The sequence below is a fragment of the Cytobacillus luteolus genome, assembly GCF_017873715.1.
GTDB lineage: Bacteria > Bacillota > Bacilli > Bacillales > Bacillaceae_L > Bacillus_BV > Bacillus_BV luteola.
This window is the reverse complement of record NZ_JAGGKM010000003.1, coordinates 57,672-173,014: the sequence shown is the minus strand read 5'-3', so window position 1 is coordinate 173,014 and position 115,343 is coordinate 57,672. Positions and strand designations below refer to the sequence as shown.

The window sequence follows — 115,343 nt, the reverse complement described above, 5'->3', positions numbered from 1 at the left end:
TTGAGGTAGTTCTTTAAGTATTTTGTAAGCCTTCTCCAAGTATCTATTACTTATGTCAGTAGAGTAATCAATGGCACTTGATTGCTTAATAGCCCGGACCAGAGGTTGTATTTCTTCATAGGTTGTTGATTCAGAAATTTTATTAATTTGACTATTTAATACTGGATCTTGTAATGCAAATAGAACTGGCAAAGTAATATTCCCCTGTAAAAGATCACTTCCTGCCGGCTTACCTAGTTGCTCTTCTGTTGCTGTAAAATCTAATATATCATCGGTAATTTGAAAGGCCATGCCGACATAATACCCAAAAAGATATAACTTTCTATGTATGGATGCTGGTACATCAGATGCAACTGCACCAAGTTGGCAGCTAACAGCAATCAATAAGGCTGTTTTCCGTTTTATTCTACGCAAGTATGTACGAACATTTTGGTCAAAATTATATTTATCCCTAATTTGTTCAATCTCGCCAATATTTAGTTCTACCAAGGAATATGCTAAAATTTTATGAGCCTCGATTTGTTCAACTTTTGCCATTAACTCCAGAGAGCGCGCAAGGATATAATCACCAGTATAAACCGCAATTTTATTATCCCACTTTGCTTTTATCGTTGGCTTTCCCCTTCTCATACCTGCATCATCAATTACATCGTCATGAACCAATGAGGCCATATGAATGAGTTCAAGAGCGACAGCAACATGTTTAATTTTGTCGATATTGTAATCGCCAAATTTTCCAGCAAGTAAAACAAATACTGGACGAATTCGTTTACCTCCAGCCTGTAATAAATGCAAGCCAGCTTGTCTTAGCAATGGTTGCTCAGCCTGTATCGTTTCTTCCAGCTCTTTTTCAATTAAATTCAAGTCCGTATTCAAAAAAGAATACATCATCTTTAATTTCATGAGTCTCACCTTAACTTAATAAAGACATAATTTTAAAAATAGGAGAGTCACCCCTCCTATACTTAGGTTTACTTTTCTTTAACACCCATGTGCATTGCTGCAACACCACCAGTGTAAGGTTTAACCTTCACATTTTTCAAGCCAGCATCTTCAAACATTCTTGCCAGTTCATTCATCCCAGGGAAGTCCTTAGCTGATTCCTGTAACCAAGAATACTCATTGTAGCTTTTAGCAAACAACTTTCCAAAAACCGGCATAATATAACGGAAATATAAGAAGTAAAGCTGTCTAAAACCAATTAGCGTCGGTTGAGAGGTCTCTAAACAAACAACCTTGCCCCCTGGCTTAACAACACGTCTCATCTCTTTTAAAACCTGCATATAGTCAGGAACATTACGTAAACCAAAACCAATAGTTACGAAGTCAAATGTATTATCTTCAAATGGGAGCTCCATTGCATTCCCATGTATTAACTCCACCTGGTTTAGATTTAAGCTCTCAATCTTTTCTTGACCAATTTTAAGCATATTTTTACTAAAATCTAGTCCGACAACTTCACCACTCGGACCTACAGCATCAGCTAACGCAATTGTCCAATCGGCTGTACCGCAACAAATATCAAGGGCTTTTGAGCCTTTTGGAACATTCATGCGCTTCATGATATCTTTTCTCCAAGCCTTGTGCTGTTGGAAGCTGATCACAGAGTTCATCTGGTCATAGTTTTTATATATTTTCTCGAATACATGGTGTACCCGTTCTTCTTTGGATTGCTTCATTTTATAACCTTCTTCCACAATCAATATATCTACCTGCTATTATTCGAATGTAATAGTGCATTTACTCTTTGAGATAAGACAGAATTCGATTTAAAATTAGTCATTAAATTAGTTTCGATAGCTTTTTCTATATCACGAATGTAAGTGTCCATCATATTAAGTAGATTGGACTCTTGTTCCATAAATAGTTTTCTCATCGTATCTATGAATAGGGAATTGTTATTTGTTATGAGATTCTCTCTTTCAAGTAGCAATCTTTTTAACAGTAAAACTTTAGAGGTTAATTCGTTCCATGAAGGGATCTGAAAAAAACCTGTTATCTTTCGAAAAACTGCACACTCAATAAGTTCAACAGTATGGATAAACGTTTCAAATTGCTTAGCATCGCTTTGATAGAATATTATCTTGTTTTCATTAATATCCTTAATTGCCTCTGCAAGTATTCGTATGAAGTTTATATCATCAATGTCGGCCAGTAGATAATAATATAGACTGCTGTAATAATCACCCGCTAGAACTGTAAGTTGACGTGACGTTAATCGATCTGATTTTTCTTGAGGTACTGAATTTGAAACTGTTTCATGGGTATCAAGGGCCATTTGAACAAGCATGGAGGTAATCGTATATCTCTCGACTTCTCTACTAGGTAATTGTAGGTCATCGAAGATTAAATATAAAAGGATTAGCCTGTCCTCGTCAATTATAGGCGTTTCTATATATTTATTAATAAAAGGGTAACTAATTCTGGTTTGGATTAGCTCCTTTAATTCAGCAATTTTCACTTCGAAGTCTTGCAATAAAATCACCCTTGTTTCCCCAAATTAATCATTATTTGTGTGTTCATTATTAATAATTTTTAGACAACCAATATTATAACATAAGTTATCAAAATTTGTGTCCCATATAGCTTAATTTCAAACATTCAATCTATTTATGTATTTTAACAAAACACTCTTTTTATAGTGAATGTAGTTTGTTTTGTAATTTTAACCATAGACTGTTTCTTTCCGCTACAGGGACTTGCTTTCCGCGGGGAGGGATGCGAGCCTCCTCGGCGCACAGCGCCTGTGGGGTCTCACCGGATGTCCCTCAACTCCCGCAGGAGTCAAGTCCCTTCCGCTCCAATCCACTCTCAATTAAACTATAATAGAACACTCTTTACAAAAAAACATAACAAAAAGACATTTTAAAAAGCAGGGGCTGCCTGCTATTTTTTAGTTTCTGATTCAATTTCACCATGACTGGTTTGGATTAATGCTTTTCCTCTTATTTTAATAGCTGCTGTATTTTCGGTGAATTGAGCAATTAATACTTCACCCTTATCCAATTTCTCCGAGTGGTGAAAACGAGTATCTGTCCCACGAGTAAGACCAATAACGTTCACTCCATCTTCTGCAGCTTTAATAACGATAAATTCACTGTTCGTATTATTTGTACCCATTACTATGTTTCTCCTTTTACTATAAATTTTATAAACTTATTTCGCGTTAATAAGAGATAAAACCTCAGCGCGAGCTGCTGCATCCTTTTGAAAGATTCCTCGAACCGCTGAAGTGACTGTTTTTGCACCAGGCTTTTTAACACCTCTCATCGTCATACACATGTGTTCGGCTTCTACAATCACCATAACTCCATGGGGGTTTAAGGATTCAACAATGGAATTTGCAATGGTTGAAGTAATTCGTTCTTGAAGTTGGGGTCTTTTTGCTACCGCCTCAACTGCCCTTGCAAGCTTACTTAACCCGGTAACTCTTCCACCTCTAGGGATATAAGCTACATGTGCTGCTCCATAAAATGGAACTAGATGATGTTCACACATAGAATAAAATTGTATATCCTTCACTAGCACTAACTCTTCGTGATCTTCACCAAAAATGGTTTGAAAATGTTCTTTAGGGTCTTGGTTTATCCCAGAAAAAACCTCAGCATACATTTTTGCAACACGTTTAGGAGTATCTAATAGACCTTCACGACCTGGATCATCGCCTATTGCCTCTATTATCATTTTTACAGCTTCTTCAATTTTGGAGTGATTAATCTCTGCCATTTATTAGGCCTCCCTAGTAAAAAATTCCCCATTACTATTTATTTTTTATTTTATTATGTATTCAGATAGTAGCACATATTTTGGATTAAAAGCAAAAAGGGAGGACCGTATTAAACGATCCTCCTCTATTTTAGGGTAAAAACTATGTATATTATTTAACTGCGTCTTTAAGTGCTTTACCCGGTTTAAATGCAGGAACTTTGCTTGCAGCAATTTCGATTTCTTCACCAGTTTGTGGGTTACGCCCTTTACGAGCAGCACGTTCACGAACCTCGAAATTACCAAAACCGATCAATTGTACTTTATCACCATTTTTAAGTGCCTCTTGAATTGAATCAAAAACAGCATCAACAGCTTTAGTAGCATCCTTTTTAGAAAGTTCACTAGCTTCAGCTACTGCATTAATTAGTTCAGTCTTGTTCATGCCATTCACCTCCTCCCAAATATTTATAATTCATAGTTAGATTCACTAGTATCAAGGAATCTAACCTTATTCCTATTATTCATTACTTCACAGTTTTCTGTAATTCTATACATGTATAAAATTACTAATCCCGTAACAAGCCTTATATTATACGATATTCTGACAAATTTCAAGAATTTTCAACAGAAATCTTTACTTTTAAGGGATATTTCACCAATTTTCTATATCTGGAAGCCTAAAAAGGTTTGAGAAAGTACGTGGTTGGTTATTCGCTAGAATTCACTCGCTTTCCGCGGGCGATTCGGGGAGCCTCCAGATCTCGTGAATTCTAGCGAATAACCCTGCTCTGAACATAGTTACTATCTAGTGGGGTAATGGCCAAAATTATGAACTAAGTTTAATTCGTAATCATATAAATGCTCTTTTAATTATTTTGGTTTCTATATTTAAAGTGCTGAGTTGATTGGAGGGGAAGGCACTTGACTCCTGCGGGACGTAGAGGAAAGGTCGAGCCCCCGCAGACCGAAGGTTGAGGAGGCTCGACTTCCTCCCCGATGGGAATTCGCTCTTGAAAAAGCCAGCAGTTGGGCTTTTTCATAATTCCCCGCGGAAAGCAAGTGCCTGGACCGGAAATCAACGGACATTATTAAAATGCTATCCAAAATAAAAAAGGACCCCAATTTAATGGAGTCCGTTTCGGATTGAAGCTCTTATAGGATAATAGCGATTAAGCCGCCTGAGCCTTCGTTTATGATGCGTTCTAATGTTTCTTTTAGCTTGTAACGAGCGTTTTCAGGCATTAATGATAACTTAGCTTGAATTCCTTCTCGTACAATTGAACTTAGTGATCTACCAAAGATATCTGAATTCCAGATGGATAGTGGATCATCCTCAAAGTCTTGCATTAGATATCTCACTAACTCTTCACTTTGCTTTTCTGTTCCAATGATAGGTGCAAACTCTGATTCAACATCTACCTTAATCATGTGAATCGAAGGTGCAACTGCTTTTAGTCTGACACCAAAGCGAGATCCTTGACGGATAATCTCTGGCTCATCTAGACTCATATCTGATAGCGCAGGTGCTGCAATTCCATAACCAGTTTGCTTAACCATTCTTAACGCATCAGCCACTTGGTCATACTCTGCCTTTGCATATGCAAAGTCCTGCATTAATTGTAGTAAATGATCTTTCCCTCTAATCTCAACTCCAACCACTTCTTTTAGAATCTGGTCATATAAGTCATCTGGAGCATAGAGGTCAATTTCAGCAATACCTTGCCCCATCTCGATACCTGCTAAACTAGCTTGGTCAATAAAGTCATATTCACTAAAGTGTCCTACAACTCGGTCTACATCCCTTAAACGTTTTATATCCTTAACTGTATCTTTCACAGCTTCCTGGTAGCTTTCACGTAACCAGTGCTCTTCTCTTAAAACCATTACCCAGCTAGGAAGGTTAACATTTACTTCAAGTACTGGGAACTCATATAGAGCTTCTCTTAATACATTGTATACATCTGTCTCTCTCATACTTTCAACACTCATGGCAAGCACTGGAATGTCGTACTTCTCATTTAATTGTTGACGGAGAGCTTCTGTATCAGGGTGATGTGGATGAACTGTATTGATAACCATAATAAACGGTTTACCAACTTCTTTAAGTTCTTCAATCACTCTTTCTTCAGCTTCAATATAGTCTTTGCGTGGAATATCTCCAATTGATCCATCAGTTGCAATGACTACTCCAATTGTTGAATGTTCCTGAATTACTTTTCTTGTTCCGATTTCTGCTGCTTCATGGAAAGGAATTGGCTCCTCATACCAAGGTGTATTAATCATTCTTGGACCATTTTCATCCTCATAACCCTTTGCACCCGGAACTGTATAGCCAACACAATCTACTAGGCGAATATTCACATCGAGTCCATCTTCAACATGTACTGAAACAGCTTGATTTGGTACAAATTTCGGTTCTGTTGTCATGATGGTTCTGCCCGCGGCGCTTTGTGGTAATTCATCCTGAGCGCGAGCTTTATCTGCTTCATTACCGATATTCGGTAAGACTACTAATTCCATAAATTTCTTAATGAAAGTAGATTTACCTGTTCTAACTGCACCAACTACTCCGAAATATATATCGCCTCCAGTACGTTCAGCGATATCTTTAAAAACATCTACCTTTTCCAAGTGATCCCCTCCCGATCTTAGAGTTCTTGGGATAATTCTATCCGAATAAGTAATATAGGACATTATATATGTATGATGTTGTCCTACTTAATTATGACTAATCCTAAAAACTTTTTTTATCCCTAGTAGAACTCATATAAGCAATAAAAAACCCTTCTGTTAGAGTCTATTCTCTAAAGAAGGGTTCATGACTTATTTATCTAAAAAAATCGGTTCTTTTTTTTCTGTATCAATTGTATAAGGCAATGAATGGGCAGGAACAAACATTGAATTCTCCACAAGAAGGTCTCTAATGTCATCGCCCTCTTGGTAGGAATGATCCTCTTTCTGTAATGCTAGATAAAGGTCTGGTCGATAATCTACAAAAATATCGATGTCTTGATTTATGACGAATGTAAGATTGTTCCCAGTAAAAGGACTTACAACATAAGGCTCCTCTTTATACCCTAGCTTTTCATAATCTAATGAAAAAACATTAGTAGCTAGAACCTCTTTAAACGGAGGATACCCGTTGATTCTTCGATAATTGTCAAGTCGAAAATGGAGTTCACGAATCGTTTCCGTTATCTTTAAGTCAATCAATTTTACCTTTGGCTCTGTTTCTACATCTACTAAAACATATAAATATACGCCACCATTTTCAAAGGATGTTCCAGGAGCATCCTGCGTATATTTTGGAATTAATTTATTAAAATCAATAGGGTACTTTTGATAGATAGGTGTATTCATATCTCTCGTTTTTATCGGCAAAAGCCCCCCATTATCTTCCTTAAATTGATTTACAGCCGTTTGGACTGCTTGCAGCTGATCTTGATAAGGTACTTGATTTTACTTTAATTTTTCTTCTGGATATAAACACCCAGAAAGTAAAGTGACTATAATTAATAGCAATAAAACAGTACCATACTTTTTGGTTACATTCATTTTTTATCCATCCTTATTAGTATGCTAACCGTTTACTGGGCCACTAAACACCACGAAGAAAATGATAATTCCAGCGATGACCATAAAGAAATAGGCAATAATCGATACGATTGCTTTAAAAATACCCTTTAATTTAAATCTACCAAAATAAATTGCGATAACTGCGATAAACATAAATCCCATTGCAGCAAGAGCAAACCACATTTTAATTAAACCAGGTGTCATTCTAACAGCTCCTTTTTATACAGCAAAACTTGTCCATTTTAACGATTCTTTAACCTTTATAAAAAAGCTCGAACGACAAATATTATATCATAAAATATCAAAAAAGGCTTTGTTCACAATGTTTTCATAATGTTTTTTAATCGAGGCTAGGACATACCATAAATGTTTAACTAACATTCTGAACAAAGTAATAGCTTAGCGGATGAAATATACGTAGACTCCTGCGGGATGAAAAGCAACGGCTAGACCCCGCAGTGCTTAGCACGAGGAGGCTTGCCTGCTTCCCGCGGAAAGCGAAGTATATTTCAGGAGCGGTGTATCTACTCCTACACCCATTGTTCGGTTTCTATTTAATTAAAACTACTTTTGTCACAGCCTCAACAAAAAAAAGCTGAAGTAAAGAGGGGCACTTTACTCCAGCTTTATAACTAAATACCATACCGATAGGTCATACTCAGAAGTTTACTTCCTTTAACTAGAGATTGACTCCGTTAATAGGTTGTAATACTAAATCGTTTTTTCGTTAAAAGCTGTTATAACAACTAAACGTAAAACGGGTAAAAGTATTTCTATTCATAATATGCATTTTCCGTACAGATTGTATCGTCTAATGCCTATCTTTAAAGCATCATTTTATATTACGTTAGTTTTGGTAAATACAAATTCATGTACTAACTTCGTCTAAAACATTCCGTATTGCATTATGTTCATGTTCTAGATATACTAACTGCTTAATTTTCCCCCCTATCCCCAACACTCACCATATATTATGCGTTTTCAAGTAATCCTGTGAACTGGAATTAGATATTCAAAAAAAAATTCATGTATTAAGCACGTTCTCCTAATACATTCGAGAGATCTTCCATCTCATGGGTTTTTCCGCGTGCCATCAAACTGTCAACAGCATCTTTAGCATTTTTATTATTGAATAGAACATCGTATAACGCAAAGGTAATCGGCATTTTCACATTTAATTTATTCGCCAGTTGATATGCAGCCTTGGTTGTACGAACTCCCTCAACTACCATACCCATGTTTTCAAGTACTTGGTCTAAATTTTGACCTTTTCCTAACATATTTCCAGCACGCCAATTTCTAGAATGTACACTCGTGCATGTAACAATAAGATCGCCGATACCTGTTAATCCAGAGAAAGTTAGTGGGTTCGCTCCCATTGCCATTCCTAACCTTGCTATTTCAGCCAACCCTCGAGTGATTAAGGCTGCTTTTGCATTGTCGCCATACCCGAGTCCATCTGTTATACCAGCAGCTAATGCAATTATATTTTTTAATGCTCCACCGATTTCAACCCCAATGATATCAGGGTTTGTGTACACACGAAAATGCTGATTGATAAACAGATCTTGTACAAATTCAGCCGCTTTCAAATCTTTGGAGGAAACCGTAACTGTTGTCGGATGCCTTAAACTAACTTCCTCAGCATGACTTGGTCCAGATAGTACAACTACATCTTTCAATAGATGTCCAGGCATCTCATCCTCAATGATTTCAGATACTCTCATAAAGGTATCTGGCTCAATCCCTTTACTAACATGAACAACTGTAAGAGGAGTTTTAATTACAGAACAAATATTCTTCAATACTTCCCTAATTGCTTTTGTTGGCACCGCAAGTACTATCGTATCTATTCCAACTAAAGCTTCCTCTAATAAGTAGTACCCCTTAATTGACTTAGGGAGCTTAATGCCAGGAAGATATTTTTCATTTGTATGTTCTTGATTCACTTCATCGATTTGATCCTTTTTATGGCCCCAGAGCCTTACCTCATGATCATTGTCAGCAAGTACCATGGATAGTGCTGTACCCCAACTTCCGGCTCCTACTACTGTAATTTTCCCCATAACGACTCACCCCTTATTTATTGCTAAGATAAAGCAAAACTAAAGTAGAAATTCATAGTAGAACAAGCAGCTTGTCTATTTTCGCGCTCTCGCAATTAACTTAATTGGAGTACCTTCGAATCCAAAAGCTTCGCGCAGCCTATTTTCTAAGAATCTTTCGTAAGAGAAATGCATTAGTTCAGGTTCGTTAACAAATACCACGAAGGTTGGTGGCTTAACAGCAACTTGTGTAACATAATAGATTTTTAATCTAACACCTTTATCAGCAGGTGCAGGGTTCATAGCAACCGCATCCATGATGACATCATTAAGTACATTTGTAGGGACACGCATTGCATGGTTTTCACTAGCTAAATCAATCATTGGTATTAATGTATGCGTACGTTTTTTGGTTAAGGCCGATAAATAAACAATTGGAGCATAATTTAGAAACAAGAAATGCGCTTTAATCTTCTCTTCAAATTCCTTCATTGTTTTTTCATCTTTCTCTATTGCATCCCATTTATTCACAACAATGACAACAGCTTTGCCTGCTTCATGTGCATAACCAGCAATTTTCTTATCTTGTTCAATAATTCCCTCTTCAGCATTTAAAACTACAAGAACTACATCCGAGCGTTCAATTGCTCTCAGGGCTCTTAATACACTATATTTTTCAGTTGTTTCATATACCTTACCCTTTTTTCTCATTCCAGCAGTATCAATGATTACATACTCTCGTCCATCGTATTTATACATCGTATCAATGGCATCACGTGTTGTCCCTGCTATATCACTTACAATGACACGTTCCTCACCTAGTAAAGCATTTACTAATGAAGACTTTCCAACGTTAGGGCGACCAATCAAGCTAAATTTTATGATTTCATCATCATATTCCTCTGATTGATTTGCCGGAAAGTTTGCTATTACAGCATCTAGTAAATCTCCAAGCCCTAAACCATGTGAGCCTGAAATCGGATAAGGTTCACCAAATCCAAGGGCATAAAAATCATAAATTTGATCTCTCATTTCAGGATTGTCCACTTTATTTATACCTAGAACTACAGGTTTTTCAGAACGATAAAGAATTTTTGCCACTTCTTCATCCGCACTTGTTACCCCTTCAAGCCCATTAGCAATGAATACGATAACATCAGCTTCATCAATTGCAATTTCTGCCTGATGTCTAATTTGGGCAAGAAATGGAGCATCTCCAATTTCAATTCCGCCTGTATCAATAATGTTAAATTCTTTACTTAACCATTCAGCGGAACTATAGATTCTATCTCTCGTTACCCCGGGTATATCTTCTACAATTGAAATTCTTTCTCCAACAATCCTATTAAATATCGTTGATTTACCCACATTCGGCCTTCCAACGATCGCAACAACAGGTTTCGGCATCTACAACACCCTTCCTTCACTATATATTAATTAGACAACCTATTTATTCGATTCTAATAAAAGTACTTTTTCAAATATTGTTCCTAAACATTTATGAATAATAAGTAACTCGTATGTATATTGGTTCACTTCAATAAAGGTCTTAAGCTAAAAATATAAGTTCCTAGTAAAGAAACCCTTCCGAATCGAGAAAGGGTCTAACTGTTTTATTCTATCAAAAATGTAATCATTCAACAATGCTAACATATTTTAATGCTTGACAATAACATATAAATCTTCACCTAGCCCGTGTGCTATGCCATCTAAAATCGCTTCTAAATTTGCAGCAACAAACTCCATCTCTTCTTTTGAATCACATGTGAAGATAGCTGGTCCACCTTTTACTTTATTAGGGTTTGTTGTTACAGCAGCCAAGATATATTTCTCTAAATTCATTCCAATCTGCGCCCTTTCTTATTAGCCTTGGACTCCGTTGGCATTCGAATTGCATTTTCAAGAGTAGGTACTTGTCCTATAATTGCAATTGCTTTCTCGATGTCTTTCTCTTGAGGTAAAACAAAAATACCAACACGTCCATCATCTAAATCTCTTTTAGCAAGTGGGACTAGTGCGGGTGTACCTGAGTCTCGATAAACTCCTAATGCCGTTGAGATATCATGTAGAATTGCTTGTCGTTGACCCAGGTTCGCTATTGTAGACCGGGCATTAAAATTTTTAGGCTTTAAGATAAATCCCATTCCATATCTTAAAACTTCTTCTTGTCTTGCTGGAATTCCTATGTTCATAATATAAATATTGTCAACATAAAGTCCTGGTCCATCAAAACGCGGTTCTACAAATTCGATGTCAACTATCTCTTTTAATCTACTTCCAGACATAAGTCTTTTTGATACAAATATCGTTAGAATACCAACAATAATACCTGCCCAAACATTTAAAGCTAAATAAGCAAGTGTCGTAAAAAACGAGGATAGTATAACTAAATAATTTCTACTTTCAAACGCAATTGCAATTCCTTCAATATACGTTTTACCCCGACTAACTAGTTCATATTGATCTAGTTCCGTGAGCGTATTTCGTTCCATATTGCGGACATCTCTAAATTGGGAGGCCGCAATGGTTAAAAAAGTAATCGCGGTAAACTCTTGTTCCATAATGGCTGGAACGGCTACTGTTCCTAAGCCTGCTGCAATAAAGCCAAGTGCAACATGAATAATTTTTCCATGTAGATATGTTGGGTATTGTCTATAATCTGTTTTTAGCATATAAACCCTTGTTATAACTCCAAAAAACACACCTAACAAAATTGGATATGTGTATTCATTCATATTATCCGTGTTTCTCCTTTGTTGTTTTTTCAAAGTATGTATCAAAGTAATTTACTGAATGTTCCAGAGCACTCCAAATAAATAAAGTAAACACACTTATTGCCATTACATCAAAAAAGGATAGGGCACCTATCTCATAATCAAAAGGGAAATTTTTCAAAATAAATGCATAAAGCAATTCGCCCTGACACGCCCCAATCATTAAACAAAGTATTCTTTGTTTCCGTTCTTTCACCAATAAGATAGTGAGATACACTAAACAAAAAACGAGCATAATGGTGCGATTAAACACGACCCAAATTGGATCAAACAGTTCAAATAAATGGAAACTAACATAGGCAGTAGTTATCGTTAGCGTACAAACAAGTAAATATGCAACTTTTTTAAAATTAATTTTTTCTAAAAACAGTGCGAGAATGACATAACAGCTTAGTAGAGTAATTCCTAGTGAGGCATTAATTTTAAATATATCCGCGACAACGATCACTTTGTTGGAGAAGATAATTAAAAGTAGAATGATAACTGTATATAGTAATCTTTCTTTACTTTTATTCATAAAAAAAGTTGTAATAATCCAAAAAAACCAAGAAATCCAATAAAAAAAGGTACCTTCCATTTCCACCCTCCTCCACTCTTCATTATGACTCGTTTGGAATGATATTAACCCTAAAAGTTGTATAAAAAAGAGTAAGACTTCTAATACTACGGGAATAAGAAAGGAGTGTGGATGAAGTGGGTAAAGACCGTCAACAGAAAAAGTTAAAAGAAAGTAAGAGAGTCGAGTCTGATCGCGACCAATCCATTGATTATCCTGGCTCTACAAGGCTAGAAAGCCCAGAAGAGTCTAGAGAGCGCAACGAACAATAACAATTTTATGATTGAAAAAAAACGCCCAATTAAGGGCGTTTTATCGTCTATGACTATATTTTGCTGTATCAATTCCTCTTTGATTAAGCCAATGAAAGGTTTCCCCTTTAATAATAACAGGAGATTTCTGTAGTTCATTTATTGATCTAGTGCCTAAAGCGGTCATGATATATTTCAAATCTGCTTTCATTTGATCGATATGCTCTACTAGTTTTTCTTGTCCTTCTTGTAGAAGTATTTTCAAGAAAACTCCTGCAAACGCTGCTGCAGAGGCTCCTAAAGCAATGGATTTTGCAATATCTAATGCATCCTGAAGACCACCAGAACTAATAATGGGGATAGGTCTTGTCAGATTTGACACCTCGGCGATTGATGCAGCCGTCGTGATGCCCCATTCATCAAAAAAGTCCAGTCTGCGGTTGCTTCTGTTATTTTCAATACGCGCAAAATTTGTGCCTCCAAAACCACCTATATCCAAAATGGAGACACCTATATTTCTCAACTGATAAGCTGTTTCTGTACTTAACCCAAACCCAACTTCTTTAACAATCACCGGTACTTGAACTGAGTTCACTATTTTTTCAATCCTGCTTAAGGCTCCTGAAAAGTTTCTTTCCCCTTCCGGCATCGCAAGTTCTTGAATGACGTTCAAGTGAATCTGAATTCCATTTGCCTCAATCATATCGATTGCAGATAACGCATTATCAACTGTTGCTTCACTTCCAAGATTTGCAAATAGTACCCCTGTGGGATTCACTTCTCTTACAACCTCATAAGTATATCTTTCACCAGGATCCTTAATGGCAGACATTTGTGATCCAACTGCCATTCCTAGACCACATTCCTTGGCCACTTCACTTAGCAACCTATTTACTTTTCTTGTTTGTTCGCCACCGCCGCCAGTCATAGCGTTGATAAAAATAGGCGAACTTATAGAAAGTTCGCCTATACTAGTCTGTAAATCAATTTCGTTTACAGAGGTATTTGGTAAGCTTTGGTGAACAAAGGTTATATCATCTAAACCATGAGTCTTATCCTGTCCTGTTGATATTGCATGTTGTATGTGTTCTAGTTTGCGCTTTGCTCTGCTCACAATTTATCACCATTATTTTAAGTCATTTAATTTATTTAACTTATCACCAATCATCTCACCAAGTTGAAAGCCTGATGGCTCTTCCTGCTGTTGTTGGTATTGAGCATAATCTGCATTAGATGTGTCTTCTTCAAGTTCTTTAATACTTAGAGAGATACGACGTTGGTCACCGTCATTTACTTCAAGGACTTTTACATTTACTTTCTGCCCTACTTTTAAAACCTCTCCTGGAGTTCCGATGTGTTTATGAGAGATTTGAGAGATATGAACAAGGCCTTCGACACCAGGTAAAACCTCAACAAATGCTCCAAATTGAACTAGGCGTCTTACAACCCCTTCGACAACATCTCCACGCGCAATCTTCTCAGAAATGTTTTCCCATGGTCCAGGTAATGTCTCTTTAATAGACAATGAGATTCTTTCATTGTCACGATCAATTGATAATACTTTCACCTTAACCTTTTCGCCCTCCTGCACAACGTCAGAAGGCTTGTCGATGTGATTATGAGAAAGTTGAGAAATGTGAACTAATCCATCAATTCCTCCAATATCTACAAACGCTCCAAAATCGGTTAAACGCTGAACGGTACCTTCGATGACTGATCCAGCTTTTATTGCATCAAAAAGCTCTTGTTTCTTTGTTGCTTGGTTCTTTTCAACAACGGCTCTGTGGGATAGAATTACTCGATTTTTCTCACGATCTAGTTCAACAATCTTAACTGAAAGTGATTTCCCTTTATAGTCTGAGAAATCCTCAACAAAGTGTGCCTCAACTAGAGATGCGGGAATAAATCCTCTTACACCAAGGTCCACAACCAAGCCACCTTTAACAACATCCTTAACCTCAGTGTCAAAAATTTCACCTGAGTTGAATTTATGCTCTAAAACCTCCCATGCTTTATCAGCTTGAGCGGCTCTTTTAGACAAGATGAGCGCGTCTTCTTCAACTTTGATAACTTTCAACTCTAATTCTTCACCTTCTGAAACAACATCACTAGCCTTTTCAACATGTAGACTTGAAAGTTCACTAATTGGAATGATTCCATCCAATTTACTACCACTTACGTCTACAAGCACTTGCTTTTCTTCTACCTTTGAAACTTTACCTGTTATTACTTCTCCAACCTCTAAATCTCTTACTTCCACTTGATTCATGTCCTCGACCATTCCAATTACCTCCTTATATCCCTACAGCTTTACACTTAGAAAAAAATAAAAAAAATATATGTATCCTAAGAAAGATTAATATACCTCTATTATCTAACTTCTAATAAATATATCTTTTTGTCAAGTTATTAGTACACTTCAATTAGTATTTTTCTAAAAGCTCCTTAATTGAATTCATAATTACTTCAGTCGTTTCTTCGGCTGAAGCCTTTTGTTCTCTTAAACGATTCATATCAATCGGCTCACCGAAAACGACCTTCAATTGCCCAAATAATTTATAGGGGCCAATAATTGCACAAGGGACAACAGCTGCTTCAGAACGTGTTGCAAAAAAACCAGCTCCAGCAAGCCCCTTCCCTAACTTTCCATCTTTGCTTCTTGTCCCTTCAGGAAACAACCCTAGTACATTATCATCCTTAAGCACTTTTAGGCCTTTTCGAAGTGCTTCTCGATCACTCATACCCCTCTTTACAGGAAATGCATTCAACTTGGGAACAAGCTGCCCGAGTAATGGGACACGAAATAGCTCTTCTTTTGCCATAAAGTGAATAGGTCTTGGTGCTGAAATCCCGACTATTATTGGGTCAAAGTTATTAATATGATTAGAACATATTAAAACAGAACCGCTAGTAGGTATATTTTCTGCCCCTACTACTTTAACTCTATATAGAGGATTAAAAACTAAAGAAGTTAATCCTTTTGCGAAGGTATAAAGGTTCAACTTTCAATCAATTCCTTTCTACAACCAAATCCATGATCCTGTCTACAACCTCATCAATTGATAAGGATGTTGTATCAATCACGACAGCATCCTCAGCCTTCCTAAGTGGAGCAACTTCTCGTTCAGAATCAAGTTTATCTCGCGTTTCAATTTCTTTCATAAGTACATTCAAATCCGATTCGTAACCCTTAGATAGATTCTCTTCATGACGTCGTTTTGCACGTTGTAGGGCGGAAGCTAACAAGAACACTTTCACCTCTGCATCAGGTAATACATGTGTTCCAATATCTCTCCCATCCATAACGACTCCGCCATTTTCAGCTAATTTCTGCTGTCGTCTTACCATTTCTTCTCGTACTTTACGATGTTTTGCAACAATAGAAACCGAATTAGTAACTTCAGATGAGCGAATCGTTTCAGTAACCTCTTCTCCATTTAGAAAAACTAATTGACCATTATCACTAGGCTTCAATTGAATAAGCGTATTATTCAAGGAAGTCATTAATTGTTCCTCATCATTTAGATCATTGTTATTTTTTATGGCGATAAAAGTTAATGCTCTATACATCGCTCCAGTATCTATATATATGTATGATAGTTTTTCTGCAATTATTTTGGCTACTGTACTTTTCCCAGCTGCTGCCGGTCCATCAATAGCGATAGATATACTTTTTTCCATGTTGAAAACTAAAACCTCCTAATTGATTAGACTAATATGAATAAATTGTTAAAGATCGTTAATCATCTTCTAAAATCATTGTTTCTATCGTTTTTGTATATTTATCCCCGTTAACACCCTCATAATCCTGTATTTTCGATATATAAGGAGTTATATCACTTTGGAGTAATAACAATTGCGCAATTAATAAGAAGATGAATTGAATCATTGCTAATTTAAAAAGAATACCTTCAAATCTTTTCATTTTTACATAGCTCCTACTAGTTTTTAGTACTAGTATGTGAAATATTAGAAAAACTATACTATGAACTAGGAAGCCCCTTTTTTCTAGATAGTAATTGACGCTCAAAGCAGAACTTTATTAAGAGTTGTCGTTCATTCTCTTTTACCTCAATCAATTCAAGAGAAGCTTTATCACGTTCACCATTCTCTCCAGGCACTATTCTTATCACTTTACTAGTAAGCTTTAGATATCCATACTCACCTGAGAGTAATGGTAGAACAAACCAAGTATGAATATGTAAGCCCGGTTTGACTTTAGAGTTATTTGGTAAGATTAAAAGTGCTCCCCCAGCACTAATATCACTTGTAACCGTCACAAATGGATTAAACTCCTTGTTGATAGGGTGAACAGCTACGTCAATTGCAGTGTCAATTCGAACATATTGTCTCCTTTGTATACGGACCAATCCATCTTTCCCCGGATAAGTAAGAATAATCATCGGAATTGTCTGCTTATATCTTCCAAGTACTGCTGTTTCAAACAAATAAACAGTGTTGTCCTTTCCAACGAAAGAGGCCCTTAATTGAGTTCCATCAATTAAAAATACTGTTCTACCTGTTTGTTCATTAATGGGATAGTCAATGTAAAGTTTATCTCCTTTTTTTTCAACCACCCTACATCTATATTTTTCACCATCAACATTGTTTATTGGTTCAAGGGTGACTGTTTCTCCTATATTTAACAAAGCGAACCACTCTCTTCATTTCTAAATATCTATTGATAGAATTAATAAAAGTAAACCCTACATAGTTTCTCATCAATTTACATTATTTTCATAGCCTGTACTAATATTAAATCATGGATTAAAAAAAAGGGAAAGCTTTATTAAGCTTTCCCTTTGATTAAAAATGGTTTCTATAATTGGCGATAAAGCGGTTCTGCGTTTTTTAATTTCTCTACTTTTTCTTCTACACCATTTTCAGCATTTACAAAGATTCGGTACGTATCATTATCAATTGTTCCTAAGAACTCATAACACAATACTTCTTTACCGATATCATTTATAATTAATGCTTCATGTTCTTCCATAACTGTAACATTTTTATTCATCTTCTTTTTAGCCTCATCTATAGAGATAGAAGGTTCTGGTATTTCTCTTTCTTTATGCGCGACTAAATAATCTCTAGCAGAAAAACCAACAATTCGACCATCATCAAGTGCAATCTTCATCTTTATCGAATCTGGGTATACTTTTACACCGTCAACACTTGCTACAAATGTAAATGCGGCTTCGTTATCATACTGGGCACTTTCGAATAAAACTTGGTCGTCAAAATTGTGATCTTTTAAAAACTTCTCTGCAATATTGGATGCTTCATTTAAGCTTACCTTTTGGTCTTTTACTTCACGGTTTTGTAGTACCCAAATTGGATATCCACCTTTTTTCGTAATGTCCATAAAGGTTTCATTTTCAGCTTTAGGGTCATGGATTGTTAAACTATAGAACCCATTACTCGCACCCTCACCATTTTCAGCTACAGAAATCTTGACATCTTCTTTAATGCCTAAAAATTCTCTAGCGATTTTTTTTGCTTCCTTTTCACTTATTTCTTCTCCGCTTAGATTTTCAAACTCACCGCCACCATTTCCTTTTTGCATAGTAGCCATTGTTTCTCCAAACTCAGATTCCGAATATGCTGCAACATTCTTTTCTACAGTTTCAAATCCATCAATAATTGTATTATCAGCTTGTTTTTCTCCAGAAGCTAATGCAAGCTCTACATCCATCCAACGAAGATTATTATCAATAACTAAATGTTGAACTTTTCTTAGTTCTTTTTGAATATCAGCAGAATTTTCATATAATTGATGTAAAGTGTCATATTCTTTTTGTGTTAATGGTTCCTTATCCAAATTTCGTACAGCTGCACGGTAACTAAACTCACCAACATTTGCTAGAAATTCTTCCGTTTTATTAAAAGGGAGCAAAGTCAGAGGTAATTGACTAACATCCGTGTGTGCTTCTGATGTTATTCTCCATACTTCTGCAAGAGTCGGTGACAAAGAATCACGCGAACTCATAGCAAGTGCTGCACCGATTTTATCATTAAGCAAATCTACTTGATAAGTTAGATCATGAAATGCTCTTTGGTAATTATTTTCCGCTTGAATTAAAACTGCATTTTTCTCCTGATGTTCCTTGTAACCCCAGTAAGAGGTTCCGATAACCGTTATGGATAATACTGTAATTAAAATACCTCGTAACATAGTCACTCACCTTTCTATTTACAGAAAATGTGCTTACCAATTCTTTTAATTTGCGGACGTCCCCAGATCCACTTACTTGTTGCAGTATCAGGATTAAAATAATACATAGCTTCACCTGTTGGATCATATCCATTTATAGCATCAATGACCGCTTTTTTAGCCTGCTCGTTCGGTGTTAGCCAAATTTGTCCATCTGCAACAGCTGTAAACGCAAGTGGCTCAAATATTACTCCTGAGACAGTATCAGGAAAAGTTGGGCTATTAATTCTATTCAAGATAACTGCAGCAACTGCAACCTGACCAATATAAGGTTCTCCGCGTGCTTCTCCATAAACGGCATTTGCCATTAACTGAATATCATTTTGTGAAAAGCCTCCTGGCATATTTGCTGCTGTTGGTCCTTGTTGTTCTTCAGCTTGTTGCTCTTCCTCTTGAGCTGCAGGTTCTCCACCAGTTTGGTCCTGGTTTTGCTGCTGTTGTTCTTCTTGAGCTTGCTGTTGTTGATTTTGCTGTGGCTGCGCCGCTTGATTTTGCTGTGGCTGCGCCGCTTGACCTTGCTGTTGTTGATTTTGCTGTGGCTGAGCTGCCTGATCTTGCTGTTGTTGATTTTGCTGTGGCTGAGCCGCCTGATTTTGCTGTTGTTGATTTTGCTGTGGCTGAGCCGCCTGATTTTGCTGTTGTTGATTTTGCTGTGGCTGGGCCGCCTGATTTTGCTGTTGTTGATTTTGCTGTGGTTGTGCTATCTGTTGTGGATCTCCCATTCCTTGAGCTTTATATTGTTTTTCTTGCTCCATTCTAATTTGTTCAGAACTTTTTCTGGCTTTTTCTATAGTTGCTTTAGAAGGTGCCGTTTGAATATTCCAGGCTACTCCACCATAATGAGTAAATCGATTCCCTTTTTTTAGATTGTCATAAACAAAAGCTTTATTGAACTTAGTTGCTCTTGTCAGCATTTCTTTTGTCTTTTGTCCAACTAGCCCATCTACTTCAGTTAACCCAAATGCTTTTTGAAAATTCCTTACTGCCCAATAGGTACTCCAACCATATACACCATCAATTGTGCCATGGTAATAACCGTTATACTGAAGCCTAGACTGAAGTTCAATTACATCCTCACCTGTTGCTCCTCTTTGGATAACCTGATCTGAGAAAGCATCTACTTGATGCTCATTTATACTTCCAAAAAAGGTAGTTGCGATAAGTATGGGTACTACTAAAAACAATTTGAACTTTTTTACGTTCATTGCTTTTTTACCTCCTTAACCATTTTTTATATATAATTACAAGTATTTTCTGTAGAGAAATGTATTTTATTCAGATTCTCGCAAATTCAATTTTTAAATGAACGAGAAAAAGACCTGATATGAGGAATATCAGGTCTTCTCAAAGTTACGTATGTTATTGTTTTGCTAACTTTACTTTTCTTAAACCAAACCACCATAGAAAAATCATGAATGGAAGCATAAAGTAAATCCACATTTGTGTTGATAAAATAATATAATCATAAAACCCATGTAAGATAAAAGGAAGTAAAAATGCAATACCTATCCATTTCTTTTCAGCCTTCCCCTGAGAAAGCTTTGCTTTACCTAAATAATAACCCATAATAACACCGAACAAGGCATGGCTAGACACAGGTAATAGTGCTCTGCCGATTGCAAATTCCACGCCGTTTGCCACTAGATATAATATGTTTTCAATAGTTGCAAACCCTAAGGAGATAGATGATCCGTATACAATACCATCGTAGTGTTCATCGAAGTCAGCATGCTTATAAACCGTATAAAAAAGAACGAACCACTTGAAAAATTCCTCTAATAAACTAATTGATATAAATGCTCTGAGAAATTCTGATTGAAACACATTTTCTACTTGTATAACATACTGAATAAACATTATTGGAAAAACAAGCACAGCACCAAATATGAATAGCCTAAAAACCATAGAAATAGGCTCAGAATCATATTTATCTTTAAGGTAGAAATAACTTAACAGGGCTAAACCAGGTGCAATACCGGCTGAAATGACCCCCAACATAGCTAGTCCTCATTTCATTCTATTTTTTTTAATCGTATCATGATATTGTTAAAATGGGAACGAAATCACGGATAATTTTGAAGGAGTTATACTATGAAAAAAATATTAATACTACATACAGGTGGAACCATTGCAATGAAGGAAGACAAAGCAACAGGAGCAGTCGCACCTGATAAAGAAAACCCTCTCCATTCTACTACTTCAGAGCTTTCAAAAATAGCTACTATTTATGTAGAAGAGGTTTTTCAGCTACCTTCTCCGCACATCACCCCTATAGAAATGTTAATTCTAAAGGATATTATTGATAAAAAAGTGCAGGAAGACAATATAGATGGTGTCGTTATTACGCACGGTACAGACACACTCGAGGAAACAGCTTACTTTTTAGATTTAACAGCTCAATCTACTATCCCAATTGTCGTTACGGGTGCTATGAGGTCGAGTAATGAACTAGGATCAGATGGACCTTATAATCTAATTTCTTCTGTTCGGGTCGCTGCAAGTGATGCGGCAATAGGTAAAGGTGTTCTTGTTGTTCTAAATGATGAAATCCATACTGCAAAAAATGTCACTAAAACCCATACAAGTAATATTGCAACCTTTCAAAGTCCTCAATATGGACCACTAGGAATCGTCACAAAACGTGGAGTTTCATTTCATCACACTCCATTACTAAGAGAAAGCTATGACATTCAAACAATCAATAAGAATGTATTACTCTTAAAAGCTTATGCAGGAATGGATGACCTAATTTTTAAAGCGATGGAAACCGTTAGCTTTGATGGATTGGTAATTGAGGCTTTAGGACAAGGTAATTTACCACCGAAAATGGTAAATGGCATAGAATCACTAATTAAAAGAGGAATCCCCGTTGTGCTTGTTTCCCGTTGTTTTAATGGCTTTGTTTCTGACACCTATGGATATAAAGGTGGAGGGAAGCAATTAAAGGAAATGGGCGCTATTTTATCGAATGGACTTAATGGACAAAAAGCTAGAATTAAACTACTTATCACACTTGAAACAACAAATGACTCTACCCGACTTCAAGAACTATTCTTAAGGTAAGTTAATTTGAAAAAGCTAAAGAGTATTTATCTCTCTTTAGCTTTTTGCTTTCTGAAAAATGGATTCAGCGATTTGATCTCCATGAAACCTTCCATTTTCAATGAATATCTCATTTGCATTATTTCCTGCAGCTATCACCCCAGCTATATAAACACCCTTTATATTGGTCTCCATCGTCTCTGGGTCATAAGCAGGTCGGCCTGAAGCCTTATCAATTTTTATCCCTATTTTATTTAGAAAACTGTGATCTGGGTGGTAACCTGTCATCGCAAAAACATAATCATTCTTAATTTCTATTTCTTCCCCATTTTTAATGTAAATAATGGAATCTTGTGTGATTTCTTTCACAGTAGACTCAAATTCCATAGTGATTGTTTGATTTCGAACGAGTGCTTCGAACTCGGGAAGAATCCAAGGTTTAATGCTAGGTGAATATTCGGTACCACGGTATAATACAGTTACTCTTGCATCCACCTTGACTAGTTCTAGAGCTGCATCAACACTTGAGTTTTTACCACCAATAACGGCTACATCTTTATCAAAATACGGATGAGCTTCCTTAAAATAATGGGAAACTTTATCTAAGTCCTCACCTTTACTATTTAGATAATTAGGGTTATCGTAATAGCCAGTGGCAATTATTGTATACTTGGATTCATAAAAACCCTTTGACGTTTTAATTGTAAATTGGTCATTATCACCTTGCTTCACCCATTCTACACATTCGAACGCATTAATACGTAAGTTCTTCCGCTTGGCAACCTCACGATAGTATGCCAATGCTTGGTTTCTAACAGGCTTCCGAGTTTCTGTTATAAAGGGAACTCCACCGATTTCTAACTTCTCACTTGAACTAAAAAAAGTTTGGTGGGTAGGATAATGGTAGATTGCATTTACAATATTCCCTTTTTCTATGATTAAAGGATTGAATCCTTTTTCTTTTAAAGCAATCGCAGCTGAGAGACCACATGGCCCACCACCTACAATAATGATTTCTTCCTTCTGCAACTTCAACACTCCCTATGTTCTTCCTAATGCATTATATGCCTGAAAATAAAAAATCTCCTATCTAAAAATGATAGGAGATTTATGGTGAATATGCAAATGATTGCTTTTAAAATTAAATCCAACCTCTGAAGCGAGATGCTTCAGCCATTTTTCTCACACCAACCATGTATGCGGCTAAACGCATGTTCACTCTACGGTTACGTGATGTATCATAAATATTATTAAAAGAACGGACCATAACTTTCTCCAGTTTCTCTTCTACTTCTTCTTCACTCCAATAATATCCTTGGTTGTTTTGAACCCACTCAAAGTAAGAAACCGTAACCCCTCCAGCACTTGCTAACACATCCGGAACTAATAAAATACCACGTTCAGTTAGAATTTCGGTTGCTTCTAATGTTGTTGGACCATTAGCTGCCTCAACAACTATGCTTGCGCGAATATTATGTGCATTTTCTTCAGTAATTTGATTTTCGATAGCTGCCGGTACTAAAATATCGCAATCTAATTCAAGCAGCTCTTTGTTAGTAATTGTATTGTTAAATAGTTTTGTCACTGTACCAAAGCTATCGCGGCGATCTAATAGGTAATCAATGTCTAAACCATTTTCATCATGTAATCCACCGTATGCATCTGAAATACCGATTACTTTCGCTCCTGCATCATGCATGAACTTAGCCAGGAAGCTTCCTGCATTACCAAAACCTTGAACAACTACTCTTGCACCCTCTAACTCAATTCCAACTTTCTTTGCAGCTTCGCGGATACAAATCGTAACTCCTTTTGCAGTAGCAGATTCACGACCATGAGAACCTCCTAGAACCAAAGGTTTTCCAGTGATAAAACCAGGTGAGTTAAATTCATCGATACGGCTATATTCATCCATCATCCATGCCATGATTTGTGAATTCGTAAATACGTCTGGTGCTGGAATATCTTTTGTTGGACCAACAATCTGACTAATTGCTCGTACATATCCACGGCTTAATCTCTCAAGCTCTCGGAATGACATATCACGCGGGTCACAAACAATTCCACCTTTACCACCACCATACGGTAAGTCTACGATTCCGCACTTTAAACTCATCCAAATGGATAATGCTTTCACTTCTTTTTCAGTAACTCCTGGATGAAACCTTATTCCACCCTTTGTAGGCCCTACAGCGTCGTTATGTTGTGCACGGTAGCCAGTAAATATCTTTACTGATCCATCATCCATTCGAACTGGTATTTTTACTGTCATCATTCGAATAGGTTCTTTAAGTAATTCATACACTTCCTCAGGATACCCTAACTTTTCTAGTGCTTTATGTATAACAGTTTGTGTAGATTTTAGGACATCAAGTTTATCGTGGTTGTTTTGTGTAGTTTCGGTATTCTTTTCGGCTACCATTTGTAAACCTCCCAAAAGATTTTCACTGTTTGTTTAAGTAGTATAAGGAGACAAAACAGAAATAATACTTCACTTATAGTTGGACTAAGGTAAAACAGGCATAGTAAAACGCATTAACAACAATAGTTTAATTGTTAATGGTTTATCCTAGGAATGGTCATTCCCCTTATTAAATATACATCTATATTAATTCTATACAAAAAAGTTAGTGAGTTTACTATTTATTATTGTCTACCTTTCATGACATAGTATACACCTTCCTTAAAAACTTGCAAGACTAATTCAATAGATTTCAAAAATTTTAAGCTTATTTTTGTAAACGGTTACAACGAACAGTTTATAATTAAGGTCAGACATATTTATTTTACACCTTGAACATTGACCGTTCCTTTACGCTGCAGGTACTTGCTTTCCGCGGGGAATCTTGAAAAAGCCCAACCACCGGCTTTTTCAAAGGCGGATTCCCATCGGGGAGGAAGTCGAGCCTCCTCGACGTGCCGTCTGCGGGGTCTCGACCTTTCCTCTATCTCCCGCAGGAGTCAAGTACCTTCCGCTCCAATCCACTATTACAACATATGTATTTTTTAACTCAACAATCATTACAAAATAGTTCCTAAGATAAAAACCCCTAGAAATTCTAGAGGTTTTTGGTTTTATCTATAAATATATTGTAAATTTGTTTGATTGCTTCTTGATTCATTAACTTTTTTCCGTATTCTTCGACTCTATAGGTGGTAATTGTAGATGGGTTTCCGAATTCGGCTAGTATTGATACGAAGTCTTCTGTTTGGATAGGCCCTTCGTCTTCGAAGAGTAAATAAAATCGGTTGTTATATGAATATAATGTTCCGGTTGTTATATTGTTTGAGATTAATCTAGTTGAAAGTTGGATAACATCTTCGAATGTTTGGAATTCATAAAAGATATCATCACTTTCATCTAGAGTTACCTGCATTTCAATATAATCATCTACAAATTCCTCATCATCAAAATCTATTTCCTCAACATCTCTGGTCACAATAACAACCATTCCTTGAGCTTGCAGTGAATACACTTCCACCGCTATTGGACCATTTGCTTCAAAGCCTAATTCATCGCTTGCTTCCTCAATCATATCTCGAAAGAGTTGATGAACTTTTAAGGAATCATGCCATAAGTCTTCTTTAGATAAGCCACGATCCACTAAATCATCAAACGTGAGGAAAATTTTGATTTTATCGTTATTCAAGCGTTCAAGTCGCATAAAACCCCTCCCAACCGTCACATCACCGTTTTCTACAATTAGTTTATGAAAGTATCTAAATATGGTTCATACTGATTTAAAACAGGGATTTTATGTTTTATATGTAATTTTTCTTTTAATATGTGTTCTAAAGGCAATATCAACTTTTTTTCAAGGTCATTAAATGTGTCTCAGGTTCCGCTCCTAACCTTAACGGAACACCTGTCGTACCATATCCATTACTAATCAGTAATTTAAAAACACCGTTATCGCTTAATTTACCTTTCTCATAGTAACCAAAATTCATGATACGTATTTGACCTCCATGAGTGTGCCCAGTAAGCACAAGTTTGATATTGTGATCCTTTTTAATCTTTTTTACAATTCTAGGGTTATGACATGCAAGAATTTTAAACGAATTATCACCAGCATCTAATAGGGCCATTTCTAAACGATCCCGTTCTTCGCTCATATCATCAACACCAAGTAAGGATATTTTTTCACCACTTCTAGATTCAAAGTTTACGGCAGTATTATCTAAGATTTTAACTCCTTTTTCTAACAATAGTGAATCAAGTCGATGAAAGTCAGTTTCATAATCATTGTTTCCCCATACAAAATAAGTTGGACCTAATCCTTTTAAGGCATCAACATTTTCACTTATTCGTTCAAATGAAACACCTTTTTCTGCAAGGTCCCCTCCAATAATAACAATATCTGCTTTTCCTACTACTTTATTTATCAGCTTTTCTGATACTTTTCTTCTGTGAATATCTGAAATAAAAAAAATCGTTAGCTTTTCAAGGTCTTTAGGGAAATCGTTAAACAATAGAACTTGCTCTTTAACTATATTTTTATTTGCTTCTATCCACATATATAGGAGAAGAAAAACAATTGCTATTAAGAAAATATATATATATAACATAGTACCTCCTACCCTTGATGCCCATATACAACATTCTTCTTAAAGTCTATTGATATAATACCATATATTACTGTAAAGAACGAAAGGACAAGTGTATGCCAAAATCCGATTTGAAATAATAAAATAAAAATTAGGATGACGCAATATCCTAAAGCAGCATTTTTAAATGAAAAGGATTGTTTTTTTACAATAAAAAGGGTTTGTATAATGGCTTCCTTCAGAAGAATTGCATTAGTAATAAATGATATTAATAAACAAATCATCGCTGCGAAAAATTGAAATGGATTTAATATAAATCCTATTAACAACTCCGAAAGATTAAAAGGTTCTTCTATTTCAATTAGCCTTATAAAAAAGAAACCACTAATAAAACCAGTTACACCACATAACAATTTAATTAGCATCGAAAAAACCTCCCTATTATACCCTTATGAGAATCATAAAAATACATTCCACTGTTTCATTATTTCCAGACAATCTAACCTCCTATTTTTTGGTAATAACTTATTGGTAAAAGGCATTTTTTAAAAATTACCTCATACTTATAAACTGATATATTGTTTTTTAATCAATTAACAGGTTTATTACACATCTAGGAGGTTACTACAGCGATGACAAAATTCACTAGAAAATGGTACCCTTATGCAAGTCCTTTTGATCCTTGTCCACCAATCCCTGTAAAAACATTTTCTACTCCTCCAAATTTATTTCTAGGGTTCCAACCACCAAACTTACAACAATTTTCACCCAAAGAGGCACTCTGTGCAGGTACGCTATGGCCAATTTTTTATGACCCGTATTACAACCCTTATGAAAAAGCTAAAAGGGAGGGTGAACAATGAAAAAGTTGCCGCCTGAGTATTATGCATTATTAGAAGAATTGCAAGCCGTTGATTTCGTCCTTGTTGAGCTTACATTGTATCTTGATACTCACCCAAATGATTACCAAGCGATCCAACAATTTAATAATTGTGCACAACAAAGAAAGAAACTAGCTAAACAATACGAAGCTCAGTATGGTCCATTACTTCAATATGGGCGTAGCTATTCAAATTATCCATGGGATTGGGATGACACTCCTTGGCCATGGCAGGTTTAGGAGGAGCAACGTGTAGTCACATATAAAATGGGGGAGGAATGAATATAAATGTGGGTTTATGAAAAGAAGCTTCAGTATCCGGTAAAAGTCAGTACATGTAATCCAACTCTGGCAAAATACTTAATAGAGCAATATGGTGGTGCAGATGGAGAGTTAGCAGCTGCATTAAGATATTTAAATCAACGTTATACAATACCTGATAAAGTGATTGGCCTTTTAAATGATATCGGGACAGAGGAGTTTGCCCATCTTGAAATGATTGCTACGATGATTTATAAATTAACCAAGGATGCCACCCCTGAACAATTAAAGGCTGCAGGTTTAGCAGAACATTATGTAAGTCACGACTCAGCCTTGTTTTATCATAATGCAGCAGGAGCTCCATGGACAGCATCGTATATCCAAGCTAAGGGGGACCCCATCGCAGATTTATATGAAGACATCGCCGCTGAGGAAAAGGCACGTGCTACTTATCAATGGATCATTAACGTAAGTGATGACCCAGATTTAAATGATAGTCTCAGGTTTTTAAGAGAACGAGAAATCATCCACTCACAACGGTTTAGAGAGGCAGTTGAAATACTAAAAGATGAACGTGATAAGAAAAAGTTTTTCTAAACAAACGCAAAAATAAAGTAGCCTCTTAGGCTACTTTACCTATTCTTTATTTTGCTCTAACGGAATTTCTAAAATTTGTCCTTCGTAAATTTTGGTTTGTTCTAGGTTATTCCACTCACGAATGATTTCTTCACCTGCTCGGCTTTTATAATATTTTATTGAAATACTATATAGCGTTTCTTCAGCAGTTACTTTATGAGTAATTATCTTGTATTGCTGTTTGGTGGAATCTTTCTGTCCTGTTTGTTTTGAACTGTTATCTGGCACATTAGTTGCTGGTTGTTCATCTTCAATGTCACTTTGAGTGGCACCAGCAATTTCTTTTTCTCCTGGTTCAGTTTGACTCGGTTCCTCTACCTTCTCTGGTTCGTTAACAACATCTTCAATGAGATTTTCACCCTCTGCTACACTTTCATCTTCACTAGGCTTTGCAAAATCGATGGTATCGTAATTTTCTGTTGAAACTTTTGGAACAAGGGTTTTTAGTTCATCTTTAAAATGAAACGTATAACTTAATATAACAATTGGTATAAGAACAAAAAACAAAGCCAAAAGACGAACAACTGGATATTTAAATCGAATCTTTGTCTTCTTTTTCTTATCTTTATGAACTTCACTTCTTGGAGGAAGCTTCTCTGAAGAATTCTTTACAGTCTGTCTTAGTTTCTCAGCCTGATCATGAGTTGTATCTCTATCCAAGATAATCACCTCTATCCTTTTAATGAATGAATATAGTCCAGTCTAATTTTTATTGCAAATACAAGGTCTATTAGAAAGTGTGCGAAAAATGTTACATATAAATTCTCCGTTATAAGATATAAGTACCCAAGTAGGAAACTAAGAATAATAACTGCTAAAAATAAAACCCATTTGTATAAATATCGTACATGTAACACCGCAAAAACAATACTTGCTATGACAATGCCAAAGTGTGTTTGAATGATGCCACGAAAGAGTAACTCCTCAGTAAAAGCTATGAGTAAACATAGTAAAAAGATATGAGGAATATTTCTTTTTTTAAACACTAACTCATTAATGCCTCCGTCGTCATGATAACGTTTAGGAACATATCTCATCATGGCTAGATCTAACAGGATAACAACGAGTGCACTACCTCCCCCATAAATTAAGATTTCCCTTATATCCAAAGTCCATAGGCCAAAGAACGAAGAAAAATTAGGAAATAAAAAAAAACCTAATAGTATGGAAATGATTATTAGTAGTCCTTGAGTTGCATAAAGGTGAAATAAAATTTGTCTGTCATTCATTCCCTTAACAATCTCAGCTTGTTTATTTTTCAATTCTTTCACTCACCTTTTAAGAGAATGCGACCTAGCTCTTCTCTCCAATCCGTAATGGTTGTATTTGCTTCTTGTTTAATTTGCGTTTCAAATGTCAGAAAGTCCTCCGAACATATATCACAACAAATTGCAGGTTTATCTAAAAGCTCTTCTCCAAAGTATCTTAGAATATTTTCTCTTCTACATAAATTAGAAAACAACCATTTTTTCATAAATAATAATTTTTCACTCTTAAGATCCATTCGTTGTTTTATAATTCGAGAAATATTATTGGTGACTTCATCAATTGCAATTTCTTCGCTAAAGAAGTGATCGTCGAGAAGATTGAATTCCTTTAATTGATGTTTAACAAATCTCCAATAATTCTCGTTTACTTCTGCTTTATTAATTATCTCTTCTTCAGTTTCTCTCGTAATGTGTAAATTCCCATTATTTTTTAGTTTTTCATTTAAACTGTTTAGAATAGTACGTATTGATTGAGTTGGAGGAAGCTCATAGTGAATAAGCTGCTCTGGAATTTCTTCATCATTTGGACTATACAGCAGAATCGCAATACTTTTATTTCCATCTCTCCCTGCACGACCAATTTCTTGCAAATAAGATTCAAGTTGAGAAGGTAGATGAAAATGAATGACGTAGCGTATATTGGGTTTGTTTATTCCCATTCCAAATGCACTAGTACAACAGATCACCTCAAGTTGATTGCTAAGAAACTGTTGTTGAATTAGCATTCGATGCTCTTGCTCCATTCCTCCATGGTAATAAGCAACATTCTTTATCCCTTTCTCCAATAAATAGTTCGCAATATTCTCGGCCCAAAGTCTACTTGAGAAATATATAATTCCAGGGCCCTGAAGTTTCTGAACTCTATCAAGTAAAGTCGAAATTTTATCGTCTAGAGAATTTGTTTTTTTCACTACAATTGCTATATTTTTACGATCAACTGAATAGATGTGTCTTTTTGCCTTAGTAAGCAGTAACATAGTTGAGATATCTTCAATAACTTGTTTCGTTGCAGTTGCTGTTAATGCTAAACAAGGAGGATTACCCAAAGTACGCCTTATATCTCCCAGTTTTGAGTAATCTGGCCTGAAATCATGTCCCCATTGTGAAATACAGTGAGCTTCGTCCACAACAAATAAGGATATCCTACACTTCTTAAGAGCTGTGATTACCAAAGGTGACTGTAACATCTCAGGTGATGTAAAAATAAATCTATATTTGCGTAGTTCTTTGACAGCATTCTGTTTTTCATAAAATGTCAGAAAACTATTAAGTGCAATAACATCTTTTTCTCCATTTTTCTTCAGTTGTTGAACCTGATCCTCCATTAGGGATAATAATGGTGAAATGATCAAGGAGGTTCCACCCATGATATAACTAGGCAGTTGATAGCAGATTGATTTACCGCCACCAGTTGGAAGCATGGCTAAAACATCATGTCCTTCGAGTACATCTTGAATAATCTCCCGTTGACCAAACCTAAAAGAACTATAATTAAATTTTCTTTTTAATATTTTTTCAAGTTCCATTACGTCCACCGCTTTTAGCTAACACGAGTCTGATTTGAAAATAAGACACATGATCACCGAGCTTTTCCTTTATAGGCTTTATTTTATTAGTTTGTAAGGTCTCCTGAAGAGTTAGTATCTCACGTTCGATATCTAATGGAACAAAATTTGATATTGAAAAATTCTCCACACTTTGTGCAATTTCCACTAAATGGTCTTCAACTGTATTTTCTTTTATGCCCCGAATTTGGGCAATATCTTTAATGGTCTTTCCCGCTTTTAAAAACTTTAAGGTTTCAGAAGAGGAAACAGTCAAATTCATTTGATCAAACAAATCATTTGCTAAATTATATAGGTATGGAAAATTACCTGGATTAGATTCAATTTTCATTAGGAACGTATGCAATAAATTATGGAATAGTAAATACACTCTAGTTTTTTCTACATTATTTATGTGAGAAAGTTGTTCGAATGTATAACCAATTCGTCCGTATCCTGTTAGACGATTAACAAATAATAGTGCTTCATTGTTAGAAGTTAAAGACAATATTTCACTAACCTCTGTATGAATCTTTCTTGCCAACTCATCACGCTTAAAACCTAACCTTAGAATATAGTTCTTCACGAAATGCAAAACAGCAGGATCTTGATTTATAGTGGTATACTGTGTTTCTCGATGGATCAGATTAGACAGTACCTGAACAAGTAAAGATAATCGTTCCCAAAACACCAATCCCCTTTGATAATATTTCCAGCCATGAAGATTCGATGGCAATGGAAAGTTACTCTCATATTCATTAATGTGATTCTTTCCCTCTTCTGTAATTAAAAACTTATTTTCATTTACATAAGTAATTAATTTATGTTGTTGTAAAAGTCTAATAACTTCTTCTAATTCATCTCTAGTAAGAGTAGGGAACAATGAGAAAAGGTGTGAAACATTAAAAAGATTAGAATCAAAGATCGTCTGGGACGATTTTTTCCCTGTTAGTAAATGATAAATACCATAGATACTTCTTTCCCCGTTGAACTTTAATAAGGAAAATAAAATAATATATGAACGATCATCTAAAATCATCTCTTCACCCAGCTTAATTCGACAGAATGCATACTGTTATTGTCGAAAAAAATCATACTTGCACTTATTGTATCAAATTATAGTCCGAATTCGGTAGGTTTAGAATTAAAAAAAATGTGAAATATAATAAGTGGAAACTACAGAATTCCTTTTGTGATAAGCATTCTCATGTACTTTTCTATTGAAAAGTTTTGAAAACACGATTACAATAAGTGTTGAGGATACGTTTCCACCTAATAGTAAGTTCTATTTGTTAGGATGCGGAACTTATATAGTACAATATTTATTTCTTATGTATTGTTAATTTTCGGGAGGTTTTTACTCATGGCAAAGTACACTATTGTTGACAAAGAAACTTGTATCGCATGTGGAGCATGTGGTGCAGCAGCACCTGATATTTACGATTACGATGATGATGGAATCGCATTCGTAACTCTTGACGATAACGCTGGTATTGTTGAGATTCCTGATGTACTTGTAGAAGATATGATGGACGCTTTTGAAGGCTGTCCTACAGACTCAATTAAAGTTGCTGACGAACCATTTGATGGAGACGCACTTAAATTCGAATAGTAGTCTGCAATTTAACCCTCTGGTTTTTCCAGAGGGTTTTGTTTTATATATATTCCAACAAAACTTGTGCTGTGTTCTAATTGACAGGCACTATGTTATATGATAAATTATCCGAATATTGCGTTAACATTTTAAAAGGAGGTTGGTAAATATGTTTCAAATCTTAGTAGCTGATTCAATAAGTGAAGAAGGGTTGGCACCTTTAATAAGTAATGAATCCATTCGTGTGATACAGAATAAAGTGTCAGAGGTTGAGGATATATTACACGAGTTTGATGCCCTTTTAGTAAGAAGTGCTACAATCGTTACGGAAGAACTCCTTTCTAAAATGAAGAACCTCCAAATCATTGCTAGAGCAGGTGTCGGTGTTGATAATATAGATGTAACAGCTGCGACAAAACAAGGGGTTGTTGTAATAAATGCCCCCGATGGCAATACACTATCTACGGCTGAACATACATTTGCAATGATGACCTCTCTTGTTCGACATATCCCTCAAGCTAATATATCTGTAAAATCTAGAAATTGGAACCGTACCTCCTTTGTTGGAACTGAATTGGCCGGAAAGTGCCTTGGTATCATAGGTTTAGGAAGAATCGGAACCGAAATTGCTAAGAGAGCTAAAGCATTTTCGATGACTGTTCAAGTTTATGACCCATTTCTTACTCATTCAAAAGCTGAAGATTTAGGGGTAATTTCCACCTCATTAGATGATGTTTTAAGTCTATCAGATATTATTACTGTACATACCCCTTTAACAAAGGAGACAAAAGACTTACTAAGCTATGATAACCTAGCCAAGACAAAAAAAGGGGTATATGTTATTAATTGTGCACGAGGCGGAATCATCGACGAACAGGCACTTGTTACTTATCTTGAAAATGGGCATGTTGCAGGAGCAGCGCTTGATGTTTTTGAGGTTGAACCTCCTCTAGATAATAGACTTCTAGAATTTGAACAAGTGATTGTTACACCTCATTTAGGGGCATCAACAAAGGAAGCACAACTAAATGTTGCTTCACAAGTCGCAAAAGAAATAGTACATTTTTTTGAGGGTAAGCCTGTTACTTCCTCAATAAACCTCCCTACTTTATCTAGAGAAGTTTTTGAAAAGATTCAACCTTATTATGAACTAGCTAATAAAATGGGGTTAATTTTGTCTCAATGTATGAAGGAAGCAGTGAAGGAAGTTAACATCACCTATGCAGGACTTGTTACTGAATTGGAAACAACCTTTATTTCTAAAAGCTTGTTGTCAGGATTTTTAAAGTCACGAGTGGCATCAACTGTGAACGAAGTAAACGCAGCTCTAATTGCTAAAGAAAGAGGAATTACTTTTGGAGAGTCCTATTCTTCTAGTACTTCAAGTTTTTCAAATTCAATTACAGTTAAAGTCATTGGTGAGAAGAATTCCTTTACAATCCAAGGAATTTATGTTGCAGACTACGGGACTCGAATTGTAATGTTAAATGGATTTAAAATAGACTTTAATCCAAGTGGACACCTCCTGTATATTCAACATACAGATCGACCTGGGGTCATTGGTAGAGTAGGAAAGCTATTAGGAGATATCGAGGTAAACATTGCGACAATGCAGGTTGGACGCAAAGAAATAGGTGGAGAAGCCATCATGATTTTATCATTTGATGCCCCACTACAAGATGATACGGTTAAAACTCTTCAGAAATCGCAGGATATTGTTTCGGTTAGAAAGATTGATTTATAACGTCAAGAAATCAAAAATAGGCTGTCCTCAAAGTTAAACTGTTAGACTTTGATGGCAGCCTTATTCTATATATAGATTTACTACAAGTTGTATTTAGATTGTTATTGTATTATTGTCCGTTGATTTCCGGTCCAGGCACTTGCTTTCCGCGGGGAATTATGAAAAAGCCCAACTGCTGGCTTTTTCAAGAGCGAATTCCATCGGGGAGGAAGTCGAGCCTCCTCGACGTTCCGTCTGTGGGGTCTCGACCTTTCCTCTACGTCCCGCAGGAGTCAAGTGCCTTCCCCTCCAAACAACTCTGTGACTTGTATATAAAGAGGAAACAAAAAAGGGGAAAAGAAATAGATCGAAATCCATTTGATTTCAAAATCTTATTTCTTTCCGTTCACCCTTAGAAAAGGTCATAATGGTTGTGTAGCCTACCTGTCTTGCAAGTTTTATGGCTTGGTCATAATCTGCTCCCACATGCTCGGGAACGTGTGCGTCAGATGAAAAGACAATAGGAACCCCTTTTGTATAGCACATCTCTAATAATTTTCTATCAGGATATAAACTTTTAGTTTGCTTTCGTAGACCGGCTGTACTTATTTCTACACACGTTTTGGAATTAGCTAGAGCGGTGGTAGCACGATCATATTGCTCAAGTAAAAACTCTTCGTCTTTTGGAACATAGTTAAAGATTTTAACAAGATCAAGATGACCCACTATATCAAAAAGGTTGGATTGTGCGAGTGACTCCACTTGATCATAATACCTACGATAGATTGTATAAAGGTCTCGTCTTTCCCATTCAGTTTTAAACTCAGCTAAATCAATTCCAAAATCATCTATCCAATGGATTGAACCGATACAATAGTCAAATTCATAGCTCTTAATAAACTCATTCATTTCTTCATGTTTTCCAGTGGTGTAATCCATTTCTATCGACATTTTCACATCAATGTTTTGATTCCATGCATCATAAAAAAGGTTAACATAATCCTTCATATCATATATTCGTCTTTCTTCTATCCAAGGATTACTTAAAATACTTTTCGTTTGATAAAAATGATAAGCATGTTCAGAAATACCAAAATGATTGATTCCTCTTTCGACCGCAGCATTTGTGAATTGAGTCAGATAATCTAATGACAAAGTACCCCGTTCTAGATGATTATGATAATCTGTCAGCATTTCTGTAATCTCCTTCCCTATTAAAGCAGATACTTTTTAATTAATTATAGCTTAGGCTTTTACAATTACAATAAGCTGACAGAGTTTTCACTCAATTACTTACTACTTACTATTAATTATTAAAATTTGATTTGGATGGACGATATTTCGATTAAGATTGTTCATTTCTTTAATTTTTTCAACAGTCGTTCCTGTTTTAATTGCTATCTCCGGTAAAGTATCTCCCGACTTCACAACATATACTTCATCCATTGTTGCATGTATTATTAATTCTTGACCTATCATTAATAAATCACTATTTAAATTATTCCACTTCATAATGGATTCAATTGAGACGAGATACTCCTGTGAAATATCCCATAGTGTTTCATTTGGTTCAACAATAATTTTTTTACCATTTGAGATATTTGGTTTTCTCTCAGGTAAACTTGCTACAACCATTGAACTTGAAAGCAGCTGCCCAGCCTCGTATTCAATTGAATTCCAACTATCAAATAATTCTCCTTCATAAACTGGCCCAAAAGAATATGCACTGGCATTCGTTATATCTTCTTCTGATATAGTTTCATCATTTGATAAAGCTGTATCATTTGATACAAGCATTTCATCTACATTTAAAACCATTAAGGGATCAATTGAATTGTTTTTGTTATAGTTCCACTCACCAAAATGCACCTCGAAATGGAGATGCGCCCCTGTAGACCTGCCTGTACTACCTATTTCACCTATCTTTCCGCCTCTCTTAACATAGTCCCCTTCTTTAACACTTCGCTTGCTGAGGTGTGCATAGACTGTCTCAAAACCACTAGGATGAGCAATAAATACGACGTGACCATATGTATATGAATAATATGATTTTTTTACAATTCCTTCATCAACAGAATATGTATCTGCCCCGGTTGGTGCTGCGATATCAATTCCTTTATGCTTCCCAGCTCTCGTTCCATAGTAATCAGTTATTTCTCCTGCAACCGGCCATACCCAATTTTCAGCTTTATCTTCATAAGAGATTGTATGCGCGCTAATTGTTCGACCTCCAATAAATAATAGCCCTATGCAAATTCCCATAATAACTACTACAGCTAGACGTCTTATTAGATCTTGCATTGTTGTTCCTCCTTAATGTTGATACAAAATTCTATATGTATCCTATGTCTGCCTGTCTAGAAATAGAACAAGTACCTAAACACACTCATGTATGTAGATACCTTTTTTACCCAAGTGCAATAAGCACCTTAACATTATTTGAAAACACTTATTAAATTATGTAAAATTTTTTGAACACAAAAAAGAAAGGCAGCAGCCTTTCTTCTTTAGTCAAGTGTTATTGGATTAGGTGCAATTGGAACAGTGTTTTCTACTCCTGTTAGATCCCAGGATCCAATAAAATCTATATTCGCATTATTAAATGTGACTGTTTGATATCCGAATTCTTTAGCTGTAAGCATGATGGCTTCAATCATAAATACGAAAGTATCACTGTTTTCCAAAATAGTATCTTCTGTAAATGTAATAGTTGCATTTTGACTATCCGTTTCATCAATTTCAAAATTAACAGATTGGAGAATCGTTGGTTGAAGGACAAATGAGCCGATTTCTATATTATTTCTCATTGTTTCCAATGCATCTGAAAATGTAGATGACTTTCCTGTAACTTCATTTGGGACTAGAAATTTTCGTCCATTTTCAAAGGGAACATACATAAAATATGCCCTTTTCCCAGCTTTTTCTAACTTATAGGACGTCTCTACAATTCCAGACTGACCAATCATTACACCCTGCTTTCCGTTTTGGTGAAACTCAATTTCTTTATAGGTATCATCAAACCAACGGAAGGTTTCTTTTACTGCACCCCAGAACGCCATTGATTCAGCTGAGGCAAAAGATTCTGGATTCCTATCTTGACCAAAATCTAAAATGATATTTTTAGTACCATCCTCATTTTGCTTTTCAGTAAATGTATACTGTGCCAGAGGGAACTGTGTATTATATTCAGAACTTATCAGTTTATCATTCACTTTTTGAATGACATCTGGTAATAAGCCAATATGACTCTGATCAGACCAATCCACAAGAACACTTACAGGTATGACTGTGTGGACCATAGGATCTGGTACCCCAAATGTAAACAGCTTTTTATCCATATAATCCCGAATAACATAGCTGGCTGGTTCCTCTATAGATGTAATAGCCAATTCTCGATTTGCACTGTCATCATTAGTTATCGTAGTCATCTTTGGAGCTCCATTTTCTTCTTTTGGAGCATCAGTGACCATCGTCATGTTTATATCTTCTGAACTACTTTCTTGATTGCCTCCACCCTGTGAAGTATCAAAAGAAGTGTTCAAGAAAGAAGGTCCAATTAGAACAATTAATGCTAATGCTGCTGCCGTAGCTAGGGAAGGAATGATCCACGTATTCTTTTTCTTTCTCTTTACCTTAGAGGAAATACTTTGATAAATTTCACGTGGGTCACGATTGTCTTTAACAATTGGCATCTGACTTAACAAATGTTCTAGTTGCTCATCGTTCCACTCGGACTTTTTCATCAACGATCTCCTCCTTTATCACAAGTTCTTCCATATATCCTTTTAATATCTTTAAAGCTCGATGCTGGGTTGTTTTAACCTTACTTTCAGTCCAGCCTAAGCTTTCTGCTGTTTCTGAGATGGATAAGGATTGAATATAACGAAGAACCAAAACAAGACGTTGGTCAACTGTACATTTATCCAAGCATCGGTACATTGTTTGAATCTGTTCATTTTGTAAAGCTATTTCCTCTGGTAAAGGTGCATAATCTATGACCTGCTGCTTATTCCAGTCAAAAGAGTCTAATATTCTTTGTTTCCAACCCTTCTGCTTTCTAAAGGAATCAATAGCGACATGCCTAGCTATAGAAAACAACCACGTTTTTTCACTGCTTTTCCCTTCAAACCTATCATAGGATTTCAGTACTCTTATATATACTTCTTGAACGAGGTCCTCAGCTTGTTCACGATTTTTAACCATATAGAACAAAAATGAAAAGACATCGTGATGATATTTTTCATAGAGCTCTTGAAACACGGCGTCCATACTTATCCTCCCGTTCAATAAATTAGTCGTAACAATGTATTTAAAAGTTACAGTTTCTTTTGTGGATTTTTTAAAGAGTAGTTGTAATTATCAACACCTACAATTACATATTCTTCTTACATACTATTCTATTAATTTACCATATCGTAAAACCTGAGAAAAGACTATATAAAAATAAAGAACCCATCCTACCTGGACGGATTCAATTTTCTATTGCTTTTAAAATGTTTCTCATGGAACAAGATTTTACGTCATTACTCCTCAAATTACTCTATTTTTCGAGGGATAAAGAAAGTAAATGTCGTACCTTCGTTTATTTTGCTATGGACGGATATGTGTCCTTGGTGTGCGTCAATAATATTTTTTACAATCGCCAAGCCTAAACCAGTACCTGATCTTCCCCTCGTTCTAGCTTTGTCAGCCTTATAAAATCGTTCAAACACAAAAGGTAAATCCTCTTCAGGTATTCCTGATCCTGAATCCTTAACATCAATCAGCAAGCCACCTTCTTGTAGGTCAACCTGTAAGGTAACATTCCCTTCACTTTCCGTATGTCGAAGTGCGTTATCAATTAGGTTTGTTAATACCTGTTCAATTCGATCAGGATCTAGTTGAAAAGCACCTAAAGAATCAGGTTTTACTAATGATAGCTTAATATTCCTTTCTTTAGCAGGTCCCTGAAACTTTCTAATAATCCTATTAACTAACTCGGTAATTTCAGCTTCTTCTATATTAAGACTAATATGACTTGCTTGCATTCGTGCGAGGTCTAATAGGTCATTGACTAACCTGCCCATACGAAGTGATTCATCATAAATTACCTTGGCAATTTCTCTTTTTTCTTCTTCAGTACTTGCAATATCATCAATAATCGCTTCACTATATCCTTGCAGCATGGAAATTGGTGTTCTAAGTTCATGAGAGACATTTGCAATAAAATCCTCTCTTAACTTATCTAATCTTCGTTCTTCTGTCATGTCCCTAATGACTGCTACTGCTCCGCGGATGTATGTTTGGTTATATAAAGGACTCATTAAAATAACCCAACTACGTCCTTGCATGCTTATTTCTATAATTTGTTCTTTTTCAATTGAAACAACATTTTGAAATAATTCAGTCATCTCTGAAGGTAATTCTTCTCCATCTTTACTTTGCATGCCTTGCTGATAATACCAAGCCTGTAAAAATCGCTCTGCAGGAGGATTAGTTACTAAAACAGTTCCATCTCTACTTAGGGTAATAACTCCATCTGCCATACTACTTAATACACTTGATAACTGCTCTTTTTCCTGGTTAAGTGCGTTTAGATTGAATTTAAGCTGCCTGGCCATTTGGTTAAAGGCAACAGCCAATTCTCCAATTTCATCATGAGTTAACATTGGAACTTTTGTATCAAACTTCCCTCTTGCCACTTCAAAAGCTGCTTGTCGCATTTTTCTTAGCGGTGCTGTAATTCGAGTGGATAGGAAAAACGCAAAAATTGTTGTTAATACAATAGCAATACCTGCTGCAAGTAAAATAAATCTGGTAGTTTGCTTCGTTGTTTCCCTTACCTCGTTTAAGGATTGATATAAAAATACAGCTCCCTGTTTTTTATTATCCACATGTAATGGGGTCCCAATGATAAACATCTCTTCGGAATTGCCATTTGTAACATTGCTTCCGTTTAAATCCATACGTTGAGAAACAGTCTTATCATCAGTAATCGTTTTATACAGCTCAGGATGGTTTTCTATAAATTTATATGTTAAACTTTTACTTCCCTGATCACCTGGGGAATACCAATGTGTGTCTTCATCTTCAATTATAATAACATTCGTATTATCATCTATTAGCTCCCATGAGATTTCCCTTGCTAGTTCTTTATCCTTATGCGACTCCATAATAAAAGCAATCTTTGATGCGATTTGGGTTAAGCCTTGTTCCGCCTCTCGCACGTGGTAATTCTCAAAGAACTCTAATAGCAGAATAGTTAATGTAAATAATACAAATGAAACGAGTAATAAAATGGTAATCCAGAGCTTACCTACTACACTTCGCCAAAACATCATCCATTAACTACCTCAAACTTGTAACCAACACCCCATACAGTCACAATCATTTTAGCAGCTTCGGTAGATACCTTGTTTAGCTTTTCTCTAAGTCGTTTTACATGCGTGTCGACAGTACGAAGGTCTCCGAAAAATTCATAGTGCCATACTTCCTTCAACAACTGCTCTCTATCAAATACCTTATCCGGAGCTTTTGCCAGGAAATATAGTAACTCATATTCTTTTGGAGTTAAGCCAACTTCTCTGCCATCAGCAGTTACTCGGTGTGCATCATTATCTATCGTTAAATGTGGAAATACAATAACATCCTTCGTTGTTGTTTCCGTTTGTAAGTAAGATGTTGATGAAGAACGTCTTAATAGTGCTTTTACTCTTAGTACTACTTCACGTGGACTAAACGGCTTAACGATATAGTCATCTGTCCCTACTTCAAAACCTTGTACACGATTTACTTCTTCACCTTTTGCTGTAAGCATAATAATTGGAGTAGCTTTCTTTTCACGTAATTCACGACAAACCTCAATACCATCTTTTCCAGGCATCATGATATCTAGAAGGATCAAGTCATAATCTGTCTGAATGGCTTTCTCTAATGCCTGATCACCATTTTCAGCCTCTTCAATTAGATAGTTTTCGCGTTCTAAGTACATTTTTAATAAGCGGCGAATTCTTTCCTCATCATCAACAACTAAAATTCTTGCTTCATTTTCCATTCAAAACAACTCCCTTAATCTCTATCTTTAAAAGAATAATTTATATTATTACCACTATAGTAACCTTATTTTTAGAAAGCCTCTGTAACATTTATCACATTCTTGTATTAAAAAGACCTTCTCCATTCTGGGAAGGTCTAATGTATTTTTTACATCATTATGCGTAAGAGTGTAGACCTGCAATTACCAAATTGACAAAAATAAGGTTAAACATAATAATTGCGAAGCCAATAACTGCTAACCAAGCTGATTTCTCACCATGCCAGCCTTTTGAGAGACGCAAATGTAAGTACGCAGCGTAGAATAAAAACGTAATAAGTGCCCATACTTCTTTAGGATCCCAACCCCAGAATCTGGTCCAGGCAATTTGCGCCCAAATCATAGCGAAAATCAATGCTCCTAATGTAAAGACTGGAAAGCCTATCGTAACAGAACGATAACTAATTTCATCTACAAGGTCTAAATTTATATTCTTAACGGCCGGTTGAATTGCAGCTGCAATTCTCTTACGTAATACTAATCTTAATAATCCATATAAAATTGTACCAACTAAAAATGACCAAATAACTGTATTTAACTTACGCGCACTAATAATTGCAGGTAGTTCAATAAGTGGTTCAAATTTATTCTCTGTAAGTAGTTCACCTTCATTTGGGCCTACTAATGCCGGGAGATGGTAAACCATTTGTGATTCTCTATCATTTTTATCAATCCATTTGAAGGTAGACTCATACCCCATTCCTCCAAAAATAGAGGATACAATAATGAAGCCCACCGTAACTACTAAAGTGTACATAATTGATTCAAGCCAGAAAGTCTTCTTGCTTTTAACCGTTTGATCTACAGCTTTTACTAAGTAAAGGACACCAGCTACAAAGCTGATTGCAAGAATTGCTTGTCCTGCTGCAGCAGTTGAAACGTGAATAGCAAGCCAATCACTTTGCAAAGCTGGGATTAGTGGAGATATTTCTCTTGGAAACATACTTGCATATGCAATTAAAAGAACTGCAACGGGTAAAGTAAATAATCCAAGAGCACTTGTTTTATAAATGAAATAGATAATAATAAATGCTAGTACTAACATCATGCCAAAGAATGTTGTAAATTCAAAAAGATTACTAACAGGAGCATGTCCTGCTGCAACCCATCTAGTTATAAAGTAAGCTGTTTGAAAAAGAAACCCAATAATTGTAAGTCCAATTCCTGTATTAGCCCATTTTTTTACATTCGATTTACTATTTTTATCGCGAATTGAACCAGCAAATACAAATGTAGCGAATAAATAAAGAAAAAATGCTACGTATAAAAAATTCCCACTAAGTTCAGCCACCTATTATTCACTCCCTTTTGTGACTTTTTCTTCTTCTTGTGTCTGGTCAATAGGTAGGTTTAATTTTGTATCCATTAAAATGGAATTAATCTCATTTTTTAAACCGAACCAGTTTTTATTTGTGTGACCAGCAATCAGAATCTCACCATTTACTTTTTGTACCCATACTCGACGGTGAACCCAATACATACCTTGGACAACACCCACCATAAAAATTATACCACCTAATCCTAAGATCCAAAGTGTAAAATCACGTCTTACGATTAAAGCAGAAACATCCTTCGTTTCGATTCCAGAGAAAGACATTTTATAAGTGTTATCTCCAAAAGGTTCAAGGTTTTGTTGAATCGCTACAAAGCTAATTTCACCTTCTGGCTTTTGTGGACTATACATTTTAAATACAAAGGCCGGGTTATTTGGTATCTTCGACTTTGAAGCAGGATTCCCATCATTGTCAAAATAAAAATCCGGAAAATAACTAACAATTTCAATTGAGTAATCATTTTGTAGATCATATTTTAGTTGTGGGTCACGAAGGTCAATCTTGATGTTCCCCATTGATTCTTGACTTGCCTTATTAACCAAATTAAATGACATAGTGCTTAGTTCATCTAATTTATAATCTACCTGGTACAAAGCATAGTGGTCATGCTTTAAAGGAATATTAACCTTAATATCATGATCTTTTACCTTAATTAGTTCTGCCTCTTCACCTGGTATTGCATTTTCGTCACGTTCATAAAGAGTTACATTTGTTTGGTAATTCTTTACAACCATTCCGCTTCCTGCACGGTTTATAGCCTCATTAAATACTTCATCTTCCTTACCTTCTTCATAAACTTCCTTTATAAACTCTTCATTTTTTAAGAAGTATTGCCCGTTGGTTCCAGGAATGCTTTTTGTTTCTCCTTCACGTATCCACATTACTTCATCGGTATACATGCCAGGGAAAAAGCGAAGCATAGCCCCTATAAGAAAAATAATAAGACCAACATGGTTTACATATGGACCCCATCTAGAAAATCGGCCTTTTTCGGCAAGAATATTACCATTTTCTTCTCTAACGTTGTAACGCTTCTTTTGAAGATTTGATTTTATAGTATCATAGATTTCCTCATAATTATCTACTTTAGTACTACTAAATAAACGTTGACGTCGTAAAAAACCTTCATTTCTTTTTATTCCTTGCTTTTTAAGAGCACGATATAAAGGAACAACACGATCCAAACTACATATCACAAGCGATATACCAATTGAAGCAATAAGTATCATATACCACCAAGAACCATACAAATTATGAAATCCTAGCTGATAATACATTGCTCCTGTAAAGCCATACTGATCCTCATAATATTCAGCTGCTGTAACCGTAGGCGGTATATACATTTCTTGAGGATATATCGTTCCAAGTGCAGACGCAACTAAAGTTACAACAATTAACCAAACCCCAACCTTAACAGATGAGAAAAAGTTCCAAATCTGATCAATTACTGTCTTATTATAAGTTTGAGAGCGCCTTGCACTCCCCTCGTATCTCATATCTAAAAGTTTTTGACTAGTATCTTCAATTAAAGGTTTACCGCATGATTCACATAAGACAGTCCCATGTGGGTTAACATGTCCACATTCACACTTTACTTGTTCAAGTTCCATGATAAAACTCCCTAACTATGGCTTAATAAGCTCCATTTTGTCCATAACCATTCGTTCAGTCATACTACCCGTAATAATTTCTACAACTCTTCCATCTTTATCAATTAGTAGCGTTGTTGGTAATGGATCAATACCATATGCATTTAACACCTGATCTCCTTTATCAATCACTACCGGAAATGTTAATCCATAACTATCAACAAATTTACTTACACTTAATAATGGTTCACCCACATTTACGGCTATGATCTGTACGCCCTGATCTTTATAAACATTATATTGGTTCTCCATATATGGCATTTCCTTTTCACAAGGTTTACACCAAGTACCCCAAAAATTTAAGAAAACACCTTGTCCACGATAATCTGATAAACGGTGTTTCTCGCCATTTAAGTCTGAAAGAACAAAATCAGGTGCCATATCTCCAACATTAACTTTCTCCTTACTCACAAAAAAATTACTGTATAAAGTATAGCCAAGTGCAGATGCAAGTAATAATAGAATAATTGTACGAATAACCAACCGATTCTTCTTCATGATAAAAAAACTCCCTACCTGCCATATTCCTAATATAAATCTTGATACATAGGTGCTTAAAAAATCTCACCTTAAATTATAGCATTTTTCAACAATAGTACCTTCTCAATAATATGAAGGTTATGTGACAAAATAAAGTAACTCCCATTAAAACACTTGAAGAAATCAACCGTTTGGTGATTTCTTCTACTTGACAAAATTAGTTTAGTCTATGTCCCTTTGTTGTAACAATTGCTCGTAATTGTTTTACTTCATGAGGTGATAGTTCCCTTGAATCACCTGTGCTTAGTCCAGACAGAGTTAAGAAACCATATTTTTCTCGCTTTAGCTTCAACACTTCATGCCCAATTGCATCAAACATTCTACGTACTTGTCTATTTCTACCTTCATGTATCGTTATCTCTATAATTGCAGTTTGTTTTTTCTTGTCTACGGATAGCATTTTAACCTTTGCAGGTGCCGTTTTACCGTCCTCTAACTGAATGCCCTTTTCTAATAATCTTAATTTTTCCTTTGACGGAATTCCTTTCACCTTTGCTACATAAAGTTTATCTACTTCATGTTTTGGATGCATTAATAGGTTTGCGAATTCACCGTCATTTGTAACCAATAACAGACCAGAAGTATCATAATCTAATCTACCAATTGGATAAATTCTTTGTGTAATATGTGGGAAAAAGTCAGTAACAACCTTTCTACCTTTATCATCAGAAACACTCGATATAACTCCACGGGGTTTATATAGGAGATGGTATACTGGTTCTTCTTTGTCTAGAGGTACACCATTTACTTCTACTTTATCACTAGGTCCTACCTTAATGCCTAGTTCTCTAACTACTTTACCGTTAACTGTTACTCTTCCATCAAGGATTAATTCCTCTGCTTTTCGTCTCGAAGCTACGCCTGCGTGGGCAATAACTTTCTGTAATCTTTCCATCACGTTCACCTCTTTAAACATCTTACTTCTTTACTTCATTTTTCTCAAGTATTCTACAAATTATGATGATGTTTTTATATCAAAACATGTTTTTAAAAAGATTGTATTTTTAACTTCGAACCCTGACCGTTCCTTTCCGCTGCAGACACTTGCTTTCCGCGGGGAGGGATGCGAGCCTCCTCGGTGCTATGCACCTGTGGGGTCTCGCACTTCCCTCAGTTCCCGCAGGAGTCAAGTGTCTTCCGCTCCAATCCACTTAGCGTTTGAAATAAGTCCAAACTTTACTAAGAAAAATTATAAATAAAAAAATCACTTAGACAGTGAGTCCAAGTGATTTATCCGAACATAAGTGTTACGACTGTTACTGCTGCGATGATTCCTAGTAGGTCTGCCCATAGTCCGACTTTTAGGGCGTCTCCCATTTTTTTTATGCCTACTGCTCCGAAGTAAACGGTTAATACGTAGAAAGTGGTATCAGTGCTTCCTTGTAAAGTTGATGCTAGGCGACCTATGAAGGAGTCTGGTCCGTATGTCGCAATGATATCTGATGTCATTCCGAGTGCGGCAGTTCCTGAGATTGGACGGATGATAGCTAAAGGGACAATTTCAGCAGGTACCCCAATCGCTTCTAGAACAGGTCTAATTAGCCCAACAAAAAATTCTAATGCCCCCGAGGCACGAAATATAGAAATTGCCACTAACATACCTACTAAAAAAGGGATAATCGAAAATGCTATTTTGATTCCTTCTTTTCCCCCTTCTACAAAGGTCTCATATGTAGGTACTTTCTTGATTGTCCCATAAATCAGCATAAAACCGATGATTATAGGAATTAACCAAAGGGAGATAGAACTAATGATACTCATTTCTTTTTACCTCCTTTTCTGGTTCTCCTATAATAAAAGAAGCGGTCAATCATAATTGCTCCTATGGTTGAACACAAGGTTGCGATTAGTGTTGTTCCAACAATTTCTGTTGGGTTTGCTGAATCATATGTCAGACGTATAGCAATTACCGTTGTAGGGATTAAAGTTAAGCTTGATGTATTAATTGCTAAAAAAGTGATCATTGAACGACTAGCCTCTGAGCTTCCTCCATTTAACTCCTTTAGCTGTTCCATTGCCTTTATCCCCATCGGTGTTGCAGCATTTCCTAAACCAAACATATTAGCAATCATGTTCGATAGCATATAACCCATGGCAGGATGGTCTACAGGTACCTCAGGAAAAAGTCTTCTTACAAATGGACGAAAAAGTCTTGATAGTTTTTCTAACAAACCAGAGGCTTGGGCAATTTTCATTAACCCTAACCAGAATACTAGAATACTAATGAGCCCGATACTAATTGTTACTCCATCCTCAGCACCTTTAAATACTGCTTTGTTTACCTCTTCAATTGTTCCATTAATTAATGCGAAAAGAATACCGACTATTGTCATTGCAACCCAAATAATATTAACCATAATTTTCGACACCTAACATAATTAAGAATAGATTTTTAATAGTTGACCAAAACGACTTCTCATTTTCCACTTCTTTTTCGAAATACAATGGTAACTCACCAATGTGCTCATTACCCATTTTTATAATCATTTTACCTACAATACTAGGAACCTCATTTCCATCCTCCCACCCCTTTTTCTTTGAATCAATTAGAGTGAGAGAAAGCTTAACTTGCCTTTTTTCTGAAAGTGTTAATGGGTAAGAGAAATCCCTATTTACTTTTACTTTATCTTTATAAAAAGGATCATTTATGCTCTTTATATGACCATTTTTAACTAGTTTTACTAATTGGTAGTTTTTAAACCCTGTATTGAACAAATGGATATGATCATTCCAGTCGTCTGAAGCATCAATCGTTACAGCAATTAAATCTAGTCCATCTTTTGAAGCTGTCGAGACTAGTGTTCTGTTGGCTAACTTTGTATAACCGGTTTTCCCACCAGTACTATATGAATAAAGCCCTGTTAGTAATTTATTTTTGTTTTTCCATATCCTGTCCCATTTTTCATTAGGATTAGGTGCACGATACACTTTTGTTCCAAATATTCTCTTGAATTCTTCACTATTCATCGCATATCTAGTAAGTAATGCCATATCATAAGCTGTTGAATAATGATTCTCGTGATCGTCAAGTCCATGGGGATTTGCAAATTCAGTATTAAGCATACCGATTTCAGCGGCCTTTTGATTCATTAGAAAAGCGAAGCCCTCTAAGCTTCCTCCGATATGTTCAGCAATGGCTACTGCAGCGTCATTTCCTGACCTTAACATCAGTCCATATACTAAGTTTTCTAGTTTAATTTTTTCGTTTGGTTGTAAATATAAAGATGAACCCTCGGTACGAACTGCACTATCACTAACCTTAACAATTTCCTTCATCTTTCCTGATTCAACAGCCAAAATAGCAGTCATAATTTTAGTTATACTTGCGATTCTACGTTCAGTATGAATATCTTTTGAGTATAGTATCCTTCCAGACTCTTGTTCTATAAGGATTGCACTTCTGGCACTAACATCACCAAACGCACTCATCTTTTGGGGCAAAAATGATAACATAATCATAATGATTGTTACCATGATTAAGCTCCTTGTAGGTAGTGTCATTTTATCCCCGTCCTCTAGTATTGTTTGTACAAGTTTATGCAGGATATAGTGTAATATGAATCAAAAAATAGATTTCAAGAGCAAATAAAAAAGCCACTCAGTGACAATTATTTAAAATAAATTATTGTCTACCAAGTAGCTCGGTTAATTAATACGGTTGCCAACGTAGGTTAGAGGCTGCATTAAAGCGTTTTTCTACCTCGTTCCAATTAACAACGTTCCACCAGTTATCTACATATTCTTTTCGATTATTCTTATATTGTAAATAGTAGGCATGTTCCCAGACATCTAGCACTAATAAAGGAATTGTATCCCATTGAGTCATTAGTTGATGCCTTTCAGATTGCAGTATTTCCAAGCGATGTGCGCGTGGTGCCCATACTAAAATTGCCCAACCAACACCCTCTACCTTATTAGCAGCTTCTGTAAAATGCTTCTTAAAGTTTGCAAAACTACCAAAATCCATGTTGATCTGCCTTAATAATGAACCACTTGGTTGTCCTCCACCGTCTGGTTTCATAATATTCCAGAAAATAGTGTGAAGATAGTGCCCCGAACCATGGAAGGCAGCTTCTCTTTCCCAATGTTTAATTAAATCAAAATCACCCGTTTTTCTTGCGTTCGCCATCATTTTTTCTGCCTTATTTAAGCCATCCACATAGCTTTGATGATGCTTTTGATGGTGTAACTTCATGATTTCTTCAGCAATATAAGGCTCTAAAGCATTATATTCATAAGGTAAAGGTGGTAGTCTATGGCCTCCAATTTCAACCCTACCTGATGATTGCCGTTCTTCATTCGTAATAGAAGGATCAGTGGATCCATTTAATTCTAAAAACAACTTATCTACTTCAGTTTGAAGACTTTCGATAAACTCCTTTGAAAGGTGGTTGCTTACATCAATAATTTCTAATTCACTAAGTAGTCCTTTAAGCTTTTCTCTGATTTCTTCATAGTTGTTTTCTTCTCCACGCTGATCCTCAATAAACTCAAGGATACCTTTCCCCCAGTGAATAACCTCTTGAACATAATTAAAATAAATGGTTTCAGTCATCTTGTTCCTCCTTACACATAATCGACATTATCATATGCAAACGCCCTGGTAAGGTGAAGATAAAAAGTTCAATAACTTCTGGAATTTTAAGTCGAAAGAACATCCTTCATATGAATAAATCATATATATCTTTATATGACCCATACATAAGGAGGTTTATGATGAATCAAGCTTATCGAGAAGAGTCTCTTTTCGAATTAAGGTTTTGGCTGCAGATATTAGGGGATCATAGTCGATTCATTCATGATTCGTTAGCACCAAGTGAAACGAAGCGAATTGAAATAGCTAAACATTTCAAGGAGAAATTTGATAGTCTCCTAGCAAAAGCAAGGCAACCACTAGGTGGTAATGAACTTTATCAGACGATTAAAGAAGCTAAAATGAATAGCGAACAGTTTCGAGTATATAAATTGGACCTACTTGAGGCTCACCTCGTGGGTAAAATTAAAATTATGTTGCCACCAACATTCATTAATCATATGGTTAACGAGCTGGATGAGTGGTTAAGGGTGGTAAAGTTTCTAGACGAAGGGAAGCAGGTACCACCTTCTCACCCTCTACACCATCATTTACTATGGCTGCTTGATGCTGCAGGTCATGCTGGTGCCATACATGATAATTTGGATAGGGTAGAAAAGGAACTGCGTGAAAAGGGTCATGAGTTTACTAAGAAATGGGAGAGTTTTTACTTGAAGGCAGTTGAACTGGTAGGATATTTACGTACACAACAGTTTCAATTTCCTGCGCTATCACGATTCAATAATCAAGTTGAACTAGAAATGAAGTTATTTAAAAGCTTCTTAAGAGAACTTGAAGAGATGGAACTTACTAAGGAATCACTTGGAATTCTTGAGCCTTTAATGGCAGACCATATGGCACGTGAAGAGTGTTATTATCTTCACAAGCTTGCAGAAACAACAAGAGAAGTGAGCCCTCCAGATTGTGACCCTACTCAACCCCGAACTAAGTCCTAATTAAAAAAAGAACGGAAAAAGTATTGTAGATACTTTCTCCGTTCTTTTTAGTTATTTTGATTGTAACATTTTAGTACGATAGTCTGTTTCATAAAATTCCAATTCTTCTCTTGTCGTTTGGAACCCGCCTTCTAAGGAAGCAATTAAACTCTGGATTGATGCCGGCATTGGCTTTCTATAGGTAATCGCGTTTTTACCTGTATATGCTGCCCGGCTATCTTCATACCAAATATCAGACTTAGGAGCAAAAAACTCCTCTATACATTGGTGGTAAATTTTATAAAGTGTCTGTTCTGCCGCACCTTTTCTAAAAGGCTCAGTAGATAACACTACATTACAAGCATCAAGTCCTTCTTCACAGTAAACTGATAATCTTCTAACTGTAGATAATAAGGTTCTATAATACTCTTCATCTCCATCTGTTTCTGCCTGCAATGAAGGAAGAGTCGTTTCATTTAAATAATTATTAACGATCGTAACAGTCGATTTTAAAAATTCTTTTACCTGCTCAGTCTGAGTCTTAACCATTGAATTTCCCATCTAATCTCCCCCATCACCTAATTGGTTATTTACAACTTTTCTTGATTACTGGGTTTGTACAATAAAACTTAATGGAGACTTCAATTCATAACTTCCTGATCTCATGATACTCTCAAAAATTTCTGGTAGTTTATCAAACTCGATATCTTTAAAATATTCTTCAAACTCTTTTTGAGTATTAATATAGACTCTTTTTCGATTTTGAAAACCAGGATTTTTTAATAAACATACCAATCCAACAATGTCTTTAAATTCGATATTTGTGGAACCAACAGTAAAGACTGGGTCACTTTCATAGGGAGTAAACTGTGAAAAAACTTCATCAAAATAACGAATATACAATAAGTGAAATGTTCGTTCTTCCCCATTTACAGAAAACGTTACTTCTGAGCGATTAAAAAAATCTTCAGATGTATTGGATTGTGCCTTCTCTAACTCGTATCCTTTGCATTGTTTGATTAACATTCTTCCACCTCTAGTAGCCTAAGTTTATCTGATCTACTTCAATGAGAATTTTCCTCACCTAAGTCTATCTTAACATATCCATAAAATTCTTGTTATACTAATTAATGCCTTCTAGTGTATCTTGAAATTTCCCAAAAAACAAATCTGCTTCATCCTGACCAGAATCTTCTTCCACTTTATCAGGCAATGGAGGTAATTCTTGAATCGTTTTTAATCCAAAATACTCAAGAAATTCTTTAGTTGTACCATAAAGGATCGCTCTACCAGTTCCTTCTGCACGTCCAACCTCTTTTACTAACGCTTTGGCTGTAAGTGTATGCAGAGGACGTTCTGTCTTAACTCCCCGAATTTCTTCAATTTCTGCTCTTGTGATTGGTTGACGATAGGCGATTATAGCCAGCGTCTCAAGGGCTGCCTGTGAAAGTGTAGTAGAGGTAGGAGATTCTACAAGTTTTTTTAAGTAAACAGCATGCTCTTTTTTAGTTGTTAATTGAAATGTATTAGCTACTTCAACTAAGCAAATTCCTCTGTCTGTATTTTCATAATCTAGCTTTAATTCACTAACAATATCCTGAATAATTGACTCTTCAACGTCAATTACTGTTGCAAGTTGCTTTAGAGTAAGACCTTCATCGCCCGCAGCAAACAATAAACCTTCAACGATCGCTTTCCACTGAACAACCATACCAGCAATCATCTTCCTTCCTTACCTGAGATCATAATATCTGCAAAGTTATTTTCTTGTTCAATCTTTATTACATCTTTTTTCATAAGTTCAAGAATCGCCAAAAATGTTACCACTGTATGGACTTTGTCATGATAAGGGAACAGATCATTAAAGCTAATCCTACCCGAAATTCCTCTTAACTCCTCTAGTATCTCGTCCATTCTTCTTTCAATCGAAATATCCTGGCGGGCAATCTTAGTGTGGAGTGGTTTTTGAAGTTTCTTTCTTCGTAACAGTTTTTGATAAGCACCTAGCATATCGTACAAGCTAACATCTAGAGGGTGACTTTCCACTTTTACTTCGACCGTAAATTCACTTAAATCACTTGGGGCTTTAGTAAATACCTGACCTCTCTCTTCCTCTAACACTTTAAGGTCATTGGCAGCTTCCTTGTATTTACGATATTCGATAAGTCGCCTCATAAGTTCTTCTCTTGGGTCTTCCTCTAATTGTAATTCAAGATCATCATCTATTAACTCTTCTTCAGTTTTTGGCAAAAGCATCTTGCTTTTTAACGCAAGAAGAGTAGCTGCCATTACTAAATATTCACTTGCTACATCGAGCTTTAGTTCTTGCATAGCCTGTATGTAATACATATATTGTTCAGTAATTTTCGCTACAGGTATATCGTAAATATCAATCTCTAATCGATTTATTAAGTGTAATAAAAGGTCCAATGGCCCTTCAAAAGCATCTATTTTTACACTGTATTGCACACATAACCCCACCAAACTAATAAACGTAATGATAAATAAAAATACACTATACTTTCTAAGTATAGAACATATTAATAGCTTGTCCAATAGTATTTTTTTGGCTTTCACAGAGAAGGATCTAGATTTTTCTTTTGTACCGGGACACTCGCCCACACACCTAGCTACTAGGTACATAATATAACACTGTAATACAAAAGTTTTTAAAGGAGGATTTCAACATGGGAGACACTGGATATAAATTTGGCGGCGGTTTCGCGTTAATTGTAGTATTATTCATTTTATTAATTATTGTAGGTGCTTCTTGGTACTAAACCGAGATTAAATTAAAAATAGCAAGTGCCCACAACGACTAGTGGGCACTTTTTGTTTTAAATTATAGTAAAGGATAGTCTGTACAAACGGTTTGTTACAAAATTATGATAAAATGAAGTTACATAATAAAAAGGAGAGATTCAATGTACCCAGAAGCATATCGTCAATTTCTCTTTCATTTCCATGGAGACCGAGACTATTTTGAGTGTCATGAGGTTTTAGAGGAGTATTGGAAAGAGGATGCTCCACCTGAACGCAAGCAATATTGGGTTGGGTTAATCCAGTTGGCAGTTGGTTTATATCACCAACGTCGAGAAAACTTTTCCGGAGCCTATCGTATGATCAAAAATTCATTATCCATCATTAAAACCGAAGAGAAAATGATTTTAAAACTTGGTATAGATTATCAAAAACTGATTACTCTTCTGGAAGAACGGCTCTCTGAAATCAAACTAAAGAAACCATACACCTCTATTAACTTACCAATTACTGATAACAATCTCTTGACCGATTGTATCCAAAACTGCAAGAAACAAGGACTTCAATGGGGATTAACCAATGCTCCCACAGATGAATACATCATAAACAAACATAAACTGAGAGATCGCAGTGATGTGATTGAAGAACGAGATAGACAAATGGAGATTAAGAAAAAAAGGTAAGACTCAATGAGTCTTACCTTTTTTAATTTCATTCACTTATATAACTAGCAACCTTCTACTTCACATTTCTCTAAGAAAGAAGCCGTATGTTCATTTGATGTTACAACTTTACCTGGTAACGAGTCCTTAATCGCCTTCACCATCATTTTGCCAATTCCTTGATGTCTGTGTGATGGATTAACACTGATATGCTGAATGATGGCATCACCATTTTCAAGAATTGTTATTCCGATAATTCCTGTGATATCTTCTTCCTTCCACAGAAACAGTTGTTTTGAATCTTCTGTCTCATATTCCTTCATTGTTTGCTGTAACTTTTTCAACTCTTTTTCAGTTGGCATAAACGAAAGAAGACCCATCGCAATCTTTTCATAATTCTTTTTATAACGAATTAACATATTTATCCCTCATTATCGAAAAAACTTTCTAGAATATATTAGTCATTATTCAGCAAAGACTTTATTTTTATATAGATTAACATGTTCTACTGTATTTTTCTATAGACATTCGTCATTATTAACATAGACACTTCTAAAATCCCATTATAACCATTTACCTATAGATTTTAAACATAGAATGTGCTGTTTTCTAAAGTTAGTTTGTAATCGATCTTGAAAGATTAGCCATCTCAATAGCAGAAACAGCCACTTCCCATCCCTTATTCCCTGCTTTAGTACCAGCTCGTTCAATCGCTTGTTCAATCGTTTCTGTAGTTAGAACACCGAATATTACAGGTTTTCCTGTTGAAAGCATTGTAGCTGAGACACCCTTAGCAACCTCATTACAAACGTAATCATAATGTGTTGTAGCTCCACGAATTACTGTACCTAATGTAATAACTGCGTCATATTTATCAGTCATCGCCATCTTTTTTGCTATTAACGGAATTTCAAACGCTCCTGGCACCCAAGCAACATCGATGTCTGCTTCTTGAACTCCATGCCTCTTTAACGCATCAAGTGCTCCATCTAATAATTTGCTTGTAATAAACTCATTAAAACGAGCAACTACAATTCCAACTTTTAAACCAGTACCTACTAAATTACCTTCAAATAAATTTCCCATTCTATTTCCTCCTAATTATCCAATCCGTATTTTTAAAAATGAAACATATGACCTAATTTTGAATGTTTTGTTTTTAGATAGTTTTCATTTTCAACTTTAGCTTCCATTTGTAAAGGGACTCTATCCACTACTTCTAACTCATACCCTTTTAAACCAGTAATCTTTCTTGGGTTATTGGTAAGTAGCTTCATTTTCGTGACACCCAAGTCCTTTAGGATTTGTGCACCAATACCGTAGTCCCTTAAATCAGGAGCAAATCCAAGCTTCTCATTAGCTTCAACTGTATCATAGCCTTCTTCTTGCAGCTTATATGCTTTCATCTTATTAAGTAAGCCGATACCGCGGCCTTCCTGTCGCATATATAGTAAAATACCAGTTCCCTCTTTTTCAATTTGAGATAATGCAGCATGTAACTGAGGCCCACAATCACATCGATTAGACCCAAATACATCTCCAGTAAGACACTCAGAATGAACTCTAACTAGAATTGGTTTCTCAGTGTCCACTTCTCCCTTTACTAAGGCAACATGTTCTTTACCATCAATAACATTTGAATAACCTACTGCTTTAAATTCGCCAAACTCTGTTGGCATTTGAATTTCAACTTCTCTTTTTACAAGCTTTTCTTTGCGATTACGATAACTGATTAAATCTTTTATCGTAATCATCTTTAAATTAAATTCATCTGCAATTTTTCGAAGATCAGGTACTCTGGCCATCGATCCATCTTCATTTATGATTTCACATATAACTCCAGCAGGCTCTGCTCCACATAATCGTGCAAGATCTACCGCGGCTTCAGTGTGACCTGCCCTTCTTAATACTCCACCTGGTTTAGCGATAAGAGGAAAAATATGACCTGGTCTCTTAAAATCAACTGCTTTTGTATTAGGGTTTATTAATTGTTGAATTGTTGTTGCGCGTTCATGAGCACTAATGCCTGTTGTTGTCGATTTGTAATCGATACTTACTGTAAAAGCAGTACCATGCGGGTCCGTATTATGACTTACCATTGGATTAAGGTCTAACTTTTTAGCCAATTCCTCTGTAATTGGTGTACAAACCAACCCTCTTCCGTGCTTTATCATAAAGTTTATTGTCTCTGGCGTTGTTTTTTCTACTATCGAAACAAAGTCACCTTCATTTTCCCGATCCTCATCATCACAAACGATGACAACATTCCCCTGCATTAATTCATATATGGCTTCCTCAATTGGATCAAACATTATGCTCATCCTCTCTTATTTGTATCCATGCTCCTCTAAGAAACTTGAAGTTATCGATGAATTTCTATGGTTATTCGGTGTTGTTGCGCGCTGTACAAATTGTTCTAAATATTTTCCTAGCATGTCACATTCAATATTAACTATTTCTCCAACACCCTTAGAGCCCAAGACAGTCTCAGACATCGTATGTGGTATTAGTGAAATCGTAAAGGTTTTCTCGGTTAAACCAAAGATAGTTAAACTTGTACCATCTACAGCCACAGACCCTTTAAATAATAAATACCTTCGAAGAGCATCTGCTACTTCAATTTCATAGTAAACGGCATTCGCTTGAGGTTCTTTTTTTACGATCGTACCAATACCATCAACATGGCCTGAAACAAAGTGGCCTCCAAAGCGCCCATTTGCGCTCATTGCTCTTTCCAGGTTAACTTTGGAGTTACGTTGTAAAGATTTAAGTGATGAAGCTCTAACAGTTTCAGGCATGATATCAACTGTAAATTCAGATGAACCAAAAGATGTCACAGTGAGACAAACACCATTAACTGAGATACTGTCACCCAGGTTTACATCACGTAATATTTTGGTAGCTCCAATCTTCATGACAATCGCTTCACCAGTTGACGATATGTTTTTTACAGTACCTATTTCTTCTATAATTCCAGTAAACATAATTATATTTGCTCCTTTGGAACAGCTATCACTTTAATATCTTCGCCAAGTTGTTCGACCGATTCGATAGACAATTGGAGTACTTCAGACATTTTTTCAAAACCACTCCCACCAATTGAACCTGGTGCATTGTTACCACCAATTATTTTTGGGGCAATATATGTGATAACTTGATTTACAGCCTTTTCTTTTACAAAACTACCATTCACCTGGGCCCCGCCCTCAACAAAAACTGAAGTAATACCAAGTGTACTTAACAAAGCAAGTACATCACGAATCACTATATTTTTTGTTTCAAGTGAGAGGATTTTAACCCCTTTTGTTTGATATAAGTCTTTCTTTTTATCTTCAACCTGATTACTTACGATGATGATTGTTTCAGCTTCACCATCATTTACGATTTTCGCATCTATTGGTGTCCTCAGATAGGTATCTAAAATAACGCGTATTGGATTTTTCCCACCATTAGGTAGACGTGTTGTTAAGCTTGGATTATCAGCAATCACTGTACCGACCCCAACTAATATTGCATCATGCTGGTGTCTTAATTTATGTACATCTAATCTTGCTGTTTCTCCAGTTATCCATTTACTTTCTCCTGTAGATGTGGCAATCTTGCCGTCAAGACTAATGGCTGCTTTTAACGTAACAAACGGAAGCTTTGAACTCATCGTATGATAAAAAACTTTATTAAGAGCATCTGCTTCTTCTTTACGAACCCCAACTTCTACACTTATGCCTGCATCTTTAAGAAGTTTAATCCCTTTTCCTGCAACAAGGGGATTAGGGTCTGTAGTGGCAATGACCACCCGCTTCACTTTACTGTTTATTAATAACTCAGCACATGGAGGAGTTTTTCCATAATGGCTACAAGGCTCAAGTGTGACGTATATAGTTGAATTCACCGCTTTTTCTCCGGCCATTCTAATCGCATGAACCTCGGCATGGGGTTCACCTGCTCTTAAATGAGCCCCAATACCAACCACACGATTATCATTAACGACCACGGCACCAACAACAGGATTAGGAGAGGTTTGACCTATACCTGCACGGGCCACATTTATAGCAAGATCCATATAATCTACATCTAGCATTAGATCACCTCTTTCATATGTTTAAAAACTATTTAACAATCGAGGTTTTACCCTTACTTTTTGGAAAGGCATTTTAAAAATAAAAAAACCCTGGAGATCGTTTTCTCCTAGGGGTACTTTTTAAAAATGATATGTACAGACAAATGCTTCTAAAATTTCGCATAGCAAATAAACAGTATTTGCTACTCATTTTCGCATTGAATACCTGTAATAAATCCTTCTCCCATCCAGACTATACTGTCGGCTTTGGATTTTCACCAAATCAGCCATTCTTGACGTCAGAGACAAGAATGGGTCACGGGCTTAGTAAAGTAGTCTTTACAACACCGCCGGTTAGGAATCTCACCTACCCCGAAGGAAACATATTAAGTTTTTGTTATTATACCACAACAATTTTTATCCTGTCGATTTTAGACATTTGGTGCTAGAAAAATCCAATAAATTATTCCCCATGCAAGACTAATTACGCCTAAAACCCCGAGTAAAATCCAGTTGTTTTTATTCACTTACTTCACCTCATGCTAAATTATACTAAAAAAAGCTTAACAAACAAGGTGTTTGTTAAGCTTTCATTTGTATTATTCTTCCCAAACCTTTACTTCCTTCATTACATCGCCTTGACGTATACGAAGAACTGTATCCATTCCTTCAACTACTTGTCCAAACACTGTATGTACACCGTTTAAATGTGGTTGTGGTTCATGAACGATAAAGAATTGGCTTCCACCAGTATCTTTACCAGCATGTGCCATAGATAAAGAACCAGCCACATGTTTATGAGGATTTCCTGCTGTTTCACATTTGATAGAATACCCAGGTCCACCCGTACCAGTCCCAGTTGGGCATCCACCTTGAGCTACGAATCCTTGAATTACACGGTGGAAAGTAAGCCCATCATAAAAGCCTTCTTTTGCAAGCTTTTCGAAGTTTTCTACTGTTCCAGGTGCTTCATTTGGAAATAACTCGATAACAATTTTTTCACCATTTTCAAATTCAATGCTAGCTTTTTTCATTTGAAACCTCCATGCATTTTTATTCGTCAATATATACTGAACGAGTTAATTCTACTATATAAAAAAATAATAATCCAATTTCTTAAAAGAGAGGTGATAAAATTTTCTATTTAACGTATACAACTTGTCATTGTTGAAAGAATTAGTTGTATAATGAATAATGGGACTTTTCCATCTTTCTAATGGAGGGTAATGCTATCAAAATAGAAGTTGTAAAGTCCATGGAATTATAAGGAGGAACAAATTATGTTAAACAAGAAACGTATACTCTCACTTCTTCTACTATTCTCTCTTATCTTTCCTTCTCTAAGCTTGGCAGATGCTGCAGAAGGCGATGTTATCGTAACGCTTGGAGAGGATTTGAAGGAAAATGAGAAACAAAAGCTACTAGAGGAAATGAACGCACCAGAGAATGCACTAATGGTTGTTGTTACAAATGAGGAAGAACACAAATACTTAGGTCAATATATTCCAAAGGCTACCATTGGGACTCGTGCTTTATCTTCTTCGGCCATTACGATTGGTGCTCCAGGGTCTGGTCTTGAGATAAAAACTAATAATATTACATCTATTACTGATGATATGTTTACAAATGCTCTTATTACAGCTGGGGTTAAGGATGCGTCTATTTATATTACAGCTCCGATACCAGTATCAGGTACTGCTGCCTTAACTGGAATTATTAAAGCCTATGAACTTTCTTCCGATCAGGCTATTCCTGAGGACGTTAAGCAGATTGCAAATGAAGAAATGGTTAAAACCGTTGAGCTTGGCAAGTCAATTGGAGCTGACGAAGCAGCTGCGCTAATGGCGAAAATTAAGGATCAGATTGCACAACATGCACCAAAAACAGACGAAGAACTTCGTGCTATTATTGAAGCGGCTGCTAAGGAATTAGGGATTACTTTAACAGAAGCAGAGATTACTAGTCTAATTTCTCTGTTTAATAAAATGAAGGACCTTAATATTGATTGGAATCAAGTGAATGAACAATTGCATTTAGCAAAAGAAAAGATTACAAATTTCCTTGGATCTGAGGAAGGACAAACTTTTCTATCAAAGTTACAGGATTTTCTAGTTAGTTTGATTGATGCTATTAAGGCTATTTTTAGCTCGGAAGCTACTAATTAAAGGATATATAGGTACTAAATTTGAATATAGTCCGTTCCTTTTCACTGCAGGCACTTGCTTTCCGCGGGGAGGAAGTCGAGCCTCCTCGGCGCAATGCGCCTGTGGGGTCTCGACCTTTCCTCTATTTCCCGCAGGAGTCAAGTGCCTTTCGTTCAAACCACTCTTAAAAATACTTGGGTTTTTAATCCATATCCAATTAATAAAAAAGAAGGATCGATTTTACTAGATCCTTCTTTTTTTTGCATATTTATTTTTTCACTTTAGCTTTTAAAGGCATATCTAGTCTAACAATGTCATCAAAGCTTTCTCTTTTAACTACTAGGTGGTCTTCTCCGTTTTCTACGAATACGACTGGGGGTCTTGGAATTCTGTTGTAGTTGTTTGACATTGAGTATCCGTATGCACCTGTACAGAAAACGGCTAGTATATCATCTGAAGTCGCTTTTGGTAAGTCTAAATCCCAGATTAGCATATCTCCAGATTCACAGCATTTCCCAGCGATAGATACTGTTTCCTCGTTCCCATCATTTACTCGGTTTGCAAGGACTGCTTCATATTTCGCTTGATATAAAGCAGGTCGGATATTATCAGTCATACCACCATCAACGGAAAGGTATTTACGTATATTTGGTACTTCTTTATTTGAGCCAATGGAGTAAAGAGTTGTCCCTGCATCACCTACAATTGAACGACCAGGCTCAATCCAGATTTCAGGAATATCCATGTCTAGCTCTTTGGAATGCTTCTTTACCTCTTCAATGATTGCTTCAACATATTGAGATAATGGAATTGGATCATCTTCATGAGTGTACCTAATTCCAAATCCGCCACCAAGATTAAGGACTGTTGGGATAAAACCATGCTTATCCTTCCATTCTTTCATTTTCTTAAACATTTTTTCTGCTGCTAATACAAATCCAGTTGTTTCAAAGATTTGTGACCCTATATGTGAATGGATTCCAAGAACATTAAAAGCAGTAGATGCAAGTGCTTGTTCGATAGCAGTATCCGCTTGGCCATTTTGAAGATCAAACCCAAATTTTGAATCTTCCTGCCCTGTTGTAATGTAGTCGTGTGTATGAGCCTCAACTCCTGGTGTCACTCTAAGGAGGATTGGAACTTTCACTTGGTTGTCCAAGCATACTTGCTCAAGTAAAGATAACTCATAGAAATTATCTACTACAATACAGCCAATATTATTTTTAATTGCCATTTCTAATTCTTCATAGCTTTTATTGTTACCATGGAAATGAATTCGGTCTGCTGGAAACCCTGCTGATAAAGCAGTGTACAATTCCCCACCCGATACCACATCCAATGAAAGACCTTCTTCCTCAACTAATTGAACCATCGCAACGGTTGAGAAGGCTTTGCTTGCATAGGCAACTTGCGCCTTAATATTAAGCTTCTCAAAGGTATCTCTAAAGCTTCTTGCTCTTTCTCTGATTAGGGCGATATCATATACATATAGAGGAGTGCCATATTTCTTAGCTAGTGAAACCGAATCTACTCCACCTATTTCTAAATGTCCATTTCCATTAACCTTACTTGTCCCGTGTAAATACAATTAATTCCCCTCATTCCGTATGCATGGTAATTATAATTAGAAAAAGACAGAAATAACCTAAGCGGATATTACTGTCCAAAGATCATCTATTGTTATGTTCATTTACGTTTACACTTTACTTTATTAAATTACATTATCATAACATACATTTTGTTGCAACAACCAGTATTATTTTGGTTGTTTATGCTGGTTTTGAGGGTGAACAATACTTGGTCTTAGTTTTGCACCTGGTACACTCGTTCTTACAATGATTTGCCATAATGCACTTGCATTAAATGGTATAAACGGCCATAGGTATGGAGTATTTAAAGAACGTATACTAGCTAAAAATAATAAGTAAGCCGTGCAAGCTATAATAAAACCTGGCGTTTTAAATATAGCTACAAACACTAGTAGTACTAACCTGATGATTTTATTAGCCACACTTAACTCGTAACTAGGCGTTGCAAAGGAACCAATAGCCGCAATTGAAACATATAAGATTACTTCTGGTACAAATAACCCAACATCAATTGCAATTTGTCCTATTAATGCCGCAGCAATCAAACCCATAGCTGTTGAAAGTGGTGTTGGTGTATGAATTGCAGCCATCCGTAAAAATTCAATTCCTATATCCGCAAGAAAAATCTGAACAATAACTGGGATACTTGATTCTTCATTTGGACCTATGAAGCTTAATACCTCAGGTAATAAAGATGGTTCTTTTACAAATAAAAACCATAAAGGTAGTAAGAATATAGATGCCATTATTCCAATAAATCGTACCCATCTTAAAAATGTACCTACTGCAGGCGCTTGTCGATATTCCTCAGCATGCTGAACATGATGAAAGAATGTTGTAGGAGTAATGATAACACTTGGTGATGTGTCTACCATTATAATAACATGTCCCTCTAGTAAATGGTTTGCTGCGACATCGGGTCGCTCGGTATATCTCACCAATGGATAAGGATTAAAACCTTGTTTTACGATGAATTCCTCGATTGTTTTGTCAGCCATCGTTAATCCATCAATTTCGATTGCTTGAAGTTCCTTTTTCAACACTTCTACTAATCCGGGGTCAGCTACATCTTTTATATAAGAAATACATACATCAGTTTTTGACCTTTCACCTATTTGAAGAATTTCATTTCTAAGCCGTTCATCGCGAATCCTTCTTCGTGTTAAGCCAGTATTAACAATTAAATTCTCTGTGTAACCATCCCGTGCTCCTCGAACAACCTTCTCAGTATCAGGCTCTTGAGGCTGTCTGCCTGGATAGCTTCTGACATCAACAGCAATTCCGGTATCTTCTCCTTCAATTAAAAAAACAATTACTCCTGATAGGAGTTTATCCACTGTTTCATCTAAATTTTTCACTTTAGATACTGACTGATGTGCTAGTTTATTTTCAATTAGACTCAATGCATGAGGAGTGGATTCCTGCCCTTTGGGATCAATATTTATCAATTCTTTTAGAAGTTGAATAATATAGGCAGTATCGCATAATCCATTTAGAAAATAGACATTTACTTCTTTATTAACAACTTTTATTTTACGAACACCGATGTCAAAGCTACCAGTGCCCATACCAATATGTTCTTTAAAATAGGCGTTGTTCTCTTGTACCTCCACCGAAATAGGTGTCTTACTTTGTGTTTTCGTCATAAAACCCACTCCTTTCAAGGATAAGCTCAACAGCCTTTTTGGTGATAGGAGCCCCCACTTGGATATGGTCCTTCCCTGCCATTTTACCAATATCACCCAAACCAACAATTAAAGGTATATTTAGTTCATCTAAAACGTAAACGGTATCCCCATTTATCCTTCCTACATCCAATTCGGCAAGTCCACTTTTATCAACACCATAATGGGTCAATTCTCCGAACCGATCAATACTTACATCTACCCTCGTCCATTCTGACTGATGCGTTTTAGATGCAACTGCTATAACCCCAATTACATCTATATCCTCATGTGTAGCTACATATTTCATCGCTCTTTCACCGGCACCCTCACCAAGAAAGCCGCTATCATCAAACATTACAAATACAGGATCATATGGAGCGTCAAAAATCAGCTTTACAATTTCAGGTCCAGATATAGTGGTAGGATTTCCGTAAGATTTTGAAATACATCTTCCGTTAACCTCCTTAGCCACATACTCAATTGTTTTTAAAGCATATTCATCTCCATCGGTTACTAAGATAACCTTTCTTCTCCTGGTTGTCATTGTGATTATCCTTTCGGTTTAAAAATCAGTGCAATAATGAAAGAAAATAAGATAGCAGAGGATATACCTGCAGAAGTGAGTTCAAAAATCCCCATCCCTATGCCGATAAATCCATGCTGTTCCGCCTGTTGCATTGCACCATGAAGGAGCGAATGGCCGAAGCTCGTAATGGGTACAGTTGCACCTGCACCTGCAAATTCAATCAAATTATCATATAAATCAAAGCCATCTAATATCGCACCTAAAACAACGAATATACTCATTACATGTGCGGGGGTTAATTTTGCAACGTCAAATAGTAATTGTCCAACGACACATATTCCACCACCAACTAAAAAGGCAAATAAATAGTCCACTATTCCTCTCCCCCTTCAGCTCGCTCCAACACAACACCATGAGCAATTCCCGGTATAGATTCTTTCTGTTGTATCATGGTTGGGCTTAAAAGTGCACCAGTCGCTACAACAAAGACTCGATTTAATTTCCCGAGAATCATTTGTTTTACGAGATGACCGTAAGTTACAACAGCGGAACAACCACACCCACTTCCTCCTGCAAATACATCTTGACCCTGTGAATAAATCATCAGCCCGCAGTCATTATGCTTTGTTCCTAAGTCATATCCTTCTTCTTTTAGTAACTCTTTAACAATCGGGCTTCCTACACTTGATAAATCACCTGTAACAATTAGGTCAAAATCATCAGGAGTTCTATTTAAATCTTTGAAGTGTTGAGCTATCGTATCTGCTGCAGCAGGTGCCATTGCTGAGCCCATATCAAAAGGGTTTGTTATTCCAAGATCATTTACTTTCCCAATTGTTGCTGATGTTATTTTTATTGGTCCTTTGTTTTTACTCACAAGAGCAGCACCAGCACCGGTAACTGTGAACGTCGCTGAGCTTGGTTTTTGCCCACCATATTCAGTAGGATATCTAAATTGTCTTTCTGCCGTTGCATTATGACTACTTGTAGCAGCAACTAGTTTATTTGCAAATCCAGCATCTACAAGGGCTGAACCGATTGCGAGTGTTTCCATTGAAGTAGAACATGCTCCAAACATACATAGAAATGGGATTTGCAAGTGCCTTGCAACATAGTTTGATGTAACATTTTGGTTAAGAAGATCTCCCGCTAAAAGTAAATCAATATCTTGCTGTGTGAGATTCACTTTCTTTAAGCAGGTATCTATTGATTGTTCCATCAATCTCCTCTCAGCCATTTCCCAATTATCTTCACCACAATGTAAGTCATCATGTTTTACATCAAATACACTTCCTAGAGGACCCGCAGCTTCTTTGGGACCCACTGAAGTACCACAAGAATTTATATAGAGTTCATTTTCATATACCCATGTTTGTTTCCCGACAAGTCTCATAATTTCACATCCTCCTAAGATAATGTGACCGTAAATAGGTATCTAATAATACCGACGATATAGGCTCCTACCACTCCAAAGACAATGACACTTCCAGCAAGTTTGAACATGTTCGTTGCTACACCGAGCACGATCCCTTCACTTCTATGTTCTATTGCTGCACTCGTCATTGAGTTTGCAAAGCCTGTAACCGGAACTGCTGTTCCAGCACCTGCAAATTGCCCAATTTTATCGTAGACACCCAGCCCTGTTAAGATTGAAGCAATCAAAATTAATGTGGCTATAGTTGGATTACCTGCTGACTTTTCAGAGAAGTCAAATACGTTTATATAGAAATTTTGAATAAGCTCTCCGAAAGTACATATTAGCCCACCAATGACAAAAGCCTTTACACAGTTAAGTAAATAGGGAGGCTTAGGTTGATAGGTTTTAATACTATTTTTATAATTATCCTTCATCTTTCCCATAATGTGTTCCTGCCCTTCTATCTAACTTTATAGATCGACATAATAAATCCAGTGGAACAAAGATCCTGCTATCTTTCCAAATACAATTGCCATTACCAGAATCACAATTTTTTTATCTAGTCCTATTCGTTTTGCTAAGATTGGTAATACGTTCAGTACTTCAGTTAAGGCTGCAGCTAGCATCCCAACAAAAATTCCACAAGCTAAACCAATAGGAATTAATAAAAACTTCGAAACGTACAGCATCGTATCTCTAAGGCTAGACCAGCCTCCTGCAAAGGCCCCTAAAATAACACCCCACTCATACAAATGGATATATCTTGCTGTTTTTGTTAACTGAGTCACTCTTGGTATTATTCCTAACACAGCAAGGAAAGCAACAAAACCCGCTCCAACTGCTAATCCACCTGCAAATCCGATAAAAATGATAAGAAGGACCTTAACTGCCATTTGTTCTTCCATTAGCTTTCTTATTTTCTGTCATTATCATATATTGATCTAACGCTTGTTGATAGTTGAACATTTCAACTTCAAGTGGACTAGGTTCTTCATTAATTCGTTTTCTAAAAATATGATTAAAAAACAATATCATTCCCAGACCCAGGCCGATGGAATAAGGGATCTGCAGTAGCAAAGGTTTATATTCCTCTTTTCCAGTAATAATGGTATAAATTCGCTGATGTACCTCCTGCATACTTACATCCTCGTGAAAGTTTAAAATCGTCAAGGCTGCACCAAAAAATAACAATAACCATATTGCAATAAAAAAGACTGGTGTAATGGCCTTTCTTTCAATAATAATTTCAATTAATGATTGAGATGGACCAAGTGGTTGTATTTCCAAGTTTGGAAAGTTGTTACGAATTTGTTCTAATACCTTAGTAATATCAATAACCACATAGTTTTTGTCCTGTAACGATATCTTATAAATAATTAGGTTTTCGACATCCTGTTTAAACTTTGGATGAGCAACAATCTGTGCAATATCGCTAATTACGATGGTTTCATTTGGACGTACTTTAATACGATTATAAAGTCGTAAATACATCGTATTTTCCATCACAATCACATCCTACACATTGATTTCCTTGTATAAGTTAGTATGGTTGTTGTTAATTTTTAAATACAAAAGAACTGTAACCTCCATTAATTACCTCTACCTGCAAAAAAATGGTACAAAAAAAAATCGAACGGGCTAGTCGCCCATTCGATCTTTCATTTGCTGCAGTATTTTCTTTTCTAACCTTGAGACTTGGACCTGAGATATCCCTAACCTAGAGGCTACCTCTGATTGAGTTTGATCTTTATAATACCTAAGATACACGATTAATCGTTCTCTTTCGTCCAACTCTCTTATTGCTTCTTTTAAGGCGATTTTATCAAACCACTTATTTTCGCTATTATCTGCAATCTGATCAAGCAAAGTGATTGGGTCACCGTCATTTTCATAAACAGTTTCGTGAATAGAAGAAGGTGTACGACTTGCCTCTTGCGCAAGAACTACATCCTCAGGAGTAATCTCAAGGTAAGTTGCAATTTCAGCAACTGTCGGAACTCGTCCATATCGCTTGGACAAATCATCCTTAGCTTTACGAATTTTATTCCCCGTTTCCTTTAAAGATCGACTCACTTTTACAGTACCATCGTCACGAATGAATCTTTGTATTTCACCAATAATCATTGGAACAGCATAGGTAGAAAATTTTACATCATAAGATAAATCAAACTTATCTACAGACTTCAATAATCCAATACTTCCGATTTGAAATAAATCATCCGGTTCATATCCCCTATTTAAAAACCGTTGTACAACAGACCAGACCAGTCTCATATTTTTTTGTACAATGAGATCTCTTGCATCTTGTTCGCCTGCTTGACTACGTTTTATTAACTCTTTTACTTCATTATCTTTTAAGTACGTCTGACTCTTCTCGTTCTTGACCTCCACATCCATAAGCAAGTCTCCCTTAATTGCATAACAATTTACTATTGAGTAAATGCTTTACTAAACGTATAGTAGTACCAGATTTTGAAGTTAAGATCTCAACTTCGTCCATAAAATTTTCCATAATTGTGAAGCCCATACCTGATCGTTCTAACTCTGGTTTAGTTGTGAACAATGGTTGTCTAGCTTCATCCACATTATCAATACCAATACCTTCATCTCTTATCGTAAGGTAAATTGTGCCATCCTCAATTATAGAGTGAATATAAACAATTCCATTGGGATCATTGTCGTACCCGTGAATAATGGCATTCGTTACAGCTTCTGATACAACGGTTTTAATCTCAGTTAGTTCATCCATTGTAGGGTCAAGTTGTGCAATAAACGCTGCAACAGTTACACGAGCAAAAGACTCGTTTTGACTTAAAGCTGAAAATTGAAGTTGCATCTCATTTCTCATGTTATGCCACCCCCAATGTTTGCAGCGCAAAAACTTCATCCTGCTCTAATCGAATGATTTTAAATAAGCCAGACATATCAAATAAACGTTTAACCGCAGGAGAAATTGAACACACTACCATTTCCCCACCGTTATTTTTAATTTGTTTATATCTCCCAAGTATCACACCAAGACCTGAGCTATCCATAAATGATAATTTCTCAAGGTTTAGGATAATATGGTTAATTTTGTTTTCCTCAAGCTTACTTGTAACTCTTTGACGCAATTCCTCTGCTGTATGGTGATCAAGTTCACCTGCAAGTCGAATGCACAAAACGTTGTTTTTAACTTCTAGTTCAATTGCTAGACTCACTGTACATAGCCTCCTTGTTTTCGTATAGTGAGTCATTTCGCTATTGAAATGCTAGTTTCCTTCCTCCTGACAAAACTAGTGTCATTTCGTCAAAAAAAGATGGAATATTTATTATTCAGATTTTGTGAATGACCCAACAGTTCGCTTAAATAATTTCCACCAGCTAGCACTATCGATGTCTTCTTCCGCAATAAGAGGACTTTCACTTATAACCTTATCGTTTTTCTTGAGCAATAGTGTTCCAAGCTTGTCACCTTTTTTGATAGGTGCATTGATTTTTTCATCCACAACAACCTCTTGAACAACATCATCAATGTTTTCACCTTTCTTGGTTAGAACTGAGATTTGCTCAGAAGTTACTAAATTAATTTTCTTCTTACTACCTTTGCTAACCTTCGTATCTGAAACTACCTGATTACGCTCATACATTGGATGTGTCTTATATTGACTGAATCCATAGTCTAACATCTTTGTAATTTGGGCATTTCGATCCTTAGGTGTTGGTGCACCAAACACTACACTAATTAACCTCATATTATTCTTCTGGGCAGTTGCTGTTAAGCAATACTTTGCTTCACTTGTAAATCCTGTTTTTACACCATCTACTCCTGGATAAAACTTAACCAATCGATTTGTATTAACAAGCCAAAACTTTTTATCGGTATCATTTCTTAAGTAATCTTCATATTTACCAGTGAACTTTGTAATTCCTTCGTATTTTAGTAATTCCTTTGCCATCATTGCCATGTCATGTGCTGTACTGTAGTGGCCTTCCGCTGGTAAGCCTGTTGGGTTTTTGAAAACTGTATTTTTCAACCCAAGCTCTTCTGCTTTTTTATTCATCATTTCGACGAATGCCTCTTCAGAGCCAGCTAGTCTTTCGGCCATTGCAACAGATGCATCATTACCGGAAGCAATTGCGATACCTTTCATCATTTCCTCTGTAGTCATTTCTTCTCCAGCTTCTAGGAAAATCTGAGAGCCTCCCATTGATGCAGCATGCTCACTTGTGCGGATTTTTTCTTCCCAAGTAAGATTGCCTTTATCAATAGCCTCCATAATCAATACCATGGTCATGATTTTTGTCATACTTGCAGGAGGAAGCTTTTCATGGCTATTTTTGTCATAGAGGATTGCACCAGTATCACGTTCAATCAAAATAGCCGATTTTGCTTGTGGTGCTAGGTCAACAGACGTATTTTCTTCAGCAAAAGCGAATGGGGTACTGCTATAAACGATTAACGAAATGAATAACAAACTTGTTAGTAGACGTTTCATCTCCAAACCCTCCAATCTTTATACAATCCCATTTTTTCCAACAAACTCAAAATTATACAAAATACACAAAAAAAAGAAGCTGAAAGATACTCAGCTTCCTCAAGGAGAAATTATTCTAAAATTCTGTCATAAACTAAAGGTGGAACTTCTACTTTGTTTGAAGATATTTTGATACTTGCATAAAGTTTGTCTTTTACCTCTTGAACATTTTCAAAGTTACTATGAATTGTTACAAGGGATTCACCTTGGGCTACTTCGTCCCCAATTTTTTTTCTAAGTTCTAAGCCAACTGCCAAGTCAATTGTTGATTCTTTAGTTGCTCTACCTGCTCCAAGTAACATTGCTGCTGTTCCGATTGAATCAGCAATGATTTCAGATACATAACCTGCCTCTTGTGCTTCAAGCTCAACTATGTATTTGGCTTGTGGCAGTTTACTTGGGTCATCTACAACAGATGCATCTCCGCCTTGAGCGCTTAGGAATAGTTTTAAGGTATCCAATGCTTTCCCTGAAGATATTGCTTCTTTAAGCATTGACCTCGCTTCTTCTGTAGATGTTGCTTTTTTCGCCAGAACAACCATATGACTTCCTAGTGTGAGACATAGCTCTTCAAGATCAGACGGGCCATTCCCTCTTAGTGTATCAATAGCCTCTTTTACTTCTAGTGAATTACCAATTGCAAAACCAAGTGGCTGACTCATGTCTGAGATAACTGCCATCGTTTGTCGTCCTACATTATTCCCGATATCAACCATCGCTTTTGCTAATTCTCTCGCCTCTTCCAAGTCCTTCATGAAGGCACCTGCACCTGTTTTTACATCTAATACGATTGCGTCTGCGCCAGCAGCTATTTTTTTGCTCATGATTGAGCTAGCAATTAACGGAATACTATTAACTGTGGCAGTAACGTCTCTTAGTGCATATAACTTCTTATCAGCAGGAGTTAGATTTCCACTTTGACCAATGACAGCTACTTTGTTCTTATTGACTAATCGGATAAATTCCTCATTATCAATCTCAACATGAAAACCAGCTACTGCCTCAAGTTTATCAATTGTTCCTCCGGTGTGACCTAAACCACGACCAGACATTTTTGCTACAGGCACACCAACGGCTGCTACAAGCGGGGCAAGAACAAGAGTGGTAGTATCGCCAACCCCTCCTGTACTATGCTTATCTACCTTAATTCCTTCGATTTTTGATAAATCAATTGTATCTCCAGAATGAACCATTGCAAGTGTCAAATCTGCACGTTCTTGCTCTGTCATTCCTTGAAAATAGACAGCCATTGTAAAAGCACTCATCTGATAGTCAGGAATGTTTCCTTTTGTATATTCATTGATAATAAATGATATTTCTTCCTTTGTTAACGCATGTCCATCACGCTTTTTTTCTATTAAATCAACCATTCGCATTATCTGTCACCTCAATTAGTTTAAAGCTCATTAATAATTTGTTTTACAAAAGCTAGGAAATTAGCTTTGGCCATTTCTGTTGTTTCAATTACTTCATCATGAGTCAATGGTTGATCAAGTATTCCTGCAGCCATATTTGATATGCAGGAAATGCCGAGAACATTTAGCTTAGCATGGCGAGCTACAATAACCTCTGGAACGGTAGACATTCCCACTGCATCTCCACCATTTGTTCGTAGCATTCTAATTTCTGCTGGAGTTTCATAGGTCGGACCGGTATTCCCTACATATACTCCCTCTTTCAAGTTAATCTGTAAATCTGATGCAACCTTTTTCGCCAACTGACGCAATTCTTTTGAATATGCTTCCGACATATCTGGAAAACGTACTCCTAAGTCGCCATCATTAGGTCCAATTAGTGGATTTTGTCCTGTATTATTAATATGGTCGGTAATTAACATTAAATCACCTGGCTCGAACGATTCGTTGATCCCTCCAGCAGCATTCGTAACGATTAATGTGCTAACACCCAATTCCTTCATTACTCTAATTGGAAAAGTTACCTTATCCATCGAATAGCCTTCGTAATAATGAAAACGACCTTGCATTGCAACAACTGTTTTCCCTTGTAAAGTTCCAAAGACTAATTGACCTGCATGTCCTTCCACTGTGGAGACAGGAAATTCTGGAATTTCGTTATAAGGAATTTTAGTTGGGTTCACGATTTCATCCGCTAAAACCCCAAGCCCTGAGCCAAGAATTAATCCTATTTCAGGCGTTTGTTGAAATTTTGATTGTAGAAATTGTGCTGATTTTTGAATTATACTTTTATCCATCTTCTTTACCCCCTGTTTAACTCATGAATGAAGCTTTCTCCATGCTTTGGAGCCTTCACATTAAAATTATCAGCAATAGATGCACCTACGTCTGCGAATGTCTTTCTTGAAGGGATCTCTGTTCCCTGTGACATTCTAGGACTATAAATTAAGAGTGGAACAAACTCACGTGTATGGTCCGTCCCCTCATGTGTAGGATCATTTCCATGATCAGCTGTAATAATAAGAAGATCATCGTTTGTTAATAACTCAAACACTTCTGGTAACCTCGCATCATATTCCTCTAGTGCTTTACCGTAACCTATAGGATCCCTACGGTGTCCATATAACGCATCAAAATCAACAAGATTTAAAAAACTTAGTCCAGTAAATTCCATCTTTAAGGAATCCACCAGTTTATCCATACCATCCATATTTGATTTTGTTCTTAATGCTTTAGTTATTCCTTCACCATCATAGATATCTTCAATTTTCCCTATTGATATAACATCATAACCAGAGTCTTTTAGCTCATTCATCACTGTTCTATCAAATGGCTTTAAGGCATAATCATGACGGTTTGCTGTTCTTCGGAATTCTCCAGGATTCCCAATAAATGGACGAGCAATAATACGCCCTACCATATACTTTTCATCTAGAGTCAATTCTCGTGCAATCTCACATATTTGATACAGTTCTTCTAGTGGGACTACCTCTTCGTGTGCTGCAATTTGTAAAACTGAATCTGCTGAAGTGTAAACGATCAAAGCACCAGATTGCATATGCTCTGCTCCTAATTCATCTAGGATCTCAGTTCCCGAAGCAGGCTTATTTCCAATCACTTTACGCCCTGTCTTACTTTCAATTTCATCAATAAGCTCTTTTGGAAAGCCTTCAGGAAACACACGAAATGGAGTCTCTATATGTAGACCCATTAGCTCCCAATGTCCTGTCATTGTATCTTTTCCATTTGAAGCTTCCTGCATCTTCGTATAAAATGCGAGTGGTTGCTGCTGCTTTTCTATTCCTTTAATCTCACCAATATTACCTAGTCCGAGTTTTTCCATATTCGGCATTTTCAAGCCATTCATTTTTTCTGCAATATGCCCTAATGTATTTGAGCCAATATCACCAAATTTTTCAGCATCTGGTGCTTCACCAATACCTACTGAATCCATAACGACTAGAAAGACACGTTTATATGTATAAGAAGACATACTAAACCCCCTATTTTAATCTTATTAATTATATATTCCCTTTCGATGTTCAACTTAACCACATATGTATAGGTTTTACTTGTCGGAAGTCTGACATCTTGAGTATAAGATGTACGGGCTATGTAAGGCAAGATAAATACCTTCCTATTACATAAAAAATGCTGAATTTATGAACATTCAGCATCACTTTAACCTACTAATCTATTTTTATGCTCTTGGATGGTATGTATTGTATACATCTTTTAACCTAGACTTAGTTACTCTAGTATAGACTTGGGTAGTTGATATATCAGCGTGCCCCAACATTTCCTGAACAGCTCGTATATCTGCCCCATTTTCAAGCAAATGTGTAGCAAAAGAATGTCTTAAAGTATGCGGGGTTAGCTCGTTCTTAACGTCAGCACTACTTGCAATCTGCCTGAGATTCTTCCAGAACCCTTGACGTGTTAATCGTTGTCCTCTGTGGTTTAGAAATAGGGCTTGTGAACTATCATTTTTAAATAGTTCTGGTCTACCTCTCTCTATATAATTATAAATTGCTTCTTTTGCAGCTTTTCCCAGTGGTACAATTCGTTCCTTGTTGCCTTTACCGATACAACGAATGAACCCCATTTCCAAGTGTACATCCTCAATATTTAGATTGGTTAACTCACTTACACGTATTCCTGTAGCATACAGCATTTCAAGAATTGCTTTGTCTCGTAACCCCAATGGCGAATTTATATCAGGTGCCTCTAGCAAGGCTTCTACCTCAGATAAAGATAGTACTTTTGGTAAATTCCTTTCCATTTTAGGTGTTTCTATTTGAACTGTCGGATCTTCTTTGGTAATCCTAACACGTAATAGATACTGGTGAAATGAACGAATGGACGCTATGTGTCGTGCTATCGTTTTTGCTGAACTTCCTGTGTCCTTAAGATATTGCAAAAAGTGAAGAATTTGAATTCTATTTACATGATCAAGGTATTCAATCTCTTCATGTTTTATAAGATAGTCAACGTATTTAGATAAATCTCGTTTATATGAAATTACCGTGTTTTCTGCTAGTCTTCTCTCATCGACTAGGTATTGAATAAATTTGTTTATATGAGCTTTCAAAAGACATTACTCCCCAAAGTGATAAAAAAATAGCAATCGGTTTAACCACGAACTATCTTCTTCCTCTATCATTGATGCCACTTTCACAGCTGAACCTTTTGGTTCGTCATAACGATGGTAATTTGAATATTCCTCGTTAATCCACATAATACCATAATAAAACAAAATCGTGCAGCCCGTAAACAAGATAAATACTTTAGTTGTTTCAAACATCATCCGTACTGTTTTTCTCATAGTCGCCTCCAAAAAGCCAAACATAATATATATTAGAAGATATGCCAAATGGGACGAGTTTTATACGTCTAAAAAGAAAAAACCTTTTCTAATTAGAAAAGGTTTTTACTGATCATCTTTATTCTCTTCTTCATTTTCTACTTTATCGTGACAACGGTGGCATATGCCGTGGAAAGTTAGACGGTGATCTTTAATTTTAAAGTTCCAGTCTCTTTCTACGATTACTTCAACATCCTCTAAAAGATCATCTTGGATTTCATCAACTGCCCCGCATTCAATGCAAACGAGATGATGATGGAAGTGTGCTGCACCTTCTTGGCGTAAATCATAGCGTGAAACACCATCACCAAAATTTATTTTATCGACAATTTTTAATTCGGTTAATAACTCAAGTGTTCTATATACAGTTGCTAATCCGATTTCTGGCGACTTTTCTTTAACGAGGAGGTATACATCTTCTGCGCTCAAATGATCCTCTTCATGTTCAAGAAGTACTCGAACAGTCGCCTCACGTTGAGGTGTGAGCTTATAGCTAGAAGAGTGCAACTGCTTCTTTATTCTATCAATTCTTTGTTCCATGTACCTATTCCTCCCTCGCCGTTACCTTACTTATTATAACAGAAGAAAAGGAACTGTCCAAATAAAATTAATTATAATGTAGGAAAAATACTTTTTCTTTATAAATAGTTATTATTGATTATTAATCATATCAATAACGCCTTTCATTAAAGTTGGTGAAGCAAATGCTTCAAATGCAGAGGCAGTCATTAATACTAATGCTACACCGACCATTAACATTGCATAGCGTGTTAGTAACGGAAAGATTGGCTCATTTGCCCTTTTCATAAATTGTTGGCGTATCATCTTTAACGAGAAGGCAACTGCTACTGTTCCAATAACGATAAAAGCAGGAATAATTAATAGATTTTGTGGAAGAACTGAAACAAAAGACAATATAAATCCATCAAAGCCCATTTGATTTACAAGAAAACCCACTGTAAATCCAACGACGACTCCTTTCAGAAATAACAATACAAGAATGACTGGCAATCCTATAATAGAAATACCGAGGATCCACATAAGCCCCACATATTTTATATTATGAAGAAAGCTTTGCTTAAACATATCTGTACTATTCGCAAAACTCCCCTCTGATACTTGTCCAAAAAAACGACTTAAATAATAATAAAGATCCTGTTTTTGACTAAAATTTAAACTATTAACGACAATAGCACCAAAGATTACACCCATTAGAAATAAGACCGTAATAAATATATAAATCGAGGAATGTTCTCGAACATGTGAGATTATTGCTGCTTTAAGTGGCTGCTGCTTTTTCATTATGTCTCCTCCTATCATTCTCTTACTTGATTCTATGAATTAATCAATTTATGTATGACAGGTTAATTTGATAAATCTAAAAAACTAGTTACAAAATTTCCAAATACATGCTATAATTCCAAAAAACTTGAAGAGTGGTGATAGTATGAATCCAATTTTACTAGATTTCCCTACAGAAATAACGACTGATAGGCTAATTATCCGCATGCCTTTACCTGGTGATGGAAAGGCAGTAAACGAAGCAATAAGAGCTTCAATGAATGAGTTACAACCGTGGATGCCCTTTGCCCAAAAAGAGCCAAAGCTAGAGGAAACTGAGGCTAACATTCGTGAAGCTCATGCTAACTTTTTATTACGTAAGGATCTACGTCTTCTTATTTTTCATAAAGAAACCTGTCAGTTCATTGGGTCTACTGGTCTACATCGAATTAATTGGGACCTTCCGAAATTTGAAATCGGTTATTGGATTGATTCTCGACATGCAAAACAGGGGTATATTACAGAAACTGTAGTTGGAGTAACAAACTTTGCTTTTGAAGAGCTTAATGCAAAAAGGGTAGAAATTCGCTGTGACTCTCTTAATATTAATAGTAGGAATGTTGCTGAACGTGCGGGGTATACACTCGAGGGAATCCTACGAAATGATGACCTCGCAGTTGATGGCACATTAAGAGATACTTGTGTGTTTTCAAAAATTAAATAAAAATAATCCCTTGAGCTGATTTACTCAAGGGATTTTACTTTACCGTATTTGCCTCCACCTCCAGCATGTATGGAAAGCTGTCCACTTCTTGCTTTTAAAATCGTATCAACAATTGGTTTTTTAACCACAGATAAAAGTGCATCTTCTGGTGCCTCATGAATGATTGCCATTTCCGTTTTAAAATAGTCTCTAAGCTTATTTAGAGTCTTCGAACCTAAACCAGGTATGAATTCCAATGGTACCTGGTGGATGTAGGGTGGTCTATTTGGGTTCTCTTCTTCTGTATTCTTTAGTTCTTGGAGTCGATCATAGACTCCTTTAATAATTCCTTTATGGCTACAATTAGGGCATGTTTCTATTAGATAATCATCAATTAAATGAAAGCACTTTTCACAAGTGGTTCGATGATATTTCCCCAGTATTGGATCTAGTCCGTAATTTGCAATGACTCCTCTTCCTTCCTCTTTATGCAAGGCCTTTTTAAGCTCAGCAAAAGTTGGAGTCTCCATTGCAATGACCTGATATTCCCTAGCGATTTTCGGAAGAGAATGAGCATCAGAATTAGAGATGAACGTGTACGAATGTAATTCTGATATTTGATCTGCCATCTCCGTATTAGAGCTGAGTCCTAACTCTATTGCATCAATCATGGTTGGATCAAACACTTCGGTTAGCGTATGATTAACACCTTTCCCATATAGGCTCTTGTGTGGGGTAAAAACATGTGCTGGAATAAAAAGACCACCTAATTCTTTAACCTTTTGTTGTAGGTTTAATCCAGTTTCATAGATACGCTGAGAGCTCAATGTGATATTTTTTTGTCTTTCAGATAGCCACACTGAAAACTCACGCATTTTGTCAATCGTAGGCATAAAGGCTAATACATGTATAGGTCCTTTACAATTGTCGTCATTGATTTCAATTTCTGCTCCTAAAATTAGCGTTACATCTTGAAATCTTAGTCCACCTTCATCCCATTCAAATACTTCACCTTTATTAATAAGTATTGAAAGTTCATCGAGGACTTCAGGCACATGACAGTCAATCACTCCTATCATATCCATTCCCTTGATTTCTGTCGCTTCAACTAAAATATTTTCAATCGTTAGTGATTTTGCTCCCGTAATTTTAACCGGCTTTCCTGTAGCTGTTCTACCTATGTGAATATGTAAATCTACATAATAACTTTGCATCTTAATCGCCTAGTGCCTTTTTCAATTGTAAAAATTGGACTGCATATGCTGTTTTCGCATCGTATATCTTTTTTGCCGCGATAAGCTTTTCTGCATCCTCTAGTGTTACTTCTAAAACATCTAAAAATTCGTCTTCATCTAGGTCTGCAGATTGCTCTTTTTTCGTTAGACCTCTCGCAATATATAAGTGAATGATTTCATCTGCAAATCCAGGGGATGTATAAAAGGAAATTAAATGACTTAATGTTTTGCACTCATAGCCTGTTTCTTCTTCTAACTCTCTTAATGCAGTTATTTCGGGCTTTTCTCCAGGCTCTAACTTACCAGCAGGAATTTCGACAATGACACGTTCTAGCGCCTTGCGATATTGTTGCACCATTACGATTCTATTTTCATCTGTTATTGCAAGGATAGCGACTGCACCAGGGTGTTTTATTATTTCCCGTTTACTTGTTTTTCCGTTTGGTAACTCAACATCCTCAATTTGAAGATTTATTACCTTCCCTTTATATAATATCTCCTTAGATATGGTCTTTTCTATTAAGTGGTCCATTTAATCATCTCCTCGTTCTAATCATTATTATTGCCACATACATTCTACCATATCATTTAAAAACACTTGCAATTACGGGGAGGATCTCTGGGTGAAAATATATATTACACACAATGGAATTACCTTAGTAGGTAAGGCGTGGGAGATTCGGGCTAAGTTAAAAGAATACAGTAAACAGTTTGATACGGTACAGGAATGGATTCAATCTAGTGAAATGTCCCTCCATCATCAACAAAGAACAAGTAAGAAAAATGGAATTCATACTGATTAAACTCATTATTTGTATTTAATTCTTGTCTCACTTACAATTGCTTTCAAGGAGTGGTTTAAAAATGAAAACTAGGCAAATTGGAAACTCTGACCTTATTGTTAGTGAGCTTGGGTTAGGCTGCATGTCACTTGGTAAAGAAGAAAAACAAGCTTCAGAAATTATACATAAAGCGACAGATTCAGGGATTAATTATCTTGATACAGCTGACCTTTATGACTTCGGAGTAAATGAAGAATTTGTTGGACGAGCAATTAAAAGTAAACGCAAAGATATTATCCTTGCCACTAAAGTAGGAAACCGCTGGAATACTAGCAAAAAAGGTTGGTCATGGGATCCATCAAAAGACTATATTAAATCCGTTGTAAAGGATTCATTACTCAGGTTACAAACTGATTATATTGACTTATACCAATTACACGGTGGAACGATAGAAGATAACATAGATGAGACGATAGAGGCTTTTGAGGATTTAAAGAAGGAAGGACTTATTAGGTATTATGGTATTTCCTCCATCCGTCCAAATGTAATAAAGGAATACATAGAACGCTCATCCATTGTTAGTGTTATGATGCAGTATAGTTTATTAGATCGACGTCCCGAAGAGGTCTTTCCTTTATTAAAGGAGCATAACATTAGTGTAGTATGTAGAGGTCCCGTTGCTAAAGGGCTATTAACCGACAAGCCTCTTGAATCTACCAATTCTAAAATTAAAGAGAATGGATATCTAGATTATTCTTACGAAGAACTGGCTTCATTGAGACAATCCCTAAAAGAGGAGTTAGCTAGTGAGAGATCACTCACTGAAATTGCATTACAATATTGCCTATATGATTCTGTTGTTGCCTCTGTTGTGGCAGGAGCGAGTAAAATAGAACAACTTGTAGACAATGTTGAGGCTGTATCTTCTACACCATTAACTGATAATCAAGTGAGGATACTGCGCGAATTGTCGAAAGCCAGCTTGTATGAGCAACACAGGATGTAATTCATATCAAGTAAAAAAACAGTGGCGTCAATGATTTTGACGCCACTGTTTTGCTTTTTCATCTAGTTCTTTTACAATAGGGTCTTTACCTGATATATACTTTTCTATATCGTACGGAAATTTTTCAGCAAGTTCCTCTTTTAATGATCCATAACGGTTAGCTTCTTGTGGATGGTTTATTAGATAATCTCGAAATATAACATGCCGTTCAATCTCTGTGTTTCCTTTTTCAAAAATATGAACATGGTGAGTTCGGTTATCTCCGCCCTTTTGAAAATACCTCCGCCTTGGAATCCCATTTTCTCCCCTAGCCTCGTAGCCTAGTTGTTCCATATCCTGATTAAAATTGTCTACCTTCTCTAACAATGATACTTCTACTAAAATATCGATAACTGGCTTGGCACTTAACCCTGGAACAGAAGTGCTCCCGATATGGTATATATCTAGTATGATTGGTGCAAATATTGCTCTAATTCTCTCGGCTTCCCTTTGATAATCTTGTGACCAATTTTCATTATAACTTGACACTTCTACTTTTCTCATAGATCGAAACCTATTTATATTCGTTCCATTTTAAATTACTTTCATTCAACAGCTCTTCGAATGATTTATTTTTCTCACGTAGGCGACGTTCTTCTTTTTGTTTCTCGAGCTCAGCTTCTGCCTTACGCTGTTCAACTTCCTTTAACTCTTTTTGCGTTTCTTTCAGTTTTGCTACAATATCTTTATTTAGAAAGTCTCCTAAACTTACTTTGTCATCATTTTGTTTAGGAGCTGCTTGACGTTGTTGTTTCTGTTTTTTCTTTGCCATCTTTCAATCCTCCACTACCATTTTCTAAAAAATTATAGCATATTATTTCTTTAATAGTTAAAAAAACGAGTAGCCATGTGGCTACCCGCTACCTTTTTAATAGGCTTCTAATCTTACATTTTCATCAATGATAAGCTCTGGCTCTGTTGAAGCGATAATATCTTCCACTGTAAAGCCCTTCGCAACTTCAACTAACTTTAGACCATTCTCGGTAACATCAAGAACAGCACGATCTGTAATAATACGATTAACTACACCTTTTCCAGTTAGCGGAAGTGTGCACTCTTTTAATATCTTCGACTCGCCTGCCTTATTCACATGATCCATTATGACAATAATTCTTTGGGCTCCATGAACAAGGTCCATTGCTCCGCCCATTCCCTTAATCATTTTACCAGGAATCATCCAGTTTGCCAGGTCACCATTCTCAGATACTTCCATTCCACCTAAAATCGCAATATTCACATGACCACCACGAATCATCGCAAATGACTCTGCGCTGTCAAAATATGCAGCACCTGGAATGGCAGTTACCGTTTCCTTACCAGCATTAATTAAATCCGGATCAACGGTATCTTCTGTTGGATAAGGTCCAATACCCAGTAATCCATTTTCTGATTGTAAAACAACTTGTTTGTTATCAGATATATAATTCGCTACTAGTGTAGGAATCCCAATACCTAAGTTTACATAGAAGCCGCTCTCAATCTCTTTTTCTGCACGAATGGCAATTTTTTCACGTGTATTTGTCATTTTCTTTACTCTCCTTTCAATTTATTTCTTTACAGTCAGGCGCTCAATACGCTTTTCTTGTGCTCCCACAACTAAACCTTGCACATAGATGCTTGGCGTATGTACCATAGCTGGATCTAATTCTCCGATTTCATATAGCGCTTCTACTTCTGCAATTGTTACCGTTCCAGCAGCTGCAATCATTGGATTGAAATTGCGTGCTGTTTTGTTATAGATTAGGTTCCCCATTTTGTCAGCTTTTTGGGCACGTACAAGGCTGAAGTCTGCTTGGTACGCTTCTTCTAATAAGTATTCTTTCCCGTTAAATACTCTTACTTCTTTTCCTTCTGCAATTGGAGTGCCAACACCTGCAGGAGTGTAAAAAGCAGGGATTCCCGCACCACCAGCACGAATTTTCTCTGCTAGTGTTCCTTGAGGTACCAGTTCTACCTCAATTTCCCCTGATAGCACTTGGCGTTCAAACTCTTTATTTTCTCCAACGTAGGAGCCAATCATTTTCTTGATTTGTTTGTTTCGCAATAGTAGGCCTAAGCCCCAGTCATCGACACCACAGTTATTAGATATTACTGTTAGGTCTTTTACACCTTTATCTACTAGAGCTAGTAATAGGTTTTCTGGGATTCCGCATAGACCAAAGCCCCCAACCATAAGGGTAGCTCCGTCATGGATATCTTTAACTGCTTCGCTAAATGAAGAATAAATCGGTTTCATTTCTACACCTCATTTTCTTTTAATTTGGCTTTTTGAAGAATGCTGATTTCTTCTTTGAACCTTGACCGTTCCTTTTCGCTGCAGACACTTGCTTTCCGCGGGGAATTATGAAAAAGCCCAACTGCCGGCTTTTTCAAGAGCGAATTCCCATCGGGGAGGAAGTCGAGCCTCCTCGACGTTCCGTCTGCGGGGTCTCGACCTTTCCTCTACTTCCCGCAGGAGTCAAGTGTCTTCCGCTCCAATACACTCTTCAATTATATTTAAACAAACAACCTTTACTGAAAGAGCGTTTATTTAAATATACTACTCTACATTTTCTACAATTGTTGCTACGCCTTGGCCGCCGCCGATGCATAGGGTTGCTAGGCCGTATTTGTCGTTTCTGCGTTTCATTTCATGGATAAGTGTTACTAGGATTCTTGTACCGCTTGCTCCAATTGGGTGACCTAATGCGATTGCGCCACCGTTAACGTTTAGGTTTTCTTTGTTAAATTGAAGCTCTCGGTCTACAGCTAGTGATTGTGCAGCAAAGGCTTCGTTTGCTTCTACTAGGTTGATATCACTTAACTGAAGGCTTGCTTTTTCAAGTGCTTTTTTCACTGCAGATACTGGTCCAATTCCCATGATGCTTGGGTCTACACCAGCGTTACCGTTTGCTTTGATTGTTACTAAAGGCTTGATACCAAGTTCATCTGCTCTTTTTCTGCTCATCACAATAACTGCAGCAGCACCGTCATTGATTCCAGAAGCATTTCCTGCTGTTACTGAACCGTCTTTTTTGAATGCTGGACGTAGGCCACCTAGCTTTTCAGCTGTTGTACCTGCACGTGGATACTCGTCTGTATCGAATATAATGCTTTCTTTTTTGCGTTGTGGAATTTCCACTGGTACAATTTCATCCTTGAACTTACCTGCTTCAATTGCTGCAACTGCTTTTTGTTGGCTAGCCGCTGCGAATTCATCTTGTTCTTCTCTTGTTAGTTCATATTTATCACATAAGTTTTCAGCTGTAATTCCCATGTGGTAGTCGTTAAATGCACACCATAAGCCATCTGAAATCATGCTATCTACTACCTTTTGGTCTCCCATCTTGTAGCCGTTTCTTGCATTCTTTAATAGGTAAGGAGCCTGGCTCATGTTTTCCATTCCACCCGCTACTACTACTTCAGCATCTCCCGCTAAGATCGCCTGTGTAGCTAGATGAACAGCTTTTAAGCCTGATCCACACACCTTGTTAATGGTTAGTGATGGTGTTTCATGTAGTAACCCAGCTTTAATTGCTGCTTGACGTGCTGGGTTTTGACCTAAACCAGCTTGTAACACATTTCCCATGATCACTTCATCTATATGACTTGCTTCAAGTCCAGCTTTTTCTAAAGCGCCCTTGATTGCGATTGCTCCTAATTCTGTTGCTGAAACATTTTGTAATGTTCCTCCGAAACTACCAATAGCTGTTCGGACAGCGCTTACAATTACTACTTCATTCGTACTCATACTATCATCCCCTTGTCTCTTCTTTTCAGCAAAAAGTCTGCAAATAATATTGCCAATATACATATATATTTCTAGTTTCGTTGCAAAATCCCTCTAAATTTCACAAGATTTCTATGGCTCTTGCAATTTTCAAAAGATTTCTACTAGAATAGTATATAGTGAATTTAGTAAGCTGACGAGGGGGATTTTAATGAACTTGCCAAACAGTGTTTCCATTATTGAGGTTGGACCAAGAGATGGGCTTCAAAATGAAAAAAATCTACTTCCTACTGAGGAAAAAATTGCATTTATACATAAGTTAAAAGAAGCTGGCATTAAAGAGATGGAACTTACATCCTTTGTATCACCTAAATGGGTACCACAAATGGCCGATGCTAATGACGTTATTACAAATTGTCTTGATGAAACACGTAACTTCGTATTAGCACCGAACCGTAAAGGAATTGACCGTCTATATGAAACAGCTTGTAAAGCTGTCGCGGTCTTTGTTGGGGTGAGTGAAACCTTTAATAAAAAAAATATTAATAAAACAACTTCTGAAAGTATGGAGGAGCTAACTCCAATAATTGGCGAACTAAAAGAGAAAGGGTATTTTGTGCGTGCTTGCATTTCCACCTCTTTTTATTGCCCTTATGATGGTAAGATGAATGAAGAAGATGTAGTTCGTCTTTGTCAGCAGTTTGCTTCTTTAGGTGTAGATGAGCTGAGTGTCGCAGATACAAATGGAATGGCAAATCCGCAAGAAGTTTATTCTCTATTTACTAAACTAAAAGTAGCTTTACCAGAAACTCTTTTAACTGCTCATTTTCATGATACTCGTGGAATGGCTATCGCCAATGTATTCTCCGCTCTGCAGGCGGGTATCACTCGTTTTGATACTTCTGCTGGTGGCTTAGGTGGATGTCCATTTGCCCCTGGAGCAACAGGAAATGTAGCAACGGAGGATGTAGTGTTCATGCTCCACCAAATGGGGATTGAAACAGGAATAGATTTAACTAAAGTTGTTGATGCTATTGCTGTTATTGAGCCACATTTGTCAAGACCGATTGAAAGCAAGTATTATCGTTTGCACTCAAATTAATTTTTGCTTATTTGAATAGACCTATAAGCCTTTCCATAAACTAATTCCATCATTTTAGAATGGAGTGTTGAGATTGGCTAAAAAGAATAAAGCTCAAAAAGGTAAACCAAATTCGGATACAACTAATAACGTAATGGCTGCTGAAGAAATGGAAAAAGCAATTCATCCTACTAACCGCCAGAATTCAAAGCAATAATAGAGTTCGAAAAGATCCGTAACGCTTTTAAAGGTTACGGATTTTTATTTCTAATGATAAAATAGATGTGTAGATTTTTTGTGGAGGCCTTATTTATGAAGAAGGTATTAATTACTCTTGGGATTGTAATTGGATATATGATTGCAGTTGGTGTGTTTTTTACGAATATGGTCATGTTCATTAAAAAGAAAGCTGATGCTGATATTTATAATCGAGAAATATCTGAAGGTCGGTTCACCAAGGACGAGTTTGAGCACCTCGATAAAGAAATTATCAACATTTCATCTCCTTATGGTTACACCATTTCTGGATGGCTACTAAGAGGATGGAGTGAAAAAAAGTTTATTATCATTTCTCATGGAGTAACGATGAACAAAGTAAACTCCCTTAAGTACATGAAGATCTTTCGTAAACGTGGTTGGAATGTTATTGTCTACGACCAGCGTCGACATGGTGAATCTGGAGGAAAGACCACTAGCTATGGTCATTATGAAAAGTATGACCTTAAAGCAGTTGTAGATTGGGTGAAAAATCGTTATGGTGCAGATATTACTTTAGGCATTCACGGCGAGTCAATGGGAGCTGTCACAACCCTTCTATATGCAGGAATGGTTGAAGATGGAGCTGACTTCTACATCGCTGATTGTCCTTTTTCTGATTTTGAGGCTCAGCTTAAATATCGTTTGAAAGTAGAGTTCAATATTCCAGCTATAGCCGTTATGCCCTTTGCCAATCTTTTTTTAAAGCTACGTGACGGTTACTCAATCAAGGATGTTTCGCCTTTATCGGTTATCAAAAATATTAGAAATCCAATTTTATTTATCCACAGCGCAAAAGATGATTATATCCTTCCTGAAATGACGAAGCAACTTTATAAAATGAAAGAAGGAAGTAAGAAGCTATTTATCGCTGAAAAAGGTGCTCATGCCTATTCCTATGGTGACAACCAGGAACAATATGAACAGATTGTGGATGAGTTTTTTGAGGAAATAAGGGCATAAAAAGGATGCGTACGTTCGCATCCTTTTTGCGTTATTATCCTAATACATCTGTAATTTCTTTCATGTTTTCATCAATCCAGGAAAGAGCCAGACCTATCGTATCAAACTCTTGTACTTCAAAGGTAACCTCATCCTGTATGAGCCAGACATTCTTCTGTTCTTGATTCACTCCTGCAACAGACCAATGTAGTAGACTGTAGGGATGATTTTCATTTAGGAAGGAAACCCATGTTTTGTTTTCTGCTATATTTTTTATGGTCGTTAGCTTGTTTTTCATTTTTCTTCACCCTTTTCGACAAACATCATTCGTGGGTTAAAAATCTGGTTTGCACTTTTTAATATATAACAATTGGCAGATTCTACGATATCTATCTTCATCTCATCATCAAAAAAGACAAGCTTTGTTTTTTCAACCAAGACAGGACGGTAGTTTGTTTCTAGAACTAGATCATCATCCTCTTGTTTCTCCACATGCCATAAAGCTGCAACACCACTTACTACACAACCACAGCCCTCGGTATCATATTTTAATTTTAACCATTTATTTGAATTCGCTAGCTTACTTTCTAGCTTTTCGATCGCCTTTTCTGTAAATGTTAACTTCACGAATAAATCCCCTTTTATTAAATGTACGAATACATATTAGTTTAGCATATTTACAGATTTTATACATATTGTAGGAATAATTGGACAAATTCTTGAAAGTTTATTTGAGTTTTTACAACAGAATGAGTATTATCAAATGTATGAATACAAGAAGGAGGTATAGTATGTCAAAGGTGCAAATTAAAGTAAACGATAACGGTTCTCTTCGTGTTACTGGGGATGTTGAATTACTTGATGGGGAAGGAAACGTTCTTGAAACAAAACAAGCCTTTTCACTCTGTCGATGTGGGCTTTCCTCTAAAATGCCGTTCTGTGATGCAAGTCATAAAGGAAAATTCGAATCGGTTGTTCGTGCAGGAGAATAAGGAACAAAAGCGCAAGCGCCTTGATCAGCCCAGACAAGCAAATGTTCTGTGACAGAAAAAGTCTGCTCTTTGACTTTTTATGGAACAGGTTATTTGACCTCGAGGGGCTAGGCGCTGTAGCTGGACGTAGTAAAACTTGAGGCCTTATAAACAATGTTACACTTCATAATTTCCTAGACCACAAAAAAACATCCAGCCTTAATTGGTTGGATGTTTTTCTTTACTGCCTTCTAACATCAATGACTTCCTCTATTGCAATATAATGAGGAGCATCAAACTTATCAACAATATGAAGCTTCCGTGTCACTTGATCATAATGGTGAACATGACCGATTAGTATTCGATGTTGTTTGTGCTCGTGATACGTAATAAGTAACTCACTCCCCTCTTCTAGAGCAAGATAAAGCACCTCATTCATTTCTTCTAGCTGTTGTTCATCAAGCTCCGGTTTTACCATATGTGTGTCTTCTTCGGTCCAATCTCTTAACATCTTTACATGCTCCGGAAGCATCATTGCTGTCCATTTAATCGTTCCACGATCTCTAATCATTTCAAGCTTTCACTTCCTTTCAAACCTAGTTAGCCTTATGTCCTCCAACCAGCTTACTTCGATGTCTTGCAGTCCCCGCTTTCGTATAGGAAACTGCTCGTAAAATTGCATCTGAACCATATTTATTCCGGATGGAATCCATCACATATCCAACCTCACGCTGCTTTACACGATTGGTGTAAAATAGGTCTAGCTGCATTTCGTAATCATCTTCTAAATTAGAAATGGAAACTGAAATCTGCCGGACTGTTTTTTGTGTATAATGCTTATCAAAAAGGTCTAGACATACGTTGTAAATTTCCATTGTCAGGTTGGTCGGAGTATCAATGGTTTTGGAGCGGTGAAAGCCCCCTCCAAATTCATCCTTGCTATATCCAATACCTAAGCTAATCGTCCTTCCTATCTTTTTATGAGACCTAGCCCTTTTCGCAACATCCTCGCATATTTCGAGCAGAACATGCTTTACCTCTTTTGGGTCTGGGTAATCCCTTAACAAAATTTGACTTTTCCCAAAGCTAATTTGCCCTTTCACAATCGGTGCTCCTAGCTCTGAAAGGTCAATTCCCCAAGCATGATAATAAAGCTGATTTCCCATTACTCCGAACTTTTTTTCAAGCAGCTCTAATGGGTAATTCGCAAGCTGACCGACTGTAAAAATACCCATTCGATTTAAGGTTTTCTCAACTCTACTACCAATTCCCCACATTTTGCTTAATGGCGAAAGTGGCCAAAGCTTTTGCTCAATATCCTCATAGGTCCATTCGGCAACTCCTTTTTTCTTTGCTTCTAAGTCGAGGCAAAGCTTTGCCATAAGCATATTAGGACCAATTCCAATGGCGCAGGGTAACTGATATTCATGGGCAATATCTGCTTTTATTTTTTCAGCAATGGTTGTTGCATCTCCCCATAGCTTTTCGACTCCGTCCACTTTAATAAAGCTTTCATCGACACTGTAGGTGTGAATTGCGTCCTTTGGTACATAACGGTTAAACAATCGTGTAATTTCCGTGGAAATTCTAAGGTACGTAGCCATTTTCGGATTAACAATTTGAATTCGTGGATCCTTCGGGATTTCGAAAAGCCGTGAACCAGTTTTAATTCCAAATTCTTGCTTCATCCGGGGTGATGCCGCTAGAACAATACTCCCTTGTCGTTCTGTATCACCAACAACAGCAAGATAACATTCTAATGGATCAAGCCCTAACAGCACAGCTGCACAGCTTGCATAGAAGCTCTTCATATCGACACATAATATTTTACTTCTTGGCATTTGACTGTAATCGACCATCCTACACCCTCCCTCACAACAAGAATGTATGTTCTTATATTATACTCTATATCATAAGGGAATATACGTTCGTTTTCAATGGGAATTTAAGACACATTTTTATCATAAATATGGTAAGATAAGTGGGCATACGTGAAGGCAGAGGTGTAAAATGGATAAAAAGCTGATACATAAGATGATTCGGAACTGTTTTTATCAATACAACCATGATTTGGATTCTGTTCCTCTATCCGAGAGGGAATATGATGACCTTTACGATAAAGTCTCAAAGGCAATCGAAGAAGATAAGAATGCGGATTTGCATGATTTAATTAATGATGTTGTTTACGAATATTTAAGTAAGTAAAAAGCTCTCCTAGACTGGCAGGAGAGCTTTTTACTTTATTTGATTTTAATACGTACAGCTTCTGTAATACGTGAAGGATAGTCAACAATTGTAAAGGTGAGAGGATTTGTGAACTCTAAATTCTCCAACACCAAACCTATTTGTTTACCATCTGGACTATCTGAACTAAATGAACTATTACTGCTATATTCGTTACCTGCTTGGTCTCTGTAATCATGTGAAAACAAGCTATAATGAAAGTTTTCATCAGAAGGATGAGATGAATTAAGTAGAAATGCGAGATCATGCCCACGTTTTTCCACCGAAGATAACATTCCATCTTTAGGTGCCTTTAAAAGCTCATTCGTTGCCGTATCAACCACTACCTCAAGTTCATCTTTATCAAGCGCTCGGACTGAGCTAAATTCAAGATAGAGTTCTTTAGGTTTTTTGAAATAGTTACTTTGGAGGTAAATGATTCTTTCATTGTTACTAAGGTGAGAAGCCGATATACCATTGGATATACCATTCCAACGCTCCCCGTTTTCATCAATAAGACGAAGATCTTCGAATGCGAAAATTTGTTTTGTATTCGCCTCATCATACTTTAATTGAACGGCTACCCTTGTTGGTAATATAGTTACCTTGTCGAAGGTAATCTTCTGACCTTCGATAGAGACCGTTTCATTAAGAGGGATCACTTCCTTCATCCCCTGGTACTTTGATTGGTCAATTGTAAAGGGAATTTCCCATGTAGAATCTAACTCAGACAGCTTCACTGAAAGAATTAAAGACTCAGGAAAATTTTGTTCTTCAAAATGAAAATCTATCGTATTTGCAACAGGCTGACCTTTAATAAGATCTTGGAATCCCCCATAGCTGAACCCTATTTTTTCAATATCCTTTCCATTTTCATCTTGCAGTTTAATTTTATCAGGGAATACAGAATCGATATCTCGATTACTTTCTAAAGTGTAGAATAGCACCATCTTTTGTTCATCCACTATGGCTCCATCAATAGTAATGTTAATCCCCTGGTGCTCTTGGGAAACATTAATCTCCTGATAAAAATCATTTTCAATTGCAGACATAAGTCCCTTATCAAAGCGAACCAACTCTACAATTTTCTCAAGTCCTGGAATGTTACTAATGTAGCCAGCAAATGTAGGTGAAACACGAATTGATGTAAGTAAAATAACAATAAATAAACCAGCAGCTAAGCTTCCCCATTTTACACTAGAAAAACGCTTCTTCTTTTTCGCTCGATGAATTCCTTTTAAAATACGCTCATCAATCGATGCCGGGATTGGTATATCATCATAGTGTTGCTTTAAATTTTGTAATTGCTTTTCTTCTTTTTCAAACATGCTTCATCCCACCTTTTGATTCAATTTGATCACGAAGTTTTTTCAAAGCCTTACTTAGCCATGTTTTGACGGTTCCCTCTGGACAATCGAGAATTTCTGCAATGTCTTTTACCTTTAAATCCTGAAAATATTTAAGGGTGATTACTTCTTTTGATTTTTCATCTAGCGCCTCAATTGCTTCTTCTAGTTCAAAACGATCTGTGTTGTCTACATAAGGAACTTCAAGCTCTATGGAGGTAAGTGTTTCCCGCTTCTTTTTTCGAATCTGGTCATTACAGTAATTAATCATGATTCGAATAAGCCAGGTTGAGAAAAAAAAGTCATCTTTGAGCTTTGGTAAAGCTTTATAAGCCCGAAACGTAACTTCTTGGATGGCCTCTAATGAATCTTGTTCACTTTTTAAATAGGAATATGCAATTCTATATAACTGCTCTTTATGAGCTGAGATAAGAGAATAAAAGGCATGTTCGTCTCCTTTTTTCGCCCTCTTAATAAGTACTTGAGCGCACATTTTATGATCCTCTCCCTTGGTTGGTTCGCAAGTCGTTTTCCTTGTTGTCATCAATTAGACTATATAACAAGTAAAAAGGTTTTAGTTGATTTTAAAATTTTTCAAACAAAAAAGGCCACCTGATTGGTGACCTTTAATAGGGTTCGAATAAACCCCGCCCGTATGTGGACTCAGATTCCTTTATTTATAAAAAAAGGTCTATCTAAAGGGTTCGCGGACTGAGAATCCGTTATTGACTCAAAAAACAACCTATTTAACGCCTTTTTGTACTAATAGTGGAATCTGAGTCCGGTTACACCTCAAAAAGTAGCTCTATTTGATAAATAACGGAATCTGAGTCCACTTCAACGCCACTAATCCCTCAATATCACTTCTTAAAGATGGTTTTTTTTCCAATCTTCTCAAATGTGGTTGGGAATAAATAATAAAAAATACTTCCCATGTTCATCCAGCCAGGTAGGTTAAGTTCCCGTTTTTGAATAAGCATTGTATTAACGACTTTACGAGCTACAAAATCAGGGTCAAGCATGAACTTTTCAACGTTTTTAACATAGTTCCCTGATTCATCTGCAATTTCAAAGAATCTCGTTTTAATTGGACCAGGATTGACTGCAGTTACAAATACATTCGAATTTGCAAGCTCAAGTCTGAGCCCATTTGTAAAGCCAAGAACAGCATGTTTAGTAGCAGAATAGACGCTGGACTTTGGTGTAGAGATTTTTCCCGCCTGCGATGCAATGTTAATAATATGACCTGTATTTCTCTCAATCATTTGTGGAAGTACCATCTTCGTGCAAGCAACAAGTCCAAGTACATTCACATCAAACATCGATTCTATTTTAGAAAGATCTGTATCAATGACATTTTCAAAAACACCAAACCCTGCATTGTTCACCAGCACATCTACTTTCTTATGCTCAGAAAGAATTTGATTAAATACTGTTCCCACAGCTACTGTATTACTAACATCAAGCTCATAATAAGCACAAGGAACGTTATAACGCTGCTTAATGGTAGAAGCAATCTCTTCTAATGCTTTATAACTTCGCGCTAGTAGAATAGGTGTAGCACCCTGCTCAGCAGCTAAATAGGCAATCCTTTCACCAATTCCGGAAGAAGCCCCTGTTATAACAACGATTTTACCGTTTAATCGACCCATTAAATCACCTCAAAGAAATTAAGACTTTGCATGATATACGAAATACTCTTTTGTCTTATCTACTTTAATTTCACCTAATTCTTCAAGGAAGTCAAGTTGGCCAATCGTTTCAGACATCGTAAGCATCAGTTCTTTTTGATAAACCGTTGGAAATAACTGCTGACAGGTTTCAAAGGCGGTCATTGGTTTTTCCCGCAGCATTTCAAGAACACTAAATGCTCGTTCCTCTTGTCTTCGTAGTCTCTTATGAATTAACGAATGGAGCTCAGTAATATCTTCGCCATGCCCTGTATGAACACGTGAAATATCATAATCTAAAAGTTTCTTTAGGGTTTGATTATACTGTACCTGCGGCTTTGTCCTTTCAAGCTCATTGTTTTGTGGTGGCTCTAATAATGGATTAGGTGAAATATGCGCTAGAATAGCATCTCCACCAATAACCAAACCATCTCTCTCACGGTATAGTACAATATGACTCCCGGCATGACCTGGCGTTTCAATAACACGCCACTCTGGTAAACCTGCTATTCTATCTCCCTCAGTAACGGTACTTGTAAGCGAACGATGACTCGAGAAACGAAGCGGACTTTCGACTTTTCTTAATAGATTCAAGAAAGCTGGATCAATACCAGACTTTGTAAATAAATCAGTAAAAAATGCTGTATGTCTTTCGAAAAACTCAGGGTCCTTACTAATCCAAGGATTATTAAAAGGATGACCGATTACTGGAAGAGCCTCTGGAAAAAAGTCCAGCATTCCAACATGGTCTGGATGATGGTGAGTCAGTACGACTTGTTCGATATCTGTTGTCTTAAGTCCAATAGCCCCTAGTTGTTCCTGAAAGCTATTCCAAGCGTCCTCTGTCTTCACACCAGCATCAACAAGAGTAAGCACATCTCCTTTAATCAAATAAAGGTTTACGTCACCAACTGGAAATGGAGTAGGAACCGTAAATTTAATGACTTCTTTTGTATCAAGTTGTTGGCCCATATATATCTCCCTCAAATTATATTTGTATAAAAAGCGATCTAGTAAGAAACATTATAATCCTTTTTATATTAATAACTAAATATTAGTTTACCGTTTATTACTTGTTTTGTCATTATATTCAAATAACTTATCCCACAAACTATTTTTCCTATTAAAAGTTGCACTTGACATAGAGGGTTGTCCCGTTGCATAATGACTTACAAATTATATTGATTGCGCGAAGAATAGGATTAGTAAATTACGTATGGCAAGAAGAGAGTGAAATCCACCGGCTGAAAGATTTCATGGCCCACTACTTAGTTGAACCTACCTAGGAGCTGTTAGGCAAACCTAACCGTCCCCCACGATACGGGTGTATAAAGAGGGTATTTTGATTTAATCGAATACCAACTAAGGTGGTACCGCGGAAAATAAGATCTGTTCCGTCCTTTTATTAGGATGGATCAGGTCTTTTTTATTTTTCAATTTAAACTATGGAGGGATGTAAAGTGGAATACAAACAACGAATTTCGTTTGTCGGTGCTGGTTCAATGGCTGAAGCACTCATGTCTGGAATGTTACAGGAGGGACTATTTGTACCGAGTCAAATCACTATTACAAATCGCTCCGATCAAGAAAGACTTATGAATTTAAATAAACGTTACAACGTAAATACTACCTATGATTTAAAGGGGGTAATTGAACAAGCTACAATCATTATTCTAGCGATGAAACCTAAAGACATTACAGATGGAGTTAAAAAAATAGCACCATATATACATGATAATCACTTAGTTATTTCAGTACTAGCAGGGATATCAACAAGTAAGATAACATCGCTTATTGGCAAAAATGTAGCTGTCATTCGTGCCATGCCAAATACATCTGCAACCATAGGCAAGTCCGCAACCGCTCTTTCTAAAGGAGAATTTGCTAAGAGTGAGCATCTAGAAATTGCGAAAACACTTTTTGAAACAGTTGGTATTGTTACGACTGTTGAAGAACAAGATTTACATGCAGTTACAGGATTATCTGGGAGTGGTCCTGCCTATGTCTACTATCTTGTCGAAGCAATGGAAAGAGCAGCCTCTGAGGTTGGTTTAGAACAAGAGGTTGCAAAAGACTTGATCTTACAGACTATTATCGGAGCAGCAGAAATGCTGAAGTCCTCTACTAAACAGCCTTCTACTTTACGAAAAGAAGTTACCAGCCCAGGTGGAACAACCGAAGCAGGAATAAAAGTTCTTGAGGAATTTAACTATCAGGATGCGATGGTTTCATGCATTAAGCGTGCAACGGCAAGGTCGACAGAGCTGGGTTCATCTCTATAATCTAAGAAAGGTAGTTACAATTTAACTACCTTTTTCTAAATGAATGAATAGTCCACATCATTAATACCACTTAATACTTTTAGGGTACTATATAAGGAATGAAGAAATAAAGGAAGGTTCAACATGATCATTACGACGTTATTGATATTAAATGTGTTGTTTTGGGCTGCACTGCTACTTGAGGCTGTCATTGGTTATCGCACAATAGCACGTTTAGAAAATATTGATATAGATACCCACTTTGGTCCACTTGTATCAGTTATTGTCGCTGCCCGTGACGAAGAGGCAGCAATAGTAGAAAGTCTTCAGTCTTTATTCAGGCAGAAATACTCAGCTATTGAATGGATTGCCGTAAACGATCGTTCGTCAGATAACACAGGCCAACTATTAGACAATCTAACAAAGGAAAATCTGCAATTAAAGGTTATTCATATCAAAAAACTCCCACAAGGATGGCTAGGGAAAAATCATGCATTGTATCAAGGGTATCAACAATCAAAAGGAAAATACTTATTATTTACAGATGCAGATGTTATTTTTCACCCTGAAACCCTAAGCAAAGCTCTTTATTTCATCCAGAAACAAAACGTGGATCATCTAACAATTTCACCTAATCTTTTTGCAAAAGGATTTTGGCTCCAGGCATTTATCGCCTTCTTCTTATTTGGTTTTTCTTTTTTTAAGCGTCCGTGGCGTGCAAATGTAGACCATTCAAAAATAGGAATGGGCATAGGTGCCTTTAACCTTATATCGAGAGAAGCTTATGAAAAAATCGGCACACACAAAGAGATTGCCATGAGACCTGATGATGACTTGCAGTTAGGTTATCAGATTAAGGCAAATGGTTTAAGGCAACGTGTAGTAACTGGTATCTCCTATGTAAAGGTTACATGGTATGAAACTTTAAAGGATGCACTTATTGGTCTTGAGAAAAACACATTTGCAGGTCTACATTACCGAGTATCTATGATTTTTGTCGCAGTAATCGGTACCTTTCTTTCTCATGTATTACCTTTCTTAACTTTGTTCACAACCAATGCATTACAACTTTTTTTGAGCATAACTACTATCTTACTTATATTCCTTTTGTATCGTCTTGTAACAAGGAGAATGACGTCTTTTTCACTCATTCACTTTATTGTATTTCCTTTAACAGCCTTGCTATTTATTTACTCTATTTTAAGAGCTAGCTTTTTAACCTTTAAGCGCGGAGGCATTGTTTGGAGAGGAACAAAATACAGCCTGAAGGAATTACGTAAACGTCAATAAGCATAACTTATGACGAATGAAACGTTCGAATGATATACTTATTTAGATAAACGAAATAGTACATAGGAGGTTTTAAAAATGGAAACTGCATTATTTTCACCTTATACAATAAAAAATGTCACATTGAAAAATCGAATTGTAATGTCCCCAATGTGCATGTATTCCTCACATAATGAAGATGGTAAAGTAGAAAATTGGCATTTAACTCACTATGTAAGTCGTGCTGTTGGCCAAGTAGGATTAATTATGGTTGAAGCAACAGCGGTCACTCCACAAGGTAGAATATCTCCTCAAGACCTTGGTATATGGAGTGATGACCATGTGTCAGGCCTAAAAAAATTAGTAGATATGATAAAAGAAAATGGTTCAAAAACTTCAATTCAAATTGCCCATGCTGGCCGTAAAGCAACTGTAGATGGAGAAATCGTGGCTCCTTCAGCTATTGCCTTCAACGAAAGAATGAAAACACCAAAAGAGATGACAACAGAAGAAGTGAAGGAAACAGTTGTTGCTTTCCGTGAGGGTGCAAGACGAGCGAAGGAAGCAGGATTTGATATTATCGAACTTCATGGAGCACATGGATATTTAATTAACGAGTTTCTTTCACCGTTAACCAATAAACGTGAAGATGAATACGGTGGAAGTTTTGATAATAGATACCGCTTTTTAAGCGAAGTAATTGAGGCTGTAAAAGAGGTTTGGGATGGTCCATTATTTGTACGTGTTTCTGCAAACGATTATGATCCAAATGGATTAACACCTGAAGATTATGTGGAATATTCGAAGCGGATGAAGGCACAAGGTGTTGATTTAATTGATGTTAGTTCAGGTGCAGTCGTTCCAGCAGCCATTCCTGTTTTCCCTGGGTATCAAGTAGGGTTTGCTGAAACAATCAAACATGGCGCTGATATTCCTACTGGTGCTGTAGGCTTAATTACAACAGGGAATCAAGCGGAAGAAATTTTGCGTAACAATCGAGCCGACTTGATATTCGTCGCTAGAGAACTACTACGTGACCCATATTGGCCAAGAACAGCCGCAAAACAACTTGGAGTAGAAATTGAAAGTCCGAAGCAATATGATAGAGGATGGTAATATTTTTAACAACTCAGCTAGACTTGTATTATGAGCTCTTTGCCTTGTAGCTACCCTTGATAGAAATGAGTAGTGGATTGGAGCGGAAGGCACTTGACTCCTGCGGGAAGTAGAGGGAAGTGCGAGACCCCACAGGCAAAGCCGAGGAGGCTCGCATCCCTCCCCGCGGAAAGCAAGTGCCTGCAGCGAAAAGGAACGGGCAAGATTCAAAGTCAAAAATAAACTAGATATATAAAAAAGCTTCAGAGAATTCACGCCTCTGAAGCTTTTTATTATTGTAACTATCTTTGCAAAGCTACTCTATATGGAAAGAGTTTTGCTGTCATAATGCCTTCTTTTACAGCAGGGTCATTGTCCATTAATTGCTTCGCTTCATCCTCTGAGTTTACTTCAAGAATGACAATACCAAAACCATCTGAATCCATTGTTAATGTTCTACCTGCTAAGATTAACTTTCCTTCTTTTTGATGTGTTTGTAATGTAGCGAAATGCCGACTTACTATCTCATTTTCTTTGTCTGTCCAATTTGCTTCGTCTAATAAATGAGGTATTAATTTTAGTTGATACAAAAACTGCATTTTCTCCATGCTCTCTTCACCCTTTATCTACTGATTCATATTAATTTCGATCTTCAGTCAGTGATTTCCTACCAATTCCAACGGCATATTTGAATATATTTCTTGGGAAACTAACATCAAATTGGGATTGGAGTTGGTTTTTTATGACTGAAAATCTAGTCAATGCTATGAGTGAAGAGAAAAGCAAAAGAATTCAAACCGAAATCAATGGCATGTCTTTTACAAAAAACTTCCGTTCAGCTTCTGCAGAAGAATGGTACATCTTTCTTCCTTCCTATACCGACCCTAGGACCGGTGGTGCTGCTGGAAAAGCGATTGTACATTATAACCTATATGGGAATAAAGAAATTCATATAAATACTACGATTATTTATGATGCCTTAGAGCTTCATAACCCTGATTTGCATCAACTCGTTTATGCAATTTCTGAAGAAACTGTTAATCGTCTCGTAGGTTATGCTGATACACTTTTATCTGTTCATGCTGGTGAAAATTCATATGATGCTGTATATAATAATTCTTAACTAATCTTTTAATAATCCTTTGCTATTTACAAAGTCTTTCATATACAAACGAGATGGGTTACTTAACATTTTAGACATTTGACCAGTCCATGTGTCTGAGCGTTTACCGTTTGTTCTTTCCGTATAATAAGCTGAAATCAACTCATTATATTCTTCTAATTGTTGTAGGTATATATTTGAATCCTGTTGATACGTGTCTTCATGATATACATGATCAAATGGTAGTCTTGGCTTTTGGTCAGGTTGTTGGGCTGGGTATCCAACGGCTATTCCAAACAGTGGAATAACGTAGTTTGGAGTGTTTAGTAGAGAACTTACTTCTTCAAGATTATTTCTAAGACCACCGATATAACAAGCTCCAAGTCCCATGGATTCAGCAGCCAACACTGCATTTTGAGATGCTAGCGCAGCGTCGATTAACGCAACCATAAATTTTTCTGTACTCTCCAAGGATTTAGTTAAATCTTTATTCTCCATCTTAGCAATAACCTCATGACGATGCAGATCTGCACAAAATACAAAGAAATGACCGCTTTCTGCAACATAAGATTGGTTTCCAGAAAGCTCAGCTAGTTTCTGTTTCTTTTCACTATTTTTCACACCAATAATTGAATAGGCTTGAATGAAGCTAGATGTTGAAGCTGCCTGTGCACACTCAACTATTTGTTTGATTTGTTCATCCGAAAGAGGGCAGTCTTCAAATTTGCGAATCGACCGATGGTTTAGAATTGTATGTAGAACATCGTTCATGAGATCATCCCCTAAGTTTCTATTATTTTAATTTCTTATACTCTGCGATAAAAGAAGAAGGATCTTTTTTTGTATAAAAAGAAAATAATCCTTGATTCGTATGAAGATATAAAAAGCCATCATTCTCAGAAAGCTTCTTATATGAGACATCAAATACTTCTGGAAGAGTAAAAGTATGTGAACTACTTACTACTACATTTTCATATAATACAAGCTTCTGCTCTTCCTCCCTAAAGCATTGTTGATTAAACTCAATTTCCCTAGTTACCTTTATGTATGGTTGTGTTGCTATAATTTCCAAGATACCGCTCCTTAGCTCCAAATGCGTTTTACTGTAGTATCTTTACCCTGAATCACTATCTTATAAACATCTGGATTACTCATTGACCTCCATTCTTCAAACCCAAACTGGTTATCAAATGTTTTTAGCATTAATGTCGTCAAGTTCCCGTGACTAACAACAATAATATCTTGTTTGTCATTCATTAGTAATTCATCAATTACTTCTTTTGATCTGTTTATCGCCTGGCTTGAGGATTCTCCACCTTCAAAAAATAAATCTAGATTCTCAAAACTGAGTCTCAATTTCTCAAGCCAATCCTCTAAAACACCTGAAGATAAAACACGCTCTCCTAGTCTTTCATCTGTTTCAATCTTAAGATGTCTTGAAGAGGCAAACGGCTCAATGGTTTGCACTGCACGAACATAAGGACTTGAAATAATAAGATCAATTGGAATATCTGCAAAAAAACGTACTAATTGCTGTGCCTGCTCTTTTCCTTCTTCAGTTAACTCTGCTTCAAATGGCTGTCCTTCTGCAGAACAATGTCTAATAAAATATAGTGTTTTTTCCATCTTTACTCCCCCGTTACACTCTAGGCAAACTATACCTCATAAAATCTTGGGCAAGATATGAATTTTCAAAAATAGCCTTTGCTTCACTTAATAGCTGACTACTGGATTCTCTTTGATATCTTGAGCTAATGTGTGTCAAGATAAGGCTCTTAACCCTTGCCTTTGATGCGATTGTAGCTGCTTGCTTTGTTGTTGAATGGAAATAATCATGTGCTAACTCTATTTCCTCTCCACTAAAAGTTGCTTCATGAACTAATAGATCTGCGTCTTCAGATAAGGTAATGCTATTCTGACATTCTCTCGTATCACCTAAAATCGTAATAATTCTTCCTTTTTGTGGAGGTCCTACAAATTCTTTACCATCTAATTTTCTTCCATCTTCAAGCTCAACAGTTTCTCCTGCCTTGAGTCTTTGAAAAATTGGGCCTGGAGACACATTTTCGACCTTCAACTTATCAACTAGTAAAGTTCCAGGGAGATCTTTTTCAACAATACGATAGCCGTATGAAGTTATACCATGCTCCAATTTTGCAGCGCGTACACTAAATTGTTCATCCTCGAAGATTAGACCTTCTTCAATCTCAACAACCTCGATAGGATATCTTAGATGTGTAGAACTGACCCGCAAAGAGACATCGATAAACTCCTTAATTCCTTTTGGACCATATATGGTTAACAGAGAGTCTCCTCCTTGAAATGACCGGCTTCCTAACAAACCGGGCAAACCAAAAATATGATCTCCATGTAAATGAGTGATGAATATTTTCTCGATTCTTCTTGGTCGAATGGATGTGTGTAATATTTGGTGTTGCGTCGCTTCACCACAATCAAACAACCAAGTGGCCCCTCGTTCTTCTACCAATTGTACAGCAATAGACGTTACATTCCGCTCTTTTGCAGGAACCCCAGCACCTGTTCCTAAAAACACGATTTCCACTTATACATCCTCCTGCCGCATATTAACTTTGTCCACTTCAATCATCTTATGCTTTAGATCTGTTATGAGCTGAGCATATCTTTCCTCTTCTTCCTTACTCAAGGCGACTTCAGCATAGCGTACTTTTTGATAGTCTTTTAATACATCCTCATATTCATTAAAATTCACGCGATTAAACCATTGTTCAGCAGTCTCAGATGGTTTCCTACCCCTTTTTTTCTTTGCTCCTACTTTTTCTAGTTCATAAAAAAGTTTTCTAACCAGATCCTTAGGTGGCTTCTGCTTTCTTTTAAAATTAGATTGTCCAGGCTTCATCAAATCAGTTACCGTTGTCCTAATGATTAATGATTCATCTCCAGGGTTTTCGCGTTTTACAAGATTTCTGTATTTCTTCCAGATCAGATAAAATGCAATGGCTGCAATAGTCACTGTTAAGAATGCCCACAGTGTTGACAAATCGAGTGGTTCTCGGTTTCCGAGGTCCTCCATTAGTTCCTGTAGAACAGGATCTTCTTCCCCCGCAGGAGTCTGATTAACTTTATTATAAGCATCTTGTAAAAAGTCAAGACTTAATAGCCAATAGAGTAGAGGCATGAACGGGATACTCAATACGATAAAAATTGATTTTAAAAGAAAAAAGAAAGACCATTTAATCCCTGGTAAAGCAATTGTAAGCACGGCTATACCGCCTAATGCTATACCTAGCATTTTAACTAACCAAGTTGTTTGTTTTTTTCTCACATCTCCATTTGCAAATGAAGAAACTAGTAATGTCTTCATAAAACGGCCTACAATTAATAATATAAAATGAATAGCTACTAAGATAAGGATTAGATTTTTATATGGGTATTCAGTAATCGACGCCGTAATAAAGTATGAAACACCTAAACAGAATACTACACCTAAGACCTTCGCCTCATTCTGACGATCCGCTTCATTTACGAGAGTCGGAATGCGCCATAGCATAAAACCAGCCATAAATAATAGCGGTCCATAGGGAATTTGAAGGACATATCCTAGTAAAATAATAATCGCGGCTGCGAGTAGAAAGGTTAGTTTTGACTGTTTTTTGGACTTTAAAAAGATAAAAAAAACCAGAATCCCACCTAAGCCTAACATTACTAGAAAAGCACCAGTCGGTGGTAAAGTATCTACAAACAGATAAAAAATAAATAAGAAAATATAAAATAAATACGTTTCCAGCGTATAGTGATATATTCTTAAAAATGAATCTTTCTTATTCATTTTACTACCTCCCCCTCTTTCTCCTTTGTGTGGGAAGGAAGCATCTTCACAATGTAGCCCTTCTCATCTTGTATACTTAAAGTATAGTTTTCAATTCCTTTTCTTGAAAATCGATTGTATATAATGTCTATACTCTCAGTAATTGGTCCACAAGTTATTGTAAAAGGAGTTAGTTTGTAATGCTTTTCTATGTATCTTAGCGTGCGATCAAAAGGAATTAACACAGATAGTTTATTTACTCTAGCTAGCATTTCTAGTGCTTTTGCTAACTGCTCTTTCCCACTCCCCAATGGTAGATGGTAGATTGGGGTCTTCGACGATGGTCTAGTATTTATATAAACCTGAAACTCTCGATTTTGCTTCGTTACAACATGAGCAATGTAGGCTACATGACTTAACACTTCTTCTAGATTGCCAATAACACCATTATCCTCTTTTAAATTAATAATCAACGTTAATGCATTTTGGGAAGTTGGCTCTAGTATTTTTGTTTGAAGCTTAGAAGTTCTAGCAGACGCCTTCCAATGTAGTCGATTAAAAGGGTCAGTCTGAAGATAATCTCTTGTACCAATGGTTGAAGAGTGATTTACAAAAAGAGAGCTTCGATTAAAATGGGTCCCACTTTCCTTAGGTACCATCTGATTAAACCCTACAACCGGCAAAAGATTTGGATAGATAATTATTTCATGATTAATCCCAACTTTGTTTTCTAATAGTGCAAAGCCAAATCCAAAAGGATGATGAATCATCAAGTTCAATTTCCGAATACGAGCCACTCCCCTCATCTGAGCGATAAGTGGGATATGTAATTCTAGTTCTTCTCTACCGGACACAGAAATCGGTATATTAATTTCAAGTTGGTTTTTTATGACAGATGTTTGATAATTCTCCGTACTAACAATATTATCTATTGTTATCCGCATTTGAGCATTTATAATGGGCAAATGCCCGTAATGGATAAATCGTAATTTTAAATAACCATCTTCCCCTGCAAACAACTTTAATCGCTGTTTTTCAAGGTCCATCACTAACTCATTTGCTACATACTTCATATACAACTTACTAGCAAAATCAAACACGATAAAAAAACAAGCAAAAACAAAAAGCAAAATAGACTCTGTATACAAACTCGCCCCTAAAATAATCCATGCAAAAAATGATAAGAAATTTAATAGTTTATTCTCAACAACCTGTTTATGCCACATTTATAAACTCCTTTATATATTAGCTGCGTTATTGCTAATGTTAAATCAGTTTTGACAGACCTATTAACTATTCTTATTATAAACGAAGTGAATCGCTTTTTTAAGAAAATTTCAAATTCAATTAATGACATCAGAAAAGTAGTAAAGATAGTATGGATATGTTTATACTTAGAAAATAATGATATTTTAATAAAGGAGCACAGAAACATGAAATTGCTACCAAAAGTGATTGTATTTGACCTAGATGGCACATTATATGAAGATATACATCATTTTAACTTTTACGCAGAAAGATTAAGGGACAAACTCCCCCTACAAAAGCAAGAAATATTCTGGAAAGAATACAAGCTAGCAGAACAGGGTGAACATACCTTACGAATTGGAAGAGTCTATGACGTAGCAAAAGATTTGTTGTTAGTACAACAGGATCGAATAGTGAAGGAAGCTTTTAAATGGGATGGAACGGCTTTATCACAGGAAGAAGTAAATCAACTGTATCCTGAACAAATTACAATAGACTTAGAATCAATGTTAAGTATCGGCGACCTCTGGTGGGTACCTGCCTGCGTAGCATTTCATCATGGATTAAGCGGTAAGAGTGGACATCGATCATTCTTAGAGACAAGAGAGTTTATGATGACTCCAGAATTTAAAATGAATAAAATAACAAACTTTAAAGAAATGCTTCAGGATCTAAGGGAACATGGAGTTAAATTGGTACTGTTAACGAACAGTCCGGAACCAGATAGTGAAGTGATTCTAACTAAGCTAGAATTACAAACAGTCTTTCATAAAAAAATATTTAATGGTAAAAAACCAACACTCACTTCAAACCGTTTCGAAGAGATTGCACTTACTTTTAATGTAAATTATAACGAAATTTTAAGTGTTGGGGACAACTGGATAAATGAAATTCTACCAGCACAAAAGCTAGGATGCTCTACGATTCTTATTGATCCACACCACATAAGCACGGATGAGTCTGCAGATATTGTTGTAGAAACGATGACTCAAGCTATACCTTTCTTTAAAAAGATAATTGAGTAAGGTTATCTTCGGAAGATATTGATTTAATAGAGGAAAACATCTAAAATTAAGTATTTGAGTAGGTACATATTAATGAAGATACTAAAAGTGAGGTTCTTTACGTGAATAGAATTGAACAACCAAAAACGATTGTTGTTATTTTCGGTGCAACCGGTGATTTAGCGAAGCGTAAACTATTCCCTTCGATTTTCAATCTGTATCGAAAAGGGAATTTATCAGAGGACTTTGCAGTAGTTGGGGTTGCTAGACGAGATTTAAGCTCAGAAGAGTTTCGAAGTAGTGTAAAAGAATCTATTTCGAACAAACAGGTGAGTTCCGATAAAGTAGATACCTTTTCAGAGCATTTTCACTATCAGTCTTTTGATGTAACCAATCCATCGTCATATCTAGAATTGAAAGACTTACTTGAAAAACTTGATAATACATATCAAACAGAAGGAAACAGAATCTTCTATTTAGCAATGGCACCTGAATTTTTCGGAACAATTGCTGAAAATCTTAAAAAAGAAGGATTAACAGCAACAAGCGGATTTAGTCGTTTAGTTATTGAAAAGCCATTTGGACACAACCTACCTTCAGCTAAACAATTAAATGAGCAAATACGAAAAGCCTTTAAAGAGGAACAAATCTACCGAATTGACCATTACCTCGGAAAAGAAATGGTTCAAAATATCGAGGTAATCCGATTTGCAAACGCTATATTTGAACCACTTTGGAACAACCGATACATAGCCAATATTCAAGTCACATCTAGTGAAACACTTGGTGTTGAGGATCGCGGAAGATATTATGAAACATCCGGTGCTCTTCGTGATATGGTGCAAAACCATATGATGCAAATGGTCGCACTACTTGCCATGGAGCCTCCGATAAAATTAACAACTGAAGAAATTCGCAGTGAAAAAATTAAGGTATTGAGGGCATTAAGACCAATTAAAGAAGATGAAGTTCATGACTATTTTGTTCGTGGTCAATATGGAAAAGGCATGCAAAATGGTGGAGAAGTTGAATCATATCGTGATGACAGCAATGTAGATGACAACTCTATTACTGAAACGTATGTTGCAGGAAAGCTCTTAATTGACAACTTCCGTTGGGCAGGTGTGCCATTTTACATTCGTACTGGTAAACGTATGACTGCAAAATCAACTAAAATCGTAGTTCAATTCAAGGATATTCCTATGAATCTTTATTATGGAAAAGGCGAGCAACAGCAAACACCGAATTTATTAGTAATCAACATACAGCCGGAAGAAGGCATTACTTTACATTTAAATGCCAAAAAGGCTGGACAACATATGCAAACAACACCTGTTAATTTGGATTTTTGTAATAACTGTATAGATGGGATTAATACACCAGAGGCCTATGAAAAGCTCATTTATGACTGTATGAAGGGCGATGCTACAAACTTTACTCACTGGGATGAGGTAGCATTATCGTGGAATTTTGTTGATCCGATTTCTAATGTGTGGGAAAGCCAAATGGCTACACAATTTCCAAATTACGAGTCAGGTTCAATGGGACCTAAGGAAGCTGATCAATTATTAGCGAGAGACGGATTCATTTGGTGGCCAGTTTCTGATTTAGAAAAATAGAAAGGATTGTTTCGATGAAAATTTATGATGTAACTTCACCTATTTATGAAGGAATGCCTGTTTATAAAAATAAACCTGAAAAGCAGCCTAAATTTAGTACCGTTACGAATGGATATGTTACAGAGACGAGACTAGAATTGGATGTACATGGTGGAACTCATGTAGATGCACCACTTCACATGATAACAAACGGAGAAACATTTGAGACAATTCCAATAGAGAAGCTTGTTGGGCAATGTAAGGTTCTTGATTTAACTGACGTTACAGATCGAATTACTAAAACTGATTTAGAAAAGTTCTCTATTGAGGAAGATGATTTTCTTCTTTTCAAAACAAAAAATTCTTTTGATGAGGAATTTAACTTTGATTTTATTTTCCTAGCAGAAGATGGTGCAACTTACTTGACTGAGCGAAAAATTCGAGGAGTAGGTACTGATGCCCTTGGAATTGAAAGAAGTCAGGAAGGGCATCCAACTCACAAAACATTATTTACAAACAACGTAATCATTATAGAAGGTCTGCGCTTAAAAGAAGTGAATCAAGGTAACTATTTCATGGTAGCTGCCCCACTAAAGCTTTCAGGAATAGATGCATCTCCTGCAAGGATCTTACTATTTGAAGGACTAAAATAAAAAACCCCCAACCGGGGGTTTTTATTTTTCTTATTTTGACATCCATTCAGTATGGAAGATACCTTCTTTATCCGTTCTTTGATACGTGTGAGCCCCAAAATAGTCACGTTGAGCTTGTAATAGGTTTGCAGGTAAAGACTCTGAGCGGTAGCTATCATAATATGCTAATGCACTAGAGAATGCTGGAACCGGAATACCTCTAGTAATTGCATGTCCAATAACCTCACGTAGTGCACCTTGGTAACTCTCAACGATTTCTTTAAAGTATGCATCTAATAATAAGTTCGGTAGGTTTGCATCACGATCATAAGCATCTTTAATTTTTTGAAGGAAGGCTGCACGGATAATACATCCTCCTCTGAAGATCATTGCAATATCTCCATATTGTAAGTTCCAATCATACTCATCAGATGCCGCTCTCATTTGAGCAAACCCTTGAGCGTATGAACAAATTTTACTCATGTATAATGCTTTACGAACTGCTTCAATAAACTCTTTCTTATCTCCAGTATAAGCAGCCTTTTCAGGTCCACTTAATACTTTACTTGCATTAACACGCTCTTCCTTTAAAGCAGAGATGAAACGTGCAAATACTGATTCAGTGATAATTGGTAATGATACGCCAAGATCTAACGCGTTTTGGCTTGTCCATTTTCCAGTACCTTTTTGACCAGCAGTATCCAAGATTAAATCAACTAACGGCTTACCTGTTTCTTCGTCCATTTTTGTGAATATATCTGCTGTAATTTCAATTAAATAGCTATCAAGTTCACCTTTATTCCATTCTGCAAAAATTTCATGAAGATCTTGTGCTTCCAACCCTAACGCATGCTTCATAAGGAAGTAAGATTCACAAATTAATTGCATATCACCATACTCAATACCATTATGTACCATTTTCACATAATGTCCAGCACCGTCCGGGCCTATATATGTACAACAAGGATCGCCATCTACTTTAGCAGAGATAGCCTTTAGGATCGGCTCTACTAGCTCATACGCTTCTTTTTGACCACCAGGCATAATAGAAGGTCCTTTTAACGCTCCTTCTTCTCCCCCTGAAACACCAGTACCGATAAAATGGAAGCCTTCTTCGCTTAATTCCTTGTTTCTTCTTTGTGTATCCACAAATAATGTGTTACCACCATCAATTAGAATATCACCTTTAGATAAGTATGGTTTAAGCTGTTCAATGGTTGCATCTGTAGGTTTACCTGCTTTAACCATTAACAAAATTTTTCTTGGTGTTTCTAAAGAATTTACAAATTCTTCAACACTATATGTACCAACTACATTTTTCCCTTGTGACTCTTTTAACATTTCTTCTGTTTTGTCCGCAGAACGATTATAAACAGATACGGAATAGCCTCTGCTTTCAATATTTAACGCAAGGTTTTTTCCCATTACAGCTAGTCCGACTACACCAATTTGTTGTTTTGCCATTAAATTAACGTCCCTTCGTGTAACTATTTAATTTTCCTACCTGAAAATAACATACAATAAATCATTTTATCAAGTTCCTTTAGGAGATTAAAGACTTTTAACTAAAATAACATAATTTAATCATCTTTTTTATTAATATCTGCCAAAAAGTCCTTTTCAAAACTTGTTCCATGGTCGTTATCCCTATAAGAAGTAGTCTTGTTGTTTTTAACCCCGTGACTTACAATATTCTGCCCAAACTTCTTCTTCAAATGCTCCACCACATTTAGCAAAGGCTCTTGTTTCGCATCAGTTTCATAGGAAAATAGGTCAAGTTGCTTAACAGCTTCTCCTTTTTCAACTAACTCTTGTGCAGTAACACCAAGAAGACGAACAGGTTCTTCATTCCAATGAAGTCTTAGCAACCTAGCCGCAGCCGCAAAGATAGCATCATCGGAGTTAATCGGGTTTTCTAACTTTTTACTTCGTGTGATCGTTGAACGATCCTGATATCGTATCATTAACTGAACATTATTTGTAAGCATATCTTTTCTTCTAATTCTAGCACCAACAGATTCAGATAGCTTTTTAATTACTTCCATGATTTCATGTGGATCTGTTGAATCATGAGGAAGCGTTGTTGAATTTCCAATACTTTTAAAATCAGAGATTGCATCTGGGTCAACAGGACGTTGATCAATCCCATTAGCTCTCTGTTTGATTCTTTCACCGTTTATTCCGAGGAGTTGCTTTAATTGTATTTCGTTCCCTTTAGCCAAATCCTCGATTGTATGTATATTAATGGTTGCTAATTTCTCAGCTGTTTTTTTACCAACACCATGCATTTCATAAACAGGTAGTGGCCACAGTTTATCTTTTATATCTCGTTTGCGTAAAATTGTTATCCCCAATGGTTTCTTCATATCAGAGGCCATTTTGGCTAAAAACTTATTTGGAGCGATTCCAATACTACATGGAAGCAATAATTCTTTCTGAAGTGTATCTTGTATTTCCTTGGCAATGTCGATAGGACTTCCTTGTTCATAGCAATCAGTGATGTCTAGATATCCCTCATCTACAGAGACAGGTTCCACCAAATCCGTATAGGTCCGCAATACCTCAAACATTGCTAACGATGCTTTCCTATACCTTTCAAAATTCGGCTTTTTTATAAGTAACTGTGGACATAGGCGTTTTGCTTCCCATAAAGGCATGGTTGTTTTTACCCCAAAAGCTCTTGCTTCGTAACTGCAGGTAATAATAATACCTCGCCGTTCTTCAACGTTTCCTGCAATTGCAAGCGGCTTCCCCCGGAGTTCTGGATCATAGGCCATCTCAACCGAAGCGTAAAAACTATTCATATCAACATGGAGTATCACTCTACCGTTCTTTGGATACATTTGCTTCATGTAGTATCAACCTACTTTTTGAAATTCTATGATTATTTTATCATAGGGTCTAGTAATGTACATTATTGTAAGAAAATGCTAATTTAAACAAGAAAAAAACTTGTGGTTTAATACAATAAAAAATAAAATATAAGTGATATTTTAATACACATAGGGGGTGTTGTTTTTGATACTAAAACAACGTACTAAGTCAAATGAGTTAAAAATTCTAAGGGCGTTAGATACTAGATTAAAGCTTTTAGAGACTGAAAAAAATTACTATTTGAATCTTGAAAAAGGATTTAAGGGGGAGGTAGAATTCGACTTATTGATCGAGAAAAGCATACCAAATGAGACTAATATAGCGATTAATGATTTCGTCTACGAAATAAATAACACCGTATTTCAAGTCGATTCATTATTAGTAAGTAATAACACCATTTACTTGTTTGAAGTTAAAAACTTTGATGGCGATTATTATATCGAGAAAGACCGGTGGTATACCTCTTCTGATACTGAAATTAAAAATCCCCTGCAACAGCTACAACGTACCGAAACTCTCTTGAGGCGCTTACTTAAGGAACTTGGATTTGGTGGAATTGTTAAACCTTATCTAATTTTTATCAATCCCGAATTTCACCTTTATAATGCTCCCCGCAACTCGCAAATTATTTTTCCAACACAATTAAACCGGTTTATGTACGAACTATCTAATAAGCTAATGAAAACAAACTCCTCAGACAGAAAACTTTCCGAAAAGCTTCTTGTACTCCATTTAACAGAGTCTCCTTATAGCCGTGTTCCAAAGTATACATATGATCAGCTTACAAAAGGAGTATATTGCAGAAACTGCTATACCTTCATTTCAACACCTCTAGTGTGTTCTAGTTGTGGAGAGGTAGAAGATCATACAACAGCAATTATTAGGCACACTCACGAGTTTAATTTACTTTTTCCCGATGATAAAATAACTACTAAAGTGATTTGGGAGTGGTGTGGACAGTTTATGGCAAAAAAGACTATTCACTCAGTACTCTCTAAAAGTTTTAAAGTGAATGGATATGGTAAATCCCGCTTTTTTACTATTGATCGTCCCTAGGTTTATAACCTCACCTGGGTGTCTACTTATTAGAGATCACATAAACTGATTTATGCGTCCTCTCTTTGCTTATTTCACTATCTCGAGGGTTCATAAACTCATTTATGCGTCCTCACTTTGCTTATTTCACTTTCACGAGGGCCCATAAACTCATTTATGCGTCCTCTCTTTGGCTATTTTACTATTTAGAGGGCTCATAAACTGTTTTATGTGACCTCTCTTTGACTATTTCACTATCCCGAGGGCTCATAAACTGTTTTATGTGACCTCTCTTTGCTTATTTCACTATCACGAGGGCTCATAAACTCATTTATGCGACCTCTCTTTGGCTATTTTACTATCACGAGGGCTCATAAACTGTTTTATGTGACCTCTCTTTGACTATTTCACTATCTCGAGGGCTCATAAACTGTTTTATGTGACCTCTCTTTGCTTAATTCACTATCTCGAGGGCTCATAAACTGTTTTATGTGACCTCTCTTTGACTATTTCACTATCACGAGGGTTCATAAAATCATTTATGCGTCCTCTCTTTGGCTATTTTACTATCACGAGGGCTCATAAACTGTTTTATGTGACCTCTCTTTGACTATTTCACTATCACGAGGGCTCATAAACTGTTTTATGTGACCTCTCTTTGCTTAATTCACTATCTCGAGGGCTCATAAACTCATTTATGCGTCCTCACTTTGGTTATTTCACTATCACGAGGGCTCATAAACTCATTTATGCGTCCTCACTTTGGTTATTTCACTATCACGAGGGCTCATAAACTGTTTTATGTGACCTCTCTTTGCTTATTTCACTATCACGAGGGCTCATAAACTCATTTATGCGTCCTCACCCTACATATTTCACTATCTAGAGGGCTCATAAACTCATTTATTCGACTTCACTTTACTAATTCCACTATCTCGAGGGTTTATAAACTTATTTATCCGACCTCACTTTGTTCCTAAACAAAAAACAGACGTCTACTAAACGTCTGCCATCTCAATTATACTAAGCTACTCATATGGTCTTTAACTTCTTTAATGCCCTCTAAGCTTTCGAATAGATTGTTTGGGTCTAAGAGAGTTAATAATCGGTTATCTAAATTAGCAACACCTAGGAAATAGGATGTTTTTTGATAAGCTAATAGATTAAGTTGCTTTATCTTTTCCTCAGGAATATCAATAATTTCCTTCGCATCATCAACAATTAAGCCAACTGAAAGATCCTCAGTCTTAGTAACAATCATTCTTGTCTTTTCGGATTCTGGGGTAGCTTTTTCATAAAGAATAATTCCTGTATCAATAACCGGAATCAATTCTTCCCTAATTGTTACAACACCTTTCATATAAGCAGGCATTTGGGGAATTAATGTAGAAGCTTGAAGCCTTTCAATTGAAATTACATTTTGAACTGGAATACCATACTCTTCATTCCCAACTTGGAATACAACGACCTTACGCTCATCCATCTAATCCACCTCTTTTTGAGTGATTTTTATGTATACATGACCTTTTTACTAGTAGTTTTATTCTACTATAATAGACGAAAAGTATAAATAAAAAAATAAAAAAGAGAAACTACCTTATTTTAAAGGTAGTTTCCACTCAAATTCTACTTTGCAACCTCTTCAATGATAGCAACAACTAATTCCGTTGTTTTTACTAGTTCTTCAATTGGCATTCTTTCATTCGTTGTATGAATTTCTTCATAACCGATTGCTAGATTAACGGTTGGTATGCCATGGCCAGCAATCACGTTAGCATCACTGCCTCCACCACTTTGCTGTAGCTCTGAAGTTCTGCCGATTTTCTCAGCGGCGCGCTTAGCAACTTCAACTACATGGTCACCATCTGCATACTTAAATCCTGGATACATCACCGTAATTTCAACATCAGCACGTCCACCCATTTCAGCAGCAACCGTTTCAAACGCTTCTTTCATTTTAGCAACTTGTGCTTCCATTTTTTCTCCAACTAAAGATCGTGCTTCAGCCAAAATATCAACTCGGTCACACACGATATTCGTTTGAGTGCCACCTTCAAAGCGTCCAATATTAGCTGTAGTTTCCTCGTCTATTCTACCTAGAGGCATTCTAGAAATAGCTTTTGCTGCAATCGTAATCGCAGATACACCCTTTTCAGGAGCCACTCCCGCATGAGCTGTTTTTCCATGAATCGTCGCTTTTACCTTTGCTTGCGTTGGTGCTGCAACGATGATATTTCCAACTTTACCATCGCTATCAAGAGCGTAACCGAATTTAGCTTTTAAAAGTGCTGGGTCAAGAGCCTTTGCACCAACTAATCCTGATTCTTCACCAACTGTAATGATGAATTGTATCGTACCATGAGCTATATTGTTTTCTTTTAGAACCTTGATTGCTTCTAACATCGCAGCTAAACCAGCTTTGTCATCTGCACCTAGAATTGTCGTTCCATCTGTAACGATATAACCATCTTGTATCGAAGGTTTGATTCCTTTACCAGGTACAACTGTATCCATATGAGAAGTAAAATAGATTGTATCTACACCCACTTTTACTCCATTTAACGTACAAATTAGATTTCCTGCACCATGTCCTGTTACTCCAGTCGTGTCATCCTCGAATACTTCAACGCCAAGTGCAGAGAATTTCTCTTTTAGTACTTTTGCAATTTCAGCTTCATATTTTGTTTCAGAATCTACTTTTACTAATTCTAAAAACTCTTCAATAAGACGATTTTGGTTAACCATATGACTTATACCTCCAGTTAAAATACGATGTAATATCGAATAAAATTCTACTCCACTAATTACCCTTAGTACTAAATGTGGTCTTATAATGGAATGTTGCCGTGTTTCTTTTTAGGTCTATCCTCTTTTTTATTACGGAGCATCTCTAATGCCTGGACAATTTTAATACGCGTTTCGCGTGGGTCAATTACGTCATCTACCATACCTTGGCTTGCGGCAACATATGGATTCGCAAACTTCTCACGGTATTCTTCGATTTTTTGAGCACGAGTTGCTTCTGGATCACTGCTTTCTGCAATTTCACGAGCAAAAATAATATTGGCTGCCCCTTGAGGCCCCATAACAGCAATTTCAGCGTTAGGCCACGCGAAAACTAAATCAGCACCAATTGATTTACTATTAAGCGCAACATAAGCTCCACCGTACGCTTTTCTAAGAATAACAGTCAATTTTGGAACAGTAGCTTCTGAATAAGCGTATAAGATCTTAGCTCCATGTCTTATAATACCACCATGCTCTTGTTTCACACCTGGGAAGAAGCCAGTTACATCTTCAAATGTAATAATCGGAATATTAAAGGAGTCACAGAATCTAATAAACCTTGAAGCCTTATCAGAAGAGTCAATATCAAGTCCACCCGCTAAAACCTTAGGCTGATTGCATACTAGGCCAACCACTTCTCCTTTAATTCTAGCCAACCCAACGACGATATTTTTTGCAAAGTCTTTATGAATTTCCATAAAGCTTTTCTCGTCAACAACCTGCTCTATTACTTTTCGAACGTCATAAGGACGAAGCGCATCGAAAGGAATTGCATCGGTTAAGTCTGGACGATAATCATCATTGCCTTCTGTTTCAATACGCGGTGCTTTTTCTTCATTGTTTTGTGGTAAATAACTTAGAAGCTTACGAACCTCAGCAATTACTTCTTGCTCTGTTTGCCCCGAAAAATGTGCATTACCACTGATTGTATTATGTACTTTTGCTCCTCCTAAATCCTCAGAGCTAATCTTTTCACCAGTAACTGTCTCAATTACCTTAGGACCTGTGATAAACATTTGGCTAGTTTTTTCAACCATAAATACAAAGTCAGTGATGGCAGGAGAATAAACAGCACCTCCAGCACAAGGGCCCATAATAACGGATATTTGAGGAATAACCCCTGAGTAAATGGCGTTACGATAAAAGATATGACCATACCCATCTAACGAAACAACACCTTCTTGAATTCTAGCTCCACCAGAGTCATTTAACCCAACGAAAGGTGCCCCATTTTTTGCAGCTAGGTCCATAACATTTGCTATTTTCTTGGCATGCATCTCCCCTAATGCTCCACCAAACACAGTGAAATCTTGTGAAAATAAGTAAATTGGACGTCCGTTTACTTTACCATAGCCTGTAACGACTCCATCTCCAGGGCCTTTTTTACCCTCTAGACCAAAATCGCGGCTACGATGCTCTATAAAAGGATTAAGTTCAACAAATGTCCCTTCATCTACAAGTAATTCAATTCGTTCACGTGCAGTTAGCTTACCTTTTTCATGCTGTTTTTCAATTCTCTCATCTCCGCCACCTAACTCAACTTCTCTACGACGGTCATATAGTTCATTTATTTTTTCATAGATGTCTATCATTCTAATTCTCCTCCTTCTTCTTCTTTTCACAAAGCTCATAAAGCACATTGCCGGTTGATTTTGGATGCATAAAGGCAATTTGAGCACCACCGGCTCCAGGTTTTGAAGTTTCATTAATCATTTGTATGCCCTCAGCCTTCATTTGCTGTATTCTTTCTTCAATTGAGTCAACACTTAGGGCAATATGATGAATTCCTTCACCACGTTTTTTTATAAAACTAGCGATTGTACTCTCCTCGCTTATTGGTTCTAGCAACTCTATTTTCGACTCACCAATTTTTATAAATGCTACTTTTACTTTCTGGGATTCTACTGTCTCAATACCTTCTAAAGTCAGCTTTAGTGTTTCAATATAGAATGGTAATTGTTCCTCAATATTGGAAACAGCAATTCCTATATGGTCTATTTTTTTTATCATAAAACAAAGCTCCCTCCCAACCGAGCGCTCGCTCATAGATGTAAACGGATTCATTAAAACATATTTACTATTTTAGCATGAACTGACACAAATTTGTCTATTTTCAGCAAAATCAAACCTGTATGTAGAAGTATTTTCAACTTGTCCACTTATCATATTCGGGGTAGAATATAAGGTATAAATATGTTTTAAGGGGGATCCTATGTCTCGTAAAACTCAAAAAATAGTAGTTTATTTAATGATTGGAACAATGGTGATTACAACATTATTAGCTGGAGCTAGTATGTGGCTATAGCAAGTACGTGAAAAAGGGTGATTCTCTTAAAGGAATCACCCTTTTTCGTTTATCGTATTGCCCCTTTCATTTTTGCTACTGTATCAAAATTTAAATCCTTTGCGTAGATATATACTTTTGTTCCAAGTGGGATTTTATTAAATAGCTCCTCAACGTTTTTGTTATGCATTCGCACACATCCATTGGATACATACTTTCCAATTGATTCTTCATTGTTCGTACCATGAATTCCGTAGATCCTTCCTTCCGTTTTCCTAGCATCAAA

At 36.5% G+C, this 115,343-nt stretch carries 129 protein-coding genes, 3 pseudogenes, 1 riboswitch and 1 other annotated feature (2 of these 134 cut by a window edge); of the genes and pseudogenes, 28 read left to right on the top strand and 104 right to left on the bottom strand.

Annotated elements, in window-relative coordinates:
- The 14 genes and pseudogenes from hepT to J2Z26_RS09235 form a co-directional block, all read right to left on the bottom strand.
- Window positions 1-903, bottom strand: partial view of a heptaprenyl diphosphate synthase component II gene (hepT, locus tag J2Z26_RS09300; protein WP_193539538.1) — the 5' portion only. The gene continues 60 nt to the left of window position 1, outside the view; the window shows 903 of its 963 coding nt (coding positions 1-903); its start codon is at window positions 901-903; the stop codon falls past the left edge of the window.
- Window positions 904-971: 68 nt separating this feature from the next.
- Window positions 972-1,697 carry a demethylmenaquinone methyltransferase gene (locus tag J2Z26_RS09295; protein ID WP_319638101.1) on the bottom strand — a complete coding sequence of 242 codons (726 nt, stop codon included), beginning with the start codon at window positions 1,695-1,697 and terminating at the stop codon, window positions 972-974.
- An 11-nt stretch (window positions 1,698-1,708) separates the two neighbouring features.
- Entirely contained in the window at window positions 1,709-2,485 is a 777-nt protein-coding gene (locus J2Z26_RS09290) for a heptaprenyl diphosphate synthase component 1 (RefSeq protein WP_193539540.1), read from the bottom strand.
- A gap of 401 nt (window positions 2,486-2,886) precedes the next feature.
- Entirely contained in the window at window positions 2,887-3,120 is a 234-nt protein-coding gene (gene mtrB, locus J2Z26_RS09285) for a trp RNA-binding attenuation protein MtrB (RefSeq protein WP_193539541.1), read from the bottom strand.
- Between the two features lie 36 nt (window positions 3,121-3,156).
- Window positions 3,157-3,726, bottom strand: coding sequence for a GTP cyclohydrolase I FolE (gene folE / locus J2Z26_RS09280; RefSeq protein ID WP_193539542.1), 570 nt, complete (start codon window positions 3,724-3,726; stop codon window positions 3,157-3,159).
- Window positions 3,727-3,877: 151 nt separating this feature from the next.
- Entirely contained in the window at window positions 3,878-4,150 is a 273-nt protein-coding gene (locus tag J2Z26_RS09275; RefSeq protein ID WP_193469219.1) for an HU family DNA-binding protein, read from the bottom strand.
- A 710-nt stretch (window positions 4,151-4,860) separates the two neighbouring features.
- A complete protein-coding gene (gene spoIVA, locus J2Z26_RS09270; RefSeq protein ID WP_193469225.1) occupies window positions 4,861-6,339 on the bottom strand; it encodes a stage IV sporulation protein A in 1,479 nt (492 codons plus the stop codon).
- A gap of 192 nt (window positions 6,340-6,531) precedes the next feature.
- Window positions 6,532-7,263, bottom strand: a pseudogene (locus J2Z26_RS09265) (hypothetical protein).
- A gap of 24 nt (window positions 7,264-7,287) precedes the next feature.
- Window positions 7,288-7,488, bottom strand: coding sequence for a DUF2768 domain-containing protein (locus J2Z26_RS09260; RefSeq protein WP_193539544.1), 201 nt, complete (start codon window positions 7,486-7,488; stop codon window positions 7,288-7,290).
- 827 nt (window positions 7,489-8,315) lie between these two features.
- Window positions 8,316-9,350: an NAD(P)H-dependent glycerol-3-phosphate dehydrogenase gene (locus J2Z26_RS09255; RefSeq protein ID WP_193539545.1), complete on the bottom strand. Its 1,035-nt coding sequence runs from the start codon at window positions 9,348-9,350 to the stop codon at window positions 8,316-8,318.
- Between the two features lie 75 nt (window positions 9,351-9,425).
- A complete protein-coding gene (gene der / locus J2Z26_RS09250) occupies window positions 9,426-10,736 on the bottom strand; it encodes a ribosome biogenesis GTPase Der (protein WP_193539546.1) in 1,311 nt (436 codons plus the stop codon).
- A gap of 249 nt (window positions 10,737-10,985) precedes the next feature.
- Entirely contained in the window at window positions 10,986-11,171 is a 186-nt protein-coding gene (locus tag J2Z26_RS09245) for a capping complex subunit for YIEGIA (protein WP_193539547.1), read from the bottom strand.
- On the bottom strand, window positions 11,168-12,064 hold the full coding sequence (locus J2Z26_RS09240; protein ID WP_193539548.1) for a YIEGIA family protein: 897 nt from the start codon (window positions 12,062-12,064) through the stop codon (window positions 11,168-11,170). Before J2Z26_RS09240 ends, J2Z26_RS09245 begins: the two co-directional genes overlap by 4 nt.
- Before the next feature lies 1 nt (window position 12,065).
- The gene (locus tag J2Z26_RS09235) at window positions 12,066-12,680 is read right to left on the bottom strand and encodes a YphA family membrane protein (protein ID WP_193539549.1); all 615 of its coding nucleotides are present in this window, start codon (window positions 12,678-12,680) and stop codon (window positions 12,066-12,068) included.
- Between the two features lie 116 nt (window positions 12,681-12,796).
- Between J2Z26_RS09235 and J2Z26_RS09230 the strand changes: the two genes are divergently transcribed.
- Window positions 12,797-12,931 carry a YpzI family protein gene (locus J2Z26_RS09230; RefSeq protein ID WP_193539550.1) on the top strand — a complete coding sequence of 45 codons (135 nt, stop codon included), beginning with the start codon at window positions 12,797-12,799 and terminating at the stop codon, window positions 12,929-12,931.
- 40 nt (window positions 12,932-12,971) lie between these two features.
- On the opposite strand, the gene fni is transcribed toward J2Z26_RS09230, so the two are convergent.
- The 9 genes from fni to prsW form a co-directional block, all read right to left on the bottom strand.
- Window positions 12,972-14,024, bottom strand: coding sequence for a type 2 isopentenyl-diphosphate Delta-isomerase (fni, locus tag J2Z26_RS09225; protein WP_193539551.1), 1,053 nt, complete (start codon window positions 14,022-14,024; stop codon window positions 12,972-12,974).
- A 12-nt stretch (window positions 14,025-14,036) separates the two neighbouring features.
- On the bottom strand, window positions 14,037-15,191 hold the full coding sequence (gene rpsA / locus J2Z26_RS09220) for a 30S ribosomal protein S1 (RefSeq protein ID WP_193539552.1): 1,155 nt from the start codon (window positions 15,189-15,191) through the stop codon (window positions 14,037-14,039).
- 142 nt (window positions 15,192-15,333) lie between these two features.
- Window positions 15,334-15,912 (bottom strand): lysophospholipid acyltransferase family protein, encoded by a 579-nt coding sequence (locus J2Z26_RS09215; RefSeq protein WP_193539553.1) that lies wholly within the window; start codon window positions 15,910-15,912, stop codon window positions 15,334-15,336.
- Window positions 15,913-15,919: 7 nt separating this feature from the next.
- Window positions 15,920-16,591, bottom strand: coding sequence for a (d)CMP kinase (gene cmk / locus J2Z26_RS09210; RefSeq protein WP_193539554.1), 672 nt, complete (start codon window positions 16,589-16,591; stop codon window positions 15,920-15,922).
- A gap of 58 nt (window positions 16,592-16,649) precedes the next feature.
- Window positions 16,650-16,835, bottom strand: coding sequence for a YpfB family protein (locus J2Z26_RS09205; protein ID WP_193539555.1), 186 nt, complete (start codon window positions 16,833-16,835; stop codon window positions 16,650-16,652).
- Between the two features lie 58 nt (window positions 16,836-16,893).
- The gene (locus tag J2Z26_RS09200) at window positions 16,894-17,559 is read right to left on the bottom strand and encodes a flagellar brake protein (RefSeq protein ID WP_193539556.1); all 666 of its coding nucleotides are present in this window, start codon (window positions 17,557-17,559) and stop codon (window positions 16,894-16,896) included.
- A 170-nt stretch (window positions 17,560-17,729) separates the two neighbouring features.
- On the bottom strand, window positions 17,730-19,082 hold the full coding sequence (ypeB, locus tag J2Z26_RS09195; protein WP_193539557.1) for a germination protein YpeB: 1,353 nt from the start codon (window positions 19,080-19,082) through the stop codon (window positions 17,730-17,732).
- Window positions 19,083-19,096: 14 nt separating this feature from the next.
- Window positions 19,097-20,326 (bottom strand): spore cortex-lytic enzyme, encoded by a 1,230-nt coding sequence (sleB, locus tag J2Z26_RS09190; RefSeq protein ID WP_193539558.1) that lies wholly within the window; start codon window positions 20,324-20,326, stop codon window positions 19,097-19,099.
- A 154-nt stretch (window positions 20,327-20,480) separates the two neighbouring features.
- Window positions 20,481-21,119, bottom strand: coding sequence for a glutamic-type intramembrane protease PrsW (gene prsW / locus J2Z26_RS09185; RefSeq protein ID WP_193539559.1), 639 nt, complete (start codon window positions 21,117-21,119; stop codon window positions 20,481-20,483).
- Window positions 21,120-21,212: 93 nt separating this feature from the next.
- Here prsW and J2Z26_RS09180 point away from each other — a divergent pair, with 93 nt between their 5' ends.
- The gene (locus tag J2Z26_RS09180; protein WP_193539560.1) at window positions 21,213-22,184 is read left to right on the top strand and encodes an asparaginase; all 972 of its coding nucleotides are present in this window, start codon (window positions 21,213-21,215) and stop codon (window positions 22,182-22,184) included.
- Window positions 22,185-22,220: 36 nt separating this feature from the next.
- Here the strand turns inward: J2Z26_RS09180 and J2Z26_RS09175 are convergent, their stop codons facing one another.
- From J2Z26_RS09175 to J2Z26_RS09155, 5 genes are all read right to left on the bottom strand, one after another.
- Entirely contained in the window at window positions 22,221-23,192 is a 972-nt protein-coding gene (locus J2Z26_RS09175) for a YpdA family putative bacillithiol disulfide reductase (RefSeq protein ID WP_193539561.1), read from the bottom strand.
- A 112-nt stretch (window positions 23,193-23,304) separates the two neighbouring features.
- Complete coding sequence (locus tag J2Z26_RS09170) at window positions 23,305-24,585, bottom strand: Glu/Leu/Phe/Val family dehydrogenase (RefSeq protein WP_193539562.1); 1,281 nt, start codon at window positions 24,583-24,585, stop codon at window positions 23,305-23,307.
- A gap of 637 nt (window positions 24,586-25,222) precedes the next feature.
- Entirely contained in the window at window positions 25,223-25,828 is a 606-nt protein-coding gene (locus J2Z26_RS09165; RefSeq protein ID WP_193539563.1) for a genetic competence negative regulator, read from the bottom strand.
- 139 nt (window positions 25,829-25,967) lie between these two features.
- Window positions 25,968-26,732 carry a metallophosphoesterase gene (locus J2Z26_RS09160; protein ID WP_193539564.1) on the bottom strand — a complete coding sequence of 255 codons (765 nt, stop codon included), beginning with the start codon at window positions 26,730-26,732 and terminating at the stop codon, window positions 25,968-25,970.
- Between the two features lie 8 nt (window positions 26,733-26,740).
- A complete protein-coding gene (locus J2Z26_RS09155) occupies window positions 26,741-27,136 on the bottom strand; it encodes a hypothetical protein (protein WP_193539565.1) in 396 nt (131 codons plus the stop codon).
- Between the two features lie 207 nt (window positions 27,137-27,343).
- Between J2Z26_RS09155 and J2Z26_RS09150 the strand changes: the two genes are divergently transcribed.
- From J2Z26_RS09150 to cotJC, 3 genes are read left to right on the top strand one after another with little or no spacing between them, the layout of a single operon-like run.
- Window positions 27,344-27,574, top strand: coding sequence for a spore coat associated protein CotJA (locus J2Z26_RS09150; protein WP_193539566.1), 231 nt, complete (start codon window positions 27,344-27,346; stop codon window positions 27,572-27,574).
- Entirely contained in the window at window positions 27,571-27,831 is a 261-nt protein-coding gene (locus J2Z26_RS09145; RefSeq protein WP_193539567.1) for a spore coat protein CotJB, read from the top strand. Before J2Z26_RS09150 ends, J2Z26_RS09145 begins: the two co-directional genes overlap by 4 nt.
- Window positions 27,832-27,879: 48 nt before the next feature.
- The gene (cotJC, locus tag J2Z26_RS09140; RefSeq protein WP_193539568.1) at window positions 27,880-28,449 is read left to right on the top strand and encodes a spore coat protein CotJC; all 570 of its coding nucleotides are present in this window, start codon (window positions 27,880-27,882) and stop codon (window positions 28,447-28,449) included.
- 39 nt (window positions 28,450-28,488) lie between these two features.
- On the opposite strand, the gene J2Z26_RS09135 is transcribed toward cotJC, so the two are convergent.
- Genes J2Z26_RS09135 through J2Z26_RS09120 form a run of 4 tightly spaced genes read right to left on the bottom strand, consistent with a single transcriptional unit; the run spans window position 28,489 to window position 32,339 of the window.
- On the bottom strand, window positions 28,489-29,148 hold the full coding sequence (locus tag J2Z26_RS09135) for a LysM peptidoglycan-binding domain-containing protein (RefSeq protein ID WP_193539569.1): 660 nt from the start codon (window positions 29,146-29,148) through the stop codon (window positions 28,489-28,491).
- A gap of 11 nt (window positions 29,149-29,159) precedes the next feature.
- On the bottom strand, window positions 29,160-29,750 hold the full coding sequence (locus J2Z26_RS09130; RefSeq protein ID WP_227413847.1) for a CPBP family intramembrane glutamic endopeptidase: 591 nt from the start codon (window positions 29,748-29,750) through the stop codon (window positions 29,160-29,162).
- 5 nt (window positions 29,751-29,755) lie between these two features.
- Window positions 29,756-31,282: a RecQ family ATP-dependent DNA helicase gene (locus J2Z26_RS09125; protein WP_193539570.1), complete on the bottom strand. Its 1,527-nt coding sequence runs from the start codon at window positions 31,280-31,282 to the stop codon at window positions 29,756-29,758.
- Window positions 31,272-32,339, bottom strand: a complete 1,068-nt coding sequence (locus tag J2Z26_RS09120) for a YpbB family protein (protein ID WP_193539571.1) — start codon at window positions 32,337-32,339, stop codon at window positions 31,272-31,274. The genes J2Z26_RS09125 and J2Z26_RS09120 overlap by 11 nt, the downstream gene beginning before the upstream one ends.
- A 324-nt stretch (window positions 32,340-32,663) precedes the next feature.
- On the opposite strand from J2Z26_RS09120, the gene J2Z26_RS09115 reads away from it, so the two are divergent.
- Both J2Z26_RS09115 and serA read left to right on the top strand, forming a co-directional pair.
- Entirely contained in the window at window positions 32,664-32,912 is a 249-nt protein-coding gene (locus J2Z26_RS09115; RefSeq protein ID WP_193469280.1) for a 4Fe-4S domain-containing protein, read from the top strand.
- 151 nt (window positions 32,913-33,063) lie between these two features.
- Window positions 33,064-34,638, top strand: coding sequence for a phosphoglycerate dehydrogenase (serA, locus tag J2Z26_RS09110; RefSeq protein ID WP_193539572.1), 1,575 nt, complete (start codon window positions 33,064-33,066; stop codon window positions 34,636-34,638).
- 363 nt (window positions 34,639-35,001) lie between these two features.
- Here the strand turns inward: serA and J2Z26_RS09105 are convergent, their stop codons facing one another.
- The 14 genes and pseudogenes from J2Z26_RS09105 to J2Z26_RS09040 form a co-directional block, all read right to left on the bottom strand.
- Entirely contained in the window at window positions 35,002-35,811 is an 810-nt protein-coding gene (locus tag J2Z26_RS09105; protein WP_193539573.1) for a histidinol-phosphatase, read from the bottom strand.
- Window positions 35,812-35,913: 102 nt separating this feature from the next.
- Entirely contained in the window at window positions 35,914-36,918 is a 1,005-nt protein-coding gene (locus tag J2Z26_RS22390; protein ID WP_193539574.1) for a peptidoglycan DD-metalloendopeptidase family protein, read from the bottom strand.
- 206 nt (window positions 36,919-37,124) lie between these two features.
- The gene (locus J2Z26_RS09095) at window positions 37,125-38,360 is read right to left on the bottom strand and encodes a hypothetical protein (protein ID WP_193539575.1); all 1,236 of its coding nucleotides are present in this window, start codon (window positions 38,358-38,360) and stop codon (window positions 37,125-37,127) included.
- On the bottom strand, window positions 38,335-38,886 hold the full coding sequence (gene sigX / locus J2Z26_RS09090) for an RNA polymerase sigma factor SigX (RefSeq protein ID WP_193469288.1): 552 nt from the start codon (window positions 38,884-38,886) through the stop codon (window positions 38,335-38,337). Before sigX ends, J2Z26_RS09095 begins: the two co-directional genes overlap by 26 nt.
- A 266-nt stretch (window positions 38,887-39,152) precedes the next feature.
- Window positions 39,153-40,937, bottom strand: a complete 1,785-nt coding sequence (locus tag J2Z26_RS09085) for an ATP-binding protein (RefSeq protein ID WP_227413848.1) — start codon at window positions 40,935-40,937, stop codon at window positions 39,153-39,155.
- Window positions 40,934-41,650 (bottom strand): response regulator transcription factor, encoded by a 717-nt coding sequence (locus J2Z26_RS09080; protein ID WP_193539576.1) that lies wholly within the window; start codon window positions 41,648-41,650, stop codon window positions 40,934-40,936. Before J2Z26_RS09080 ends, J2Z26_RS09085 begins: the two co-directional genes overlap by 4 nt.
- 157 nt (window positions 41,651-41,807) lie before the next feature.
- A complete protein-coding gene (gene ccsB / locus J2Z26_RS09075; RefSeq protein WP_193539577.1) occupies window positions 41,808-42,980 on the bottom strand; it encodes a c-type cytochrome biogenesis protein CcsB in 1,173 nt (390 codons plus the stop codon).
- Between the two features lie 3 nt (window positions 42,981-42,983).
- Window positions 42,984-44,633, bottom strand: a complete 1,650-nt coding sequence (locus J2Z26_RS09070) for a cytochrome c biogenesis ResB family protein (protein ID WP_193539578.1) — start codon at window positions 44,631-44,633, stop codon at window positions 42,984-42,986.
- A gap of 15 nt (window positions 44,634-44,648) precedes the next feature.
- Entirely contained in the window at window positions 44,649-45,170 is a 522-nt protein-coding gene (gene resA, locus J2Z26_RS09065) for a thiol-disulfide oxidoreductase ResA (RefSeq protein ID WP_193539579.1), read from the bottom strand.
- A 199-nt stretch (window positions 45,171-45,369) separates the two neighbouring features.
- On the bottom strand, window positions 45,370-46,107 hold the full coding sequence (gene rluB, locus J2Z26_RS09060; protein ID WP_193539580.1) for a 23S rRNA pseudouridine(2605) synthase RluB: 738 nt from the start codon (window positions 46,105-46,107) through the stop codon (window positions 45,370-45,372).
- Between the two features lie 335 nt (window positions 46,108-46,442).
- A complete protein-coding gene (locus tag J2Z26_RS09055) occupies window positions 46,443-46,973 on the bottom strand; it encodes a spore maturation protein (RefSeq protein ID WP_193539581.1) in 531 nt (176 codons plus the stop codon).
- Window positions 46,970-47,569 (bottom strand): nucleoside recognition domain-containing protein, encoded by a 600-nt coding sequence (locus tag J2Z26_RS09050; RefSeq protein WP_193539582.1) that lies wholly within the window; start codon window positions 47,567-47,569, stop codon window positions 46,970-46,972. The genes J2Z26_RS09055 and J2Z26_RS09050 overlap by 4 nt, the downstream gene beginning before the upstream one ends.
- A complete protein-coding gene (locus tag J2Z26_RS09045; protein ID WP_193539583.1) occupies window positions 47,562-48,713 on the bottom strand; it encodes a D-alanyl-D-alanine carboxypeptidase family protein in 1,152 nt (383 codons plus the stop codon). Before J2Z26_RS09045 ends, J2Z26_RS09050 begins: the two co-directional genes overlap by 8 nt.
- 148 nt (window positions 48,714-48,861) lie before the next feature.
- Window positions 48,862-49,488, bottom strand: a pseudogene (locus J2Z26_RS09040) (superoxide dismutase); the annotation flags it as partial.
- Between the two features lie 440 nt (window positions 49,489-49,928).
- On the opposite strand from J2Z26_RS09040, the gene J2Z26_RS09035 reads away from it, so the two are divergent.
- Window positions 49,929-50,741 carry a DUF2935 domain-containing protein gene (locus J2Z26_RS09035; protein ID WP_193539585.1) on the top strand — a complete coding sequence of 271 codons (813 nt, stop codon included), beginning with the start codon at window positions 49,929-49,931 and terminating at the stop codon, window positions 50,739-50,741.
- Window positions 50,742-50,792: 51 nt separating this feature from the next.
- Here J2Z26_RS09035 and J2Z26_RS09030 read toward each other — a convergent pair whose 3' ends face one another.
- The 4 genes from J2Z26_RS09030 to J2Z26_RS09015 form a co-directional block, all read right to left on the bottom strand.
- The gene (locus J2Z26_RS09030; RefSeq protein ID WP_193539586.1) at window positions 50,793-51,281 is read right to left on the bottom strand and encodes a YpuI family protein; all 489 of its coding nucleotides are present in this window, start codon (window positions 51,279-51,281) and stop codon (window positions 50,793-50,795) included.
- 45 nt (window positions 51,282-51,326) lie between these two features.
- Window positions 51,327-51,746: a hypothetical protein gene (locus tag J2Z26_RS09025; protein WP_193539587.1), complete on the bottom strand. Its 420-nt coding sequence runs from the start codon at window positions 51,744-51,746 to the stop codon at window positions 51,327-51,329.
- A 97-nt stretch (window positions 51,747-51,843) separates the two neighbouring features.
- Window positions 51,844-52,443 (bottom strand): SMC-Scp complex subunit ScpB, encoded by a 600-nt coding sequence (gene scpB / locus J2Z26_RS09020; protein WP_227413850.1) that lies wholly within the window; start codon window positions 52,441-52,443, stop codon window positions 51,844-51,846.
- Window positions 52,440-53,189, bottom strand: coding sequence for a segregation/condensation protein A (locus J2Z26_RS09015; protein WP_319638098.1), 750 nt, complete (start codon window positions 53,187-53,189; stop codon window positions 52,440-52,442). The genes scpB and J2Z26_RS09015 overlap by 4 nt, the downstream gene beginning before the upstream one ends.
- 218 nt (window positions 53,190-53,407) lie before the next feature.
- On the opposite strand from J2Z26_RS09015, the gene J2Z26_RS09010 reads away from it, so the two are divergent.
- Window positions 53,408-53,500 carry a YjcZ family sporulation protein gene (locus J2Z26_RS09010; protein WP_193469315.1) on the top strand — a complete coding sequence of 31 codons (93 nt, stop codon included), beginning with the start codon at window positions 53,408-53,410 and terminating at the stop codon, window positions 53,498-53,500.
- 144 nt (window positions 53,501-53,644) lie between these two features.
- A complete protein-coding gene (locus J2Z26_RS09005) occupies window positions 53,645-54,163 on the top strand; it encodes a DUF309 domain-containing protein (RefSeq protein ID WP_193539589.1) in 519 nt (172 codons plus the stop codon).
- 44 nt (window positions 54,164-54,207) lie between these two features.
- On the opposite strand, the gene J2Z26_RS09000 is transcribed toward J2Z26_RS09005, so the two are convergent.
- From J2Z26_RS09000 to J2Z26_RS08975, 6 genes are all read right to left on the bottom strand, one after another.
- Entirely contained in the window at window positions 54,208-54,561 is a 354-nt protein-coding gene (locus tag J2Z26_RS09000) for a GNAT family N-acetyltransferase (protein WP_193539590.1), read from the bottom strand.
- 196 nt (window positions 54,562-54,757) lie between these two features.
- On the bottom strand, window positions 54,758-55,228 hold the full coding sequence (ribH, locus tag J2Z26_RS08995; protein WP_193539591.1) for a 6,7-dimethyl-8-ribityllumazine synthase: 471 nt from the start codon (window positions 55,226-55,228) through the stop codon (window positions 54,758-54,760).
- A gap of 32 nt (window positions 55,229-55,260) precedes the next feature.
- The gene (locus tag J2Z26_RS08990; protein WP_209794331.1) at window positions 55,261-56,454 is read right to left on the bottom strand and encodes a bifunctional 3,4-dihydroxy-2-butanone-4-phosphate synthase/GTP cyclohydrolase II; all 1,194 of its coding nucleotides are present in this window, start codon (window positions 56,452-56,454) and stop codon (window positions 55,261-55,263) included.
- A gap of 15 nt (window positions 56,455-56,469) precedes the next feature.
- Entirely contained in the window at window positions 56,470-57,126 is a 657-nt protein-coding gene (gene ribE, locus J2Z26_RS08985; RefSeq protein ID WP_193539593.1) for a riboflavin synthase, read from the bottom strand.
- A 2-nt stretch (window positions 57,127-57,128) separates the two neighbouring features.
- The gene (ribD, locus tag J2Z26_RS08980; RefSeq protein ID WP_193539594.1) at window positions 57,129-58,220 is read right to left on the bottom strand and encodes a bifunctional diaminohydroxyphosphoribosylaminopyrimidine deaminase/5-amino-6-(5-phosphoribosylamino)uracil reductase RibD; all 1,092 of its coding nucleotides are present in this window, start codon (window positions 58,218-58,220) and stop codon (window positions 57,129-57,131) included.
- Window positions 58,221-58,431: 211 nt separating this feature from the next.
- Window positions 58,432-58,583, bottom strand: a riboswitch (FMN riboswitch).
- A gap of 215 nt (window positions 58,584-58,798) precedes the next feature.
- The gene (locus J2Z26_RS08975; protein WP_193539595.1) at window positions 58,799-59,233 is read right to left on the bottom strand and encodes a peptidylprolyl isomerase; all 435 of its coding nucleotides are present in this window, start codon (window positions 59,231-59,233) and stop codon (window positions 58,799-58,801) included.
- A gap of 246 nt (window positions 59,234-59,479) precedes the next feature.
- On the opposite strand from J2Z26_RS08975, the gene J2Z26_RS08970 reads away from it, so the two are divergent.
- Window positions 59,480-60,364: a DUF1002 domain-containing protein gene (locus J2Z26_RS08970; RefSeq protein ID WP_193539596.1), complete on the top strand. Its 885-nt coding sequence runs from the start codon at window positions 59,480-59,482 to the stop codon at window positions 60,362-60,364.
- 247 nt (window positions 60,365-60,611) lie between these two features.
- On the opposite strand, the gene lysA is transcribed toward J2Z26_RS08970, so the two are convergent.
- The 19 genes from lysA to spoIIM form a co-directional block, all read right to left on the bottom strand.
- Window positions 60,612-61,931 carry a diaminopimelate decarboxylase gene (gene lysA, locus J2Z26_RS08965; protein ID WP_193539597.1) on the bottom strand — a complete coding sequence of 440 codons (1,320 nt, stop codon included), beginning with the start codon at window positions 61,929-61,931 and terminating at the stop codon, window positions 60,612-60,614.
- Window positions 61,932-62,099: 168 nt separating this feature from the next.
- Entirely contained in the window at window positions 62,100-63,578 is a 1,479-nt protein-coding gene (locus J2Z26_RS08960) for a spore germination protein (RefSeq protein ID WP_193539598.1), read from the bottom strand.
- Window positions 63,559-64,143 (bottom strand): stage V sporulation protein SpoVABEA, encoded by a 585-nt coding sequence (gene spoVAEA / locus J2Z26_RS08955; protein ID WP_193539599.1) that lies wholly within the window; start codon window positions 64,141-64,143, stop codon window positions 63,559-63,561. Before spoVAEA ends, J2Z26_RS08960 begins: the two co-directional genes overlap by 20 nt.
- 5 nt (window positions 64,144-64,148) lie before the next feature.
- A complete protein-coding gene (gene spoVAE, locus J2Z26_RS08950) occupies window positions 64,149-64,499 on the bottom strand; it encodes a stage V sporulation protein AE (RefSeq protein ID WP_193539600.1) in 351 nt (116 codons plus the stop codon).
- Window positions 64,499-65,518: a stage V sporulation protein AD gene (gene spoVAD, locus J2Z26_RS08945; protein ID WP_193539601.1), complete on the bottom strand. Its 1,020-nt coding sequence runs from the start codon at window positions 65,516-65,518 to the stop codon at window positions 64,499-64,501. The genes spoVAE and spoVAD overlap by 1 nt, the downstream gene beginning before the upstream one ends.
- Before the next feature lie 14 nt (window positions 65,519-65,532).
- Complete coding sequence (spoVAC, locus tag J2Z26_RS08940) at window positions 65,533-65,985, bottom strand: stage V sporulation protein AC (protein ID WP_193539602.1); 453 nt, start codon at window positions 65,983-65,985, stop codon at window positions 65,533-65,535.
- 27 nt (window positions 65,986-66,012) lie between these two features.
- Complete coding sequence (locus J2Z26_RS08935; RefSeq protein ID WP_193539758.1) at window positions 66,013-66,435, bottom strand: stage V sporulation protein AB; 423 nt, start codon at window positions 66,433-66,435, stop codon at window positions 66,013-66,015.
- Window positions 66,425-67,045: a stage V sporulation protein AA gene (locus J2Z26_RS08930; protein ID WP_193539603.1), complete on the bottom strand. Its 621-nt coding sequence runs from the start codon at window positions 67,043-67,045 to the stop codon at window positions 66,425-66,427. Before J2Z26_RS08930 ends, J2Z26_RS08935 begins: the two co-directional genes overlap by 11 nt.
- Before the next feature lie 135 nt (window positions 67,046-67,180).
- Window positions 67,181-67,939 (bottom strand): RNA polymerase sporulation sigma factor SigF, encoded by a 759-nt coding sequence (gene sigF, locus J2Z26_RS08925; protein WP_193539604.1) that lies wholly within the window; start codon window positions 67,937-67,939, stop codon window positions 67,181-67,183.
- A 13-nt stretch (window positions 67,940-67,952) separates the two neighbouring features.
- Window positions 67,953-68,390 (bottom strand): anti-sigma F factor, encoded by a 438-nt coding sequence (gene spoIIAB / locus J2Z26_RS08920; RefSeq protein WP_193539605.1) that lies wholly within the window; start codon window positions 68,388-68,390, stop codon window positions 67,953-67,955.
- A 1-nt stretch (window position 68,391) separates the two neighbouring features.
- Complete coding sequence (gene spoIIAA, locus J2Z26_RS08915) at window positions 68,392-68,742, bottom strand: anti-sigma F factor antagonist (RefSeq protein WP_193539606.1); 351 nt, start codon at window positions 68,740-68,742, stop codon at window positions 68,392-68,394.
- Between the two features lie 111 nt (window positions 68,743-68,853).
- The gene (locus J2Z26_RS08910) at window positions 68,854-70,020 is read right to left on the bottom strand and encodes a D-alanyl-D-alanine carboxypeptidase family protein (RefSeq protein ID WP_193539607.1); all 1,167 of its coding nucleotides are present in this window, start codon (window positions 70,018-70,020) and stop codon (window positions 68,854-68,856) included.
- A gap of 110 nt (window positions 70,021-70,130) precedes the next feature.
- Window positions 70,131-71,435: a pyrimidine-nucleoside phosphorylase gene (locus J2Z26_RS08905; RefSeq protein ID WP_193539608.1), complete on the bottom strand. Its 1,305-nt coding sequence runs from the start codon at window positions 71,433-71,435 to the stop codon at window positions 70,131-70,133.
- A 20-nt stretch (window positions 71,436-71,455) separates the two neighbouring features.
- Window positions 71,456-72,271, bottom strand: coding sequence for a purine-nucleoside phosphorylase (locus J2Z26_RS08900; protein WP_193539609.1), 816 nt, complete (start codon window positions 72,269-72,271; stop codon window positions 71,456-71,458).
- Window positions 72,272-72,276: 5 nt separating this feature from the next.
- Entirely contained in the window at window positions 72,277-73,467 is a 1,191-nt protein-coding gene (deoB, locus tag J2Z26_RS08895; RefSeq protein ID WP_193539610.1) for a phosphopentomutase, read from the bottom strand.
- 207 nt (window positions 73,468-73,674) lie between these two features.
- Complete coding sequence (gene xerD, locus J2Z26_RS08890) at window positions 73,675-74,565, bottom strand: site-specific tyrosine recombinase XerD (protein ID WP_193539611.1); 891 nt, start codon at window positions 74,563-74,565, stop codon at window positions 73,675-73,677.
- Between the two features lie 6 nt (window positions 74,566-74,571).
- Window positions 74,572-74,799: a YqzK family protein gene (locus J2Z26_RS08885; protein ID WP_193469350.1), complete on the bottom strand. Its 228-nt coding sequence runs from the start codon at window positions 74,797-74,799 to the stop codon at window positions 74,572-74,574.
- Between the two features lie 105 nt (window positions 74,800-74,904).
- On the bottom strand, window positions 74,905-75,378 hold the full coding sequence (gene fur, locus J2Z26_RS08880) for a ferric iron uptake transcriptional regulator (protein WP_193539612.1): 474 nt from the start codon (window positions 75,376-75,378) through the stop codon (window positions 74,905-74,907).
- Between the two features lie 111 nt (window positions 75,379-75,489).
- Complete coding sequence (spoIIM, locus tag J2Z26_RS08875) at window positions 75,490-76,140, bottom strand: stage II sporulation protein M (protein ID WP_193539613.1); 651 nt, start codon at window positions 76,138-76,140, stop codon at window positions 75,490-75,492.
- 145 nt (window positions 76,141-76,285) lie between these two features.
- Here spoIIM and J2Z26_RS08870 point away from each other — a divergent pair, with 145 nt between their 5' ends.
- Window positions 76,286-76,843, top strand: a complete 558-nt coding sequence (locus J2Z26_RS08870; RefSeq protein WP_193539614.1) for a GNAT family N-acetyltransferase — start codon at window positions 76,286-76,288, stop codon at window positions 76,841-76,843.
- Window positions 76,844-76,863: 20 nt separating this feature from the next.
- Here the strand turns inward: J2Z26_RS08870 and J2Z26_RS08865 are convergent, their stop codons facing one another.
- Both J2Z26_RS08865 and J2Z26_RS08860 read right to left on the bottom strand, forming a co-directional pair.
- Entirely contained in the window at window positions 76,864-78,036 is a 1,173-nt protein-coding gene (locus tag J2Z26_RS08865) for an endonuclease Q family protein (protein ID WP_193539615.1), read from the bottom strand.
- 1 nt (window position 78,037) lies between these two features.
- Complete coding sequence (locus J2Z26_RS08860; protein ID WP_193539616.1) at window positions 78,038-78,589, bottom strand: NUDIX domain-containing protein; 552 nt, start codon at window positions 78,587-78,589, stop codon at window positions 78,038-78,040.
- Between the two features lie 91 nt (window positions 78,590-78,680).
- Here J2Z26_RS08860 and mciZ point away from each other — a divergent pair.
- Window positions 78,681-78,806, top strand: a pseudogene (gene mciZ, locus J2Z26_RS08855) (Z-ring formation inhibitor MciZ); the annotation flags it as partial.
- 115 nt (window positions 78,807-78,921) lie between these two features.
- Window positions 78,922-79,845 (top strand): aldo/keto reductase, encoded by a 924-nt coding sequence (locus J2Z26_RS08850; protein WP_193539618.1) that lies wholly within the window; start codon window positions 78,922-78,924, stop codon window positions 79,843-79,845.
- 27 nt (window positions 79,846-79,872) lie between these two features.
- Here J2Z26_RS08850 and J2Z26_RS08845 read toward each other — a convergent pair whose 3' ends face one another.
- The 5 genes from J2Z26_RS08845 to J2Z26_RS08825 form a co-directional block, all read right to left on the bottom strand.
- Window positions 79,873-80,388 (bottom strand): GrpB family protein, encoded by a 516-nt coding sequence (locus J2Z26_RS08845; RefSeq protein ID WP_193539619.1) that lies wholly within the window; start codon window positions 80,386-80,388, stop codon window positions 79,873-79,875.
- Between the two features lie 10 nt (window positions 80,389-80,398).
- Window positions 80,399-80,656: a YqkE family protein gene (locus J2Z26_RS08840; RefSeq protein ID WP_193539620.1), complete on the bottom strand. Its 258-nt coding sequence runs from the start codon at window positions 80,654-80,656 to the stop codon at window positions 80,399-80,401.
- Between the two features lie 96 nt (window positions 80,657-80,752).
- Window positions 80,753-81,409 carry a CoA transferase subunit B gene (locus tag J2Z26_RS08835; protein WP_193539621.1) on the bottom strand — a complete coding sequence of 219 codons (657 nt, stop codon included), beginning with the start codon at window positions 81,407-81,409 and terminating at the stop codon, window positions 80,753-80,755.
- Window positions 81,410-81,430: 21 nt separating this feature from the next.
- Window positions 81,431-82,120, bottom strand: coding sequence for a CoA transferase subunit A (locus J2Z26_RS08830; RefSeq protein ID WP_193539622.1), 690 nt, complete (start codon window positions 82,118-82,120; stop codon window positions 81,431-81,433).
- Between the two features lie 303 nt (window positions 82,121-82,423).
- The gene (locus tag J2Z26_RS08825; protein ID WP_193539623.1) at window positions 82,424-83,614 is read right to left on the bottom strand and encodes an acetyl-CoA C-acetyltransferase; all 1,191 of its coding nucleotides are present in this window, start codon (window positions 83,612-83,614) and stop codon (window positions 82,424-82,426) included.
- Window positions 83,615-83,804: 190 nt separating this feature from the next.
- On the opposite strand from J2Z26_RS08825, the gene J2Z26_RS08820 reads away from it, so the two are divergent.
- From J2Z26_RS08820 to J2Z26_RS08815, 3 genes are all read left to right on the top strand, one after another.
- Complete coding sequence (locus J2Z26_RS08820) at window positions 83,805-84,695, top strand: hydroxymethylglutaryl-CoA lyase (protein WP_193539624.1); 891 nt, start codon at window positions 83,805-83,807, stop codon at window positions 84,693-84,695.
- Window positions 84,696-84,768: 73 nt separating this feature from the next.
- Complete coding sequence (locus J2Z26_RS22275; RefSeq protein WP_264467128.1) at window positions 84,769-84,891, top strand: hypothetical protein; 123 nt, start codon at window positions 84,769-84,771, stop codon at window positions 84,889-84,891.
- Window positions 84,892-84,986: 95 nt separating this feature from the next.
- Window positions 84,987-85,892 carry an alpha/beta hydrolase gene (locus J2Z26_RS08815; protein ID WP_193539625.1) on the top strand — a complete coding sequence of 302 codons (906 nt, stop codon included), beginning with the start codon at window positions 84,987-84,989 and terminating at the stop codon, window positions 85,890-85,892.
- A 34-nt stretch (window positions 85,893-85,926) separates the two neighbouring features.
- Here the strand turns inward: J2Z26_RS08815 and J2Z26_RS08810 are convergent, their stop codons facing one another.
- Entirely contained in the window at window positions 85,927-86,169 is a 243-nt protein-coding gene (locus tag J2Z26_RS08810) for a DUF2552 family protein (protein WP_193539626.1), read from the bottom strand.
- The gene (locus J2Z26_RS08805; RefSeq protein WP_193539627.1) at window positions 86,166-86,498 is read right to left on the bottom strand and encodes an iron-sulfur cluster biosynthesis family protein; all 333 of its coding nucleotides are present in this window, start codon (window positions 86,496-86,498) and stop codon (window positions 86,166-86,168) included. Before J2Z26_RS08805 ends, J2Z26_RS08810 begins: the two co-directional genes overlap by 4 nt.
- A 164-nt stretch (window positions 86,499-86,662) precedes the next feature.
- On the opposite strand from J2Z26_RS08805, the gene J2Z26_RS08800 reads away from it, so the two are divergent.
- Window positions 86,663-86,863, top strand: a complete 201-nt coding sequence (locus tag J2Z26_RS08800; protein ID WP_193539628.1) for a CDGSH iron-sulfur domain-containing protein — start codon at window positions 86,663-86,665, stop codon at window positions 86,861-86,863.
- A 220-nt stretch (window positions 86,864-87,083) separates the two neighbouring features.
- Here the strand turns inward: J2Z26_RS08800 and J2Z26_RS08795 are convergent, their stop codons facing one another.
- A complete protein-coding gene (locus J2Z26_RS08795; RefSeq protein WP_193539629.1) occupies window positions 87,084-87,413 on the bottom strand; it encodes a YolD-like family protein in 330 nt (109 codons plus the stop codon).
- 25 nt (window positions 87,414-87,438) lie between these two features.
- A complete protein-coding gene (locus J2Z26_RS08790; RefSeq protein WP_193539630.1) occupies window positions 87,439-88,701 on the bottom strand; it encodes a Y-family DNA polymerase in 1,263 nt (420 codons plus the stop codon).
- 151 nt (window positions 88,702-88,852) lie between these two features.
- On the opposite strand from J2Z26_RS08790, the gene J2Z26_RS08785 reads away from it, so the two are divergent.
- Complete coding sequence (locus J2Z26_RS08785) at window positions 88,853-89,047, top strand: YqzH family protein (RefSeq protein WP_193539631.1); 195 nt, start codon at window positions 88,853-88,855, stop codon at window positions 89,045-89,047.
- A 35-nt stretch (window positions 89,048-89,082) separates the two neighbouring features.
- Here J2Z26_RS08785 and J2Z26_RS08780 read toward each other — a convergent pair whose 3' ends face one another.
- The 4 genes from J2Z26_RS08780 to J2Z26_RS08765 form a co-directional block, all read right to left on the bottom strand.
- A complete protein-coding gene (locus J2Z26_RS08780) occupies window positions 89,083-90,393 on the bottom strand; it encodes a DUF4179 domain-containing protein (RefSeq protein WP_193539632.1) in 1,311 nt (436 codons plus the stop codon).
- Window positions 90,386-90,904, bottom strand: a complete 519-nt coding sequence (locus J2Z26_RS08775) for a sigma-70 family RNA polymerase sigma factor (RefSeq protein WP_193539633.1) — start codon at window positions 90,902-90,904, stop codon at window positions 90,386-90,388. Before J2Z26_RS08775 ends, J2Z26_RS08780 begins: the two co-directional genes overlap by 8 nt.
- Before the next feature lie 367 nt (window positions 90,905-91,271).
- Complete coding sequence (locus tag J2Z26_RS08770; protein ID WP_193539634.1) at window positions 91,272-92,063, bottom strand: SDR family NAD(P)-dependent oxidoreductase; 792 nt, start codon at window positions 92,061-92,063, stop codon at window positions 91,272-91,274.
- An 18-nt stretch (window positions 92,064-92,081) separates the two neighbouring features.
- Complete coding sequence (locus tag J2Z26_RS08765; protein ID WP_193539635.1) at window positions 92,082-93,053, bottom strand: MBL fold metallo-hydrolase; 972 nt, start codon at window positions 93,051-93,053, stop codon at window positions 92,082-92,084.
- A 211-nt stretch (window positions 93,054-93,264) separates the two neighbouring features.
- Window positions 93,265-93,486, top strand: a binding site (T-box leader).
- A gap of 55 nt (window positions 93,487-93,541) precedes the next feature.
- On the opposite strand from J2Z26_RS08765, the gene proI reads away from it, so the two are divergent.
- The 3 genes from proI (at window position 93,542) to namA (ending at window position 96,727) form a co-directional block, all read left to right on the top strand.
- The gene (gene proI / locus J2Z26_RS08760; protein WP_193539636.1) at window positions 93,542-94,363 is read left to right on the top strand and encodes a pyrroline-5-carboxylate reductase ProI; all 822 of its coding nucleotides are present in this window, start codon (window positions 93,542-93,544) and stop codon (window positions 94,361-94,363) included.
- Between the two features lie 123 nt (window positions 94,364-94,486).
- Window positions 94,487-95,632 carry a glycosyltransferase family 2 protein gene (locus J2Z26_RS08755; RefSeq protein WP_227413852.1) on the top strand — a complete coding sequence of 382 codons (1,146 nt, stop codon included), beginning with the start codon at window positions 94,487-94,489 and terminating at the stop codon, window positions 95,630-95,632.
- Window positions 95,633-95,710: 78 nt separating this feature from the next.
- Window positions 95,711-96,727: an NADPH dehydrogenase NamA gene (gene namA, locus J2Z26_RS08750; protein ID WP_193539637.1), complete on the top strand. Its 1,017-nt coding sequence runs from the start codon at window positions 95,711-95,713 to the stop codon at window positions 96,725-96,727.
- Window positions 96,728-97,008: 281 nt separating this feature from the next.
- Here namA and J2Z26_RS08745 read toward each other — a convergent pair whose 3' ends face one another.
- On the bottom strand, window positions 97,009-97,314 hold the full coding sequence (locus J2Z26_RS08745; protein WP_193539638.1) for a YciI family protein: 306 nt from the start codon (window positions 97,312-97,314) through the stop codon (window positions 97,009-97,011).
- A 134-nt stretch (window positions 97,315-97,448) separates the two neighbouring features.
- On the opposite strand from J2Z26_RS08745, the gene J2Z26_RS08740 reads away from it, so the two are divergent.
- On the top strand, window positions 97,449-97,829 hold the full coding sequence (locus J2Z26_RS08740; RefSeq protein ID WP_193539639.1) for a hypothetical protein: 381 nt from the start codon (window positions 97,449-97,451) through the stop codon (window positions 97,827-97,829).
- Here the strand turns inward: J2Z26_RS08740 and nfsA are convergent, their stop codons facing one another.
- From nfsA to J2Z26_RS08710, 6 genes are read right to left on the bottom strand one after another with little or no spacing between them, the layout of a single operon-like run.
- Window positions 97,830-98,579, bottom strand: coding sequence for an oxygen-insensitive NADPH nitroreductase (gene nfsA, locus J2Z26_RS08735; protein WP_193539640.1), 750 nt, complete (start codon window positions 98,577-98,579; stop codon window positions 97,830-97,832).
- Between the two features lie 22 nt (window positions 98,580-98,601).
- The gene (locus tag J2Z26_RS08730; RefSeq protein ID WP_193539641.1) at window positions 98,602-98,880 is read right to left on the bottom strand and encodes a hypothetical protein; all 279 of its coding nucleotides are present in this window, start codon (window positions 98,878-98,880) and stop codon (window positions 98,602-98,604) included.
- A gap of 11 nt (window positions 98,881-98,891) precedes the next feature.
- Complete coding sequence (locus tag J2Z26_RS08725) at window positions 98,892-99,434, bottom strand: histidine phosphatase family protein (protein ID WP_193539642.1); 543 nt, start codon at window positions 99,432-99,434, stop codon at window positions 98,892-98,894.
- Window positions 99,435-99,447: 13 nt separating this feature from the next.
- Window positions 99,448-100,371 carry a ribonuclease Z gene (gene rnz / locus J2Z26_RS08720; RefSeq protein ID WP_193539643.1) on the bottom strand — a complete coding sequence of 308 codons (924 nt, stop codon included), beginning with the start codon at window positions 100,369-100,371 and terminating at the stop codon, window positions 99,448-99,450.
- Window positions 100,372-101,616 (bottom strand): hypothetical protein, encoded by a 1,245-nt coding sequence (locus J2Z26_RS08715; RefSeq protein WP_193539644.1) that lies wholly within the window; start codon window positions 101,614-101,616, stop codon window positions 100,372-100,374.
- The gene (locus J2Z26_RS08710; RefSeq protein WP_193539645.1) at window positions 101,613-102,821 is read right to left on the bottom strand and encodes a DUF58 domain-containing protein; all 1,209 of its coding nucleotides are present in this window, start codon (window positions 102,819-102,821) and stop codon (window positions 101,613-101,615) included. Before J2Z26_RS08710 ends, J2Z26_RS08715 begins: the two co-directional genes overlap by 4 nt.
- Window positions 102,822-103,028: 207 nt before the next feature.
- Between J2Z26_RS08710 and J2Z26_RS08705 the strand changes: the two genes are divergently transcribed.
- The 3 genes from J2Z26_RS08705 to J2Z26_RS08695 all read left to right on the top strand — a co-directional run bounded on the left by J2Z26_RS08705 (window position 103,029) and on the right by J2Z26_RS08695 (window position 106,098).
- Complete coding sequence (locus J2Z26_RS08705; RefSeq protein ID WP_193539646.1) at window positions 103,029-103,868, top strand: HAD family hydrolase; 840 nt, start codon at window positions 103,029-103,031, stop codon at window positions 103,866-103,868.
- A gap of 101 nt (window positions 103,869-103,969) precedes the next feature.
- Window positions 103,970-105,466 (top strand): glucose-6-phosphate dehydrogenase, encoded by a 1,497-nt coding sequence (gene zwf, locus J2Z26_RS08700; protein ID WP_193539647.1) that lies wholly within the window; start codon window positions 103,970-103,972, stop codon window positions 105,464-105,466.
- 14 nt (window positions 105,467-105,480) lie between these two features.
- Window positions 105,481-106,098: a cyclase family protein gene (locus tag J2Z26_RS08695; RefSeq protein WP_193539648.1), complete on the top strand. Its 618-nt coding sequence runs from the start codon at window positions 105,481-105,483 to the stop codon at window positions 106,096-106,098.
- Between the two features lie 30 nt (window positions 106,099-106,128).
- Here J2Z26_RS08695 and gndA read toward each other — a convergent pair whose 3' ends face one another.
- Together gndA and J2Z26_RS08685 are read right to left on the bottom strand one after the other, a co-directional pair.
- The gene (gene gndA, locus J2Z26_RS08690; protein WP_193539649.1) at window positions 106,129-107,541 is read right to left on the bottom strand and encodes an NADP-dependent phosphogluconate dehydrogenase; all 1,413 of its coding nucleotides are present in this window, start codon (window positions 107,539-107,541) and stop codon (window positions 106,129-106,131) included.
- A gap of 116 nt (window positions 107,542-107,657) precedes the next feature.
- Complete coding sequence (locus J2Z26_RS08685) at window positions 107,658-108,929, bottom strand: DNA polymerase IV (protein WP_193539650.1); 1,272 nt, start codon at window positions 108,927-108,929, stop codon at window positions 107,658-107,660.
- 166 nt (window positions 108,930-109,095) lie between these two features.
- Here J2Z26_RS08685 and J2Z26_RS08680 point away from each other — a divergent pair, with 166 nt between their 5' ends.
- Window positions 109,096-110,007 carry a nuclease-related domain-containing protein gene (locus J2Z26_RS08680; protein ID WP_193539651.1) on the top strand — a complete coding sequence of 304 codons (912 nt, stop codon included), beginning with the start codon at window positions 109,096-109,098 and terminating at the stop codon, window positions 110,005-110,007.
- A gap of 997 nt (window positions 110,008-111,004) precedes the next feature.
- On the opposite strand, the gene J2Z26_RS08675 is transcribed toward J2Z26_RS08680, so the two are convergent.
- From J2Z26_RS08675 to mce, 4 genes are all read right to left on the bottom strand, one after another.
- Window positions 111,005-111,469: a chemotaxis protein CheW gene (locus J2Z26_RS08675; protein WP_193539652.1), complete on the bottom strand. Its 465-nt coding sequence runs from the start codon at window positions 111,467-111,469 to the stop codon at window positions 111,005-111,007.
- A gap of 143 nt (window positions 111,470-111,612) precedes the next feature.
- Window positions 111,613-112,731, bottom strand: coding sequence for a tripeptidase T (locus J2Z26_RS08670; protein WP_193539653.1), 1,119 nt, complete (start codon window positions 112,729-112,731; stop codon window positions 111,613-111,615).
- 83 nt (window positions 112,732-112,814) lie between these two features.
- A complete protein-coding gene (locus J2Z26_RS08665) occupies window positions 112,815-114,365 on the bottom strand; it encodes an acyl-CoA carboxylase subunit beta (RefSeq protein WP_193539654.1) in 1,551 nt (516 codons plus the stop codon).
- A 1-nt stretch (window position 114,366) separates the two neighbouring features.
- Complete coding sequence (gene mce / locus J2Z26_RS08660) at window positions 114,367-114,783, bottom strand: methylmalonyl-CoA epimerase (protein ID WP_193539655.1); 417 nt, start codon at window positions 114,781-114,783, stop codon at window positions 114,367-114,369.
- A gap of 202 nt (window positions 114,784-114,985) precedes the next feature.
- Between mce and prli42 the strand changes: the two genes are divergently transcribed.
- Window positions 114,986-115,078 (top strand): stressosome-associated protein Prli42, encoded by a 93-nt coding sequence (prli42, locus tag J2Z26_RS08655; RefSeq protein ID WP_193539656.1) that lies wholly within the window; start codon window positions 114,986-114,988, stop codon window positions 115,076-115,078.
- Between the two features lie 49 nt (window positions 115,079-115,127).
- On the opposite strand, the gene J2Z26_RS08650 is transcribed toward prli42, so the two are convergent.
- Window positions 115,128-115,343 carry the final stretch of a L,D-transpeptidase gene (locus J2Z26_RS08650; RefSeq protein WP_193539657.1) on the bottom strand. It continues 294 nt past the right edge of the window, so 216 of the gene's 510 nt are visible here — the last part of the coding sequence; its start codon lies off the right edge, out of view; the stop codon is at window positions 115,128-115,130.

Bases quoted from the DNA above. Each gene is read 5' to 3' on its own strand.
- J2Z26_RS08970 (WP_193539596.1), top strand. From the start codon at position 59,480: ATGTTAAACAAGAAACGTATACTCTCACTTCTTCTACTATTCTCTCTT.
- nfsA (WP_193539640.1), bottom strand. From the start codon at position 98,579: ATGAACGATGTTCTACATACAATTCTAAACCATCGGTCGATTCGCAAA.
- J2Z26_RS09275 (WP_193469219.1), bottom strand. From the start codon at position 4,150: ATGAACAAGACTGAACTAATTAATGCAGTAGCTGAAGCTAGTGAACTT.
- J2Z26_RS08790 (WP_193539630.1), bottom strand. From the start codon at position 88,701: ATGGTCGATTACAGTCAAATGCCAAGAAGTAAAATATTATGTGTCGAT.
- J2Z26_RS08860 (WP_193539616.1), bottom strand. From the start codon at position 78,589: ATGGACCACTTAATAGAAAAGACCATATCTAAGGAGATATTATATAAA.
- J2Z26_RS08740 (WP_193539639.1), top strand. From the start codon at position 97,449: ATGACTGAAAATCTAGTCAATGCTATGAGTGAAGAGAAAAGCAAAAGA.
- J2Z26_RS08785 (WP_193539631.1), top strand. From the start codon at position 88,853: ATGGATAAAAAGCTGATACATAAGATGATTCGGAACTGTTTTTATCAA.
- J2Z26_RS08795 (WP_193539629.1), bottom strand. From the start codon at position 87,413: ATGATTAGAGATCGTGGAACGATTAAATGGACAGCAATGATGCTTCCG.
- J2Z26_RS09240 (WP_193539548.1), bottom strand. From the start codon at position 12,064: ATGAATGAATACACATATCCAATTTTGTTAGGTGTGTTTTTTGGAGTT.
- prsW (WP_193539559.1), bottom strand. From the start codon at position 21,119: ATGTTGGGGGTCATTTCAGCCGGTATTGCACCTGGTTTAGCCCTGTTA.
- cotJC (WP_193539568.1), top strand. From the start codon at position 27,880: ATGTGGGTTTATGAAAAGAAGCTTCAGTATCCGGTAAAAGTCAGTACA.
- J2Z26_RS08800 (WP_193539628.1), top strand. From the start codon at position 86,663: ATGTCAAAGGTGCAAATTAAAGTAAACGATAACGGTTCTCTTCGTGTT.
- J2Z26_RS08900 (WP_193539609.1), bottom strand. From the start codon at position 72,271: ATGGATAAAAGTATAATTCAAAAATCAGCACAATTTCTACAATCAAAA.
- scpB (WP_227413850.1), bottom strand. From the start codon at position 52,443: ATGATTGCTGGTATGGTTGTTCAGTGGAAAGCGATCGTTGAAGGTTTA.
- J2Z26_RS08810 (WP_193539626.1), bottom strand. From the start codon at position 86,169: ATGAAAAACAAGCTAACGACCATAAAAAATATAGCAGAAAACAAAACA.
- J2Z26_RS08830 (WP_193539622.1), bottom strand. From the start codon at position 82,120: ATGAAACCGATTTATTCTTCATTTAGCGAAGCAGTTAAAGATATCCAT.
- prli42 (WP_193539656.1), top strand. From the start codon at position 114,986: ATGTCTCGTAAAACTCAAAAAATAGTAGTTTATTTAATGATTGGAACA.
- J2Z26_RS08930 (WP_193539603.1), bottom strand. From the start codon at position 67,045: ATGGAAAATACGATGTATTTACGACTTTATAATCGTATTAAAGTACGT.
- J2Z26_RS08685 (WP_193539650.1), bottom strand. From the start codon at position 108,929: ATGAAGCAAATGTATCCAAAGAACGGTAGAGTGATACTCCATGTTGAT.
- mce (WP_193539655.1), bottom strand. From the start codon at position 114,783: ATGATAAAAAAAATAGACCATATAGGAATTGCTGTTTCCAATATTGAG.
- J2Z26_RS09170 (WP_193539562.1), bottom strand. From the start codon at position 24,585: ATGGTAGCCGAAAAGAATACCGAAACTACACAAAACAACCACGATAAA.
- rluB (WP_193539580.1), bottom strand. From the start codon at position 46,107: ATGGAAAGATTACAGAAAGTTATTGCCCACGCAGGCGTAGCTTCGAGA.
- sigX (WP_193469288.1), bottom strand. From the start codon at position 38,886: ATGGACGCCGTGTTTCAAGAGCTCTATGAAAAATATCATCACGATGTC.
- J2Z26_RS08705 (WP_193539646.1), top strand. From the start codon at position 103,029: ATGAAATTGCTACCAAAAGTGATTGTATTTGACCTAGATGGCACATTA.
- J2Z26_RS08820 (WP_193539624.1), top strand. From the start codon at position 83,805: ATGAACTTGCCAAACAGTGTTTCCATTATTGAGGTTGGACCAAGAGAT.
- spoVAEA (WP_193539599.1), bottom strand. From the start codon at position 64,143: ATGACAACCAGGAGAAGAAAGGTTATCTTAGTAACCGATGGAGATGAA.
- spoVAC (WP_193539602.1), bottom strand. From the start codon at position 65,985: ATGGGAAAGATGAAGGATAATTATAAAAATAGTATTAAAACCTATCAA.
- J2Z26_RS09120 (WP_193539571.1), bottom strand. From the start codon at position 32,339: ATGATTTTAGATGATCGTTCATATATTATTTTATTTTCCTTATTAAAG.
- J2Z26_RS08910 (WP_193539607.1), bottom strand. From the start codon at position 70,020: ATGAAACGTCTACTAACAAGTTTGTTATTCATTTCGTTAATCGTTTAT.
- J2Z26_RS09235 (WP_193539549.1), bottom strand. From the start codon at position 12,680: ATGGAAGGTACCTTTTTTTATTGGATTTCTTGGTTTTTTTGGATTATT.
- J2Z26_RS08975 (WP_193539595.1), bottom strand. From the start codon at position 59,233: ATGAAAAAAGCTAGCATTGAATTTGAAAATGGTGAAAAAATTGTTATC.
- spoIIM (WP_193539613.1), bottom strand. From the start codon at position 76,140: ATGAAAAAGCAGCAGCCACTTAAAGCAGCAATAATCTCACATGTTCGA.
- J2Z26_RS09260 (WP_193539544.1), bottom strand. From the start codon at position 7,488: ATGACACCTGGTTTAATTAAAATGTGGTTTGCTCTTGCTGCAATGGGA.
- J2Z26_RS09165 (WP_193539563.1), bottom strand. From the start codon at position 25,828: ATGCGACTTGAACGCTTGAATAACGATAAAATCAAAATTTTCCTCACG.
- J2Z26_RS09115 (WP_193469280.1), top strand. From the start codon at position 32,664: ATGGCAAAGTACACTATTGTTGACAAAGAAACTTGTATCGCATGTGGA.
- rpsA (WP_193539552.1), bottom strand. From the start codon at position 15,191: ATGGTCGAGGACATGAATCAAGTGGAAGTAAGAGATTTAGAGGTTGGA.
- J2Z26_RS08765 (WP_193539635.1), bottom strand. From the start codon at position 93,053: ATGGGCCAACAACTTGATACAAAAGAAGTCATTAAATTTACGGTTCCT.
- J2Z26_RS09070 (WP_193539578.1), bottom strand. From the start codon at position 44,633: ATGGAACTTGAACAAGTAAAGTGTGAATGTGGACATGTTAACCCACAT.
- J2Z26_RS09150 (WP_193539566.1), top strand. From the start codon at position 27,344: ATGACAAAATTCACTAGAAAATGGTACCCTTATGCAAGTCCTTTTGAT.
- J2Z26_RS09180 (WP_193539560.1), top strand. From the start codon at position 21,213: ATGAAAAAAATATTAATACTACATACAGGTGGAACCATTGCAATGAAG.
- J2Z26_RS09125 (WP_193539570.1), bottom strand. From the start codon at position 31,282: ATGGAACTTGAAAAAATATTAAAAAGAAAATTTAATTATAGTTCTTTT.
- J2Z26_RS09205 (WP_193539555.1), bottom strand. From the start codon at position 16,835: ATGAAAAGATTTGAAGGTATTCTTTTTAAATTAGCAATGATTCAATTC.
- J2Z26_RS09085 (WP_227413848.1), bottom strand. From the start codon at position 40,937: ATGATGTTTTGGCGAAGTGTAGTAGGTAAGCTCTGGATTACCATTTTA.
- J2Z26_RS08960 (WP_193539598.1), bottom strand. From the start codon at position 63,578: ATGACGAAAACACAAAGTAAGACACCTATTTCGGTGGAGGTACAAGAG.
- J2Z26_RS09095 (WP_193539575.1), bottom strand. From the start codon at position 38,360: ATGAAAAAGTCCGAGTGGAACGATGAGCAACTAGAACATTTGTTAAGT.
- ypeB (WP_193539557.1), bottom strand. From the start codon at position 19,082: ATGTTACGAGGTATTTTAATTACAGTATTATCCATAACGGTTATCGGA.
- J2Z26_RS08865 (WP_193539615.1), bottom strand. From the start codon at position 78,036: ATGCAAAGTTATTATGTAGATTTACATATTCACATAGGTAGAACAGCT.
- J2Z26_RS22390 (WP_193539574.1), bottom strand. From the start codon at position 36,918: ATGCAAGATCTAATAAGACGTCTAGCTGTAGTAGTTATTATGGGAATT.
- J2Z26_RS08770 (WP_193539634.1), bottom strand. From the start codon at position 92,063: ATGGGTCGATTAAACGGTAAAATCGTTGTTATAACAGGGGCTTCTTCC.
- spoVAD (WP_193539601.1), bottom strand. From the start codon at position 65,518: ATGAGACTTGTCGGGAAACAAACATGGGTATATGAAAATGAACTCTAT.
- J2Z26_RS08745 (WP_193539638.1), bottom strand. From the start codon at position 97,314: ATGGAGAAAATGCAGTTTTTGTATCAACTAAAATTAATACCTCATTTA.
- J2Z26_RS08710 (WP_193539645.1), bottom strand. From the start codon at position 102,821: ATGTGGCATAAACAGGTTGTTGAGAATAAACTATTAAATTTCTTATCA.
- serA (WP_193539572.1), top strand. From the start codon at position 33,064: ATGTTTCAAATCTTAGTAGCTGATTCAATAAGTGAAGAAGGGTTGGCA.
- J2Z26_RS09145 (WP_193539567.1), top strand. From the start codon at position 27,571: ATGAAAAAGTTGCCGCCTGAGTATTATGCATTATTAGAAGAATTGCAA.
- resA (WP_193539579.1), bottom strand. From the start codon at position 45,170: ATGAAGAAGAATCGGTTGGTTATTCGTACAATTATTCTATTATTACTT.
- J2Z26_RS09050 (WP_193539582.1), bottom strand. From the start codon at position 47,569: ATGGTTAATATTATTTGGGTTGCAATGACAATAGTCGGTATTCTTTTC.
- fur (WP_193539612.1), bottom strand. From the start codon at position 75,378: ATGGAACAAAGAATTGATAGAATAAAGAAGCAGTTGCACTCTTCTAGC.
- namA (WP_193539637.1), top strand. From the start codon at position 95,711: ATGGAAACTGCATTATTTTCACCTTATACAATAAAAAATGTCACATTG.
- ribD (WP_193539594.1), bottom strand. From the start codon at position 58,220: ATGCTAGATGTAGATTATATGGATCTTGCTATAAATGTGGCCCGTGCA.
- J2Z26_RS09005 (WP_193539589.1), top strand. From the start codon at position 53,645: ATGTACCCAGAAGCATATCGTCAATTTCTCTTTCATTTCCATGGAGAC.
- J2Z26_RS09025 (WP_193539587.1), bottom strand. From the start codon at position 51,746: ATGTTAATCAAACAATGCAAAGGATACGAGTTAGAGAAGGCACAATCC.
- J2Z26_RS08675 (WP_193539652.1), bottom strand. From the start codon at position 111,469: ATGGATGAGCGTAAGGTCGTTGTATTCCAAGTTGGGAATGAAGAGTAT.
- J2Z26_RS08715 (WP_193539644.1), bottom strand. From the start codon at position 101,616: ATGAATAAGAAAGATTCATTTTTAAGAATATATCACTATACGCTGGAA.
- J2Z26_RS09105 (WP_193539573.1), bottom strand. From the start codon at position 35,811: ATGCTGACAGATTATCATAATCATCTAGAACGGGGTACTTTGTCATTA.
- ribE (WP_193539593.1), bottom strand. From the start codon at position 57,126: ATGTTTACTGGAATTATAGAAGAAATAGGTACTGTAAAAAACATATCG.
- J2Z26_RS08725 (WP_193539642.1), bottom strand. From the start codon at position 99,434: ATGGAAAAAACACTATATTTTATTAGACATTGTTCTGCAGAAGGACAG.
- J2Z26_RS08755 (WP_227413852.1), top strand. From the start codon at position 94,487: ATGATCATTACGACGTTATTGATATTAAATGTGTTGTTTTGGGCTGCA.
- J2Z26_RS08905 (WP_193539608.1), bottom strand. From the start codon at position 71,435: ATGCGAATGGTTGATTTAATAGAAAAAAAGCGTGATGGACATGCGTTA.
- J2Z26_RS08835 (WP_193539621.1), bottom strand. From the start codon at position 81,409: ATGACAAATACACGTGAAAAAATTGCCATTCGTGCAGAAAAAGAGATT.
- mtrB (WP_193539541.1), bottom strand. From the start codon at position 3,120: ATGGGTACAAATAATACGAACAGTGAATTTATCGTTATTAAAGCTGCA.
- J2Z26_RS08695 (WP_193539648.1), top strand. From the start codon at position 105,481: ATGAAAATTTATGATGTAACTTCACCTATTTATGAAGGAATGCCTGTT.
- gndA (WP_193539649.1), bottom strand. From the start codon at position 107,541: ATGGCAAAACAACAAATTGGTGTAGTCGGACTAGCTGTAATGGGAAAA.
- J2Z26_RS08670 (WP_193539653.1), bottom strand. From the start codon at position 112,731: ATGGTTAACCAAAATCGTCTTATTGAAGAGTTTTTAGAATTAGTAAAA.
- spoIIAB (WP_193539605.1), bottom strand. From the start codon at position 68,390: ATGAGAAATGAGATGCAACTTCAATTTTCAGCTTTAAGTCAAAACGAG.
- J2Z26_RS09255 (WP_193539545.1), bottom strand. From the start codon at position 9,350: ATGGGGAAAATTACAGTAGTAGGAGCCGGAAGTTGGGGTACAGCACTA.
- J2Z26_RS08935 (WP_193539758.1), bottom strand. From the start codon at position 66,435: ATGGCAGTTAAGGTCCTTCTTATCATTTTTATCGGATTTGCAGGTGGA.
- J2Z26_RS08780 (WP_193539632.1), bottom strand. From the start codon at position 90,393: ATGTTTGAAAAAGAAGAAAAGCAATTACAAAATTTAAAGCAACACTAT.
- J2Z26_RS08825 (WP_193539623.1), bottom strand. From the start codon at position 83,614: ATGAGTACGAATGAAGTAGTAATTGTAAGCGCTGTCCGAACAGCTATT.
- J2Z26_RS09245 (WP_193539547.1), bottom strand. From the start codon at position 11,171: ATGAATTTAGAGAAATATATCTTGGCTGCTGTAACAACAAACCCTAAT.
- J2Z26_RS09055 (WP_193539581.1), bottom strand. From the start codon at position 46,973: ATGAGTATCATTAGTTCTATCTCCCTTTGGTTAATTCCTATAATCATC.
- sleB (WP_193539558.1), bottom strand. From the start codon at position 20,326: ATGAACGTAAAAAAGTTCAAATTGTTTTTAGTAGTACCCATACTTATC.
- J2Z26_RS09000 (WP_193539590.1), bottom strand. From the start codon at position 54,561: ATGTTAATTCGTTATAAAAAGAATTATGAAAAGATTGCGATGGGTCTT.
- deoB (WP_193539610.1), bottom strand. From the start codon at position 73,467: ATGTCTTCTTATACATATAAACGTGTCTTTCTAGTCGTTATGGATTCA.
- J2Z26_RS09030 (WP_193539586.1), bottom strand. From the start codon at position 51,281: ATGGGAAATTCAATGGTTAAGACTCAGACTGAGCAGGTAAAAGAATTT.
- J2Z26_RS08815 (WP_193539625.1), top strand. From the start codon at position 84,987: ATGAAGAAGGTATTAATTACTCTTGGGATTGTAATTGGATATATGATT.
- J2Z26_RS08990 (WP_209794331.1), bottom strand. From the start codon at position 56,454: ATGTTTGATCCAATTGAGGAAGCCATATATGAATTAATGCAGGGGAAT.
- ribH (WP_193539591.1), bottom strand. From the start codon at position 55,228: ATGGGAAATTTATTTGAAGGTAATTTAGTAGGTACTGGTTTAAAAGTT.
- J2Z26_RS08870 (WP_193539614.1), top strand. From the start codon at position 76,286: ATGAATCCAATTTTACTAGATTTCCCTACAGAAATAACGACTGATAGG.
- der (WP_193539546.1), bottom strand. From the start codon at position 10,736: ATGCCGAAACCTGTTGTTGCGATCGTTGGAAGGCCGAATGTGGGTAAA.
- J2Z26_RS08885 (WP_193469350.1), bottom strand. From the start codon at position 74,799: ATGAGAAAAACAGTACGGATGATGTTTGAAACAACTAAAGTATTTATC.
- folE (WP_193539542.1), bottom strand. From the start codon at position 3,726: ATGGCAGAGATTAATCACTCCAAAATTGAAGAAGCTGTAAAAATGATA.
- J2Z26_RS09080 (WP_193539576.1), bottom strand. From the start codon at position 41,650: ATGGAAAATGAAGCAAGAATTTTAGTTGTTGATGATGAGGAAAGAATT.
- J2Z26_RS08850 (WP_193539618.1), top strand. From the start codon at position 78,922: ATGAAAACTAGGCAAATTGGAAACTCTGACCTTATTGTTAGTGAGCTT.
- J2Z26_RS08840 (WP_193539620.1), bottom strand. From the start codon at position 80,656: ATGGCAAAGAAAAAACAGAAACAACAACGTCAAGCAGCTCCTAAACAA.
- J2Z26_RS08845 (WP_193539619.1), bottom strand. From the start codon at position 80,388: ATGAGAAAAGTAGAAGTGTCAAGTTATAATGAAAATTGGTCACAAGAT.
- J2Z26_RS08665 (WP_193539654.1), bottom strand. From the start codon at position 114,365: ATGATAGACATCTATGAAAAAATAAATGAACTATATGACCGTCGTAGA.
- J2Z26_RS09035 (WP_193539585.1), top strand. From the start codon at position 49,929: ATGAATCAAGCTTATCGAGAAGAGTCTCTTTTCGAATTAAGGTTTTGG.
- J2Z26_RS08775 (WP_193539633.1), bottom strand. From the start codon at position 90,904: ATGTGCGCTCAAGTACTTATTAAGAGGGCGAAAAAAGGAGACGAACAT.
- J2Z26_RS09155 (WP_193539565.1), bottom strand. From the start codon at position 27,136: ATGCTAATTAAATTGTTATGTGGTGTAACTGGTTTTATTAGTGGTTTC.
- J2Z26_RS09045 (WP_193539583.1), bottom strand. From the start codon at position 48,713: ATGACACTACCTACAAGGAGCTTAATCATGGTAACAATCATTATGATT.
- sigF (WP_193539604.1), bottom strand. From the start codon at position 67,939: ATGGATGTGGAGGTCAAGAACGAGAAGAGTCAGACGTACTTAAAAGAT.
- J2Z26_RS09010 (WP_193469315.1), top strand. From the start codon at position 53,408: ATGGGAGACACTGGATATAAATTTGGCGGCGGTTTCGCGTTAATTGTA.
- J2Z26_RS09160 (WP_193539564.1), bottom strand. From the start codon at position 26,732: ATGTTATATATATATATTTTCTTAATAGCAATTGTTTTTCTTCTCCTA.
- cmk (WP_193539554.1), bottom strand. From the start codon at position 16,591: ATGGAAAAAAGTATATCTATCGCTATTGATGGACCGGCAGCAGCTGGG.